The sequence below is a fragment of the Chryseobacterium sp. CP-77 genome, from assembly GCF_036362765.1.
In the GTDB taxonomy this organism is placed as follows: Bacteria; Bacteroidota; Bacteroidia; order Flavobacteriales; family Weeksellaceae; genus Chryseobacterium; species Chryseobacterium cupriresistens.
The window spans coordinates 4,441,029-4,556,371 of sequence record NZ_CP143637.1; the positions used below are offsets into that span (position 1 = coordinate 4,441,029).

A 115,343-nucleotide genomic window follows, 5' to 3' on the forward strand; every position below is an offset into this window, starting at 1 on the left:
ATCAGATTGATTATAAAATAAAGGTAATTCAGATTCCTAAAAGCAGAATTGGAGCCAAGCTGGTGCCTCTTCACATTCAGGACGTCACAGATAAAGAGCAATACGAATTGCTGAAACTTCGTAAAATGTCACAGGACTATTACAGAAACAAAGGAGAGGGAAGACCTACCAAAAAAGACAGAAGAGAAATGGATGAATATGTAGGCAATGATATCGACTCCGATTTTACAGACTGGGATGATTTCTTTGGTGAGACCGGAGGTGAAGGTGAGGATGAAGATTAGTATAAAAATAAAAAAGCTCTAGAGATAGAGCTTTTCTATTATTTCGTTAACGATGTCTTCCGGTTCTCTGGAATCTGTCCCGACAGTGAATTGTGCTTTGCTGTAAAACTGATTTCTTTCAAATAAATGTTTGGCAATAAATTCCGGCAGGTCTTCATCTGATATATTGGCAATCAGCGGCCTTTTTTCTTTCTGTTTTGAAAGTCTTTCCACCAGTGTTCCCACTCCGGTTCTTAAAAAAACGCTCTTGGAGTTGTGATTAATGATCTCCATGTTATTATAATATACCGGGGTTCCTCCGCCCAGACTTAAAACTACATTTTCTTCAGAAGCCAATATCTCTTCAAGTGCCTCCCTTTCCAGTTTTCTAAAGTAAATCTCTCCCTTTTTCTCGAAAATTTCAGGGATGGTTAATTTATTTCTTCTGGAAATCTCTTTATCGAGGTCAATTAATTTAAAATCGATTTTTTCGCTTAATATTTTGGAAATGTGCGATTTGCCACTTCCCATGTATCCGATCAATGAAATTACCATGAATTTTTTTTAAACAAATTTGCGAAAAAGTTTTGAGATAAAGAAAAAAGTCATATCTTTGCACCACTTAAAACAAGGGACATTACTTAAATGAAAACTTGTTGCACAAGTGGCCGACTCGGTAGCTCAGCTGGTAGAGCAATACACTTTTAATGTATGGGTCCTGGGTTCGAATCCCAGCCGGGTCACTAGCAATAATAATTACTTAATTTGTGATTTTATTGCCTGCGTGGTGGAATTGGTAGACACGCCATCTTGAGGGGGTGGTTTCCTAAGGATGTGCTGGTTCGAGTCCAGTCGCAGGCACTGCAAAGAAAATTTTATAATTAATATTGAAATTTATTTCATTTTAATTGTGGCCGACTCGGTAGCTCAGCTGGTAGAGCAATACACTTTTAATGTATGGGTCCTGGGTTCGAATCCCAGCCGGGTCACAAGTTTACTGAAAAGTAAATTTTTTTCATATTAATATTTTGTGATTTGGTGTTTCAAAGGCTTCCTTCAGGAGGCCTTTGATTTTTGTATGAATCAAGGTTGTGAATGGTGTTAGCCTTACTTTATTCAATAAAAAAATCCCCAACTAAGTCAGGGATCTGATATTTAAATCCGGAAAGATTAATCCAGATGCATATTGTCAATTAATCTTACACCATCTACTACCACTACAATAAATGCTCTGAAGCTTCTGTCTTTATAGAAAAAATCAGTCTCCTGTAATGTTTTTTCATCAGCAATCAGGAAATATTCCAGTTTCATTCCCTGCTGGTCATCAAAAATATCAGCTACTCTTTCCTTGATTTCCGGAATCGTAACAGTTCTGAACCAGTCGTTTACTTTTTTTAAAGTCTCATAAATTACTTTAGAAGCTTCTCTCCGGTCTTCATGAAGCCTTTGATTTCTTGAGCTTAGCGCCAGTCCGTTTTCTGCCCTGTAAATAGGAACTCCGGTTATTTTAACTGGAAGATGCTTTTTCTCTACCATTTTTTTAATAATAGCAAGCTGCTGGAAATCTTTTTCACCAAAATAAGCATTATCAGGCTTTACCTGTCTGAAAAGTTCTTCTACAACAGTTCCTACACCATCAAAATGGCCCGGTCTTGATTTTCCTTCCATCTCATTTTCCAGTCCGTCAAAATCATATCGCTGGCTTTCTGCTTTCTCAGGGTAAATATCTGCTACCTCCGGAATATACACTGCATCTACAAGACCAGAATTCTGAAGAATAAGTATATCTCTGTTGACGTCTCTTGGATATTTTTCAAGATCTTCAGGATTGTTAAATTGAGTTGGATTTACAAAAATCGAAGAAATAACAAGATCATTTTCCTTTCTTGCCTCTTCATACAGAGAAAGATGGCCTTTGTGCAGGGCACCCATGGTAGGGGCAAAGCCAATTCTTTTTCCCATTTCTTTCTGTCTTTCAATGAAATCCTGAAGGACTTTTCTGTTTTTTAGAACTTCCATAGTTTATTTTAATACTATTTCAAAAATACTAAAAATATCGCATAATAATATGTGGTTTTAATAATTTGAAAAGGGAATTTTCGTAAAAAAATGTTAATTAAAATAATGTTGGATGTTTTTTTGTAATTTTGCACATTAAAGCATTTTTACAAAAATTAGATAGAAAGTTTATGCCGAATCAAAAAATACTGTACATTACTACAGAGATGTATCCATATCAGGAAGATACAAATATGGCTGCAGTGGTAAACAAAATGGCACTTAAGATGCACCAAGAAGGCAATGATGTAAGAGTTTTTATGCCAAGATTTGGACAAATAAGTGAGAGAAAATTCCAGCTTCATGAAGTAATCCGTCTTTCAGGGATGAATATTATTATCAATGATCTGGACCAGCCTCTGATCATTAAAGTAGCGTCTCTTCCGGGGGAAAGACTTCAGGTTTACTTTATTGACAATGAAGAATACTTCAAAAGAAAACAATATTATTTCGACGATGAAGGAAACCCTTTTGAAGACAATGACGAAAGAGCTATTTTCTTTGCAAGAGGAGTTATTGAAACCATTAAGAAACTAAACTGGGTGCCGGATGTTATCCATTTAAATGGATGGATGTCTTCTTTTGTTCCAATTTATCTTAAAACGTACTACGAATCAGATACGTATTTCAAAGACGCGAAAATCATACTTTCTCTTTACAACGAGAAAGATGCCGACCTGGATAAAAAGATTGACGAAAAACTGCAGTTTGATAATATTTCAGGATTAAAAGCGTTAGATAACCCAACGATTAAAAGTTTTGTTATCGAAAGTATGAACTATGTAGATGCCGTTGTGAAAGGTGACGAGTTTCTGGATGAAGACCTGGATAAGGCTTTCAATGAAACTGCTACCCAAAAATCAGAGTATCTGGACATAGATTCAATAAATCAACTTTATTAAAAAACACATTTTTAATGACTCATAATCTTAAAAGGACCTTCGCCATACTTTTGATGGCGTTTTTCGGAAGTACATTCCTTCATAACTGTGAACCGGACCCGGATTCTCTTGGCGAGCAGTTGTTTAATGATGATGCAGCACAAGGTAATGAAATTGCATATCCCGTTATCGCATACAATTATAGTAACAACGATTCAATCAGAAGTGATGCTGCCAGATTGATCAGTGCGGTAAGCGAATCTGGTGCGGCTTCCTATGTAGGTGTTCTTGGAGCATTTACTGAAAGCCAGTTTGGAATGCAGAAAGCTTCTTATGTTACTCAGCTGAGAATGCCGGTGGATAATTATGACTTTAACGGAGCCAATCCAAAAGTAGATTCTGTAGTTCTTGTAGTGAGACCACCTGCTAATACTGCTGCGAATACCTACTTCTTTGAAGGCGATTCATTAAAAACAAAAACACTTGAGAAAACTGATTTCCCGGTAGATGGAGTTGCTACAGCAGTTTCCATTGAAAAGAAAACGTATCCTGTTCGTAAATACGGTAAAACAACAGGTTCAAAATCGATGAAAATCAATGTACATGAAGTAACCACGTTCATCGATGCAAATGATGACAGTTTCAAACGTTCCAATAAAACAATAAGTACTGGTGAACTGTTAGGATCAGGAGTATTTGACGGTACTATAAGTTCTACATCTATCACTAAAAAATCTGACAACTCAGTTGTATTTACCGGAAACTTAGGATTCAGAATGAAGCTGAGTAATACGGATTTTTTCCAGACTCATATTCTTGATAAAAAAGGTAAGCCTGAACTTCAGGATGCTTCCAACTTCATCAGATATTTTAAAGGAATAAAAATTTCTGTGGATGAAACGGATAAATATCTTTACCAGTTCTCTCCTAATGATTTGCAGCTTATCATGTATTATAAATATGATAAAACAGAGAACGGAACAACAACAAGGCCACAGACAACCCTTAATTTCAACTTAGGAGGTTCTAATGCTCACCTCGGTCTGTATGAATATAGCAGATCCGGATCATCTTTTGCGGCTGCATTAGCTGCAAGTAACCCTGCTGAAGGAGATGAAAGACTTTTTGTTCAGGGAATGGGAGGACCTTCTGTGGTAGTTAAGATTAAAGATGAGACGATTGCAAAGCTTAAGGATATTTTTGTTAAAGATAAAGCAGGTATTGTAAGTGCTAAAATCAGAATCTATCTTGATGCTGCAACGTGGAAAAATACAGGTTCTACTGAAGACCGCAGATTTTCACTTTTAACCAATACATTAGATGCTGGTGGTAAAATTGATTACAAAAAACTGGCGTTTACTTCAGATCTTACCAACGGGCTTGGATTATATTATTTTAAAGATAAACCTGAGCCAGGTTATTATGATTTTGTTGTAACAAAAACAGTTAAGGATCTTGTAGAAGGTAAGAAAGAAACAGTAGATGGAACTGAACAGCTGGTTGTTAATAAACCTTTAATAATCAGTGCAGGAACATTTGCTGCCAATGCTACAGGAACCCTTTTAGGAGTTCGTAATACAACAAGAGCATTTGATATGAACAGAATTATTCTTACAGGAGTAGATAAAACCAATACGAATCCGAAGAGAATCCAGTTATTGGTGACTTACGGAACGAAAAAATAGAACAACAAACAACACTATACAAAATAAAATATGTGCGGAATAGTAGGATATACAGGATTTCAAGACGCTTATGAAATTGTAATTAATGGTCTTAGAAGATTGGAATATAGAGGGTATGACAGTGCCGGAATTGTTTTAGAAGGTTCAGATAACAAGCTGGAAGTAGAAAAAACAAAAGGCAAAGTGGAGGATTTGGTGAATATTTCCAAAGAGCTAAAAGGAAAGTCTAAAATTGGAATGGGACACACCCGTTGGGCAACCCATGGAGTTCCAAGTGACAGAAACTCCCATCCGCACTTGTCAAACAACGGGAAAATCGCAATTGTACACAATGGTATTATTGAAAACTATGATACCATTAAAACAATGCTTACTGAAAAAGGATTCACTTTCAAATCAGAGACAGATACTGAAGTATTGGTAAACCTTATCCAGTATTTTATGGATCTTAATCCTGAAATTGATTTCCCTACAGCAGTGAGATATGCATTGAATGAAGTATATGGAGCATATGCAATTACTGTACTTCATGAAGATTATCCAGGGGTATTGGTCGTAGGAAGATTAGGTTCTCCTCTTGCAATCGGAATCGGTGATAAAGAATATTTTATCGCTTCTGATGCTTCTCCATTCGTAGAATTTACAAAAGAAGCTATTTATCTTGAAGAAGGACATATGGCAACGATCTCTCTTGAAAACGGAGTAGATATCAGAACCATCAATGAAAACTCTAAAATTGAGCCTGAAATTCAGGAGCTTAAATTAAGCCTTGAACAGATTGAAAAAGGAGGATACGAGCATTTCATGCTTAAAGAAATTTTTGAGCAGCCTAAATCTGTACACGATACAATGAGAGGTAGACTTCTTGTAGATGAAGGAGTTATTAAAATGGCAGGAATCTGGGATCATGTTGAGAAATTCAAAAATGCCAACAGGATTATTATCATTGCCTGTGGTACTTCATGGCATGCAGGTCTTATCGGAGAATATCTGATTGAAGAATATGCAAGAATCCCTGTTGAAGTAGAATACGCATCAGAGTTCAGATACAGAAACCCGATCATTACAGATAAAGATGTGGTAATTGCTATTTCTCAGTCCGGAGAAACTGCTGATACAATGGCTGCTTTAAAATTAGCAAAAGAAAAAGGTGCATTTATATATGGTATATGTAATGTTGTAGATTCTTCAATTGCAAGAATTACAGATGCTGGTTCTTATACCCATGCTGGTCCGGAAATCGGGGTTGCTTCTACCAAAGCATTTACAGCACAGCTTACCATTCTTACTTTAATTGCCTTTAAATTAGGAAAACACAACGGAAACCTGGGAAATGCAGAATTTATGAGCTTAATTGCTGAGCTTGATGCTATTCCTAAGAAAATTGAAGATGTGTTAAATACCACTCATGAGCTTACGCAGAATATTGCAAAAGATTTTGTGAAAGCTACCAATTTCCTTTATCTGGGAAGAGGATACAATTATCCTGCAGCCCTGGAAGGAGCATTAAAATTAAAAGAAATTTCTTATATCCATGCAGAAGGATACCCGGCTGCAGAAATGAAGCACGGTCCGATTGCCCTGATCGACGAAAACATGCCGATTGTAATTATAGCGCCTAGAAAAGGTCACTATGATAAAATTGTGAGTAACGTTCAGGAAATTAAAGCGAGAAAAGGTAAAATTATCGCTGTAGTAAATAAAGGAGACCGTCAGGTGAGCGAAATGGCAGATTATGTTATCGAAATCCCTGAAACTTCAGAATGTTTCTCTCCAATCGTTGCTTCCGTACCTCTTCAACTGCTTGCTTATTATATTGCAGTATATAGAGGAGCCAACGTAGATCAACCGAGAAACCTTGCAAAATCTGTTACCGTGGAATAAAAAGTTGTTGTAAATAAAATAAATTTAGATTTCTTCCGTTATTTCAAAAAAAATCTTAAAAGTTTCTTAAAAAAATTATATATTTACGGCTTAATTATAAAAATTAACATGAAAAGGATATTTCTTTTATTATTGTCTGCGTCGGTAGCATCGGTATCTTGTTCAGGTGGTGGCAGCTCTTCTGTAGGGAAGCCAGGAACAAAAGGAGAATTGATACCAAGAGAAAAAACTAAATCATTTGTTGCGGAAAGACCATACGGAATGGTCGCAATTCCTGCAGGTTCGTTTGTTGCTGGTTTAGCAGACCAGGATCCGACAAATACGCCTGAAAAAGCATCATTGAAGACAGTTACTGTTTCTTCTTTCTTCATGGATGAAGCAGAAACTACCAATGCGGAGTACAGAGTATTTATCAATTATGTAAGAGACTCTATCGCAAGAACTTTACTAGCTGAAGCTGCCGGAGAAGGTGGTGATGAAGGCGGACGTAAAGGAGCAAGCATAGGAGATTACGCATACCTTGCTAAAAAAGAAGAAAATTTAACACCTTATCAAGAATATATGGAAGGCCAGGGAGGCCGTGAAGATGGAAGTTATGATGCCAGCAAAAGATTAGATTGGAAAATCCCTTTACACTGGAGCACATCAAAATATCCGGATGTAGAATACGCAGAAGTTTTAGAATCTATGTATCTGCCTTCTTCTTCAAGAATTGGAAACGAAAGAATTTTAGATGTTAGTAAGCTGAAATATACTTACCGTTGGGGAGATATGGACGCAGCTGTTGCAGATAACGAAAGAGGAGCTAACTACCTGAAAAGTGAAAGTATCGCAATCTATCCTGATACTACAGTTTGGGTAAAAGATTTCCACTTTGCTTACAATGAGCCATTGTTTGAACAGTATTTCTGGCATAAGGCTTATAAAGACTATCCTGTTGTCGGGGTTACCTGGGATCAGGCAAGGGCTTATTGTAACTTCAGATCTAAATTGAAATCAGATTACAACGAAAGTTTAAAAAGAAAAAAACAAAAACCATTAGTTTTCCGTCTTCCAACAGAAACTGAATGGGAATATGCTGCCAGAGGTGGTATGCAAAATGCTACTTACCCTTGGGGTGGTCCATATTTAATGGATGACAGAGGTTGCTACCTTGCCAACTTCAAGCCTAAGAGAGGTAACTACATGGAAGACGAGAAAAAAGGTACTTATACATATACAGCTCCAGTTAAGAAATTTAAGAAAAATGGGTTTGGGTTATTTGATATGGCTGGAAACGTTTCTGAATGGACATTATCTTCTTTTAACAACTCTTCAGCTGGATTCACTTCTACATTAAATCCTTCTACTAAGGATAAAAAGGATACGAAGAAATCCGTAAGAGGTGGATCTTGGAAAGATATAGGATATGCACTGATGACAGGTGCTAGAGATTGGGAAAGAAAAGATTCCGCAAGAAGCTATATCGGATTCAGAACTGTACAGGATATTCCTGAAGCAGCCGTTAAGCCAAGAAGAGTTAACAGATAACGAATCAGACAATTATTTTTCAATAACAATTTTATTTAACATTAAAAAAACTAACTCAATATGTTTAAGACTAAAGATGCTTGGATGAATTTCTTTTATTCATTCGGTGCTGCAATTGTAATTCTTGGAGCTTGGCTTAAAATTACTCACATTACCTTAGGACCTATTAACGGTAACATGGCTCTTACTGTAGGACTTATTACTGAGGCTATTATCTTTATCATCTTTGCATTTGACCCTCCGAAAACTGAAGAGTCTTATGCCTGGGAAAATGTTTATCCTGAGTTATTAGATAAACATGCGAATCCAAATCCTTTACATTCTAATGTAACAACTAAAAATACAAGCGCTCAATTTGCTGAATTGGAAAACTCTCTTTCCAGCAAATTGGATAAAATGCTTGAAGATGCCAGATTAGACGTTCAATTATTTGAAAGATTAAGAACAGGAATTGATAAATTCTCAAACTCTGTTGATCAGATCAATCAGACTGTTGACGTATCTGCTTCTACTCATAAATATAACGACCAGTTGAATAAAGCAGCTCAGCATATGGAAAGTATGAATGCACTGTATGCAATGCAGCTTGAAAGCGGTAAGAGACAATCTGAATTTGCTAACAAGTATGTTACTGATATGCAGAAATCTGCAGAGCAATCTGAAAAATTCAACCAAGAGCTACAAGGTTTAACATCTAATCTTAATAACTTAAATAGAGTTTATGGTGGTATGCTAACTGCTATGAAGTCTTAATTCCTAACCATTTCTAAATTAACTACTTAATCAAAAAAACAAAGAAAAGAGAATGGCACAAGGAAAACAGACCCCTCGTCAGAAGATGATCAACCTGATGTATTTGGTGTTCATCGCGATGATGGCCCTAAATATTGATGCAGAAATCATCAGATCATACTATGACTCTACCAGAGCATTGAATGAAACCAGAACTTTAACAGAAAGAAAGAACGAGAAGATCTTTGAAAGAACGTTGGAAGCTAAAGCTCAGCAAGTTCCTGATACCTACGCACAGCCTTGGGCTCAGTACAAAGTACTGAAAACCAAAATTGATGCATTGGTGAAATCTGCTCAGGATGTTAAAGATTTGTTGAAAAAACAATCTGAGTTTCACGACAAAGATCCTCAAACAGGAAAAGATATTGATGTAAGTGAAAACTTTGCTGCACTTAACAATAATGAAGCAACTACTGAATATTTCTTTAAGGAAGGAGATGAAAATACTCCATCAAAGAATGCACTGGATCTGAAAGCTAAAATTGATGATGTAAGAAACTACATCAACGCTACTTTCGGAAGCAATGCCCAGTTACAGGATTTAGTAGCAAGAGCCAATAAGTCTCTTATTGCGGAGTATCCTAAAGGAACATCTCCCAATGAAAAGACCTGGTTCCAGAATAAATTTTACCATCAGCCGCTAATCGCTGCAATATCTAATTTGGAAATTATCCAAAATGATGCCAGAAATGTTCAGTCTGATGCATTGGCACTATTACTTCAGGAAAAAGTAGATGCGAATATCAAATTCTCAAGCTATGAGCCTATTGTTTCAGGTCCGGTAGATATCCAGGCAGGAAAACAGGCTGAAGTAAAAGTAATGTTGGGAACTTATTCTAACAGTAACAAGATCAGCATCTCTGGAGTAAGCAGAGTAGAAAACGGTAAAGGTGTTATGCAAATTTCAGGTTCTGGAATTGGTGAACATAAATTAGGAGGTACGATTACATTAACAGATGCTTCAGGGAAACCTCAGTCTTTCCCTTGGACACATACTTATAATGTAATTGCAGGACCAAGAGAAGTAAAACTTGAAAAAGGATTATTACTTTCTGCCGATAAGATGAATGTAATGTATAGAGGACTTGAGAACCCTGTTTCAGGATCAATCTTAGGTGCTGACAATTCTAAACTTTCATTATCTGCAGCAGGAGCTACTGTGAAGAGTACAGGTCAGGGTAAATGGAATGTTACTCCTACAACAGGAAATGTAGTGAAGTTAACATTATCAGGAACAGATCCATATGGTAAAACAGTTTCTCAGGTATTTGAATATAGAATTAAGAATATCCCTAGACCACAAGGTCAGATCAGAGGTAAAGCTGTAAACTTTATGCCGGTAGGTTCTATTCCTAACCAGATTGTTTCTGCTACTTTACCAGACTTTGACTTCCCTGTTTCATTCACGGTTAATAGCTTTATTATTAAGCTTCCAGGAAAAGCAGGTACTCTGATTCAAGGTAGCTCACTATCAGGAGCAGAAGGTATGCTTAGAAACCTTAGACCTGGTGATGTAGTTCAGATTTATGATATTCAGGCTACGGCTACAGGATTGGGTAACCAGAGACTTAAGGAAATTTCACCTGTAATTATTAATGTTCAATAAGGTTAATTTGTAAAATCATATTATGAAAAAATATATTAGCACCCTTTTAGTTTTAGTTTCGGGATTCGCTTTTTCCCAGACTATTCTGAATGCTGCTTCTCCTGAGGAATTCAGACAAATGAGAGCTGAATCAATGAGAAAAGCAGGGGATACTGTTATCAGCAATAAAGTAAAGCCTCTTGAATATGGTTTCGTTGATGACAAGGATATTTACAAAAGTATGTTTGTTTGGGAAATCATTGATATGAATGATAAGATCAACCAGCCGTTTTATTATGACAATCCGGATGGTCTTCTTTCTAGCTCTACAAGATCATTATATCAATTATTACTTGATGGAGCCCTTAAAGGTGACATCAAAGAAGTTTATGATGACGAAAACTTCGTTACCAGACTTTCACCGGAAGCCATTCAGAAAAGATTGGAAAGTGTAAGACTTGACGAAGAAGCTATCGATATCCTTAACTCTGGAAGAACACTTACAGAAGACGAGAAGAAAAGATTAACAGATATTATCAGAACAACTACTGATAAAGTAAAAGTTCTTAAAGTGATGGGTATGTGGTTTATCGATAAAAGAGATGGTCAGATGAAATACAGACCGCTTGGTATCGCAGCTATGGGTCCGGATCCGACATCTGTTGGAAGAATTGGTCCTGATGGTCAGCCCTTAGCTGGTGCTGATGAACTGATCGATTTGTTCTGGATTTACTATCCAAGTGCTCGTGATATTTTAGCAAACAACTATGTTTTCAACAGAAAAAATTCTTCTGCTGACTTATCTTTCGATGATGTTATCAATGCAAGAAGATTCTCTTCTATTATCTACAAATCTTCAAGCGGTTTAGGAGATGGTACTATCAAAGACTATATTCCTAGAAACGCTGAGGAGCAGCTGGAAGAAAGCGACAGAATCAAAGCACAGATTCTTGACATGGAAAATGATATGTGGAATTACTAAATTTCACTTGATATTTATAGAAAACCTGAGTATTTTTACTCAGGTTTTTTTATGATGAAATCGCCCTTTTTTATTACCGATCAATAATCAGTGGCATAGGCGATTACATATGACCTTTAAACAAATGAAATTTCTCATATGAAAAATGTAGATTATATTATTGTAGGAGACGGATATGCAGGACTTTTTCTGGCTCACCAGTTAATTAAAAATAATAAATCCTTTGTCATCTTTACGGAAGGAAGAAAAAGTGCTTCCCAGGTTTCAGCAGGTATTATCAATCCTGTGGTCCTGAAGAAGTTTACCACATTCTGGAAAGCACAGGAACAAATAGATTTTCTAAAAGACAGTCTTAAAGAAATAGAATCATATACCGGGGAAAATTATCTGATCAATGCTCCTATTCACAGAATTTTTCATGATGAGAATGAACAGAACTTATGGTTAAAAAAATCAGCAAATGAAGAATTGTCGAATTTTCTTGATCAGAATTTTGATCGTTTAGAGGTGGTAAAAAACGACTTTCTTACCGGAAAGGTGAATCAATCCGCAAGATTAAATGTTAATGGATTTTTTAGTGGTTTATTCAATTATTTTGAAAAAAATGATCAATTGATAAAGGAAAAATTCGATTATTCAAAATTAAATCCATCAGAATCCACTTATAAAGATTATACCTTCAAAAATATTATTTTCTGTGAAGGAATGGGTGTGAAAGATAATCCCTATTTTTCAGAGATCACTGTGAATCCCAACAAAGGCCACCACATCAGGGTGAAACTTTCCCAGCCAATTCCTGAAAACATAACCATTAAGAAGAAACATTTCTTATTTCCAACCGGAAACGGACTGTATTTTTATGGTGGAACCTATGACAGAGAGCAGCTTCATCATCACATTGATGAATCAGCAGTTGATCAATTGATGAAGGGACTTTCAGAATTTTATCCTTATGATTTTGAAGTGGAAGAAGTACATTTTGGATTCCGCCCCACAGTAAAAGATAGAAGACCCATCATTGGAAGACATGAAACATTCGGTAATCTGTACGTTTTTAATGGGCTAGGTGCCCGTGGTATCCTTAACGGTTGCTATTTTGCAAGAGATTTATTCCATTTTATTGAACAGGATATTCCATTACATGAAGAAGTTTCATTGAAAAGATTTCAATAGTGTATCTTAGTATCAATTTCCAAACTGAAGATCTATGGATGAAAATATATTAGGTATCGTTGCCGGAGTTCTCACTTCCATTTCAATGATTCCACAGCTTGTCAAAGTAATCAGAGAAAAAAATGTGGAAGATATTTCCTTACTCATGCTGCTGGTTCTTATTTCAGGGCTTTCTTTGTGGGTATGGTATGGCTTTGCAAAAGATGAACTTCCCATAATTTTGTCAAACGCATTTGCTGTTCTGGTCAATGTCAGCCTTCTGGTATGCTATATCATCTACAATAAAAGAAAATAAAAAAAATACGCCTCATCATAATGAAGCGTATTTTTTTTATGTAAGTGAAATTTAATTATTGAAGAACAAATTTAGCTAAAGGAGCCATTCTTGCTTTGTTTAAAGTAAGGGTATTTCCGTTTACAGAGTAATTATCTGCTGCCAGGATTGCTTTCGTAAATTGATTTTCAATATCAAGATCTTCACAAGCCATCATGGTAGACATTCCCTGATTGAACTTAATTCTCATTACTTCAGGTTTGATCTCAAATGTTCCTCCCAAGCCATTACATCCGGCATGCCCCTGATATCTCATTCCATCCATTTCAAGTTTGAAATAAGGATTGTTTTTAGGATTCTTCAGTTCAATCGGTTTCCCGTTAAGCTCTGTCAGTTTCCACGTTTTTCCTGTAATATCAGTCGTCGCTTTTTGAGCATTTTGTGTTTTACACGAAACAACTAAAAATGTTGCGATAATAAGTGCCGAAAAATAATAATATAAACTTTTCATAATGTTTATTTTTTTAATTAGAATTGCTAATCCCTATGCTAATACGATGCCATTTTTGCAGGACCAGACTCTTTTTTTGCCTGTTTAAGATGAAACAGAACCATATCTACATTCTTTTTCAGGAAAGTGATATTGCCTTTAATATCAGAATATTGATACTCTTCATTAGAGGCTGTATATTCAGGTAAAGCATCACTTTTTTTAAGGTCAAAAGTTTTACCGTTTAAATGTATTGTTGCTGTATTTTTGGTATTGTTGATGGTCACTTCTATTTTTTCTCCATAACTGTCAACATACACATTTTTTGAAATGTCATCTGTATTTTCTGGGGCAGCAGCGGTAATGGTTTCAGCTTCTTTTCCGGGATGCTTACACGCTGTTAGGGAAATAAGGGTCAATCCGAAAAGGATTGGTACTAATAAATTTTTCATAGTGATAAGTGATTTTAAAGTGTTTCATGAATTATGATATTAATGCTATATAAATTTACAAATATTTTTAATAAATATGTGTTAATTTTTCATAAACTAACAGAAAATTAAAATATTAGCTCATTTAACTCACAGTTTTTTGAAACAGAATTCACGAAACAGAAGGTAATAATTATTGTGGAAAATTTAGGATAAACCTTGTTAATTCAGGATTTTTAAAAGAAATTGTTTCGAGGTGGATAGTGTAGTTTTTCTTCATTTTTCATTTGTTGTGTTAATTTTTGGCAAAAATAATTCAAAAAGAAGAGAAGAACAATAAGTTAATGTTAATAATCTGAAATTATGACAAAGTTTAGGTTGGAAAAGAGATGTGCTATAATAGAATACGGGGATACCCGAAAATGTTCAAAAAAGCAACAGCATTAAAATTAAAATTTCCTTAAATCATAAAAAGTGGCTTAATATTTGAAATTTTAAATGAGCACAGATGAAAGATTAGAATTGCTTGAATTATGCTTAAATAAAGGAAATGTTAAATACTTTTCAGTGTTTTATTTTCAGGTATTTTAAAGGAGAGTTAAATTTTGTTAATCTGCTATGATAGTATCATAATCTGGGTGTACATTTGCAACTTCAAAATGAGAAACTTTATAGTATACTTTTTAACCGGTCTTTTTCTGCTCTTTGTAGTGGAAAGCAGACTCAACGTTAAAACGCTTCGAAATGACTATTCCGGTCATGTTTCTCATCATATGCCAAAAAGAGCCAACCGCCTGAATCAGACTTTTGAAAAACTCTCTATTCAGCAAATGGCAGATAATGTAGACAATTCCACTTTAGAACTTACCGAAAATGATTTCCAGCTGTCCGATGTATGGCAGGCTATTGTCGTTTTTGCCGGAGTTTTCAGTCTTGTTTATATTTTTGGATTAAAAAGTTGTAAGCGGTCAAAACCGGATATTCATGGTTTTGTTCTTGGCTTATCCACCAAAAGATTCATTCTTATCCGTTCCATTAGAATTTAAGAATTTCCCGTTTTATTGATTTTCTGCCTGATTCCGGGTAGAAATACTTTGCGCTGTGTATGCCGGTAATCATCACACCGTACCCTTTTATTACCGTTTTTATTTCTATCAAAACATTAACGATTTATATAAACTCTAGAATTATGATAAAGAGAGTTGTTTCGGGAATTGCGCTGAGTGTCCTTCTGCTGGCAGTTGGCTGCAATAAGAAAAAAGAAGAAAAAGAAGAAGTTACCGTATATCCGGTGACATCCCCTGTGGTAATGGATACCGTAATCAATAAAGAATACGTAGCCCAGATTCAATCTGTAAAAAACATTGAAGTGAGAGCTCAGGAAAAAGGTTTCCTGGAAAAAATCTTTGTAGATGAAGGACAGTACGTACAGGCCGGACAAACATTGTTCCGGATCATGCCTAAATTGTATCAGGCAGAATTATTAAAAGCAAAAGCAGAAGTGGAGCAGGCTTCCATTGAGCTGAAAAATGCAAGTACACTTGCAGGAAACAACATCGTTTCTAAAAATGAAAGAGCAATGGCAAAAGCCAAGCTGGATGCTGCCAACGCAGAAATGAAACTGGCTCAGATCCATCTTTCCTTTACTGACATCAAAGCACCGTTTTCCGGTATTATCAACAGAATTCCTCTGAAGTTGGGAAGTCTTGTAGATGAAGGCGATCTGTTGACTTCGTTGTCAGACAATACAAGTATCTACACCTATTTCAATGTCTCCGAACCTGAATATCTGAGCTATCAGACTCATGCTGCAGACCGTGGCAGCAATCAGGTTTCTCTGATTACGGCAAACGGAGAAATGTATACACAAAAAGGAGAAATTCAGACCATTGAAGGAGAATTTGATAATGAAACAGGAAATATTGCTTTCCGTGCCAAATTCCCTAATCCTGATAAACTTCTGAGAAACGGAGAAACCGGAAAAGTACAGATGTCAATGCCGGTTCATAATGCATTGATCATTCCACAGAAAGCAACCTATGAAATTCAGGATCAGAAATATGTATTTGTGATTGATAAAAATGGAGTAGCTAAATCCAGAAATATCAAAGTAGCCTATGAACTTCCGGATTTGTATGTGGTAGGCTCAGGAATTTCAAAAGGCGATCAGATTCTTCTGGAAGGCGTTCAGAAAGTAAAGGATGATCAGAAAGTGAAAACAAAATTCCAGGATCCTAAGAAAGTTCTTCAATCATTGAAACTAAAAGCAGAGTAGTGGTCTCTAAAACGAAACAGTATGTTTAAGAAATTCATTCGCAGACCAGTTCTGTCCATAGTAATCTCATTGATTATTGTATTTATGGGAATATTGTCATTGGTAAAACTTCCGGTGACACAGTTTCCATCCATCTCTCCGCCTAAAGTAAATATCACCGCAGAATATCCGGGAGCTAACAACGAATTGTTGATTAAATCCGTAGTAATCCCCTTAGAAAGAGGATTAAATGGAGTTCCCGGTATGAAATATATGACCTCAGATGCCGGAAATGACGGGGAAGCTTCTATTCAGATTGTATTTGATCTGGGTACGGATCCCAATGTAGCTGCAGTAAACGTTCAGAACCGTGTATCTTCAGTGGTCAATAAACTTCCGCCTCTGGTAGTACGTGAAGGAGTAAAGATCACGCGTGAAGAACCCAACATGTTGATGTATATTAACCTGTACAGTGATGATCCTAAAGCTGACCAGAAATTCCTTTTCAACTATGCAGATATCAATGTAATGTCCGAATTGAGAAGGGTAAGCGGTGTAGGTTTTGCCGATATCCTGGGAACCCGTGAATATGCCATGCGTATCTGGCTTAAACCGGATAGATTAACAGCTTATAATATTTCGGCAGATGAAGTAATGGAATCTCTGAATGAGCAGAGTTTGGAAGCTTCTCCCGGAAAAACAGGGGAAAGCTCCGGAAAACGTTCACAGTCTTTCGAATATGTATTAAAATATCCCGGACGTTTTAATAACGAAAAAGATTATGGAAACATTATTTTAAAAGCCAAACCGAACGGAGAATCTGTAAGGCTGAAAGATGTTGCCGATATTGAGTTTGGAAGTTCCATGTATGATATTTATTCTACACTGAACGGAAAACCTTCCGCAGCGATCACCGTAAAACAATCCTACGGATCCAATGCAAGTGACGTTATCAAAAATGTAAAAGCACTGATGAAGGATCTTGAAAAAAATAACTTCCCTAAGGGAATGCATTACGATATCAGTTATGACGTTTCAAGATTCCTGGATGCATCCATGGAAAAAGTTATTCATACTTTATTTGAGGCTTTCGTTTTGGTTGCCATCGTGGTATTCTTATTCCTTGGAGACTGGCGATCAACATTGATTCCGGCATTAGCTGTTCCGGTTTCATTGGTGGGAACATTTGCTGTCATGTCTGCTTTCGGAATTACCCTGAACATGATTTCCCTCTTTGCCCTGGTAATGGCCATCGGGGTTGTGGTAGATGACGCGATTGTAGTTATTGAAGCTGTTCACGCCAAGATGGAAGAAAAACATCTTTCCCCATTGAAGGCTACCGAAGAAGCAATGCATGAGATCAGTGGAGCAATTATCGCAATTACACTTGTAATGGCATCGGTATTCATTCCGATTGCATTTATGTCCGGACCGGTTGGGGTATTTTACCGCCAGTTCTCCATTACAATGGCTTCATCCATTATTTTATCAGGGGTAGTGGCACTTACTTTGACACCGGCTTTATGTGCTTTGATTTTAAGAAATAATCATGGAAAAGCGAAGAAGAAAACTCCGGTTACTATTTTCCTTGATAAATTCAATAACCTGTTTACAAAAGGAGCCGGAAGATATGAGAAGCTACTGAATAAAACAGTGACAAAAAAGACAATAACCTTACCATTGTTATTGGCATTTTGTGCCTGCACATTCTTCCTGAGCAATTCTTTACCTTCAGGATTTATTCCGGCCGAGGATCAGGGGATGATCTATGCTATTATTCAGACGCCTCCGGGTTCTACATTGGAAAGAACCAATCAGATTGCCAGAGAGCTTTTGAGGGAATCTGAAGATATTGATGGAGTACAATCCGTTTCTTCTCTTGCAGGATATGAGATTTTGACTGAAGGTACCGGATCCAATTCAGGAACCTGTCTGATCAACCTTAAAAGCTGGGAAGAACGTAAAGAATCAGCTGCAGAAATTATTGAAAAGCTTGAGGAAAAAGCCAAGAATATTCCGGGAGCCAATATAGAATTCTTCCAGCCGCCTTCCGTTCCGGGATATGGAGCTGCAGGAGGTTTCGAGCTTCGTCTGCTGGATAAAGCAGGAAGTGGAGATTATCATAAAATGGAGCAGGTAAGTAATGACTTTGTGAAGGAGCTTAAAAAGCGTCCGGAGCTTGGTTCGGCATTTACATTCTATTCTGCGAGTTTCCCGCAATATATGCTTAGGATAGATAATGATCTTGCGGAGCAAAAAGGAGTAACCATTGAAAAAGCAATGGATAACCTGTCTACATTGATCGGTTCCAACTATGAAACGAGTTTCATCCGCTTTGACAGGCCGTATAAGGTCATTGTTCAGGCTGGCCCTCAATATCGTGCACTTCCAACCGACCTGTTGAAGCTGTATGTTAAAAATGATAAAGACCAGATGGTTCCTTACTCAGATTTTATGAGGCTTGAAAAAGTATACGGACTATCGGAGATTACAAGACACAATATGTACAACTCTGCAGAAGTAAGCGGAACGCCTGCTCCCGGATACAGTAGTGGCCAGGCGATCAAAGCGATTCAGGAAGTTGCAGATAAAACACTTCCAAGAGGTTTTGGTATCGACTGGGCGGGGATCTCTAAAGACGAAGTAAGCCGTGGTAATGAAGCCATATTTATCTTCCTGGTTTGTTTAGGATTTGTCTACCTGATTCTTTCCGCACAGTATGAAAGTTTCATCCTTCCGCTTCCTGTTATTTTATCTCTGCCTACAGGTATTTTTGGAGCCTTTTTATGCTTAAAGCTTTTAGGACTTGAGAATAACATTTATGCACAGGTGGCAATGGTCATGCTGATCGGACTTTTGGGTAAAAATGCAGTGTTGATCGTTGAATTTGCCGTACAGAAGAAAGCCGAAGAAGGAATCCCTGTGGCAAAAGCAGCTATTGAAGGAGCTGCCATCCGTTTCCGTCCGATTTTGATGACCTCATTTGCTTTCATTGCCGGTTTAATTCCATTGGTGATTGCAACGGGGCCGGGAGCAATTGGTAACAGAACCATTGGTACAGCGGCAGCAGGAGGAATGCTAATCGGAACTATTTTCGGATTGATGATTATCCCCGGATTGTATTATATCTTCGGAACCATTGCTGATAAGTCACGATTGGCGAGATATGAAGAAGAAAATCCTTTAACAGAACAAACTGAACCTTATGAACATGATGGAAAATTCGAAGACTAAAAATATAATCACAGCCATTGCCTTATCGCTTGTACTCGTAAGCTGTAAGGCGCCGATGGCGACTGTCATAAAAGACGAGGTAAAAGAAAATATTCCTCAGAACTTTAATCAGGAAGAGCAGCAGGATGCTAACAATAATAGCGGAACAACACCGTGGAGACAGTTTTTTACGGATCCAAACCTGGTAACCCTTATTGAAACTGCTTTAAAAAATAATCAGGAGCTGTTGATCACTCTTCAGGAGATTGAGATTGCTAAAAGTGGTGTTTTAGCTAAAAAAGGAAGATTGAGTCCAACTGTTTCTGCAGGAGTAGGAGCCGGTCTGAAAAAATCCGGTCGCTATACCAGCGAAGGAGCCGGAGATGCTACCACAGAAATAGAGCCGGGTAAGGAAATGCCGGATCCGCTTGGAAATTTTGAAGCGGGCTTAAATGCGAGCTGGGAGATTGACATCTGGAAAAAGCTCAGAACGGAAAAAGAATCTGCCGTAGCCCATTATCTTTCTACAGTAGAAGGGAAAAACTTTGTTTTATCTAATCTTATTGAAGAAGTTGCAGATAATTATTATGAATTGCTGGCACTTGATAACCAGTTGGATATTATACAACAGTATATCAAGCTTCAGCAAAGAGCATTGGAAATTTCCAAAATCCAGAAAGAAGCCGCTGCTGCAACGGAACTGGCTGTGAAAAAATTTGAAGCAGAACTGGCGAAATCCAAAGCTGCAGAATATACCATCCGCCAGCAGATTACTGAAAAAGAAAATGAAATCAATGCTTTGCTGGGAAGATATCCACAACCAATTGTTAGAACGAAGGAAAACTTTATGTCTACCATTCCTCCGACAGTCTATACCGGAATTCCATCTCAGTTATTAGCCAACCGTCCTGATATCAAACAGGCCGAGCTGGAATTGAAAGCTTCAAAACTGGATGTAGAAGCAGCAAGAAAAGAATTTTATCCTTCTCTGGAAATTTCGGCAACATTAGGCCTGGAGGCTTTCAAACCTTCGTACCTTGTTAAAATGCCGGAATCAATAGCTTACAATCTTGTAGGTGAACTGGCAGGGCCATTAATTAACAAAAGTGCGATAAAGGCTAATTTTCAGACAGCAGATGCCAAACAGGTTCAGGCGTTGTACGAATACGATAAAACTATTCTGAATGCCTATCTGGATGTTGCCAATCTGATGTCAAAGGTTAAAAATATAGATCAGTATTATCAACTGAAATCTCAGGAAACGAAAGCCCTGGATCAGTCTATAGATATTGCCAATCAGCTATTTCGTAATTCCAGAGCAGATTATCTTGAAGTTCTTTTAAACCAAAGAGATGCTTTGGATGCTAAAATGGAACTTATTGAGGCAAAACAGAAACAGCTCAGCACAGTAGTTGACATCTATAAAAGTTTAGGTGGAGGCTGGAAATAAAACATCATAATTCTATCAATAAACAGTTAATGTTTTTTGGAAGGGTCAATTCTTTTGAGTTGGCCCTTTTTTATTTTTATGCGACATGCTTTGAAGTTGTGGCCGCGCCAGTTGGAGGATCATGTTAAATGAAACAGGTCATCTCAGAATATTTTAATTTCCTAACTTTGTAATATTCAATAAAAATCAAAACAAAACGATGTCAATCACCAACGAAGATCAGATGCTTGGAATGCAAAAAGTAAGTGAAGCTGTTGCCTATACGCTGAAGAAGATGATGGATTACGCCGAACCCGGTATGACTACCAAAGATCTGGACGAATATGGAGCCAAAATACTGGAGGGTTTCGGGGCAAAATCAGCACCTTATCTGACGTATGGATTTCCAGGCTGGACATGTATCAGTGTGGACAATGAATTCTGCCATGGGATTCCAACAGATCAAAGGATTTTGAAAGAAGGCGATCTGATCAATATTGATGTTTCTGCAGAATTAGATGGATATTGGGCAGACAACGGTGGTTCCTTCGTGATTGGAGAAGATATTCACGGACATCAGAAACTGGTGGAGGCCTCCAAAGATATTTTAAGAAAAGCTATCGACAATATCAAAGGTGGTGTGAAAATAGCAGATATAGGGCATTTAATGGAAACAGAGGCGAAGAAAAGAGATTTTAAAGTTATTAAAAATCTTGCAGGCCATGGAGTAGGGAGAAGCTTACACGAACAGCCTGACGAATTGCTGAACTACAAAAACCGCTATGATTCCAGACGTTTTAAGAAAAACTCTGTCGTGGCGATTGAAACATTCATCTCCACCGATTCCAATATTGCTGTAGAATTAAAAGACGGATGGACTATGGTAGGCAATAAAGGCGGTTACATGGCCCAGCACGAGCATACCATCATAATCACTGATGGAAAACCTATCATTTTAACCAAAATGAACGAAATCCTGAATTAAAAGAAACCGCAACGGTGTGAAAAACGATTGCCTTAAAATATATCAGTAATAAAAAACTTTGCGCCCTTGCGTTAAAGAAAAATACAAAGTACTAGAAAGCCTCAAAGCTTCATCAATCAACTTGCTGATTGCAGCTTTGCTTATATTCAGTTTTAGGAATAGAAAACTTTGCGTTTTTACTATAAAGCACTCCGTTATCTATACTTCGAAGAATCTGCTGTAAATATTCCATTGATGAAAAAGCCAGGCTTTAAATTGTTGGGCATAAAATACTTTGTTATATTTATAGAATAAAATCACCTCACAAACTATTCACTATGAAAAAATTTCTTTTAATCCTTTTGGGAATCATAGTCATTCTGGCTGCTGTAGTATTAATTAAAACCTATACTTATCCGTTTAAGAAAAATAATATCGGAGCAGGTGAAGGCTGGAAACCGGTAAAAAATGATTCTGCAGTCATGAGACTTTCAGGAGGAATAAAAGTGGCTACTGTTTCTACAGGGAGTTTGGGTGAATTCGACTATGCACCGTTTGAACAGTTCAAAACCTATTTAAAAACCTCTTATCCTTTGGTCTATCAGAACACAGAAAATGTTGAGGTCAACCAGTATGGACTGGTGTTCAGGCTTAAAGGAAGCAATCCTGCTCTGGAACCCATTTTATTCCTTTCCCATATGGATGTTGTTCCGCCGGGAGATGCCGATGTTAAAAATAACGAAGAAAACATATTCCGTCCGGATGATAAACCATTAGAGCCTGTTTCAAAAGTTGCCGAAGACTGGGATTTTGCTCCTTTTTCAGGAGCGGTAGCCAATGGAAGAATCTACGGAAGAGGAGCGATAGATATGAAAGGAATGCTTTTCTCGTTGATGGAATCCATGAATTCTATGATTAAAAACAAACAGATTCCACAGCGTGATATTTATCTGGCTTTCGGTTTTGATGAAGAAGTGGGCGGGCAAAAAGGAGCGATTCAGATTGCCGGTTATTTTAAGAAAAGAGGATTAAAATTCGATGCTGTTTATGACGAAGGAGGTTTGATTATGCGAAAAGGAAATGTAGCAGGAATTGATACAGATGTTGCCGTGGTAGGATGTGCAGAAAAAGGTTTTCTTTCTGCAAAGATAAAAGTTAAAGGACTGGGCGGGCATTCCTCAATGCCACCAATGGAAAGTGCTATCGGGAAAGCAGCTGTTATCATGCAGCGTCTGGAAGATGATCAGATGAAGCCTGTTATTACCCCTTTAATCAAAGAATTTTTTAATAATATTGGAGGTGAAATGCCTTTTGCCACAAGAATGGCACTGGCGAATCAATGGCTTTTAAAACCGGTACTGATTTCCCAGCTTACCAAAAACAATACAACCAATGCTTTGGTGAGAACCACAACAGCTTTAACGATGATGAAAGGAAGTGATGGTACCAATGTACTTTCTCCCGAAGTGGAATTTGTTGTTAATTTCAGATTACTTCCCGGAAACTCGGTGAAAGATGTAAAAGATCATATTGCTAAAGCGACTGAAGGCTTTGATGTAGAAGTAGAAGAAATTGACAATACAAGAGAAGCTTCTGCTATTTCTCCAACCAATACAAGAGCTTTTAAAATGATAGAAGCCGGAGTGAAAGAAATTCATCCCGGAGCCATTGTTACGCCTTATCTTACTATGGCTGGAACCGATGCCGGTAAATATGAAATTGTAAGCAAAAATGTCTACAGGTTCATGCCGATCAAGATCAACAGTGCCGAGCAGCAGAGTATTCACAGCACCAATGAATACCTTAGCATTGAAAACTATCTGAAAATGATTCACTACTTTGAGTACATCATGAAGAATTACGACAGGTAATGTCAATAGTGAATGGTCAATTCGCTGCACTTGTGAATTTTAATATAAGTTCGCCTATTATTAAACGCGGCGTTCGCAAAGCTTCTGTGAGGTTTAATTTTTTTTCGATCGCAGAGGCGTTTCACTCAGCAATGTTAAGGCGTATATCCTGGCTGAACGAAGTGCCTTTGTGAGCCAGTAAAATCTGCATATTGATAAACCTTGCGAACCTTAGCGTTAATAATGATTGACGATTGACTTTGCGAAGCAAAAATTGACCATTGACAAAAATTTTTTTACAAAAAAATATATTGCGTCAAGTTTTGTCGCATTACACATATAGCTTTGTCATATCAAAATTACAGAGCTATGGAATTGCCATTTTACTTAAACTTTAACGACTTTGAAAGTAATTATTACGATAACCTTGAGAAATGGTTTGAAGAATATCATAATACCAGCGAAACAGATTATCTGGAAGCGCTTGCTGAGCTTTACAGGCCCTATGTGTATTATAACTTTGCAGATGATATGCTAAAGCCGGATGCTTCCATTGAAGTGAAAGACTGCTTTTTTCCTTATCATGAAAAAATAGGAATCTCTTTCTGTATTGATTGTGAAAATGAAACTTCTCCATCCAATGGAATGAACCAGGTATTTGAATTTAAAAATATTTCCATGATGGAGTATGCCCAGCATATTCTGGATAAGATCAATAAATTTTGTTCAAAAAATGCTCATGCTCTGGATGGCAGTAAAAATATTCAGGATTATATTAATAACTATACTATTGTTACCTCCATGGAGGGAGTAGGGTATTGTATCAGCTACAACCGTCATCAGAAAGCCATTCCTTTTTTAAAGGCATACCTTCCATACTATGGTCAGACGGTAAACATGGCGCTATACAGAGATTTCCTTTGTTCTGTTGTTCAGATTGCAGAATTTATAGATCAGAAATTAAAAACAGTACACGCTTTTAAACAGACTATCTATGCACGCTCAAGAGCGGAAGCTAAATTCAATGTGCAGCTGAGCCGTCAGTTTCTGACTTTGTGCAACTAAAATTTTACACCAAACATTCATACTTAATTATATTGCGGAAAACTTATGTTTTTCAACCAAAAATCCCGGTCAGTAATGATCGGGATTTTGTATTAATAGCTTATTTAGTATTATCTGTTTTTATTATACGGAATATTCCATACCAGATCGGCCGCCAGATAATGGACACCTCCATGATGAATACTTCTGCTGCCTCTGATCAGATCATCCATATATCCTATATCTACGGTAAAAGGGGAATTGGGAATCGTAAATATATAATAAGCTGCAATACGCATTTCACGATATCCAAACGAACTCCATTCAGAATCCGGCTCATTGAGATGGCTTATAGAAAACAGGGCTTCTGCGCTCAAGGCCAGTTTCTGATTATTTTTGGGAGATATATTATAGGTGAGCTGACTCTTGATCCGTGTTCTCAACTGAAAATCCTCTTCGACTTGATGAAAGTCTGCATCGAAAAACTTCCTGAATTCCTGACGGACGGTACTTTTAAGTTTCCATTTCCTGCCGAAATCAAAAGTATAGGCATATCTTCCGTAAATTCTGAATTCCTGTTCTGTATTTTCCTTAGCATAAGGAGCCGTGTTTTCATATTGTGGCTGACGTCTGTAACTTAATGCATAACTATACTGCTGGTGTGGAGCAAAAGAATGATAAACTTCATGATTTAAAACAATGATCGCTTGCTTCGAAAATAAGTTATGATTTTCCGGACTGCTTTTTCTTCCGATGGCGACATAGCTCAAAGCCTGCTTTTTTCCCAGGGAATCAAGTTGCCGCTTCACCCCGAAGGCTCCCCAGAACGCATTGTTGGCATCTCCTAATCCAGGTGGACTGATCTGCGCTTTGATCGATGTTCCTATACATCCCACTAAAAATAATGCTGCAAAAAATTTCTTCATGCTCAATAATTTGGATACCTGTTTTAGGGGTAATTTTAAATAACTGCGAAACCATATGACTGATGAGAATACTGTTGATACGCAGAGAGAATCTTTCGTGATAGCAAAATTAGAGGCTTTGTTCATAGAGTGTTTATTCAAAATCTTGTAATACTGTTTAAAAACAAGACAAAGTAAAGACCTGATTTAGGATAGAATTAGGAATAAGACTTCTAATGGAAAAACTGGATGTTTCAATAATATTTTAATTGTGGATAAAATGTGAGTAACTTGTTAGTAGTTTGTGGGAAAGTACTGTGGTATTTATTGGTTTACTATATAATTGTTTGATTTTGTATGGTATATAAAGTAAATTGCCACAATATAAATACTGTGGCAAATTGGTTTATGGACTGGTTTATTTACTGTTAATTCTGTCTTACTCCGCACATAGCATCCCATGTTGTCCAGAAATGGGCATTAATAGCTCCGATAGGCGGATTGGTACTGTCTGCAACAATTCCTACCATAGAAGCACAGTTGGAATTACAGCCTATTTCATTATGACTTCCAGCCTGAGGAGGAATCTGGCGCCATGTACCTGTTGAACCGCTTAATAATTCTACTCTGATTTCAAAGATCCCGGAAAGATTGGGAGTCTGAATCTGTTTGGTAGGATTTTCACTTGAGATGAAGTCGCTCCAGTCTCCCTGTGAAAAAGTTACACGCCATGTAGAAATCATTTTAGAGGTATCGTTTTGTGGGGAAAGATACACCCAGAATTGAGCTCCGTTTCCAAGTACTAACTGACCTGAAGAATTTGCATTTACACTTGTTGATGTCATTTTGGTTTGGTTTTTAGTTTGTTAGATTGTATTTCAAAGTAACGAAGAACAAGGCACTTGCAGTAGCGTATAAATGACCAATTATTAAACTGAGTATAAATACTTATAGGAATGCATGTAAAATAATCCGGAAATCTTGATCATAAAAAAAGCCTGTGCTATTCTTAGCACAGGCTTTGGTTTCTTGCAGAAAGGAAGGGATTCGAACCCTCGATACAGTTACCCGTATACTACCTTTCCAGGGTAGCTCCTTCAACCACTCGGACACCTTTCTTTTTGAGATTGCAAAAATAGTGTATTTTCTGGAATATCCAAATTATTCTTACAAATTAATCTGTAATTTCTCCACAAAGGCTTCTGGTGAAATTATCAGCAAAGCTTCCGGAGTAGTTAGGGTTATCTATTAAGTGCATGGCTTTGGTAATCGCTGTTTCCGCTGTCATGTCTCTTCCGCTGATCGCTCCGATTCTGGAGAAAATATTACTGTTTTCATACTTTCCGAATGAGATGCCTCCTGAAATACACTGACTTACCACTACGATTTCAGTTCCGTTATCCCGGATTTCCTGAAGCGTTTCCTGCGTTTTTGCACTGCTGAAAATGGTTCCCGAACCAAAAACCTGAAGAATAAGAACCTTCATTTTAGGAATTTCCCTGAAGTGACTCAGATGCATTCCCGGAAAAATTCTCCAGAATAAAATATCTTCGGAAATATGTTCATCCACATGAAATTCTACGGTCGGATCACAACGGAACAGATTATCTTTAATAATATTCAAATGAACTCCGGACTGCCCGAGAATAGGATAATTCGGGCTTGCGTAAGCATCAAAATATTCTGCGGAATATTTCAGCGTTCTGTTTCCTCTTAATAATTTGTATTCAAAATAAATAGCAACCTCCTGAATGACTGCTTCGTCATTTTCATAAAGGCTGGCATAATAAAGGCTGGTCAGAAGGTTTTCCTTGGCGTCTGTTCTCAGGTCTCCAATCGGAAGCTGGGAGCCGGTCATGATGACAGGCTTTCTTAATCCTTTCAACATGAAACTAAGCGCAGATGCCGTATAGGACATGGTATCCGTTCCGTGAAGAATCAGGAAACCATCGTAGTCGTTATAATTTTTTTGAATATAATTGGCGATCACTCTCCATTCCTCAGGTCCCATATCTGAAGAGTCCAGCGGTTTGGCAAAAGGATGAACAAAGACTTCGCATTCCATAAGCCTCATTTCAGGCATCTTTTCGAATATATTTCCAAAATCAAAGGCGCGGAGACTTCCGGTTTCATAATCTTTTTCCATTCCGATGGTTCCACCGGTATAGATGAGCAGGACTTTTCGCTTCATGTACTAATTTTATTAAGAATTGGAGCCCGATTAGGGTTCATAGGTCAAAATTACGTTAATTTGCAAAGATTTGAAAATGAATGAAACGTTTATCATGAAATTTTATAAAAATAGGATGAGAAATGAAAAGGTTTCATAGGGGCTATTGAAAAAAATAACGAAATGCAGATGAGTGATTTATCGCAAACTTTTGAATATTTAAAACAGTTTTTAACGGAAGAAAGACTGACGAAAATTGAACATTTCTCGCAGGAAAGTTCAGACTTTGTACTTCCGGTTGTAGAAGATGTCTACCAGTTCAGAAATGCAGCTGCAATTGTACGCTCTGTGGAGGCCTGCGGTTTCCATAAAGTAGTGGCATTGCAGGAAGAATACAGCTTCGAACCCAATCTTCGCGTAACAAAAGGGGCGGATACGTGGGTTGAAGTAGAAAAGCTTCCCAGAAATATGGAATCTTTTCAGAATATTAAAGACAGAGGATATAAAATAGTGGCTGTTTCATTGGAAAAAAATGCTAAAATGCTGCCTGAATATGAAGTGACGGAACCTATTGCTTTGGTTTTCGGAACTGAAATGGAAGGGGTTTCCCAGGAGATTTTAGATTTTGCCGACGAGACACTGGCTATTCCAATGTATGGATTTACGAGAAGTTTTAACGTTTCTGTCGCAGCTTCAATCTGTATGTATGAGTTAAAGCAAAAATTGATAAAGTCTGATATTGATTATAAATTAAATGAGGAAAAGCTTCTGAGAATGAAAATCCTTTGGGCTGTCAATTCAATCAGAAGCGGACAGCAGATTTTTGAAAAATATCTGAGAGAAAATAATATTGACTGGAAATAGTAATCTGAAATAAAAATGAGAAGGTTTTGTGCCTTCTCGTTTTGTATTTATATCATATTGTAATAATTCCATGCGGCCACAAAAACTCCCGCCGTTTCCGTTCTCAGTCTTTGATTTCCTAGAGAAACTGCTCTTACTTTGTTTTCTGCCAGAAATGCAATCTCCTTTTCAGAAAAATCACCTTCAGGGCCTATTAAAAAAGTAAGATGCTTCAGCTGAGGAATATTTTTAAGATCAATTCTTTCCAGATTTTGATGACAGTGCGCTACAAAGGTATGTTCCGGATCAATATTTTTCAGAAAATCCGTCAGTTTTACAGCATCATTGATAACCGGAAAATGAAATCTCAGGCTCTGCTTGGATGCTGCAACAGCCTGTTTCCTGATTTTATCGATGTTAATGTTTTTACGCTCCGTTTTTTCAGTGATAATAATGCTTATTTCTGAAATCCCCATTTCCACCGCTTTTTCCACAAAAAATTCAATTCTGTCAATATTCTTGGTGGGTGCAATCGCAATATGAAGTTGAGGATTGAATTCCGGCAGATTTTCTTTGATCTCAGAAACTTCAATCCCCGCTTTCTTGCCTTCTATAATCAGTTTTCCGGAAGACAGGTTTCCTTTTCCGTCTGTCACGTGAATCGTTTCACCATCTCTCATGCGAAGAACTTTTACAATATGCTGCTGTTCTTCGTCGTTGATTATAACTTTATTTCTGTTGATGTCTCCGTAGAATAGTTTCATATATCCTGGTTTATAAATGCTACTCCTGTTTTGATGGTTGTATATATATCTGTATCACATTCCCGGTAAGAACACATGTATATTTCTTCTATCCATACATTATTAATGAAAATCAGATTTAAATATTCCTGTTTTCTCAAATTATTTTTGATGGATAAATAATCTCCTTCTTTTGGAGTATAGGGAAAACTAAAAAGATGTTCAGAATTAATTAATTGTAAAACTTCTTCTTTGATATCCTGAATATATCCTGTCTCAGAACTTTCTCCGTTAAACTCTGAAAAAGTTTCTGAGCCCTCATGTCTTCCTGTGATAGTTTCTAATACCCAGTAATATTTTGAGTTCTTTTTAGAATGTGTTCCCAGTACTTTTTCTTCTAAGAGTATTTTCATAAATCGTATTTTGCCGTTGCGGAAGTTCTCAGATCGGTAAATTCTCCACGTTCAAACTTCAGTTTTGCTACCATGGCAATCATGGCTGCATTATCTGTAGTATATTCGAATTTGGGAATATAAATACTCCATCCCAGTCTTTCTTTGTTGTCTTCCATTGCTTTTCTAAGTGCGGAATTGGCAGATACACCTCCTGCAATAGCGACCTGATTTACATTGAGATCTTTGGCTGCTTTTTCAAGCTTATTCATCAGAATTTCAATAATTGATTTTTGTACGGAAGCACAAAGGTCATTAAGATTTTCCTTAATGAAATCCGGGTTTTTTCTGACTTCTTTCTGAACGAAATACAACACAGAAGTTTTAATACCGCTGAAAGAATAATCGTAGTTTTCAAGCTTCGGTTTGTTGAATGTAAAAGCATCAGGATTCCCTTCCTTGGCCAGTCTGTCGATGATAGGGCCTGCGGGGTAATCGAGGTCAAAAATCTTTCCGATTTTGTCAAAAGCTTCTCCTGCTGCATCATCAATAGTTTTGCCGATGATTTCCATATCAAAATAGTCTTTTACCAATACAATCATGGTATGTCCGCCACTTACAGTAAGGCATAAAAAAGGAAAGGTAGGCGGCACAGGATTTGCATCTTCGATGAAATGGGCCAGAATGTGGGCTTGAAGGTGATTTACTTCAATCAAAGGTACATTCAGGCTCATCGCCAAAGACTTAGCAAATGATGTTCCTACAAGAAGAGATCCTAAAAGTCCCGGTCCGCGAGTAAATCCTATAGCAGAGATAGCATTTTGTTGTATATTTGCTTTAGAAAAAGATTTTTCAACAACGGGGATAATATTTTGCTGATGGGCTCGTGAAGCCAATTCAGGGACAACGCCGCCATATTCTTTGTGGATGGCCTGGTTCGCGGCAATGTTTGAAAGAATAGAATTTCCCTTGATGATAGCTGCTGAGGTGTCGTCACAGGACGATTCAATACCTAAAATTATAGAGTCGCTCATAATAATGGCAAAGTTAGAGAATAATAACGAGAATGAGAATAAAAAATCAGTAGCTGAAAACCTAGGGGATCAGGTACAGAAAACTGTTGAAAATGTAGAGGGAAAAGTACGGGAAACAGTGAAAGAAGCATCTGAGCTTGCTTCGGATGCGATACATCATCCTGTAGAAACAGCTGAAGAGTTTGGGAAACAGGCTGTAAAGGATGTTACCAGCTATACCTGGTGGGCAAAGCTTCTCTTGATTCTCTTTTGGCTGGGAATTTTCCTTGTAGGTGGAGTTCTTATTGCCATCAACCTTCCGGTTACGAAAAGATGGGCCGCTGATCAGGCGCTGAAGCTTGTTAATAATGATTTTAAATCTGATTTTTCTACAGAAAGTGTAGATGTCAATTACTTCGGTGATGTAACCATTAAAGGTTTAAAAGTAAAAGATTATAAAGGTTTTGATTTTATTACAGCCCGTGAATTTCGTGCAGACTCAGACTGGATGTCTCTGGCAGTAAATGCCATCTCAGGAAACAGCAATTCTTTGAGTTTTAACTCTCTGGCTCTTGTGAATGCCGATGTAAAAGTAATTACTTATAAAGGAGACAGTATATCCAATTTTGTAAGGTTTGTAGAACTCTTTGACAACGGTAAGAAAAGAGATCCCAAGAAACCTCCTTTTCAGCTGAATTCCAGAATTCAGATCATTGATTCTAAGGTTTCCATCGTTAATGAAAATTCTCCCGGAGATCAGGGGAAATGGCTGACAGCCACAAAGTTCAATTTAAAAGCACCCAATGTAAAAGTCAACGGACCGAATGTTTCGGCGTTGATTAATAATATGTCATTTGTAACTTCAAGGTGGGGGAAATCTCACTTTGTGGATACCTTTTCAACAGAACTGTCTCTAACGAAGCAGTTTTTGTCGTTAAAAGACCTTACCCTGAATACAGATCATACCTTACTTCAGGGAGATATCAAATTTAATCTTCACGACGGATCCTGGGCAGATTTTGCAGACAAAGTACGCTGGGACATGAATATTAAACAAGGAAGCCAGCTAAGCGGATATGATATCAGCTATTTTGTAACCAACTGGGATAATATTAAACCTTTTAATCTTTCAGGGGTAATGACTGGGCCATTGAATAAATTCCACCTGGAAAACTTTCTGATCAGAAATCCTGACGTCAATATTGCTACCAAAACGATGAAGGTTGACAATCTGCTGAAAGGAAATTTTGCTATTGAAACAAAAGATCTTTCCACAGATTTTACCTACAAGGATTTAAAAGCTATGATGCCTTCATTCATCTCCAAAAAGATGAAGAACTTTGCAGATGATTTCGGAAAACTGAAATATAACGGAACTGCAAAAGTGAATCCGGATCAGATTTATGTGGATAATGGTAACTTAATGACAGGAATCGGGCAGGCGAAAATTTCCAAACTTACCTTGACTGGCTACAGTACTGCTATGCCGAAATATTCCGGTTATCTTGATGTAAAAGATCTGAATACCTCAGTCATCACAAAGAATAAAGCAGTAGGTTTAATTTCCGGTAAATTTGATCTTAACGGACAAAGTTTTGATGTCAATACCATGCGTCTGACAACGAAATCTCAGATTGCCAGTATTGAAATTATGGATAAAACGATCAATAATCTGTATCTGGATGGTTTATTGGATCATAAAAAATATAACGGACTCATCACTGTTAATGATGAGCAGGCTAAAGCTACGGTCAAAGGATTGATCGATTTCAGTACTTCAAGGATTGCTATGGACGTTAATGCAGACGTTACTTACCTGAACATGAATTACTTTACCAACAAGCCCGGCACTCAGGTGGTAAGTGGTCAGGTTGAAGGGAAAATGGCCATGTCTTCTATCAACGATCTTACTTTAGATGTAAATGCCAATAACCTTCACTTTGCTTCAGCTACTCAAAAATATAATATTCCGAATGCCAGGTTAAAAACGTTTGTTGAAGCAGGAGGTCGTGTCATTGATGTAGATGCTACGGGAGCAGCGACAGGTAAAATTTCAGGAAAATATAACCTTGCAGATCTTGCAGGAATGGTAGAAAATGGAGTAGGGAAAATATTAGTGGGACCGCCGCCAAGAAAATTATACCGTGGACAGAATTTTGCGTTGAAGTTTGATGTCCAGCAGGGCCTTGTTAATTATTTCTTACCCGAATTGAGATTACCACAGGGAGCTCTTGTAGAAGGGGAATATGATGGGAATTCCAACAACCTGATCCTGAATCTTGATGCGGCATCTTTAAAATATATAATGACCAAGGAAGAGGAGATTACAGATGCTGACCAGGCGCTGGCATCTTCAAATCCTGATTATAAAATTAATGACCGAAAAAATCTCAGCAGAGACAGTGCAATGGTGGATAGTGTTAAAGTGAGAATTAACACAGGTGACCTGAACCAGCAATTGTATGCTAAGATCAACAGAGTCATTTATAATAAAAATGTAATTAAAGATTTTGAGCTTAAAGGGAATAATGAAAATGGAAATACACTTCATTTAGCAACCGTGTTCAAGCATGGAAGTCCTGATGATGAGCTTAACGAAAAGCTTAAGGAATACGCCATCAACGTAGATCAGTCTACTGATGCAGCAGGTGATTATGTATTCAGGTTTGAACCTACCGAGGTAAAATTCAATGAAGTTACCTGGGCTATAGATACAAGTCCTGAGCTGAATCACTCTATTACCTACAGAAAGAAAACCGGAGATTTTGATATCAGGAATCTGAGGGTATATTCCGATAAAAGTGCTTTGTTTATTAAAGAAGCCCAGTTTAAGTCTGCGAAAGACTTTTATGTAGATGCAGATATCAACGATTTTGCGGTAGAAAAGCTGCTGGAAATGCAGTCCGGAGGAAACACCATGGACATTAAAGGTCTCGCCAATGGAAGTGTTAAGATCAAAATGGATAAAAGTACCCTTCAGCCACTGGTAGATCTTAATATTGATGATATCAAGATGAATGGCAATGATATGGGAGATATCTCTATTTCTGCCACCAATGGATTCTCACTGAATGTATATGATATTGATGTGAAAGTTCACTCTGCCGGCGTACTTGGAAACAACAGCCTTAATCTGACAGGAACAGTTAATAATAATACTTCTTCCCCGATTATTGATCTTACTGCAGAAATGCGTGATTTTGACCTCGCGTTTACCCAGCAGTTTGTGCAGACGGTTTTCGGAAATCTTCGAGGAAAAGCTACAGGAGATCTTAAAATCAATGGAAAGCTTAACAATCTTGATTATAGCGGAGATATTGCATTAAAAGATTTTGGATTAAAACTATTGTTTACCGGGGTAGATTATTCATTTGATGATACTGTGATTCAGCTTTCCAGAGGACTTGCTATCCTCAACAATATTGAAGTACACGACGGAAGAACCAATTCCAAAGGGAATATCTCCGGAGCGATTCAGTTTGAAACCCTTTCTTCCATGGGGGTATCTCTCGTAATGAGAGCAGACAACCTGTTGATGCTGAATACCACGCAAAAAGATTTTGACCTGTTCTGGGGAAGAGTGTACGGACAGGGAGATCTGTACGTGGACGGACCTGTTTCAGGATTAAGTATAACCACTCCTAATATGAAGGCGCTTAACGGAAGTACCTTTACCTTTAATTCCAGCTCAACGTCCAATGTAGAAGAATTTAAAATGCTGAGGTTCCTGAAAGAAGGAAAAGATGGTCTGATTACGCTTGAAGAAAAGAAGAAAACAGGAGCCAATATGAATATTGACTTCAATCTCGCGGTAGATAAAGGAACCACCGTAAATGTACTGGTAGGAGACGATGTGGGAAATATTACGGTAAAAGGATCAGCCGATCCGTTGAGATTCCATATGAACAGACAGGGGAATATTGCGATGAGCGGTACCTATAAAGTAGATAACGGAACATTTGTCTCTAAGGCCATTCTTAATAAAACATTCCAGATCGAAAGAAACAGCAGTATAAGGTGGGATGGTGATGCGATGAAACCTATGCTGGATATTAATGCCAATTACATCAGAATGGTTTCCAATGCGGGAGAATATCTTAGTATGGGGAAACTGCAGCCTATCAGTATTCTGCTGCAGGCCCATATCACCCAGTCGTTGGTAGACCCTCAGATTGATCTTAATGTGACTGCAATGGATGTGTCCAGTCAGGTAAGAGAAACACTAGCTGCGAAAATGAGCCAGGAAGGAGAGAAGGTTCTCCAGTTCGGATCTGTATTGCTATTGAGTACCTTTAACGTATCCAATACAGGTGGATTCGATGTAAATGTAGGAAATGTAGCGGAATCCTCAGGATATAATATACTTCTGAAGCAGTTGGGATCTGTTCTTAATACGATGAGTAACGAATTTCAGATTGACCTTAATTATGTGAAAGGAGATCAGAACTCGAACTATGGAGACAGGGCTAATGCGGGAGTAAGTGTAGCCCTTTCCCCGAGAGTTAATATCAAGACTGGTTTGGGTATTCCGTTATCAAAAACGGATGGTGCACAAAACAATTATCTGTCCACGGAAGGATCTGTAGAATATGATCTGTCTAAAAAGAATGATGGCTCATTGGTGATACGTGCGTATTCCAAGCCTACAAACATCGGAATGGTGAGTACAAACGGTTCTGCTAATCAAGCTTATGGAGGAGGGGTAGTGTGGAGTAAAAGCTTCAATTCTTTGTTTAAAAAGAAGAAAAAAGACAAAAAAACTTCAGACGCAAAAGGTGAAATAAAAACAGATTCTATAAAATCGAATGGTAAATAATTAGAATATTTTAATGATTTTTATCATCTGTGTTAATTATTGTTAATATTTGATATATATTTTTTAGTTAAATTATTTTTCGTAAATTTGCAAAAAATACATAGATTTTTTAAAGAAATTGTAATTTAACTAATATGAACTATCAACTGGACGAAATAGACAAGAAGATTCTTGATTTCTTAGTAGAAAACACAAGAATGCCTTTTACTGAAATTGCAAAGCAGATGGATGTTTCTGCTGGAACAATTCACGTAAGAGTGAAAAAGATGGAAGATGCAGGTATTATTTTGGGATCATCTCTTAACATCGATTATGGTAAGCTGGATTATCACTTTACAGCTTTCATAGGTATCCTTTTGACAAAATCAAACCGTACTCAGGAAGTATTGAAAGAATTGTCAACTATTCCTAACGTAATCGAGGCTAGCGTTATTTCAGGAAAATATAATATTTTCTGTAAAGTAAGAGCTAAGAATACTGATGATGCCAAAAGAATTATTTACCAGATCGACGACATTCAGGATGTAATGAGAACTGAAAGTATGATCTCTATGGAGGAATTCTTAAGTGACAAAAACAGACTGATCAACGCAATCTCTGTGTAAGTCAAATTTTAAACGAATAATTATAAAAGAACTTATGAAATCTCTCATAAGTTCTTTATTTTTGTAGATATGGAAGAATACAGCTATTTTGACGAAGACCCAAAGAAAGGATGGGGATTTATTTTGGCGTTTGCAGCCTTGATGTTGTTTACTATTATGGGACTTGGTATCGATGTGGATGAATATCTGCAGCATGAATACCTTCAGATTCCGAGGTGGTACTTCTATGTGATTTTTTCTATTGACATACTGATGATGATAGGGCTGGTGCTGATGTTCTTCTACAAAAAGGCAGGAATCTTTATGTTTCCGGCTTTACTGGTGCTGCATTTCTTTATGCACAATTACTATCTGTCTACATTTTTGTATACGGACGTCACCAATCTTTTTCTGTTTACAGGATTCGGAATGCTTGCCATTATCCCGAAATGGAAGTTTTTTAAATAAAATTTAATCAATACGATAAAATAACAAACCGCTTTTAAATTAGATTTAAAAGCGGTTTTCAATTAACAAGGATTATGAAAAAAATTATCTGAGTACCAGGGAATTAAAAATTTCTTGTTTTAAAGGATTTTTTGACCAGTCATCCCAAGCGCCCGTATAAGGATTATAGCTACATTTCAGAGGTTTTGATATATTCAGGCCTTCTTTGTTTTTTAATGTGTTTTCAGTATATGCCCTGCAGTCTGTACAGACATAACGGAATTCACAGTCTTTGCATATTTCAATTTGATCTTTGGTGAGGTTCCAGTATTTTGTGAATTCAGGTTGATTGATAGCTTCTTCAAGAATCTTGTTATCAACGTTCCCAAAACTTTCATTCATCAGTGGACAATTTTTGATGTCACCTTTTCTATCGATACCTACCTTTTTATACAGGCAGGAATTGTGGTTCACTGCTTCTATAACTTTAGTGATATTGGTATTGAAGTATTTCAGTTCCACTTTTCCACAGGCAGATATTTTCAGATCATCTTTCAGAAAATTCAGTGAGAATCTATATTCATCTTTAACTTTGAAAGGAGCTTCCAGACAATTGTAAAAAATGAGACTGTATATTCTGACCGTATTTTTTTGAAGAGCCTTTATAAACGAGAGGTTGACTTCCTGGTGAAACGGTGAGAAAATTTCTATTCCTGATAACACTGAGGTTTTAAAAATTTCATCAATTTCTATACAATCTTTTAAGGGTAAAGGTTTTAAGCTGTAAATAACCAAATGCTTAATCCCAAGATTTTCTATTGACGGAAATATCTTCTTTATGATCCCGATATCTTCTATTTCGATAAAGAGATTGGTGATAGCGCTGGGCTCATGATGTTCAAAAGAAAGAGGAGGAAAATTTCTGTCCCAATCACTCTTTGTAATAAATCCATATTCTTTTTCCAATAGAAGATTGATGTATTGCTGAATAATTACTTTGGATTCCTGATCATAATCTTTCAGCAGGTCTTCAACAGAACTGTTTTTCAGCCCTTCTATAATTTCATACAACTCCAGCGGATACAGTTCCGATACATTTCTCTGTAGATCTGAAATGAGAATTCTGGTGGCTCCTTTGGTGATGAGGATGTTTGAGAATAAATTGAAGTATTTCATAGTAGCCGGTTCAATGATTTGATAGGTCTTTCTCTTATATAATAATTCGTCTGATATTTTTTGCACTCTAAAACATAGACGACATCATTAGGCTTTTTAAGTTTCTGATCATTGAATGGCTCTATATGTTTGAAGGTAAGTGGAAGCTTATTTTTTTCTTTAACTTTAATTTTCATAAGTAATCTGCTATTTCTTTGTCCAACGAATAGTTACAGGTATGAGACAATCCCAGAAACTGCCCAATAGTATTGACTTCTAAAAAATAAAATTTACCATCTTTTCCTTTGATAAAATCTAATGATCCGCAATTAAGATCTAATGCATGCATCAGAAGGTGTATTTTTTCTTCAATGTCAAATGTTAATTTGTAAGGAATAGTTCTATTGGGTTTTTCTAAATTATATTTTCTGAAATCTGTTTGGGTCTGTTTATCATTTTGAGAAAAAATAGCCATTGAATAGCATTTTCCATTGAGATAAAATGTTCTGATTTCAAATTCTTTATCAATCTTATCCTGAAAGAATGTAATGAAAAACTTTGCTTTCTCTCTTTTGTGTACCGTTGAGGTATACATGATACCATTTAAATCTTTATCAATGTCATCCAAAATAGGATTTCCACCAATGGTTTTTATAATAGTTTTATTCAGGGAAACCTGATCCGTATTATCTGCCAGGTAATATTCAGGAATTTCTAACCCTTTTTTTTTAGCTTCTTCCAATACCAGGAGTTTATTAATATCACTATTGCTTTCTTTGTTGATATGTTTTTTGGACTCCAGTACCGCTCTTACATAATCTTCCAGCCAATGCTGTACTTCATTCATGTGAGCATTTACAGAAGGGTTTTCATACCTTAAGCGTTTGATTTTTAATCTGCCTCTCCTGTACCACACACTTGCGATCTCATCCAGAAAAAAAGAACTTCTGCTACTCCTTAACAGTATTTTTTTGTTCTCCACTGCAATTTCAAAAATTTCATCTTCATGGATACGGATGAATTGCTTTTTCATTTCAAGAAGCCATTTTATAATTTTATTAGTGGTTCTTTCATTGTTGTTGGAAATAATAAGAATCATTTTTTGAAGTAATCTTTGGTGATTTTAGAAGAATGTTTAATACTGGGTATACCTATTTTTTTTCTTTCCTGATTGGCTTTTATTGTATCCACAATAGCATCATAACTTAGGTAAATACCATATAGGGTTCCTTCCTTGCTGATTTGCAGATTGTGGCGGTCGACCATATTAGCATAGTCTTTTGGGATGCAGTCTCCTGATTTTATATATTCCAGCATTTTTGCTTTTAAATAAGGATATTCTTTTTCATCTACCATATGACTGAACAAGGGATGCATGGGCATAAATATACCGTCATTTCCGATAAGTCCGATTTTTTGTACTGAAGGATAACCATAGTTTTCAAAGGTCCATTTCAAGAGTTGTGCATTTATTCTGTCATTTTTTTCCATGAGCTGAAAGTTTTCCCTATTTTCAGCCTGATCACGGACAAATGCCACGCTGAAAGAATCTACGAGCCGTCTATTTAAACCTTTTTTCCAGTTTGCAATTCTTTTTCTCACCTCAGTACTATCGATACCGTATTTTTGAAACAGACCGAAATAGCTTTTTTCCGAACCTTCATAGGGAGCTATTAGAGGGATAAGCTTATATAGACTTTTCTTTCCACCGAAATTCTTTTGATGTTGATCAGCCAGCTTAATATATGTCTCATATTCTTTAATACGTTCCTGATTTTTAGGGCTGTATTTTTTGAATAATTTCTTATACTGTTTTATTGCTTCTTCGGGTTGGTTAGCTATCCGGTAAAGACTGTCAATTTCATTTACTTTGTTATAATAAATGATATAATCCTTGCTTTTGCAGGAAAGAATAATGAAAAGAGTAATGAGGAGGAATATTAAAATTGAATTTCGTTTCATTAGGTGATCAGTATTTATTGTATTAACGATACTCTTATTGGTAAAAAGGGAGGAATTATTTTCCTCCCCAGACAATATATTAACACTCTTATTGATCTTAGCAGACATATAAAGTTGAATCAAGTTTATGATCAATCCATGTTTCTTTATCATAACAGTCTCCGCTATTTGTAGCAACATAATTGACAGCCGAGGATTCCATTAAACCTCCTTTGATCACCTTTAAATCATTTAACTTTTTGTTTTCCAAAGAAGAGAAGCCACTCTTCATTCCATTTAATTTTTTCATGTGTGTAATTTTTAATTGTTTTTATATAAATCATTTGTGTCAAATTAACCCTTGACTTTGGGTGAATAATTCTTCCTATTTATTATACACTGTACACTTGTATTGTCAATCTGAAGAATACATTTTGTCAACGTTGATGGGATAAAACTATAAATATTTAGATCACTTTATAGGGATAAAATGTGTAAATGATTTGTATTTTGCTTTGTGTACAAATGCAAATTTTACTCTGAATAGGAGCTGGGCTTTGGTGAAATATTTGAAATTCGAAAAAGTATAAATTACATAACGGCTATAAAAAGAAAGCTACTGACTTTAACAATAGTTTGTACGGTAATATTTTCTATTGTACAATACCGGAAAATAAGTGATGTAAGCCTGGAAATAAGATGTTGAATAACTTGTTTTTGGGTACTATTTGTATGCTTCTTGTGATTTGTTTTATATAAAATCAACTTTTTTAGCACCAAAAACCATGTAAGTATCCCCTCAGTTTTTATAGAAAACCTCTGATTTTAAAACTTTGGATATTAACAAATGAATTTTAAGTATAAAAAAGCTTTTCAATCTCAGGATGAAAAGCTTTCAGTTTAGTATAAAGTAAAATATATATTGTTACTCAGAAAACACCCCCTGGAAAAAAGATTCTAAAGCGGTATCATGATCCAGACCGAACTTCTTTTTCAGACGGTATTTGGTCATTCTTACACTTTTGGGTTCTACATTGAGGAGGTTGCCAATTTGTTTGGTGTCCATTCCCAGATAGAGGTAAGCACAGTATTTCAAATCCAGTGCTGTAAGTTTTTGTTTAGCTTTTTCATTGATATTTTTGAAGAAATCAGGATGCAGTTCCTGAATGGTGAATCTGATTTTTTCAAAATCATTGTCAACCCGATTTTCTCCTTTTACCACCTGATGAATATTAATATCCGTATCGGAAAGCTGGGTCTGAAGCTGCTGCAGAACCTCATTCTTATGCTGAATATGAAGCTGGCTCGCCAGTACCTCACTTTGAAGTTTTTGCTGCTGAAGGGTAAGTAGTTCCTGTTCTGCCCTTAATCTGGCCTGCTCTTCCTCCTGAAGTTTGACCTGCATTTCTGCTTCATGCTTTTCTGTATCAAGCTTATTTTCCCTTTCTATAGAATACCGCAGTTTAAAATGATAAGAACGGAACATAAAGAAGGCTCCAATCAATCCTATGATTCCCAGTATAATATAAAGAAGTTTTTCCTTTTTCAGACTGGCCGTTTTTTCGGTGAGAGATCTGAGTTCAGATTCTTTTTTCTGCGATTGATACTGAGCTTCCAATCTTTTTGCAGTTTCAGCCTGGCCTTCATCAAAGAGAAGATTGCTGTATTCTGTTACTTTTGTCTCATACTCATAAGCTTTCCGGTAATTTTTCTGTTTTGCATAAAGCTCTGCAAGATTTTTTACCACATTGATCATCACGTGATAATAAACCGGTTGCTGGGTAAGCAGAATCTGTTCAGCTTTCAAAAGGTATTGCTCTGATAAAGCATCATTCTGATCCCGTGAAGCAAGATTGCTTAAAATACCAAGCGCACCTGCCTGCATACTCTGATTAAGAGTGGTGTGCTGGGTAAGGGTCAGGATTTCGTGGGCATTATTCTGAATTTCCTCACGGATTTCGGGAGTCATAACCGGATAGCTCAGATAATAGTTGGTAAGATTCAGCAGTGCCATTGCATGCACATGGGATGAGACATGACCGGGAAATTGATGGTACAGGCCAACAGCTTTCTTACACATCTCTATGACGGGTTTAAGATCTTTTAAGTTTCCGCTTTTCTCATATTGAAAGGAGTAGCAGACAGCCAGCGCTGAATAGGTAGAGCTGAGTAAATTTTTGTTTCCCGCCTTTTCAGCAAGCTCTATGGATTTTTTGGCATATCTGGTGGCATTGTCAGCATCGTTCCATTCCGTATAAATTCCATACAGGAGATAATTGAGCTTTGCATTTAATAAGATTTCAGAAGGTTGTTTTTCAACGGTGGGAAGAACTTTCTGAACAAGCTTGATGGTACTTTCAAGTTCGCCAAGTGCATTTCTATAATAGATATTCAGATAGTTGGCATATAATTCAGCCGTTTTGTTATGACTCTTTTGAACAATTGCATTCGCAGCATCCAGAATAGGTGGAATCTTATCATATTCAGACTGATTAAGTTTGATGATTCCCTTTTGAGTAAGCGCTTTTACTTCTTCAGCATAATCATTTTCTTTTTTAGCAAGATCAATTTGCTGCTGAACATATTTCTCAGCTGTAGCATATTGATCGCTGACTCTGTAATATTCGGTGAGCTCATTGTAAATTCTGAATCTTTCTGCAGTAGAAATATGACCTTCATTCAACTGGGTCTTAAGACCATCAATAAATGTATTCTGTGCGGGATATAAAGTGCAGATAAAAAGTATACAGTATAAAAGTAAGTACTTTAATTTCATAAGGTGAAAGTACAAAAATTGTAGACACCTGTCAATTTCCTGTCTGAAAAAGTAGAACTATGTTTTGTTTTTAATTTATTGATTATTAGTTGTTTAATTGTTTTTGTAGACATTTTGTAGTCATCTGTAATCAGCATTGAAGATGTTTTGTAGTTGCTGAAAAGAAGTCTGAGATCTTTTTCTTCTGCAATTTTGGGCCAGAAAAAATCAAAGAATATTAATTAAAAATTTTACAGCTATGGACAACAAAACCTTATCAATTGTTTCTTACATTACGCTTTTCGGATGGCTGATATCCTTCTTTATCGGAAAAGAAAAGTCGAACAGCCTTTTAAAATACCATCTGAAACAATCATTGGGATTAATTCTTTTTTCTATTTTTTTATCTATCATTCTCAATATTGTATTGATGGTTACTAAAATCGGAATTCTGGGAATATTAGGTTTGATTCCTTTGGTGTTAATGATTATCGGGATTATTAATGCAGCCAACGATGTTGAAAAACCTTTACCCTTGATCGGAAAAATGTTTGAAGATAAGTTTTCTTTCATTAGATAATATCTGATGATTAACAGGGTACAAAAGACCATTTTGAAAATAATAAAATCAGACAGCCAAAAAATGGTAAAAATAGGATAGCTATAATCATGAAACTGGCTGGTCTTATAACGAATATAATGTGCTGATTTGACAGGATAAAGGTAATTTTAACGCCCATTTTAAAAAAGAAAAGAAGTATGGATTTTGAAATTTTGAAACAGCAAATTGAAGACGCTGCAAGGAAAGCTTTTTTAGAAGTGTATGAAAAGCATGGAGCAGAAGGTATTTACAGTTTTGCTTTGTACAGTGATGAGGGAGCAATGACGGTTTGCCCTGCTGCCAATACATTGAAATCTATGGAGAATACGGATGACGAAGATGCTCTTTATTATAAATATGAACCGGCAGAATGGACCTATGAAATGGAAGGGGCTAATGAAGAATTTGATGAGATCTGTACCCAATTGAGGGCAGAGCTTACTAAACATGATGACGATGGTCATTGGTTTGAAGGTTTTCAGATGCAGTTGTACTCTACCTGTATTGAAGTGCTGGAAAAACTTAAAAAAGAGAACTTTTTCACAAAGATCACGGGCAAAGAGATTTTCCTGATTTTCACGGTCTCAGACTATGAGTTTGAGAAGGAAAAGCTAAAAGATCTTATCGTCAGACTTAACGATAATGAATACAAAATTGAATATCTGAACTGGATGGCTGCCTGGGGCAATTAAAAATATGATGCATAAAAAAACACTTTAAATATATACATATGAAGCCCGATAAAAATAATTGTCTCAGAAGCCCTCTTATACAGTAATAATAACAGAAAAATCTCATCCAAAATATAAAGAACAATTACATTACTTATGAACAACTACCAATTTTATAAACAGGAAGGAAACCAATATATTTTTAAAAACCAGCCGGTATTTGTATCCGTGCTCTGTATTATTTTCCTGATTGTAGCAGCATTACTCTTTAATAGCGTAAGAACTTTCAGTTATGTTATTATTGCTGTAGTAGTGCTTATTATGATCAATTTCTTTACCAAGAAATTAGTTATTGATATGGACCGGAAAACGATTACCGGAAAACACTCCATTTTCGTTCCGGTAAAAACCTATCCCATAGAGAATTTCAGAAATTTTCATGTGGTGGCCACAAAATATATGGGTTTTATCACCACAAATGTAATGCTGTCTATGTACTTTGAAGTAGATGGAAAAGAAAAGCAGCTTACCATAGGCCAGGCACTTACTCAGAAAGGAATTCAGAAAATGGTCAATGAGACCGAAGATATAATGAACCTTAATAATCCTGAGAATGGATATCAGAGATCGCTATAGATTTGAAGAAAACGGAAGTGAAATAAGCTTTATGCCGAATTACAGTTTCCTGCGCACTCTGGTATGGTGGCTGGGACTGGGAGTGATTGCACTTCCTGTTATTGTGTATTATTTTAGGGATAAGATGTCTGGCGACCAGTTTAAAATAGCAATGGGCTTATGGAGTATTTATATTATTTATTTCCTGTTTGAACTTCTTTTCAGAATTCCTGTGAAATATATTTTTGATAAATCAGAAAAGTGTATTTACAGAAAACTGTTACTTTCCAAAAAGTTGATGAACTTTGATGAAATGACCTATTTTATTAACGATGAAAGAGGTGGATATTATTATTCCATCGGGAAGAAAAGAAATCAGTTTGTGAAAAACTACAGAATCAGCAATTACTTTTCCGGATCTAAAGCTTCTGACAGAAGAGAAGATGAATACATCAAAGAAATTTTATGTCCCGTTCTCGTGGCTGTTGGAATTCCTTTGAATCAACCGGAACAATAATAATCAGGGTAAAAACTAATACAATGAAGAATGGTGTATAACCATTCCCTTCCTCCGGAGGGTGGCAAAAATTCAAAGAATTTTTGATGGGGTGGTTGATGCATCACAAAAAACAGATTTTCACAAATCAAATCTGCCAACAAAAAACTCCGGCGGTTTCGAAGAAACCGCCGGAGTTTGCCTATATAATATCTTATTTTAAGCTAAAATTCTCTTTACAGCTTCTTTTACTGCAGCCGCATCAATTTGATACTTTTTCATCAATTCTGCTGGTGTTGCAGACTCTCCGAAAGTATCATTTACCGCTACAAATTCCTGTTTTGTAGGTCTTCTTCTTGCAAGCATACCTGCAACAGATTCTCCTAAACCTCCAAGATAGTTGTGCTCTTCAGCCGTTACAATTTTACCTGTTTTTTCTACAGATTTTAAAATGATCTCTTCATCAAGAGGCTTGATCGTGTGAATATTGATCACCTCACAGGAAATACCTTCTTTCTCAAGTTCATCAGCCGCTACAAGAGATTCCCATACAAGGTGTCCTGTTGCAACAATCGTTACATCAGTACCTTCCTGAAGCATGATTCCTTTTCCGATTTCGAAAGGCATATCTTCAGGGATGAATACAGGAACCACAGGTCTTCCGAATCTTAAATATACAGGACCTTCAAAATCTGCAATCGCCAGGGTAGCAGCTTTAGTCTGGTTGTAATCACAAGTGTTGATCACGGTCATTCCGGGAAGCATTTTCATCATACCGATATCTTCAAGAACCTGGTGAGTAGCTCCGTCTTCTCCTAAAGTAAGACCTGCGTGAGATGCACAGATTTTTACATTTTTATCAGAATAAGCAATAGACTGACGGATCTGATCATATACTCTTGAAGTAGAGAAGTTGGCGAAAGTTCCTGTAAAAGGAATTTTTCCTGTAATACTAAGACCTGCAGCAATTCCCATCATGTTCGCTTCTGCAATACCAATCTGAAAGAATCTTTCAGGAGCCTTTTCAATGAATTTCTCCATCTTCAGAGAACCGATAAGGTCTGCACAAAGTGCTACTACATTAGGATTTTTGTCCGCTAATTCTGCTAATCCTGCTCCGAATCCTGAACGAGTGTCCTTTTTTTCTGTATATGTATATTTCATTTTTTACTAAAGTTTTTGATCATTGATAAATGATGAGTGATTAATCATATTATAAAGTTCCAGAAGCATCATTTATCAATAATAATTTATCATTTATAATTAATAATCAGCCGGAGCTTCCAGGTACAATTGCTTGAATGCCGTGTCTAACTGCTCATCATTAGGAGCTTTACCATGCCACGCATGAGATCCCATCATATAATCAACTCCGTATCCCATTTCTGTATGAAGAAGGATGGCTACAGGTTTTCCTTTTCCGGTTTCTGTTTTTGCTTTCTCAAGAATTGCAATGACCGCTTCAAGATCATTACCGTTCTTTTCTTCCAAAACAGTCCATCCGAATGCTTCCAGTTTTGCATGAAGATTTCCTAAGCTTAATACATCATCGGTATCTCCGTCAATCTGGCGCCCGTTGTAATCAATAGTAGAAATGATGTTATCTACTTTTTTAGCAGAAGCATACATCAATGCCTCCCAGATCTGACCTTCCTGAAGCTCACCATCCCCGTGAAGAGAGTAAACAAGAGACTGATCACCATCTAATTTTTTACCCTGAGCTACTCCAAGTGCTACAGAAAGCCCCTGTCCAAGAGAACCCGAAGCGATTCTGATTCCCGGAAGACCTTCGTGAGTTGTTGGGTGTCCCTGTAATCTTGAATCTAATTTTCTGAAAGTGCTCAGTTCTTCAACAGGGAAGAAACCAAATCTTGCTAAAGTAGAATAGAATACCGGAGAAATATGTCCGTTTGATAGATAAAAATGATCTTCATTTTTGCCTTCCATTGTGAAAGGAAGTTTATAGTTCATCACTTTACCATAAAGGGCTGTAAAGAATTCTGTACAACCTAAGCTTCCACCCGGGTGTCCTGAATTAACAGCGTGAACCATTCTTAAAATGTCTCTTCTGATCTGCGTAGTAAGAGTCTTTAACTCCTCAATACTTTTACTCATTATATCTGATTTATTTGTATGCGAATTTACAATTTTTTACCGGCTTACGGAAATGCAAAAGCCCGGAGATAAAACCCCGATCGTTGTATGATTTTAATATTTTTCCGCTTTTAACAGCCTTCATTAAGGTAAACGGAGATTTCGGTCACTATATTATTAACAAATTTAAAGCTTAACAGCGTTCCTGCCTGGCTGTCTTCAAGATTAAAATAACCGGTGTCTTTAATCGGTTTGCCATTAGAGTCCCAATCCGGGCGTACACTAAAGTTGGGGTAATTTCTGTAGGCATTGATCAGGTCGTCGCGGGTGCTTCCAACTCCGATTCCGCTTTTGGTTTTGAACTTTTTACTAGTTGTTGTCATATAGGTAATCGAAGGAACACTTGGATTGGCCTCATTAATGTAATTATCAAAAAGATCAATCTGTATGGTTTCTCCATTATACTTTACCATGTTTTTTTTCTCTCCACCCGCGTTAACCAGCTTTGTTCCTGCAATTTTTTCAGCCTCAGCTTTCGGCATAAAGACTTTAAACGGCCCGATTCTTAATGTTGATAGTTCAAAATTGTCCTGAGCGCTCATAAAGCTGAATGTTAATAGGAAAGCGAAAAATGAGATAATTTTTTTCATGGTTTTTAGGGTTGTATTTTTTTATTTTGATTAATTTTTAATTCTGTTTATTTTATACATTTCAAAGATATTAAAATAGTAAAAGTAACTGTGTAAATAAAAGAAAAATTATAATTAATTTATTTTAGCTTAATGCCTTTATACAGGCGGATTTTTACATTTTCTATAGGTTTGTGTTTGATTTTTTATTTTTTGTATGTAATAATCTGATTAATTTAATTAATTTTATAATTCCAGATTATTTGAATTATTATTCCTTGGTTAATTATCTTTTAGCTTTGGCCTTATCATTTGAATGAATAAAAATTACAAACCATTATATATGAAAATTAAACAATTATTTTATCTGGGGATATTTATAATATCCGTTTCCTCCGGGAAAGCACAGGATTTTTTTACAGTAATAAGTGAAAGATCCATTAAAGCAGACCCTAAAAACAGAACAGTGCAGCCGGAAAAGGCACTGACGTACACACTGGATGTAGCCGGAATGAAAAGTTATTTTAATTCCGTTCCGGAGTTAAAAGACAGCGATCGTAAAGACAATGCTCCTATTATTGTTCTGCCAATGCCTGACGGCACCAAAGCAAAATTCAGAATCTGGAAATCTTCAGTGATGGCTCCCGGGTTAGCCAGCCAGTTTCCTCAGATTGTTACTTTTACAGGACAGGGAATTGATGACAAGTACGCCACCATAAAACTGGATTTTACAGAACTGGGATTTCATGCACAGATAAAATCTATAGTAGCCGGAGATTCTTATATTGATCCCTATGCAAAACAGGATATCAGCAATTATATCATTTATAAAAAAAGTGATTTGATTGATAAAAATCCAAGGTCTTGTGGAGTAAAGGATGAGGACGAGTCTCCCCTGGGAAAAAAAAACGCTCAAAAGACCGTAGCACCAAGCGTAGGAAATCAAATTAGAGTTTTCAGGCTTGCGGTGGCTTGTACGGGAGAATATGCTGTAGCAGCAACGGGTACCGCCACACCTACTGTAGCACAGACACTTTCAGCTATAGTAACCTCCGTAAACAGGGTGAATGGAGTTTACGAACAGGAAGTTGCTTCAAGATTGGTGCTGGTGGATAATGAAGCCAATGTGGTCTTTACAAATGCCGCTACAGATCCGTTTAACGGAAATAACAATGCCAGTACGTTAATTAATGAGAGCCAGACCCAGATTGATTTATTGATAGGAAATGCAAATTATGATATCGGACACACCTTCAGTACAGGTGGCGGAGGATTAGCCGGATTGGGAGTAATCTGTAATGCAACCAATAAAGGTAGAGGGATCACCGGTTCACCTAATCCTGTTGGAGATCCTTATGATATTGATTATGTAGCCCATGAAGTAGGGCATCAGTTTGGCGGGCCGCATACATTTAATGCCATTACAGGGAGTTGTAATGGTAACCGTAGTGCATCTAATGCCGTAGAACCTGGAAGCGGAATTACCATAATGGCTTACGCCGGAATTTGTGGAAGTACCAATAACCTGGCTCCTAACAGTATTCCGACTTTCCATACCAAATCATATCAGTCTATCACAACAAAAGTTCAGTCAACAACATGTCAGGTTACGCTTCCTGTTAATAATTTTGCTCCAACAGTAAACGCCGGAGGCGATTATACCATCCCGAAGAGTACACCATTCAGATTGGAAGGTTCTGCGACAGATATCGATAATAATCCGCTTACGTACAGCTGGGAGCAGAATGATGTAGGCCCGGCAGGCGACTGGAATGCTCCTACCGGAAATGCACCTCTGTTCAGATCATATGTACCTGTAACCGTTCCTTACCGATATTTCCCAAAACTTACAGATGTAATCAATGGTACGGTTTCCAAAGGAGAAGTTAGACCATCTTATGCAAGAACGATGGAGTTCAGACTTACCGTAAGAGATAATAATGCGGGTTGTGCAGGGGTAGCCAATGATGATGCTGTTATTACCGTTGATGGAAATTCCGGACCTTTCAATGTAACTGCACCTGCTACAGCGGTAAGCTGGGCTGGTAATTCCACTCAGACGGTAACATGGGATGTCGCCAATACAACGGCATTTCCTGTGAATGCTGCTACTGTGAATATTTATCTTTCAACAGACGGCGGTCTTACCTATCCTACACTGATCCTGGCTTCTACTCCGAATGATGGTTCTGAAGCTGTTACTATTCCTAACGTAAATACAACACAGGCAAGAATTATGGTGGCTGCAGAAACGAACGTATTCTACAACATTAACCCTGTCAACTTCACCATTACCCAGACATTAGGTGTGAATGAAACCGCTGCCAATAAAGATGTATTTGTCGTATATCCTAATCCAAGTAAAGGATTACTGAATGTGAAATTTACCAATTCAAATGAAGTATATGATATTACAGTATATGATGTAAGCGGAAAATTAGTGTTCACTCAGGCAAATAACAAACTGAATCATGATAAAACAGGTACTTTTGACTTGTCTCACCTTGTCCAGGGAGACTATCTGATCAAGGTTAAATCTAAGAACTTAGAGAAAACAATCAAGTGGATTAAAGAATAATCTATTTCATTGATTCCAATAAAAAGAAAAAGGCTGTCTTCATTGAAAACAGCCTTTTTCTTTTTATAAGTGTTAAACGACTTTTAAGTGCTGCTTGTTTTTTACCAGCCACAGACCAATGAAGGTTAGTAATCCGTTTAAAACAATGAGTTCGACTCCAATTTTGTAATCGGTATAAGTTGTAACAGCCAGATTGATTAAATAAGTTAATACAGGTGCCAAGAGGGTAACCGTAAGGATGGAATATTTTCTTGAAATCTGGAACCTGGTGAAAATTCCAAAGGCGAAAAGTCCTAAAAGCGGTCCATACGTATATCCTGCAATTTCCATGATCAGGTACACAATGGATTTATCATTTAATGCCTTGAAAACCATGATCAGAATAAAGAAAACGACAGTGAAAGTTAAATGCACTTTCATACGAAGACGTTTCTTCTCTTTTTCAGTTTTGGTTTTATCCTCATTAAGGTTTAATAAATCTACACAATATGAGCTTGTTACAGCTGTTAAAGCACCGTCTGCAGAAGGGAATAAGGCTGAAATTAATCCGATGATGAAAATAACAGAAATAGCCATAGGAAAATATCCCTGAAGCGATAAAGCCGGGAAAAGATCGTCTCCCATTACGTTTTTAATGTTTCCTGAAGGGTCTTTAAATCCGAAAATATTCGTTACCGTTTCACCGTTTATAGTTCCATATTCCGCTCCATGCTGCAGCGCAAAAAGGTATAGCAACCCTCCCAGGAATAAGAATGCAAGGTTCACGATAAGAAGCGTTCCGGCGAAGGTCAGCATGTTTTTCTTTGAATTCTTAAGGTTATCTACAGAAATATTCTTCTGCATCATTTCCTGATCCAGCCCTGTCATGGCAATGGTAATGAAAATTCCACCCAGAATGGTTTTCAGGAAAAAGGTTTTGGAATTAGGATCAAAATTGATGAAATGAGTATAGTTTTTCTGTTCCAGAATCGTATAAGCTTCACCGAATGATAAATTCAGGTTGGATAAAATATAAACAATACAAGCTACAAGGCTGATGATCATAAATGAAGTCTGCAGGGTATCTGTAATAACAATCGTTTTTACACCGCCTTCAAAAGTGTACAGAAGTACCATCAGCAGAAGTACAAGGGAAGTTACCCAAAACGGAACTCCCAACCCTTCAAGTAAAAATATCTGTAAAACATTTACTACCAGGTATAATCTTGCGGTAGCTCCAATTGCTCTTGAAATAATAAAAAAGATAGATCCTATTTTATGCGCCTCCACATTGAATCTTTTTCCCAGATACGTGTAAATAGAAGTCAGATTCATCTTGTAGTAGAGTGGTAGTAATATCGCTGCCACAATGAAATATCCGATGAAGAACCCGATTACCATCATGTAGTACTCAAAACCTCCATAGATGTATTCTGAACCGGTCATTTTTCCGACGGTTCCCGGAACGGAAATAAAAGTAACCCCACTTAAACTGGTTCCTATCATCCCGAATGCTACGAGCCACCATTTACTCTTTTTGTTACCGATAAAAAAAGACTGGTTATCAGAATTCCGGCTGGTGAAATAAGAAATCACCAAAAGACCGATAAAATAGACGAAAACAAATAACAAAAGGATAGTTCCTGGATTCATTCTTGATTTTTAAATTTTAGCAAATATATAAAAAAGATCAGTCGTGAATCATGAATTTAGTTCAGACACAATTTTTATATAATTACTTTTTTGAAAGTGATCCAGGCTTGGGATAAAACCAGTATTTTCAGAAAGGTCTGAAGCCTGGAGCTGGAAGTTATAAAGCTCATAAAAGAAATGATCCTCTATATTTTCATCTTTTTATAGTGACATCGGTAAAAAGTAACTTTACTTTTTCTGTCTTAAAGCCGGATACTGTTTTCTGAGTTAATAGAAACAGTTTACTTCATCAAACCAATTAAAAATTGATTCACTCTTTGCCTGCTTAAAATTTAATATAATTCAAAATAAACTTTGCGTTAACAGAGATCTGGTATTGAGAATAAAATAACTGCATAAAAAAACCTTTCAGAGCGATCTCTGAAAGGTTTGTATGGTAAGGGTGTAATACAGTGACTAATTCACTAAAACATCCTGAAGTTCCTCACTTTTCTGGAAACTTGCCTTAGCGAAAGGGCAGAGGGGAATAATCTTCTTGTCATTTTTTCTGGCAAAATCTACGGCTGCCAGAAGCATTTCCTTGCCTACGCCTTTTCCGTTGTAAGCTTCTTCCACCTCGGTGTGGTCTATAATAAATCTTTCTTCTCCTGCCCAGGTATACGTCATCATTCCTGCGCGTCTTCCATCTATGAAAGCTTCAAAACTTCCGTGTTTTTCGTCGTTGTTTTGTTTTACTTCGATCATATTACGAGAATTTAGTTAGTATTTCTATGTCGTTGGTTAATATTTTGTGAACAGGGCATGCGTCTGCAATAGTGTGCAGCCTTTTACGCTGCTCATCATCCAGAATACCTTCAAAGCTGATCTCTCTTTTGAAAACTGCTCTTTTTGTTAATGGAAAGTTTTCAAGCTCTACTTCTACATTGATGTTTTCTATATCCCATTCCTTTCTTTCAATATACATTCTCAAGGTTGCTGCTGTACAGCTTGCCAATGACGTAGCCAGAATTTCCAGCGGATTGAAACCCTTGTTCTGTCCGCCTTTATCAATCGGTTCATCCGTAATGATTGTGTTTTCGCCGGCTGTTACTTCTGTATAATATTTTGTTTTTCCTAAACTTGCTTTTACCGTTACCGCCATTATTTTTCTGTATTGAATTTATAACTTAATGCACCTGAAGGACATAAGTCTATTTGATTTTTAAGTTCTTCAGGACTTGCGTTTTCTGCTTTTATCCAGGGTCTTTCTTTAGGATTATAGACTTTTGGAAGTGTTTTTACACATATGGCAGAGTGAATACATTTCTTAGGCTGCCAGATGACAGTAATGTTTCCATTAGGATATTCGTGTGTTTCCATATCAATTTTCTTTTAATGTTTTTTCGATTCTTCTGTCCGGAATCAGCCATATAAGAGCCACGATATAATAAAAACCTATGGCAATATAAGGATAAAAAAATGAAGTAGCGATTCCCAGGACATAAAATACAATTGAGATATACTCTTTATATTTCGAATGGATGGCTGCTTTCAGTTTTGAATCTTCCCCTTCACAACGGATAATAACATGTTCCAGAATAGTATAGGCAATAGCCGACATAATGAGCCCGATACCATAGACTGCAACGGGATTTTTTGCAAAATTTGTTGTTCCGATCCATTCCGTGGCAATTGGCATCAGAGAAAGCCAGAACAGAAGATGAAGGTTGGCCCAAAGAATGCTGCCATTTACTTTCTTTACTGTCTGGAACAAATGATGATGATTGTTCCAGTAGATTCCTACATATATAAAACTGAAAATATAAGCCAGAAACTTAGGAAGAAGAGGTTTGACACTGGCCCAGCTATTTCCTTCAGGTACTTTCAGTTCAAGTACCATAATGGTGATAATAATAGCAAGGACACCATCACTGAACGCCTCCAGTCTTCCTTTGTTCATTTACTTTATCTGATTTTTAAAGTTTTGTATTTTACCTTTCAGATCATTCAGCATATCAGGATTGATGACCCCGCTTTCCAGATCAAAATTTTCATAGAATTTTGGCAATGAAAAAGTATCCTTAATGTCTGCCGCAAACTGTGGGAAAAATGTTTTTGCCGTATTCATCACATTTCCGCCGCCATAGCCTCCTGGAGAAGTGCTCATCAGAAGCATAGGTTTATTCTGAAATACTTTTACGTTAATTCTTGAAGCCCAGTCAAAAACATTTTTAAAAGCTGCACTGTAAGAACGGTTGTGCTCAGCAAGAGAGCAGATAATCACATCACATTCCTCAATCGCTTTTAAAAACTGATGCGCTTCATCCGGAAAACCTTTCTTTTCAAGATCTACAGAGAATACGGGCATTGTAAAATCGTTAAGGTCAATCAGATTGATTTCCTCATCCTGAAAATCTTTCAGAACAAACTTTACCAGTTCCCTGTTGATAGACGTGGAAGATGTACTTCCGGCAAATGCTAATATTTTCATAGTTAATAATCTGAACTGAAATTATTTTCGGTTTAAAATAGCCTTAGGAAGGGGCACGTATTCATTTTCGTCACCTGGAACCAGAGGAAATGCTTCGTGATTCTGATCATTCCAGTTTACTTTTGCCTGTTCAATTAATTCTTTATCAGAGTTAACAAAATTCCAGAATATAAAACGTTCTTCATCGAATGGCTCACCACCGAAAAGATAAACCGTTCCGTTTTCGCTCATTTCAAATTCGCAAAGTTTGGTATCTTTAGCAATCATCAGCTGTTTGGAACCATAAGAATTTCCATCGGTAGTTACTGTTCCATCCAGAACATACATGGCCGCTTCTCCATAAAGATCTTTTCCTATGCTGATCTTTCTGGCTTCTTTTGTTTTAATTTCAAGGAAAAATAATTTGCTGTGTACCGGAACTGCAGATGTTCTTCCGAATGCTTCACCGGCAATTAATTTATACTGAATACCATCTTCTTCCCAAACCGGAATTTCATCTGCCTCAATATGATGAAAAGTAGGCTCAGACTGCTCAAGATGCTTTGGAAGACCTACCCAGATCTGAAATCCGTGAAGTCTTTTATCACTGTGTCTTAAATATTCAGGCGTTCTTTCCGAATGTACCACTCCTTTTCCGGCAGTCATCCAGTTAACGGCACCCGGTTTTATTTCTATAGCACTTCCAATGCTGTCTCTGTGAAAGATAGACCCTTCCAACAGGTAAGTTAAGGTAGATAATCCGATATGCGGATGTGGCGGAACATCAAGATTCTGATAATCTTTTAATTCTGAAGGCCCCATGTGGTCGATAAAAACAAAAGGTCCAACGGCTCTCTTCTCACGGAAAGGAAGAAGTCTTCCTACCAGGAAATTTCCGATATCTGCTGCTTTTTCTTCAATGATAAGTCCAATATTTGACATAATGATGTGATACTTTTTAAAATGTTATTTAAATAAATTGATGAATTCTGATGAAGGTTTACAGTTTGTCATAGCCTTCAAATCTCTCATCCACGATACGTTTCCATTCAGGGTGTTTCTTAATAAAGGCGAAAACATAAGGACAGAAGGGAAGAAGTTTTTTTCCGCTTTCCTCAATAAAATTCAAAGTTTTTTCTACTACCGCAGCTGCTGCGCCGGTTCCTGCCAGTTCCGGTTCTGCCTCTGTATGTATCAAAGAAATCTGGTGCATGGTTTCACGGTAATCGATGAATGCAAAATGTCCGTTGAACTCTATTTCAAATCTTTTTTCAGCTTTTACAAGAGGTATATTTTCAAATTCTGGTTTCATAATATTTGTACTAAGGGTGCCGCATTTCCTATAAATGCAGGAAATTGCGTGTTAAGACAATTAAACCTTATAGGTTTTAAAACCTATAAGGTTTGCCATTATATAAAGTTAATAAAAAAAGGAATAATCAAAGATTAAGATAAATTTAATTCTTTTAATCTTCCAGGTATCCGAATTTTCCGGTATTAAAATCCTCGAAGGCCTGCATAATCTCTTCTCTGGAATTCATCACAAAAGGACCATGAGGGTAAATAGGTTCATTGATAGGCTCACCGCTGATGATTAAAACAACAGCATCTTCCTTTGCTTCCAGGGTAAATGTTTCGCCTTCATTTTTAAACAATACAAAATGATCGGATTTAACGTTCTCTTCTCCATTAATAATAATACTTCCTTCAATCACCAAAGCCGCAGTGTTGAAATGAGAAGGGAAATTAAATTCCGCTTTTCCTCCTGATTTAAGCTTTGCGTTCATCATATGGACCGGAGTGAAAGTGCTTGCAGGTCCTTTATGACCGTCATAGTCTCCGGCAATCACTTCTATAAAACCATTATCCCCGAGATCAACTCTTTCCATTGTAGAGTTTTCAATAGCCTGGTATTTTGGGCAGCTCATTTTATCTTTTGCAGGGAGATTCACCCAAAGCTGAACCATCTGGAAAATTCCTCCTTCTTTTGCCCACTCCGTTTCATGATATTCTTTGTGAAGAACTCCTTTGGCAGCAGTCATCCACTGAACATCACCTTCTCCGATAACACCGCCGCCGCCGGCACTGTCATGGTGTTCTACTTTTCCGCTATATGCTATGGTTACGGTTTCAAAACCCCTGTGCGGATGCACCCCGACACCTCTCGGTCTGTCTGATCCGTTGAAATGAAATTTTGAATTATAATCCAGCATAATGAACGGATCCATTCTTTTCATATCCAATCCAGGAACTCCCGGAATGAAATTGTGAACCCTGAATCCATCCCCTACAAAGTGCGCAGGTTTTGGAGATACTACGATTTCTATTTTTTTAGTTGCCATCACATTGTTGATTTATGTAAACAAAATTACCATACATATATGCGAAAAGCATTGATCTGTGTTAAGTTCGTAGAAGGGTAGAATACAGAATACAAATTGGCGGAACCGCGTAGTAATCCGCCATAGATGCATTATTTTTATAATTTTACTTTTTTCCTGATTATTCCTCCTTAGACTGCATGTTCTTCCCATCCGAAATATGGAGTCTTCTGAATACCAATCCGGATAGAATTGTTAATATTCCTACTGTGAGAAAGGTTAACCGGAAAGCATTGTGGATTTCTCCTTTGATCAGATCTGTATTTTCGAACAGCTTTAAAACAATCAGTCCGAAAGCAATTCCGAAACCGATGGCTAACTGTTGATTGACAGAGAGTAATGAGTTTCCGCTGCTGGTCTGGAAATTTCGGAGATCGGCAATGGAAATAGTGTTCATGGAAGTGAACTGTATAGAGTTGAAAAAGCCCAGTACCGCAATGATGGGAACAAACCAATATAGAGAAGTGTGAATGTCAGGAATAGCAAGCAGGCAGATCAGCGTTCCGATAATAAAGGTATTCACCATTAAGGTCTGACGATAGCCATATTTATCTAAAATCTTTATAACAGAGGATTTTCCGAATATAGCTGTTAAAGCCATAGGAGCAATGATCCAGCCGGAAGTTACCGCAGATTGTTTATAGGCAATCTGAATCATTAGCGGAAGTAATAACGGAACGGAGCTGATTCCCAATCTGGTCGCCAGATTGCCCACAATACCCACACGGAAAGTTCTTACCTGAAACAGATTTAATGGGAAAATAGGATTTCCGCCTCTTTTTGCATGTTTATAATAATAGTACAGGAACAAAAATCCCATGATAAATACCAATAAGACAGGTGTGATATTCTGAATGTCTCCGAAAAGTTCCAGTGAAACAGAAAGCAGGAGAGAGGCTGCGGCAAAAATCAGGAACCCTTTTAAATCAAAATCTACATCATCAGATTTATAATTGGGCATGAATTTTAATCCTAAAAGAATTCCCAGCACCCCAATCGGAATATTGATCAGGAATATCCAGTGCCATGAAAGATAGTCTACCATATAACCTCCCACTAAAGGCCCGAGTACAGGTCCGATAAGTGCTGGAATAATAGCAAAGTTCATGGCTTTGAGCAGTTCGTTTTTGTCAAATGTTTTGATGAGTGCCAGTTTTCCGACAGGAGTCATCAGGCTTCCTCCAACTCCCTGAACAACCCTAGAAATAACAAGATGGGTGAGGTTTTGAGACAAAGAACAAAATAACGAGCCCAGACTGAACAATACCAGAGAAAATATAAATACTTTTTTGGTCCCGAACCGGTCTGCAAGAAATCCGCTGGCAGGCATAAAAACAGCAAGGGTTAGAACATAACTGATAATAGCATTCTGCATATTGAGCGGAGATTCATTCAGATCTTTTGCAATAGCAGGCAGGGAAGTATTCAGGATTGTGGAATCCAGCATTTGCATGAAAATTGCAGTGGCCAGAATTAAGGGAAGTATTTTTTTTACGGAGGTCTGTTGTGTATTTGCTTCTGTCATTTTGTACCGGCTGGGTTATAAAAAGATCCCCAGACTTATTTTATTTGAAGAACCGCTTACTCTAAGCGTTTTGATTCTTAGATAAAGAAATCCATATAAAATTAAAAAAGTCCTGTGAAATTTCACAGGACTTTTTGATTTATTTTCTAGGTTTTTCTACTCCTTTCCATTCATCACCGGCTTTTCTGTACTGGCTTAAAGTGAAAGTTTTGAAGTCCTTGGTTTTGTATTCGATGTTATCAGTATTCTGTTCAAAAGGCATGATATAATAATATTCGATATCCGTTTTGTCAGACTTGTTCCCTTTTTTTACAGTAGGAACATATTTTGAGAATTTATAGCTTGGAAGATATTGTCTTAATCTGGTATAAAAAGCTTTGTCTTCTTTTTCGCTAGGAATGATATCTACAATATTAAGATCATCTTTTTTCTTGTCGATCCAGAGATAATAGGTTTTTTCTTCTCCTATATTTCTGTTGAATGAGTTGAAAGCAAATAATTCTTTTGGTACAAGCTCTTTGATTTTTTCCGGATCAACCTTAGTATAATATTGCCCTTTTGACGGATCTACATACGTTTCAAGGTTATACATTAAAACAGAATTGTTTTCAAATTTTTTATTTTTAAAATATTGATTTAATGATAATTCTGCAGTTGCTCTCAGTTCTTTGCCTCTTGCATCCAGTTTTTTGGTCGGATTCTGAGGGTTTACATATTTTACAAATTCATATAAAACGACAGGTTTTATATCTTTAAGGTGAGGATAAGTTTTCAGTTGCTCTGCTTTTACCAGCCAGTAGAATTGTTGATAGTAGTCGTCCTTATCCTGGTCTTTCACACTCTTGTAAGCCAAAGCAAGCTTCTTTGAATTCAGATATTTGCCATATTTCCCTTGTCCAAAAGCAAAACTAATCGCTAATAAGGCAAATAAAACAGTAAGGTTTCTTCTCATTTTTTTATAATTGATATTTTCGTTTTCCAAATATAATTATTTATTAGATATTATTTTGGATTGTGAGTTAAATTATGCCATATTGTTATTGTTAATTCAAGAAAAAATCCTGTATTGCTACAGGATTGATAAATTATAACAGAGAGAGTTATATGTTTGAATAAAAAAAATATATATTTTAATTAGTAAATTAATATTATTGGCAAGGTTAAATAAACGCTATGGTCGCAAGGTTTAAATTTTAATCCCATATATTTCGTTCGCAAGCGCACTTCGTTCAGCGAGGATATCAGTTTGTCTGTTGCTAAGTGAAACGCCTTTGCGATCGTTCTTAAACACTAATGGAAATATCTTAGCGTACTCTGCGTTAAAATATCCCGAAACCCGAATCCCGAAACCCGAATCCCGCAACAAATTCACAAGCGCAGCGGATTGACCATTGACGATTCATCAATCGATTTTCTAATATGACGTTTCATGCACTTTCACTGCTCTTCCGCTTGGATCATTCATTTTTTTGAACGCTTCATCCCATTCCAAAGCAATAGGAGTAGAGCAAGCTACGGATGGAACCGATGGAACAGTAGCTGCAGCGGTTTCACTTGGGAAATGTTCTTCAAAAATCGTTCTGTATCGGTATTCTTCTTTGTTCTGAGGGGTGTTTAGCGGGAATCTGAATCTTGCATTCGCCATCATTTCATCCGTTACTTCTTTTTCAGCTACTTCTTTTAATGTGTCGATCCATGAATAGCCTACACCATCCGAGAACTGTTCTTTTTGTCTCCATGCAATAGAATCAGGAAGCAGATCCTCGAAAGCTTTTCTCAATACCCATTTTTCAATTTTTCCTTCAGCAGTATTGATCATTTTATCTTTAGGGTTAAGCGTCATCGCAATATCCATAAATTCTTTATCAAGGAAAGGTACTCTTCCTTCAATTCCCCAGCTCATCAACGCTTTGTTGGCTCTTAAACAATCATAAAGGTGAAGTTTGCCCAGTTTTCTCACCGTTTCATCGTGGAATTCTTTTGCATCAGGAGCTTTGTGGAAGTACAAATAACCTCCGAACAATTCATCTGAACCTTCTCCTGAGAGAACCATTTTAATCCCCATAGATTTGATCACTCTTGCTAAAAGGTACATTGGGGTGGATGCCCTGATGGTGGTTACATCATAGGTTTCAAGGTGGTAAATAACGTCACGTACAGCGTCCAGTCCTTCCTGTACGGTAAAGTTAACCTCATGGTGTACAGATCCGATGTGTTCTGCAGCTTTCTGAGCTGCTGCCAGATCGGGAGAACCAACCAATCCTACGGCGAAACTGTGAAGTCTCGGATACCACGCTTCCTGTGTATCGCCGCTTTCAATTCTCTGGCGGGCAAATTTTGCAGTAATTGCGGAAATAACAGATGAATCTAAACCTCCTGATAGAAGTACTCCATAAGGAACATCACTCATCAGTTGTCTGTGAACGGCATCTTCTAGACCTTTTCTCAGTTTTGAAATATCCGTTTCATTGTCTTTTACATGATCAAAGCTGTCCCAGTCTCTTGTGTACCATTGCTGAAGCTCAGCACCATCTTTGCTGTAAACGAAATGACCGGGCAGGAATGTTTCTATTTTTTTACATACCCCTTCAAGAGCTTTTAATTCTGAAGCGACATAATAGTTTCCGTTTTTGTCCCAACCCTGATAAAGCGGGCAGATTCCCATATGATCGCGGGCAATAAGATAAACATCATTTTCAGTATCATATAAAGCGAAGGCAAAAATTCCGTTGAGTTTCTCTACGAAATCTTTTCCGTATTTTCTGTACAGTGCAAGGATCACCTCACAGTCCGACTGAGTCTGAAATTCATAATCAGGAAATTCTTCTTTTAATTCTCTATGGTTGTAGATTTCACCGTTTACGGCTAATACTACTTTTCCGTCTTTCGTAAATAAAGGTTGTTTTCCGGAAGTTGGATCTACAATGGCAAGTCTTTCATGAGAAAAAATTACTTTCTCATCCTGGAAAACTCCACTCCAATCCGGTCCTCTGTGACGGATTTTTTTTGACATTTCCAATACCTGAGGTCTTAATACTTCGGTTTTTTGCTTGGCGTCAAATAAACATACAATTCCACACATAATTTTTTATTATTTATGGAACAAAAGTAAAAGTGATGTTTATAAATAACAATTAAAAATGTTTAAATGAGAAAATTTTTAATCAATTAATATTTTTAAGTTAAAAATTTTAACTATTTATTGGAATTAAGATGTTTTTGATTAATTTTTTTCGTTGGGACTAAAATTGCCAAATCTCTATACGAAATAAAAATGACATATTTATTAATCTATGGTAAGTAATTATATAAATTTTACCCCTTACTTTGTGGCTCGAAATAATTTTTTTTCATCATTTGTGTTTTTACCTTCTTGCAATTCTCATGCAAGAAGGTTTTGTTTTTATTGAACCCCCAGTAATACGCCGGAAACATTCCATGAACTGAAGCTTGTTCCTTCCGTAGGACCTTGTGGAATTTTTACCTGAATCGTATGTTTTCCTGCTTTCAAATCTCCAAGAGGAATGAATTCAGGATTGGTAACCGTTCCCGGACACCAGTTTGATCTGCTGAGGTCTGATGACGAAAGACCATCCTGGAAATTTCCGGAGGCCGGATTGTATAAACGGTATGAACCACAGTCTGTTCTCCACGGTACAAATGAAAAAACGGGTTTTCCATCCACAAATATAGAATTGGCTTTTGGAACAAATTCATCACCATTTTCCCAACCGCCATGTCCTGTTGAGGTATATCTTAGCTGAGCATTTTTCAGATCTTTATCCAAAGTGAAATCAACAAGTAGACCTTTGTCCTGACTGAACATGGTAGAATAGTCCTGTCCTGCCATTTCCATAATGTTTAAAGTGTTGAATAACGGGATGGCTACATTATTTTTATTAACGTTTTGATCGCTTTTATGAATCGTAATATCAAGACTTACTTTGTGTCCTCCTTTATCATAATTTCCAATAAAAGTGCCTATCCAAAGCTCTTTTCCGGATAAAGCAGGCTTTAATTCTGTAATATCCTGCCGGTAAGGGCTGATGGTCTGCCACTCTTTTCCCTTAAGCTGAATATGATTAAACTTCTGAATGCCAAAAGCGGTAAAAAACCGCATCATTTCCATAGCAGGGCTGTAGCTGCCGGTAGCCGTTACCCCGTAATATTGTTTTCCGTTTCCATTGTCATAGACAGGAAGGGTTTTTGCTCCGTTTTCCAAGCCGTCAAAAAACGACTTTTCTTTATCCTGCGGAATAAAAAATACAGTTCCGGTTCTGTCATACGCATCTCCGTTCGACTGCTGTTTTAGTTCTGCAAAAATAGTCTCTCCCTCTGTAATAGCAGGAAATTTTACTTTTTTAAGGATAATAGTTCCCTTGGCGTATCTTTTTATCTGGCCGTCAGATTTTGAGGCATCAGAGAAGTTGATGATTTCGTTTTCAAAAACATTCAGCGTGGTAAATCTGCTTTTCCATAGAAGGTCTTTATATCCCAACTGATCAGTTGTCTGTATTTCTCCTTTTATGATACTTTCAATTCCGGCATTCTTTATTTTTTTGATTGAAGCGGCAGTCGTTAAAGAGTTTTTATTTCTTTCCACCTCCAGGACCAATCCTAAATTCTGCCCCAATACAGATGGGCCGCCTTTCAGCTTCAGGTCATTCGTATACCAGACTTCAATGGTATTTGAATTGACTTTCGTAACCGCTTTTTTACAGTTGTACCCTAAGATCTTTTTCGTTTCATTGGTCAGTTCAAAATCCTGTTTTCCTACAGATTCAGCATCTGAGGTTGAGATGATTGAGCCGGGTTTTAAAAAGGCATAAGAAACTATAGTATTGGATGGCTTTTCCACCTTAGTGATTTCATAAGGATAGCTGCTTTTTTGTTCTTTGATCGTGCTGTTAAGAATGAAATTTTCTTTTTCATTGACCCAGATAATTGTAGAAGGCTGATCAGTTAATGCTTTTCCGTTATAAGAACTGGAGTACTGAATTTCATAGGTCTGTGCAGAAAACAGACAGTATAAAAAAACAGCCAGAAAATTGAAAACAATTCTTGTATGCATAAATAAATGAGTTTGCTGCAAAGTTACTGTTAACTTCTCACAGCGTCAAACCGGTTTAATCTATACAGTTAGTAGAAAACGTACTGTAAATGTTACAAAAAATGTTACATTTTTTTAAATTAACAGAATATTGAGTTTGAAATAAATTGATCTATATTGCGTTCAATCAAAAAAACAATACCATTGAATAAGTTAATTCTTTTTTTTATATTTCTTGTGTCATTAAACTTTATAGAAGCACATAAACCGAAAGTTAGGATAGAAAACTTCGGAAATATAAAAACGTATTTTGTTTCAGGGTTTAATTTTGACCAAAAAACAATTGAATCAGAGGAGTTAAAGATGCAGGTTGTTGGAAGATTATCTAAACTTATTGCTGAAAAATTAGGCTGTTCTGATACGATTATGATTGAAAGAAAGACATACTATTCTCATGATCCTAAGCAAGAGTTTTTTATTTTAGAAAATAATAACTCTCAATATAAATTAGCAGTTCTTGATGAAGGTATTTTATTGAAAAGTAATAATAAAGGTTTATCTGTGAGGATTTTAAGTGGAAATATAAATGTGGTTGATGTTTTGAAACTTGTTGAATATTCCATTCTGAATCGGAAAAAACTTAATCGGAAACATATTGTTACCGCTTATTATTATGGAGAAGAAAAGTTGAAAATATTAGTTAATTCTGAGAATTTTATTAGAAAAATCTGCAAAATCCAATCCAAATTAGTTTCTGAAGTTATCAATAATAATATTGAATTATTGAACAATGGATTTTTAAGAACTAAAATTTCATGGAAAAGTGGAAAATTTATTTTTGGAATTGATCATAAACCTCCGGCAGGTGGTAATTATCTGGAGCCTTTAACGAATGATTTTAAGATTGAAGATTTCAGATATTATTTAGATTCTAATCATTCAAACTTCTTTCTGATTTTTCATAATTCAAACGAGTTTACATACTTCGATGGTAAAAATGAAAATACATCGGCTAAAATAGAAGTAAAAAATAGTTCGTGGTATCCGTTTCAGCTTTCAAAAGATAGATTCAGAGATAAAATAGTTTTATTTGATAATTATAGCTATTTCTATGTCTATAATTTCAAAAAAAAACTACTCCAAAAAATAGAGTAGTTTAAATATCGTTTAGAGGATTTGGATTAAGAAACTCTCTCAATCAAAGCCATGTAGAACCCGTCATATCCTTCGCTAGGCATTACTTTTTCATCTTTAATCATCTTGAATCCAGGATTGTTTTTGATAAATTCTTCTACCTGAAGATTGTTTTCAGACGGAAGGATAGAACAGGTAGCATATACCATTTTTCCTCCTTTTTTAAGCATTTTAGAATAGTCCTGAAGGATTTGTTGCTGCTCCTTTTTAATTCTGTCAATAAAGTCCTGGTCAATTTTCCACTTACTGTCCGGGTTTCTTTTCAAAACACCAAGACCTGAACAAGGTGCATCAATCAGAAGTCTGTCAGCCTTTTCATGAAGACGTTTGATCACCTTGTTATCAGAAATCATACGGGTTTCAATGTTGTGGGCTCCGGCTCTTTTGGCACGACGCTTCAGTTCTGCAAGCTTCCATTCAAAGATGTCTAATGCTACGATCTGACCTTTGTTTTTCATTAATGCAGCTAAGTGCAATGTTTTTCCTCCCGCACCTGCACAGGCATCTACCACTCTTTGTCCTTCTTTTACATCAAGGAAATACCCGATTTTCTGAGAAGAAGCATCCTGAACTTCAAATAATCCTTCTTTGAAAGCTGTGGTAAGGAAAACATTTTTCTTTTCTTCCAGCTGAACAGCGTCAGGATAACCTTTAACAGGATAAGAAACAACACCCTCATCTGAAAGATCAGAGATAAGCTCTTTGGTGGTTGTTCTTAAAGAATTGGCTCTTAAAACCGTAGGAGCCTGCTCGTTCAAAGCAATCATTTCTCTTTCCCAGCTGGCACCCAGTTCTTTTTCAAGAGTTTCAGCAAGCCATTCAGGAATAGAGTGTTCTATCGCTTTTGTAGGAACAGTGTTCTTTTTAAGTTTGGTAAGAATATCGGCGATTTTAATTCCGTCAAATTCTTCAAATTTTTTATAATTGGTTTTACTCCAAAGTAAGTACGCAATAATCAGTTTGTAGATATTGTTGGGTTTTACACCTTCACCCATATAGTATTCAAGGCGTTTCTTCCAACGGATAATATTGTAAAAAATTTCAGAAACAACGGCTCTGTCCTGGCTTCCCCATTTTCTGTTGGCTTTCAAAAGTCTTTCAATAACTTTATCGGCATATTTGTTTTTCTCAAAAAATGTCTCCTGTAGGGCATCGTGAATTCCGATTGCCAAGTTTCTGTGAATAAGTTCCATAAATTTGCTTCGCTGTTTGAATCTGCAAAAATACGACTTTTAATTGAGAGTTTGGAATTTGGGTGGGGAGATTGAGAATAGGAGAGGTAAAGGGGATCGTTGATGGTGAATGGTGAATCCGCTTCGCTTGTGAATTTTCGTGTTTCCTGTTGAGAGGTTATGAGTAATTATATTAATATTGTACAGATCAGTTTTCTAATGAAAGGTTGCGCATTCACGATTCAATTTGCAAAGTAAAAATTGACTACTGACAATCTGAGATTCAGTAGTGAATGGCCTGTGTGTTTATTAATTTTTTGCATAGTAGAAATAAATTTTAATGCTGAATTTGTAAAGATTTTCCGATTATTTGTATTTTTTATTTGTCGAAGATAGCCTTTTACTATAAGACGAATAAACCTGTGTTTTTGCTTAATGAAAAATATTTGTTAACAAAATATACACTGTTCATTACTATACTTTATTTTCTTTGCAGCAAGTTTATTTAATTTGTATTAATTCACCTGTCTGTGTAAAATTAACAGGCGCTTATGATCTACTATACTGAGCTTTATCTATTGACTTCAACCTCTAAAAAGTTCTACCTTTGCAAAAAATAAAAATATGAGTGACACAGTAATTTGTCCAAAATGCAGCTCTGAGTTTACCTACCCGAGCGATAATATGATGGTATGTTCCCAGTGTTTCTACGAGTGGGATCCGGCAGAAGCCGCTGCCGAAGCCGCAAATGAAGGAAAAATCCTGGATTCCAATGGAAATGAACTTCAGGATGGAGATTCTGTAGTGGTAATAAAAGATCTACCTGTAAAGGGAGCACCAAAACCGGTAAAAGCCGGAACTAAAGTGAAAAATATCCGTCTGAGACCGGGAAGTGATCACAATATTGACTGTAAAATTGATGGTTTCGGAGCAATGGCTCTTAAGTCAGAATTTGTTAAGAAAGCATAAGAAAACTTTGTTTTTCTATGCCCTGAAAATAAAGAAAAGGAAAAAATTGGACAGTGTAATCTTTCAACAGACTTAATTGCAAGATTGCTAATGTCCGTCTGGAAGGCAGAAAGAGAATTAACCAAAAATTTCCTTATACTTTAGAAGTACAAATGTAAGAAAAAGTTTTAAAACAGCTTCTTACGTCTGTGCTTTTTTTATTGATAAGTATAAGTGAATGTATAAGTTATGTGCAATTTGGTTTTTCGCTTACATAAACGAAATACAGATCGTTCCTGATATTTTCTCATCCGTATACACAACAAGCTCCTTTTCTTTTGCTCTTAATTTATTCCAGTAATAATTTCCTGCAAATCTGCTTTCAAGAACTTCGGCTTCAAGACCGGTTTCTGTGATTTTGATTTCTTTGGGATAATAAGAGAATTTGGTAAGCTGGAAATTTTCAGCTTCTGCTTCACTGAAAATATTCACTTCCCCGAATAGCTTAGCAACATAAGAATTGTAAGGATGTCTGTAGGTTTCCTCCGGACTGTCATTCTGAATCAGTCTTCCGTCCTGCAGAATGACAATCTGGTCCAGCCATGGCATAATATCCTGAAGTTCATGCGTGGAAATAATCAGAGAAACTTCATGCTGTTTTACATATCTGAAAAGTCTTTCCCTCAGTTCAATTTTTCTAGGAAAATCCAGATTACTGAAGGGTTCATCTAAAATAAGAAGTTTTGGAAGTACAGATAATGCTCTTGCAATAGCCACTCTCTGCTGTTGTCCGCCACTTAAGAATTTAGGAAGTACGTTGGCAAATTCCTGAAGTCCCACTACCTCAAGAAGTTCCGTTACGGTTTCTTTTTTCTGTTTTAAATTGATATTAGAAATAAATTTTCCTACGTTTTCAGCCACCGTAGCGTAAGGCATAAGATCAAAATTCTGGGCTACGAATTTCATTTCTGGTTCTCCGGGAACAAGATTTCCTTTCGGTCCCAAAAGCTTTGCTCCGTTAAAAATGATCTCTCCTTTTTCCCAATCCAAAAGACCATAGATAAGGTTAAGAAGAGTAGATTTTCCACATCCGCTTTCACCGGCCAGCGCTATAATCCTGTTTTCTTCAAACCTTAGATTAAGGTTCTGAAACAGGGGATTTTCTTTGTTATGAGAGAAAAATAAATTGTTTATTTCTAATAGCATATTACAAATGTAAGGTTTTTATGAAAACATAATTTTTTTTATTATATTAGCGGAACTAATAAAAATAAATCAAAAATGAGAAAAAAACTGTTTTCGTTAGCTATTCCTGCATTATTTATTGCTGCTGTAATGGTTTCTTGTAAAAAAGACAAACCACTTACGAGTGAAAGTAATGAGGTGACAACTACCAAAGAAGGTAGCCAGTTCACTTTGGATACGCTAAACAGTAAGGTTGAATGGAAGGGATATAAAGTATTTAAATCTGAGAATACAAGCCATTTTGGAACCATCAGGTTTGAAAGCGGAGATGTGACGGTGAAAGACGGAAAACTGGAAAGCGGAAAATTCGTTGCTGATATGAACTCTTTAACTTCTGTGGACTTGAAAGACAGCCCGGAAGATTTAGGGAAATTAAATGGCCACCTGAAAAGCGGAGATTTCTTTGAAGTTGAAAAATTCCCGACAGCTTCTTATGAGATTACAAAGGTTACTCCGGCTACAGAAGGGGATTATAATACTCTTTTAGATGGTAATTTAACGATTAAAGGAATTACAAAGCCTGTTCAGTTTAAAGCTAATGTTTCTGTGAAAGATGGAGAAGTAAGTGTAGCTACTGAGCCGAAAGATATCAAGAGGGAAGAGTTTGGAGTAAAGTTCCAGGCTCCTGCTGAAAACGGTGTAATCAAAGACGAGGTAACTCTTCAGATCAGCGTTAAAGCTTTAGAAAAGAAATAATTTTTTTATTTAAGTGAAATAAGTGATTGAAGTCTGCCTCCCGAAAAAGAGGCAGATTTTTTTTTGACGGACTTATTATTCAACTTAAAATCGTATTTTTGCAAAACATTTTGAAAGGGTAAAATAATGATAGAAAAGATAGAAGAACTACTGGTCGAAGTAAACGGCTTCAATGCTACCTCTAAGGAAGAGATCGAAAACTTCCGAATCAAGTACAACGGTAAAAAAGGGGTTCTGAATGATTTTTTTGAAAAATTTAAAGAAGTTCCTAACGACCAAAAGAAAGAATTCGGACAGAAAATCAATACTTTGAAGCAGGCAGTGGCTGTAAAACTGGAGGATTTGAAAAATGCTTCCGCATCGTCTGTTGTGATTGAAAAGGAAGATCTTACAAGACCTGCTTTTCCATTGGAATTAGGTTCAAGACATCCGATCAATCTGGTAAAAAACAGAATTATTGAAATCTTCAAATCTATCGGTTTTGCAGTAGCAGACGGACCAGAGATTGAAGATGACTGGCATAACTTTACAGCGCTTAACCTTCCGGAATATCACCCGGCAAGAGATATGCAGGATACATTCTTCATTGAGCAGAATCCGGATATTCTTTTGAGAACGCATACTTCTTCTGTACAAACGCGTTATATGGAAGAAAACCAGCCGCCTATCAGAATTTTATCTCCGGGAAGAGTGTTCAGAAACGAAGCAATCTCTTCACGTTCTCACTGTATTTTCCATCAGATTGAAGGATTATATATTGACGAAAATGTAAGCTTTGCAGACCTGAAGCAAACAATCCAGTTCTTTACGACTGAGCTTTTCGGAAAATCTAAAATCAGAATGAGACCTTCTTTCTTCCCTTTCACAGAGCCAAGTGCTGAAATTGATGTGTATTGGGGATTAAACTCAGAAACAGATTACAGGATCACAAAAGGTACAGGATGGCTGGAAATTATGGGATGCGGAATGGTAGACCCTGCCGTATTGAAAAATGTGAATATCGATGCTGAGAAATATTCAGGATATGCATTCGGAATGGGTATTGAAAGAATCACGATGCTTCTTTACCAGATGAGTGACATCAGAATGTTCTTCGAAAATGATATCAGAACACTTGAACAATTCAAAACGCTATAAAAAATCAAACCTCCGGAGCTCCGGAGGTTTTTTGTTTTTAATTACTGACCTAAGAAACAAAACGTAATTAAAAACTGATCTTATTGAAAAATTTACACGTGTCTGTTTCTTATGCCCATACTTCGGTTCGGAACCGCCAGGTACCTCAAATGAAGTATTGACATGCTGCAGCTCTTTGTCTGCCTCTATTATAAAGACAATCAATATTAATATTCTATTACATTGAACATACAAAAGCCTGTCTCAAAAGTGTCATTCTGAACGAAATGAAAGGGAATGAAGAATCTCAGGTTATTAATTATCGATGAGATTCTTCCTTCGTCAGAATGACAAAAATCAAATTATTTGACTTTTGAGACAGGTTTTATCTTTAAAACTGATGATTGTTATTTAGTGAACTTTAAAGGGTACTTCACATTTTTATAATCATCAATACTCGCTTTCAGTGATCCTACTGCAAGTTCAGCTTTCAACAGCATAGGAATGTGGTTGGAATCATTGGAAACCCACATGGTTACACCTTCTTTTTCCTTAAACACTCTTCCGCTTTTTACAGAAGGAATAATTTTTAAACAGTTAATAGTTCCAAATTTGGTTTTTAAATTTTCTGTTCCTGTTACTTTCAGCTGGAAAGGAAACATTTCATCATCAATCCACACATTCATATTGATAACTGTTCCTACTTTCAATTCATCGGGACTTTTACTTCTTAAATAATAAAAGCATGAAAGCATATCCTGAACACCTTTTACTGATTTCAGAACTTTAGAACCATTAGCTGGTGTCTTTTTATCTGTTAAAATTAAAGTGCTGTTATCGTGATTAAAAACGGTTTCAAAATGCTGGCGGTAACTTCCTTCACGTACATTTCTAACATAAAAGCTTGGTAATCCCGTTTGTGTATTGATGAAACTTTCGTATAAATCTTCTACTTTGAAGAATGCTTTTACGGCACCTGTAGTCTGTCCTGTCCCTTTTACATAAAGATGAGGAACTCCTTTGTAGGTAGTTTGTTTGGTCGTAAGATTGGCAGTTCCTGCATTAAGGAAACCATAGTGGATTCTAAGAGTAATAGATTCGCCATCTGCAATATTATCAATCTGGGCAGAGCCTAAAAAGAATATAAATACAGCAAAAAGGTTCAAAAGTTTATTCATAACAAGACATTTACAAAAATATTGCCAAATTTAAAATCTTAAAAGATAGATATTTGACAAATCTCAGGTTTTTATTTAGAATCAATTAAATATGCTTCGCATTAAAATTAGTAAATTTGCAGTTACATGTATAATTAAATTATCTTAAAGATTATGATAACCACTGATATATTGATCATAGGTGCGGGACCTACAGGACTTTTTGCAGTTTTTGAAGCTGGTTTATTAAAAATGAAGTGTCATATTATTGATGCACTTCCACAGCCGGGAGGGCAATTGGCTGAACTTTATCCTAAAAAACCTATTTTCGATATCCCTGGTTATCCTTCTGTGAATGCCGGAGAATTGGTGGATAATCTGATGGAGCAGATCAAGCAGTTCCAGCCTGGATTTACCTTAGGGGAAACCGCTGTTTCTTATACAAAAATAGATGATGAATGGTTTGAGGTGATTACCAACAAAGGAACCGTTCACAGATGCAAAGCGATTGCCATCGCAGGAGGTTTAGGGACTTTTGAGCCAAGAAAACCTACTTTTGAAAATATCGCTGACTATGAAGAAAAAGGTCTTGAATATTTCGTTAAAGAACCTGAACACTTCAGAAATAAAAAAGTGGTGATTGCTGGTGGAGGAGACTCTGCATTAGACTGGAGTATTTTCCTTTCTAACGTTGCAAGTGAAGTAACTTTGATTCACAGAAGAAATGAATTCAGAGGAGCTTTGGATTCTGTAGAGAAAGTTCAGGATCTGAAAAATCAGGGGAAAATTAAATTAATTACACCTGCCGAAGTTACCGGTATTAAAGGTGACGGAAAAGTAGAAGCAATCACTGTAGAAGTAGAAGGACAGGAAGCTTACGATATTGAAACAGATTATTTCATTCCTTTATTCGGATTGACACCAAAATTGGGTGAGATTGGAAACTGGGGACTGAATATCGAGAAAAATGCAATCGTTGTAAACAATGCTCTTGATTATCAAACTAATATTGATGGTATCTACGCTATCGGAGATATCAATACATACCCTGGAAAACTGAAGTTGATCCTTTGTGGTTTCCACGAAGCTACTTTAATGTGCCAGAGTGTATACAACAGACTAAATCCTGGTAAAAAATTCGTATTAAAATATACAACGGTAAGTGGTGTAGACGGATTTGACGGAAGCCGTAAAGAAGCAGAGAAGGCAGTTGTGAAAAAAATTGACTAATTTTGCAGAATTATGTCAGACGTTAATATTAAAATCACCGACAGAGAAGGGGTAACCCACGATGTCGTAGCTCCTACGGATATGTCCATGAACTTAATGGAAATTATCCGTTCCTATGAATTGGCAGAAGAAGGTACTATTGGGGTATGCGGAGGAATGGCGATGTGTGCTTCATGCCAGGTATATGTAATCAATGATCCGGGTCTGGAACCGATGGGAGATGAAGAGGACGCCATGCTGGCTGAGGCTTTCCATGTGAAAGACAACAGCAGATTGGGATGCCAGTTGCATATTGCCGATGCCATGGAAGGGCTCGAAGTGGAAATTGCTCCTTATCCTTAGAAAATATTTTTTAATCTTAATAAGAAACCCGTCCGGATTTTCCGGACGGGTTTTGTTTTCATATTTATTTCTGAGAACATATATACTCGTGTCTGATTAGCGTGTCTTCTTTAATGATTTCTAAATAACTTTCACCTTCATTCTTTATAAAGTAATCTCCCGGTTCTATTTCATCTTTATAGGAAATCCACCATTGGCCGTTGTCATAACATTCACAAGGTTGAATGCTTTCAGGAATAGTTCCCTTTAATTTAATAGATTTTATACCTTCAATGCTTTCGACTCTAATTTTACATTTTTGCTTCTTAACTCTTTCCATAGAAGTCTTGCAATCTTCCATAAAATAAGAAGAAAGAGCAGGAACAATAACGAATATAGTTACAAATACTGTGGCAACTCCGAGCATTTCTTTATTAACGTTGTAGCTATTCATGTGAAAGACTATAAAACTTAAATTTCCTCCTTAGAAATCCATTTCCCAACTGTAGGCGCCTGATAATTTCTCATCTTTTTCAGCAGATCATCAATGGTACTGCAGATCAGCATCATATCTCTGTTGATTTGCTTTAAAAATCCTTTGTCCACCATGGTTTGAACCAGATTGATCAGATCATCATAAAATCCGTCAATATTCAGAATTCCGATCGGTTTTTTGTGAAGCCCGAGCTGTGCCCAGGTGATCATCTCGAAAAACTCTTCCAGCGTTCCATAACCGCCGGGTAGAACGATAACGCCGTCACAAAGTTCATTCATTTTGGTTTTTCTTTCGTGCATGGTTTCCACGATGATAAGTTCTGTCAAGTTCTTGTGAGCAATTTCTTTGGATTGCAGAAAGTGGGGAAGGACTCCAATAACCTTGCCTCCTTCGGCTAATGCTCCGTCTGCTATCGTTCCCATCAAACCCACATCAGCACCGCCATAAATAAGCTGTATACCTTGTTGAGCTAGAGTTTGTCCCAATAAAAATGCCTGTTCTTTGTAAATGTCATGCGAGCCAAAACTTGAGCCGCAGAATACGGTGATACTTTTCATTGTATTAGATTTGTTTTTTATGCTATTGTTGAGATGCTTCGACAAGCTCAGCATGACATCTCTAATACTAACTGCTTTTTTAGAGATAAATTTTTAGCAGCGTCATGCTGAGCCTGTCGAAGCACTTTTTATTTTCAATTAAATAAATATATTCAGATTAAAACTAAAAATATCCAAAATCATAAGACTTTGGATATTAATATCGTTATTTTAATGTTCTATTTCTGAGGAATATTGGCTAAAATATCTTTCAGGAAGCTCCAGAATTTCTGAGTTGAAGGAATATTCGCTCTTTCATCAGGAGAGTGCGCTCCTCTGATCGTTGGTCCAAAGCTTACCATTTCCATTTCAGGATAGTTGGCTCCGATGATTCCACACTCAAGACCAGCGTGGCAAGCTACTACATGAGGTTTTTCGCTGAACTTTTCAGTATAAAGCTTCTCCATCAATTGTACAATTTCTGAACCTGGTTTTGGCTTCCATCCCGGATATGATCCGCTGAACTCAACATTCATTCCAGCCAGTTCCGCAACCGATTTCAATTGTTCTGCCACTGAATATTTAGAAGAATCTACAGAAGATCTTGTAAGATTTAAAATCTTAAGTTCTCCACCTTTCAGTTCTACTCTTGCCACGTTGTTGGAAGCTTCTACAAGATCAGCCACATCAGGGCTCATTCTGTATACTCCGTTGTGAAGCGCTTTTAAAGTAAGGATCACTTTTTTAGAATCTGCTTCTGAAATAGCTTTATCGGAAGACGTAGAGTTTTCAATATTGATCTGAAGTCCCGGTTCTACAGTGGCAAATTCTTCTAAGATCTCTTTTTTAAGAACCGTTACATTTTCAATAAATTCCTGGGCATTTCTCACTGAAATTACAGCAACTCCTTCTCTTGGGATAGCATTTCTCAACCCTCCGCTGTCGATAGAGATCAATTCAATATTCTGGCTTTCCAGTCCGGTGTAAAGAAGTCTTCCCAAAATGATATTGGCATTTCCGAAACCTTTATGGATATCCATTCCGGAGTGACCTCCCTGAAGACCTTTTACTTCAAGTCTTACAATTTGTCCTTTTGAAGCTTCTGCAGCATAGGTTTGGGTGATTGTCACATCTACACCTCCTGCACAGCCGATATCAATTTCATCGTCTTCTTCAGTATCAAGGTTCAATAGAATTTGTCCTGTCAATTGCCCTGGTTTTAATCCTAAAGCACCTGTCATTCCAGTCTCTTCATCAATCGTGAAAAGAGCTTCCAATGCAGGGTGTGGAATATCTGAACTCTCAAGGATAGACATGATGGTAGCTACTCCTAAACCATTATCAGCGCCCAAAGTAGTTCCTTTTGCTTTTACCCAGTCACCGTCAATTTCCATTTTGATTCCTTCGGTTTCAAAATCGAAATTCACATCATTGTTTTTTTGGCAAACCATATCAAGGTGCGATTGAAGCACAATAGATTTACGGTTTTCCATTCCTGCCGTGGCTGGCTTTTTAATAATAACGTTTCCTACTTCATCTACCGTAGTTTCCAGTCCTAAATCTTCACCAAATCCTTTGATAAAAGCTATTACTTTTTCCTCTTTTTTTGAAGGTCTTGGAACAGCATTTAATCTGGAGAAATTTTTCCATATAATCTGCGGTTCTATATTAGATAATTCCATTGAAATTTATTTTTCTCAAATTTACGAAATAAAAAATGCTTCCGTGAGATACAGAAGCATTTTTGTAGGATTTCGCTTTATTAACATCCGCATTCTCCATAGATCGGAGTGGTAAATGTAGTTCCGTCCGGTTTCTCTATAGTCAGAGTTCCTTCAAACAGTAAAGCCTCTTCGCCCTTTATTTTTTTACCTTTTACAGAAATTTTGTAATCATCATTTTCTATTTCCTTGGTAAGCAATTCATCTACTTCCATGTCACTTGATGAAATGAGATTCATCGCCAGTCTTTTACCGTCAAGCATCATGTATGCTGTTTTTCCGGCATCATCCGCGTAGATATATCTTTCATTTTCAAAATCAGATTTGCTGGCTGCAAAATAGCAGGAACATTCTTTGATTTCTTTTGGAAACGGAATGGTTCCCACCAGAATATTCCCTGAAGAAGGTCTTATAGAAGCAGTATCTTTAGTGATATGTAAAGAATCAGCAGGAGCAGAACCCGACACAGTTTCTTTTTCCTTTTTACAGGCTACCAATAGAAATGCGGAAAATACAATGATTACATATTTCATGTCTTTGTGGTTTTATTATTTGTTTATCCTCTTGCTCTTTCAAGAAGTGTCATCATCAATAAAGAAAGGATTACCAGGCTTTCTTCCTCATCATCAATATCGATCAGTCTGTCCAGCTGGAATCTTCTTCCGAAGAATGAAGGCATTTTTTTCAGTTTAAAATAAGCCTTTCCGTCAATACCCGTTACGGTGTAAGATGGATTAAGGAAATACCCTGTAAACATCCCGATGATAGGAAGTTCTCCTACAAAGCTGTCCCAGAATCTTACCCATGCACTGTCTTCCTGAATTTTAAACTTAGGCTGATCGTGTGCATCCAGAATATCATAACTTGCTTTCCAGATAGAACGCATTCCTTTTCTCGCCAGTCTGCCAAAATTTTTGTTGTCGATAAGATCATTCAAAGAATACGAAGCATTGAAATCAATCCATTGATTTGCCCTGATTCTGAAAAGTTCCTTAGACTTGCTTTCATCATTAAAAACAATAACATCTTCTTTTAACTTGAACATTTTCTGACGAACATATGCCACATAATTTCCATTTTTGTCAGTAATGTTGAAGTCACTTGCTAAAGTAGTGATTTTGAATTTGAAATCCAGTGGATAATTAAGATTGTTAAGTACCATGTCAGTTTATTTTTTTCATATTTAATTTAAGCCGCAAATATAAAGGTTTTTTAGTGTTCTCAGAAACACGGGAAATATAAAATATCATAATGGGACATTAATCTCATGGTCAATAGTCAATTTTTGCTGCGCAAAGTCAATAGTCAATAATTACTTTATACAAATTCACTAACGAAGTGAATTGACCATTAACGATTCACTATCAATTATCAACTTTAATCCTTATTTTTGTACCTATGGATTACCCTAGTAAAGTATTGGCAAAAGCAGTAGATGAGATTTCGGGATTGCCTGGGATTGGAAGAAAAACGGCTTTGAGGTTAGCACTCCATTTGTTGAAGCAGCCCAATTCAAGAGCTGTAAACCTTGGCAACTCCCTGATTAACCTTGTCAATGAAATAAAGTATTGTAAAGAATGTCATAATTTTTCAGATTTTGACATTTGTGAAATATGCAGCAATGAAAAGAGAAACGGTGAACTGATCTGTATTGTAGAAGATGTAAGAGATGTGATTGCGATTGAAAATACAGGAAAGTATACAGGAAAATATCTGATTCTCGGTGGGAAAATTTCTCCCATGGAAGGAGTAGGGCCAGGCCAGCTGAATATTCCAAGCATAGAAAAGAAACTGAATGACGGACAGGTAAAGGAATTTATTTTCGCACTGAGTGCTACGATGGAAGGAGATACAACGGCTTATTATATTTACAAGAAATTTAAAAGTTTCAATGTGAATTTTTCCAGCATTGCAAGAGGAATTTCTGTAGGGGATGAACTGGAATATGCAGATGAAATTTCTTTGGGGAGATCTATTATCAATAGATTGCCTTACAACGAAAAGGATTAATATGAAGTTGTCCGTTATTATTGTTAATTATAATGTTACCCAATTGCTTAGAAGCTGCCTCCTGTCGCTCCGGAAGTATGTACAGGATATAGATTATGAGGTGATTGTCATTGATAATGCTTCTGCAGATAGCTCATGGCGAGATCTTATTTCTGAATTTCCCAACGTACATTTTATATCATCTTCAACAAATGGTGGTTTTGCAAAAGCAAATAACCAGGCTGTCCGGAAGGCAAAAGGAGAATATATTTTGCTTTTGAATCCCGATACGGAATTTGAAGGGTTTTATATGAAAGAACTGCTGGATTTTGCAGATGCACAGCCTTCATTCGGATGTCTGGGGGTAAGAATGCATGATGCCGGAGGAAATTTTCTTCCTGAAAGCAAGCGATCGGTTCCGGATATGTTCAATTCATTTGAAAAGCTGTTTACCAATTTTAAAAAGAACAACTCGAAATCCTATTACAGAAACGATATAGAAGAAAATGCTATTGCTGAAGTGGAAGTAATCACCGGAGCATTTTTATTGGCTAAAAAAGAGGTCTATGAAAAAATAGGAGGATTGGATGAAGCTTATTTTATGTATGGAGAAGATATTGATCTCTGTTATACTTTTTTAAGAAACGGATATCAAAACTTCTATTATGGGAAAGTTTCAATTCTTCATCACAAAGGGGAAAGTACCATTAAAGATGAAGTATACCTCAACAGATTCTACGGAGCCATGCAAATCTTTATTGATAAATATTATAAAGAATCAAAACCTGTACAGTATTCATTTTTAAAGGCAGGATTAAAGCTTCGGCATCAGATTGAAAAGATCAGGTTAAAATAAAAAAGCAACTCAATTTGAGTTGCTTTTGTTGTATGTAAGATGATATTCTTCTTATTTTGCCGGTGCAGGAGTCTGTGCCGGAGTGGTTGTAGAAGAAGCAGGAGCTGACTGTTTTGCCGGAGCTTCTTTCTTAGCAGGCTGTTGTGCAGGAAGTGCCTGAGAAGGCTTACCTGTAATAACAACGCTTAAAAGGATAAGAACGATGATAGTTCCGCCCAGAGTCCATGTTGCTTTTTCCATGAAATCATTGGTTCTCTGTACCCCGAACTGTGCAGATGATGCACCTCCGAATGTACTGGAAAGGCCTCCTCCTTTTGGATTTTGTGCCATAACAATAATTACCAATAAGACACTGGCAATCATAATAAGAACCATCAATAGTGTAAATATAGTATCCATTAATTCTGATATCTTTTTGAATGGGCAAATTTAATCTTTTTTTACTGAATTACAAAAAAAGATATCGCCAAATGTTGATAAAAATAAAAACGGCAACATTTGTTGCCGTTTTTTCTATAAAAATAGGATGTTATTATTTAAAATCAGCATCTGTAGCCTTATTGATCTCATAAGACTTTACATTCATGGTCATATCCATTCCCATCTGGCTTACAGAGATCGTGAAAGGCATTTTTACGCCTTCTACATCTTTGTAATTAGAGTAGGTTGTCGGAATGGTCATTTCCTGACCTTTAGCTTTTATTTTTTTAGTCTCTCCGGTTTTTAATCCCGTTGCCACACTGTAGTAATAGGTTGTATTTCCACCTTTAATAGCATAAGAGTCTTCCCCGCCAATTTTCTCAATTCCTCCTAATTTATAGTCGGGAGATTTTGCAAATCCCAATTCTTCGAAAATCTCAGGATTTTTTTGTTTTTCGGCAATTTCCTCCGGTGTGATGTCAACCTTTTGTCCCATTTGCATAGAATAGCCGGTTTTCCCGTCGAATACCTGCTTCTGAACAACCTGTCCCATTGCCGTTACCGTGGTAAGCTCTTTTCCGCCTTGTGCTTTAACGATTTTAAAATCGATGTTTTGTCCTTGCATAGACATTGAGGCGTTGGTTGTATAAGATGTGATTTTCGCCAGATTAGCTTTTCCTCCGATAGCATTGATGTATTTGTCAACAACAGATGCAACGGTTACATTGGCATCCACTTTTTGTACAGTTGGTTTTGCAACGGGGTTGGCTTCTTTATCGAAATATTTTACAGGATAACCCAGTTTTTCCAATCCTTCAGAAATATCAGATGCCTTACCAGCGATGAAAATTCTGCTCTGGTTGGGCAAAATTGTAGCTTTTACAGCATTGGAAACATCTGCTGCAGTTACCTTATCAATAGATTTTAAGTAATTGGTATAAAAATCAGCAGGTAAATCCTGAACCTTCAGGTTTAAAGCAAATCTTGCGATATTGGCAGGTTGTTCCAGGGCAAGAATGAAAGCTCCTTTTAATTTAGCTTTAGCGTTCGCTAATTCTTCTGGTTTTATGGTAGAGATCGCATTAAGTTCATTCATGAATTCCTTAACAGCTTTGTCTGTAACCTCATTTCTTACACTTGCACTCGCAGAGAATTGTGGAGAATACTTGCTGGCCACCATTTCTGAGTAAGCCCCATAGGTAAATCCGTTTTTCTCACGAAGGTTCATGAAAAGTCTGGCTTCACCGCCACCACCAAGGATGTAATTGGCGATTGTAGCAGGGAAGTAGTTGGCATCTTTCATTTTCAGGGTGTTCAGGTTGTTTAAAGAAACAACAGACTGTACTGCAGAAGGAACATCTACTACGTTGATCTCTGTTTTAGCAACATTAGAAGCAGGTTCCAATGGTGTAATAGGAGTGTTTGCTTTTTTCCAGCCACTGAAAGCTTTTTCGATCAAAGGTTTTACCTGGTCAAACTTTACGTCTCCTACAATTACTAAATAAGCATTATCCGGAGCGTAGTATTTTTTATAAACATTTTGTACGTCAGCAAGCTGGATTTTGTTGATAGATTCAACCGTTTCAAACTCACCTCTTGACGTATTCTTCCCATACATCAAAGCGTTGGATACTCTTTCAGCAATAGAAGAAGCATTTTTTTCATCAGCTTTTAATCCTTCAATCGTTCTCTCCTTAGAGTTTTGAATTTCTTCAGCAGAAAATTTAGGATTAATAATGGCATCAGCCATTAAACCTAAAACTTCAGGGAAATATTTTGAAAGTGAATTGGCAGAAGCACCCCCCGAAGAGAAATTAAGGTTTGCTCCAAGATAATCTACTTTTTTGTTGAAGTCGTCTTTGCTGATATTGGTAGTTCCGTTTTCGAACTGCTCAGCCATAATTCCGCTTACTCCGGTTACTGCTCCTTCGTTGTATGGAGGTCTGTCCATAGAAAGGCTGGCACTTACTCTTGGTAATTTGTTGTTCTCAACCACCATTACCGTAAGGCCGTTGCTTAGCTGGAAAGTTTTTGGCTTCGCAATGTTAATCGCAGGAGTAGGTCCCGGTTTCGGCATTGCATTAAGATCTATTTTTTGTGCTGAAACCATTCCTGTAAAGAAAAATGCTGCAGCTATATATGTTAATTGCTTTTTCATTTGTAAAAATTTAATTTTTAATAATCATATTATCTCCTAAGAAGCTGAATAATTACTTTTTCTCAGGAACGTAATTGATGATTATTCTTTGGTTGGAATTAAGATACTTTTTAGCAGCATTTTGAAGATCCTGTCTTGTGATAGATCTGTAAATGTCGATTTCTTTGTTGATCAGATTCGTATCACCCATCAATACATGGTTGGTTGCCAGTGAAGCGGCAATTCCCTGAATGCTTGAATTGGCATTTACAAACTGGTTTTCATACTGGTTTTGAAGTTTTTGATAATCTTCTTCAGAAATTAAAGTAGTCTGAAGCTTTTTGATTTCAGCATCAATGTCAGTCTGTAAAGCCTGTTTTGTAGTTTGTCCCATTGGAATCGCGAAGAATGCGAAAATACTGTAATCTTCAAGTCCCTGGTTGAAAGCAGCCACCTGAAGTGCCTTTTTGTCCTGGTCTACTAATTTTTTATATAAAACCGAAGATTTACCGCTGCTTAAATAAGAAGAAAGCATATCTAAAACATAAGCATCTTTCTCTTTGTTAGCCGGAGTTCTGTATGCGAACACATAAGCCGGAAGCTGGATGTTGGGATCTGTAGCAGTTACTTCTTTTTCCTGAGTGATAGGCATTTCTTTCGGGAAATCTTTGGGATAAAGTGTACCTTTTGGAATTCCTCCGTAATATGTTTCAATCCATTTCTTGGTTTGCTCAGGTTTGATATCTCCGGCAACTACTAAGGTAGCATTATTCGGAACGTAATATTTTTTATAAAATGCCTGGAATTCCTCTAGCTTAGCAGAGTTCAGATCTTCCATAGAACCAATTGTCGGCCAGTTGTATGGATGGTTTGTGAATAAATTTTTCTGAATAGTCGTGAAAAGATTCCCATAAGGCTGGTTATCCATTCTTAATCTTTTCTCTTCTTTTACAACCTCTCTCTGGGTATCTACACCAATCTGGTTGATAACAGCGTGACGCATTCTTTCTGCCTCCATCCAAAGACCAAGCTGTTCGTTGTTGGAAGGGAATGTTTCATAGTAATACGTTCTGTCATTGGTCGTGTTGGCGTTGTTCTGCCCTCCGTTTGAAGAAACGATTTTAAACCAGTCTCCTCTCTTGATGTTAGGAGTTCCTTCGAATAAAAGGTGTTCAAAGAAGTGAGCAAAACCTGTTCTGCCTTTTACTTCATCTTTTGCACCTACATGATACATTACACCTGTTGTTACCACCGGTGCCGAGTTATCCTGATGAAGAATTACATGCAGACCATTGGGAAGGTCATACTCTTCGAATTTGATTTGCTGTGCATTCAGCATGAGCCCGAAGAAAGCTACGGCAGCAGCAGAAAGAAGTCGCTTTTTCATAAAATTTAGAAATTGTTTACCAATTAGTATGAAAAGTGAATTAAATGTTACAGAATGTGTATAAATATAAAGGTGACGGTGAATAGTGAATGATGAATTCGCTTCGCTTGTCAATTGGTTACGTGATTCGGGTTGCGGGATTTGAGACCAAGAATAATCATTCACAATTCACTTGCGAAGCAAAATTGACCATTGACAAATACTATCTGAGTACTTCGAATTCCTAACTTCTCTATGAAAGTTTGAATTCTCCTCCGAATACCTTAATTTTGTGTTCCCAAAATTTTTTGCTGTATGGACTATTTGAAAGGACTCAACGAATCACAATATGAAGCCGTTACCTCTTTACAGGGACCTCTGATGGTGCTTGCCGGAGCTGGTTCAGGTAAAACGCGTGTACTGACCATGCGTATTGCCCATTTGATACACAACGGAATAGACCCTTTCAATATTCTGGCTCTTACCTTTACCAATAAAGCAGCACGTGAGATGAAAGAACGTATTGCAAAAGTAGTAGGGGACAGCAATGCAAGAAGCCTTTGGATGGGAACCTTTCACTCGGTTTTTGCAAGAATTTTAAGAATTGAAGCCCATTATCTCGGGTATCCTTCCAATTTTACCATTTATGATCAGCAGGATGCCCTGAACGTGATTAAAAAGGTGCTGAAGGATATGAATATTGATGCTGATCTTTATAAACCTAAAAAAGTTCAGGCAAGAATTTCAACCTATAAAAATAACCTGATTACGGTAAAAGCTTATTTCAACAATCCGGAACTGATGGAAGCGGATGAAAAAGCGAATATGAAATTCATCGGGCAGATTTATCAGAAATACGTAGATCAGTGTTTCAGAAACGGATCTATGGATTTTGATGATCTTTTATTGAAAACCAATGAACTATTGACCCGTTTCCCGGAAGTACTGGCAAAATACCAGGACAGATTCAGATACATCATGGTAGATGAGTATCAGGATACCAACCACTCGCAGTATCTTATCGTAAAAGCTCTGGCTTCGAAATTTGAAAATATCTGTGTGGTAGGAGATGATGCACAGTCTATTTACTCTTTCCGTGGAGCGAATATCTACAATATCTTAAACTTTAAAAAAGATTATCCGGATGCTATAACGGTATCTCTGGAGCAGAATTACCGCTCTACACAGAATATTGTAAACGCTGCTAATGTGGTCATCGCTAAAAACCTGCAGCAGTTTAAGAAAAATGTCTTCAGTGATAATGAAGAGGGAGATAAGATCAAAATATACCGATCTCTTTCCGATGCTGATGAAGCCAATTTCGTGGCAGGAAATATCTGGGAACTTCGTAACCGTGACCAGAGAAAATACAGCGATTTTGCTATTTTATACAGAACCAACTCTCAGACGCGTGCTTTTGAAGATGCCCTGAGACGTAAAAATATTCCGTACAAAGTATATGGAGGACTTTCTTTCTACCAAAGAAAAGAAGTAAAAGACCTTATTGGATACCTTCGTCTGCTGATCAATGAAAATGATTCTGAAGCATTGATGAGGATTATTAATTATCCTGCAAGAGGAATCGGAGAAACGACCCAGAATAAACTGATTGTTTTTGCTGATGCCCACAATATTGCTGTTTCAAAAGTATTGGAGAATCTTCCGATGTATGCACCGCAATTAGGTTTGAACAATGGAGTTTTAAACAAACTGAATGACTTCTGGTCCATGATCAAAGCTTTTCAGGTATTGCTGAAAACAGAAACAGCGTATAGTGTTGCTATGGAAGTGGCAAAGCGAAGCGGTTTAATCAAGTTTTTAAAAGATGATCAGACTCCTGAAGGAATTTCCAGAGTAGAAAACGTACAGGAATTGATGAACTCTATGCAGGGGTTCATTGAAGAACAGATGCAGCTTGAAGATGGAGATCCGAGTCTTTCCAATTTCCTTGAAAATATTGCCCTTTCTGCAGATACTCAGGATAAAGAACTGGAAGATGATATGGTTTCTCTGATGACGATTCACCTTTCAAAAGGACTGGAATTCCCGGTGGTTCACTTAGTGGGACTTGAAGAAAACCTTTTCCCTAGCTTTATGAGCTCTGCAACCAGAGAAGACCTGGAAGAGGAGAGAAGATTATTCTATGTGGCATTGACAAGAGCAGAAAAACAAGCCTTCTTCTCCTATGCTGTTTCCCGTTTTCAATGGGGGAAAATTACGGATGCTGAGCCTTCAAGATTCTTAAGTGAAATTGATGATGAATATATTGAATTCCTTAATCCTGCCCTGGAAAAAAGGTTTATCAATAATTCAGGCGTGAAATCCAATATCTTTGATGAGCATCCATCTGAAATGAGATCTTTCAAAAAGGTTGAGAAAAAGACCATCGACAGGGGAGATACTTCCAAACCTGCTCCTGAAGTCAGAAAGCTGAAACCGGTAAGCACGGCTAAAATTATCAATCCAAGCGGAGCTTCTTCTCAGGATATTGAAGTAGGAGATAAAGTGAGACACGACCGTTTCGGAATTGGGGAAGTGACTTTCCTGGACGGAACAGATCCTCAGAATATCAAAGCAAAAGTAGTTTTCATGCATGAAGGAGAGAAAAATCTGATCCTGAAATATGCTAAACTGACTAAGATTTAATTTCAAAATAAAATAAAGGAAACGGATTCAATTTTTGGATCCGTTTTTATTTTTAAACACAAAGTTCGCAATGTGATTATTGGATCTGCTATTTTTTGTTCGCAAAGGCGTTTCACTTAGCTAAGACAAGCCCTCTGCTGAACGAAGTGCCGTTGCGACCGAAAGAATAATCAATAAGCAATTTGTCTCTTTGCGTGTTTAGCGTTTTTTTCAAAATTTATTTTACTGTTAACTTTCTATAAAACAATGTTTTTTTACGAATGTTTCCTTAATTTATCATAACTTTAAATGAGGGATAGAAAGAAACGATAATAGTTTTTAACAAAAACAAAGTCTATCTGTTTTGTAGACTAATAAATAAATTTTACATTTGCACCTTGTAAAAACATAAATGTTAATCAAATTCTAAACTATGAATAATAAGAAAACTATTCTTTCGGCCTCTGTTTTATTTTTCCTCGGCGTATTTACTTATGGACAGGAAAAAGACAGTATAAAAACAAATAAAGACAGCATAAAAACCAATACTGTAGAAGAAGTAGTTGTACTGGGTTCAAGAGCCGGTGCCAGATCTAAAGTAGACAGTCCGGTTCCTGTAGATGTATTCAATGTAAAAGAATCTTCTATTATCCTTCCACAAACCAATATCGGACAAATTCTGAATGCGGTTGCCCCTTCATTTACTTCCACGATTCAGACCAATTCAGATGGAACAGATCACCTGGATCCAGCTCAGCTGAGAGGCTTGGGACCTGATCAGGTGTTGGTTCTGGTGAATGGAAAAAGAAGACATACTTCAGCATTGGTGAACGTCAACGGAACACCCGGAAGAGGAACTGTTGGTACAGATTTGAATGCCATTCCTTCTTTTGCTTTAAACAGAATTGAAGTACTAAGAGACGGAGCGGCCGCACAATACGGATCTGATGCCATTGCCGGTGTTATTAACCTGGACCTTAAAAGAGATACAGGAAAACTGGCAGGTCAGATCAGTTATGGAGGAAACCTTACGCCAACGGCTAATGATCATACCGGAGATTTTGACGGACAGAATATCCAGCTGGATTTGAACTATGGAAATAAAATCGGAACCAAAGGAGGTTTCTTTAATATTACCTGGTCTTCACAATTCAGAAATCCAACGTATAGAGCAGGAACAGAAAGTGGTCCTATTTACAACGCTTACAATGCCATTGAACAGCGTGCATTGAATGACGGAGTGAACCTTTCTTCTCTTTTTACCAATATTAATAATACACCCAATTCACAGCAGCTTGTGAATTACATTCATCAATATGCACAGAATGTAAGCTATTTCTCTCAGGATCTGCAAAATTCAATCCAGGGAGCGAATACCATTTCTGCGCTACAGAATGTTTTGAAATCTGCCAATTTTACCAGAGATCAGCTTAATTATATTACAGATCAGGAACTGGCTTACAGAGGTCAGACAAGAAAGGACTTTAATATGCAGGTAGGACAATCGAAGCTTAACAATCACCAGCTTTTTGTGAATGCAGAAATCCCTGTAAGTGACAACTGGAAAGTATATACTTTTGGTGGCTATAGCATAAGACACGGAACTTCCGGAGGTTTTTACAGAAGACCAAGTGAAAGCAGAACGTTTACAGGATTATATCCTAATGGTTATCTTCCACAGATCGGAACAGATATTCAGGATATCTCATTGGCAGCTGGAATTAAAGGAAAATGGGAAGGATGGAATATTGATTTCAGTAATACATACGGACAGAATTCATTTACCTATAACATCCAGAATACAGGAAATACCTCTTTGCGTTTTGCTTCACCAAGAGAGTTTAATGCGGGTGGATTAAGATTTTCTCAAAATACCATCAATTTAGATTTCTCTAAAAAATATGATGTATGGGAAGGAATCAACGTAGCGTTTGGAGGTGAACATCGTTATGAGAATTTTAAAATTACTCAGGGAGAAGAAGCCTCTTATGCAACCTATGATGTTTCTGGAAATGTTTGGAACGGAAACTCTGTAAGACCTACAGATTTTTTCGGAGCATCGCTTCCGGGAGGTTCTCAGGTATTCAACGGTTTTAAGCCTGGAAATGCAGTGGATAAAAACAGACAGTCGGTAGCAGCGTATGCAGATGTTGAATTCAACTTTACCAACTGGTTGTTAGTGGATGCAGCAGCCAGATATGAAAACTATTCGGATTTCGGGTCTACATTCAATTATAAACTGGCTTCAAGAATCAAAGTAGCGCCTGATTTCAATGTGAGATTTGCGGGATCTACAGGATTCAGAGCGCCATCAATCCACCAGATCTATTATAATGTAACTTCTACGTTATTTACGAATAATCAGCTTTTGGAAGTGGGAACTTTCAGTAATGATTCTCAGCTGGCAGGGCTTTTGGATATGCCAAAACTGAAGCAGGAAACATCCAAATCGGCAAGTGTAGGATTTACCTACAGAATTCCTTCGGCTAGTCTTACCTTTACTGCAGACGGATATTTCACGAGAATTGATAACCGTATTATTCTTACAGACCAGTTCTTAAAAGCAAGCGTTCCTCAGAAAGCACAGGAGGCATATGATCAGTTAGGAATTAATGCTGCGCAATTCTTTACGAATGCCATTGATACGGAAACAAAAGGAGTGGACGTTGTAATTTCCCATAATGTGAGATTTTCAGGAATAAAACTGGATAATAATTTTGCTATTAATCTTAATAAAACGAAACAAGTTGGTGATATCCATTCTGCAGGACTTCTGCAGTCGCCACAATTGGAGAAGGTATATTTCTCTGAAAAATCAAGAGTATATCTGGAAGAAGCCGTACCGAGAGTGAAAGCCAGTCTTTCTCATACGCTTTCATGGAAGAATGCGAGTCTTTATCTGAGAAATACCTATTTCGGAAAAGTAACAGGTGCTGATATTATTGATGTGAACGGAGACGGAATCATTGATTTTAATGAACACCAGCAGATCGGAGATAAGATCATTACGGATTTATCTGCTGCTTATCAGTTTACTAAAAATGTAGGATTGACTTTAGGAGTAAACAATTTGTTTGATATCTATCCAACGAAAAACCTTACTGCTTCTACCAATAATGACCAATTCATCTATTCAAGATCTACTTCACAGTTTGGGCAGAATGGAAGGTATATTTTTGCAAGATTGAATTTCAATTTTTAAATAAAAACAAAAGATAATGCTTAAAAAAACAGTTCAGAAATCCTGAACTGTTTTTTCTGTATAAAATTTGAATTTTATCTTTCTACCAGTTCTTTCACTGGTTCACCATAATGGTCGATTTCAGTTGTTTTGATTTGAAGCAGCTGGTACCACTTTCTGAAAGCTCCTGCAAATACAATAAGCATCAGAACCATGGCTGTTACTGCTAAAGTTGCCAGTAAATACTGTCCTTTAGGAATGTAAATGGCGGTCACCTGAATATAACCCGCCCAGAAGGTAATTCCAGCCATGAATACACCCGGAATAGCCGAGCATAAAGCATATTTTCCCCTGTTCATTCTGATCAGCATCGTTGTACAGACGATAAGCCCACAGGCTGCCAGCAATTGGTTACTGATTCCGAATAACGGCCAGATACTGTTTACATTTCCGGTATACACCAGATATCCCCAGGCAAAAGTGAAAAGAAGACTGCTGATAATGATTCCCGGAATCCAGTTTTTATCATTGAATTTTGGTACAACAGATCCCAGCATTTCCTGTAAAAAGAAGCGTCCGACTCTTGTTCCTGCATCAATGGCAGTAAGAATAAATACTGCTTCAAACATAATGGCAAAATTATACCAATAAGCCGTCAACTGATCCATATACGGGATTTTATTAAAGATATGGGCCATTCCCACGGCCAGAGATACTGCACCTCCGGTTCTGCCATACAGATCAATACCTATTTTCTGGGAGTAATAATCAATATCTACCCCGTGCAGGGAAGGATGCGCTGCCAGAAATGAATCATAGGCTTCTTTGGGCGTGTTGATCGCAAAATAATCACCCGGCATCAGCGTACAGGCTGCGATAAGTGCCATTAATGCGACAAAACCTTCTACAAGCATGGCTCCGTAACCAACAAAAAGAATTTCTCTTTCTTTATTCAGCATTTTTGGAGTGGTTCCCGTAGCAATCACCGCATGAAATCCGGAAATCGCTCCGCAGGCAATTACAATGAAGATAAAAGGAAGCACCGGACCGCCAATAATAGGGCCACCGCCATTAACAAATGCTGTGATAGCCGGCATCTGTATCGTTGGATGGATAACGATTACCCCTATAGCCAGCATGATAATCGTTCCGATCTTTAAATAAGTCGATAGATAATCCCTGGGAACCAAAAGAAGCCATACGGGTAATACCGAAGCAATAAATCCATACAAAGGAATGGCAATAGAAATGGTTTTAATATCCCAGGAAAACAGACCATTCATTGTAGGATTCTGCATTAGGGTGTGTCCTCCGATAATTCCTGCGACCAAAAGAATACCTCCCAAAATACTTGCAAACAGGACACTATTCTTTTTATAACGCATAATCAGACCCATAATAATGGCAATGGGCATGGTAATGAGAACGGTGAAGAGAGACCACGAAGCCTCATGCATGGCATTGATACAGGCCAGTGATAAACCCGCTAGGGTAAGAATCAATATGAAAAGGATTGCAAAACCAGCTACCGTACCCGTTGCCTTTCCAATTTCTTTGGAAGCAATCGTGGCTAGACTTTGCCCTTTATGTCTCACTGAAGCAAAAAGAACAATCATATCATGAACCCCACCTCCCAGTACACATCCTATCAATATCCATAAAGCTCCCGGAAGATATCCGAACTGTGCAGCAAGAACAGGTCCTACCAAAGGCCCGGCAGCAGCAATAGCCGCAAAATGATGCCCGAAAAGTACATTTTTATTGGTAGCCACATAATCTTTACCATCTGCAAATTCTACAGCAGGTGTTGTATTCCCGTCATTAAGCCGGAGAACTTTATTGGCAATGAAAATACCGTAAAAACGGTAAGCTATCGCAAAAAGAAGAACAGATACAAAGATGAGCGTAAGTGCATTGATATTGTTTAAAGATTCCATATTGCTTATTTTTGTTGATAAAAAATTAAGTTATTGGTGTTTTTATTGTTAATAATTTAAACAATAGCCAAGGTAATTAATTCTCAATGAAAAAGTATCAATATGTATATCAATCTAGCAAATTTGTACTCGTCTTTTATTTTATTGATTTGATTTGTCGTATTTTGTGTTGTGTTCTGATGGGTAAATGTATATCTTATTTCTTTTGTGAAAGAACAAACTCTACCATCTTATCTGTAAGCTGATCCAGATAAGCTTTATCAGTAGTGCCAAAGCCATGCACTCCGCCGTCAACGACGATCAGGGAGTTCTGTATTTTGGCTCTGTTTAATTTTCTGTGGAGCTTTTTAGACTGACTTAAAGGAACAATTTTATCATTATTCCCCTGGACAATTAAAGTTGGAACTCCTCCGGAAACAAAATAGACAGGGGAAATCGTTTTAAGATAATCAATAGCGCTGTCCTGATCTTTTCTGATATTATATCCGGAAATTCCTTTGACAAGATTTTCCTGTAAACCGACAATTTTTTTAGACATTAATCCGATCATTCCCACCGGAATTGTTCCTAATCTTGTATGGAAAAGTTTGTTGAGGTCTGCAGGGCCATAATGATCAATCACATAATTCACTTTAGCCGAATAAGAGGAAAGTTCAGGATTACCCAGATAAGTATTGTCTGGTGTATAGGCTGCCATCAGAGAAAGATGGGCTCCGGCTGAAGCCCCGAAAAGTCCGATATTGTTGGTGTCAAGGTTATATTTTTCAGCATTCTTTCTTACCCATCTTATGGCATCTTTGGTATCTTCCAAAGGCAGAGGAAAATGAATGCTGTCACTTAAAAGCGTATAATTGATACTGATCACCGCATACTGTTTGTCTATCAGTTTTTTTACAGTTGTTTCAAGATAATTATCTGAATTTACCACTTTGTCACCTTCTACCCATCCGCCTCCATGAACGTAGATCAATACCGGAAGTTTTTCAGTGGTGGCATTCTTGGGAGTATAGAGATCAAGAGCGAGAGGTTTGCCCTTTCTGTTTGTTTTGTATACGATATCTTCGGAAACTGTTGCAATTTCAGGGAGTAATGTACTTTTTACAGCAGCAGCTTTGTTTGGTCTTAATGGTAAGTCTTGTGAAAAAAATAAATTTGTAAAGCTCAAAAATAAAATAAAAAACAGGTTTGTGAAAAACCTGTATGTTGATATGTTGTTGATGTGTAATTTCATAATAAATTTTTAAGGAGTGTTATTTTACTAACTCCTCAAAAAGCTTACCAAAAGTGGCATTCAGGTCCTTTGATTTTCCCGGATGAGGTCTTGAGGTCTGTACGACAGAACTTCTTACCGCTGTTAGCCATCGGAAACGTTCCGGAATATCAAGAAAAGCAATAGGACCGCCATCTTTCTCACCGTTAGCAATTTTTTGAAAACTTTCCAGATTGTGGATGATATCATCGTAATCCAGTTTGCTGTGCATCAGTTTGAATTTGTCCGGACACAAATAGAATTCCACTCTAATGAATTTTTCCTTCTTGGAAAACATCACCAGTCCGATATTGAAAAATTCTTCTCTTTCAACTTTAGGTACTAGGCGTATTACCGCATATTCATATATTTTATCCTCTTGCATTTTTCGCTTCGTTTACAAAGATTTGAGAATTTTCTAATCTGGTTTTCATAAATTGAAAATAGATTTCACGAATTTCTTCTGGCGTTTCGTCAGCATCATTCCAGTGCAACCAGTCTTCAGGAATCATGTTGACAATGTCTCTGAAAAGAGTATCATTCAAAACTTCATGGGCAAATTTATCCGCTTCGTCAAGCATTTTGGCCTTAGGAAGAAGCACATGATCTTTCACATATTTGAAAGGCGTTTTGGCTGCTGCATCAAAATTCTGCCATGAGTGGTGGAAGTAGAACGAAGCACCATTGTCAATGATCCAAAGTTCTTTATGCCACATCAGCATATTCGTATTTTTAAAAGTACGGTCGATGTTGGTAATGAATGCATCCAGCCATACTATTTTTGAGGCCAGAAGCGGATCCACACTTACTCCCGGGTCATACGTAATAGAACCGGAAAGATAATGTAAACCGAGATTCAGCCCTTCAGAAAACTTCAGAAGATCCTGAATTTCCTCATCGGCTTCCGTTCTTCCGAAATCGGCGTCAAGATTAACGAAAACAAGTTCAGGAATTTTAAGTCCCAAAGCTTCGGTAATTTTCCCGCCCAAAAGTTCGGAGATCAGCATTTTTACCCCATGGCCTGCACCACGGAATTTTAATACATATTTGAAATCATCATCAGCTTCTGCCAGAGCCGGAAGAGATCCTCCTTCTCTCAGGGGCAGAATGTAACGCATCACGGTTACAGTTCTTAAATTCTGCATGCAGCAAAAATAAGCTTATTTTTTAATAATTTTTTTAGTGAATTCCTTTTCTCCTGTTTTATATTGCAGGAAATAAACTCCGCTGGTCAGATGCTGAAGTGAAATACTGCAGCCGGTGTCTGTTTTATTCAAATGATAAGGAATGATTTTTCCTGAGGCTTCTGTAAGGGAAATTACTTCAAATTTCTTTTTAGAAACAATGTTAATAAGGTTTTGAGAAGGATTTGGATAGATTTGAATTCCATTTTCTATAGTTGTTTCTGCTGTTTGTAATGTACTTACAACAACCAGTTTTGTTTTCGTTGTAGTTGCTCCGCAAGCATCTGTTGTAAGTTTTACATGATAACTTCCTCCCACAGTATAGTTGTGCGTCGGATTTTCCAGCGTAGAAGTCGTACCATCACCAAAATCCCATGAATAATTGGCTGCATTCTGGGTTGCATTCGTAAACTGAACGGTGCCTGCTCCGGTAAGCTGATAAGTAAATCTGCTGTGAACATCATTGTTGGTTACATACCATTGACCAGGCTGATTGTACACTTCTGTTTTCACAATTTCTTTGATCAGCTGGGCCTGTGCCGGAGTAAGATTTCCATTAAAAGGAATCTGCGTAGGATCTTTCTTGAATATAATAGTATAAAATGTATACGCAGCCGCCATAGAACCAATGTAGCTCGGGTGCGATTCATCCTGATCATACAATTCAATGGCCGGGTTTTGCTCTCTGATTGTTCTCCAGACTTTACCTACAGGAGAGACAATGCCTTCATTGTTCATTGCCATTTCCATATAACGGTTATAAATTTGAGTGTCCATTCCCTGATAGGTGCAGACTGTGGGAAGTCCCGGGCAATTGGCTGCATCACCATTTTTACGGCCCCAGGTCATATAGAAAATAACATTACCACAAGGATTTGATGCTTTAATTAAATTAGAAAGCTGAAGCGCATAAGGATACACCTGGTTTTGTACCTGGGAATCAGGAAACGAAGGAAGCTGGCTCTGTTCCTGCAATACCACGTAATCCCAGTTTCCCTGATTAATGTCTGTAGTGACATTCGGGTTATTGGCATGATCCTGCAGGGTAGCACCTCCCGGAGTCTGGCTGTGATGCTCGAATACATCACCATTAGATGCAGCAATGCTTTGAATAAGGCCAGGTAAATTGTTAACATAAGTATAACTGTTTCCAATAAAAAAGACCCTTTTGGTCGTCTGGCTCAGGATTAAAGAAAATGTAATTAAAGATAAAAGAAGTAGAGTTTTTTTCATAAATTTCAGTTTGAATTCATCCCATAAATATAAATAATATTAAATAAAACCCGTTTATTTTATGAATTTGATTATCGAAAAGAATATATATTTAGAAAATAAAGAAACAAAAGGCTTTCTTGCTGATATTTTTTATCCGGCTACTGAAAAAAAACTTCCCCTGATTATATTTGTTCATGGTTATAAAGGGTATAAAGATTGGGGCGCCTGGAACCTGATGGCCGAAAAGTTTGCGGAAGCAGGCTTTTTCTTTGTCAAGTTTAATTTTTCACATAACGGAACAACAACAGAAGATCCGTTTAATTTTGGAGACCTCGAAGCCTTTGGAAATAATAATTATTCTAAAGAACTTTCCGATCTTGGAGTAGTAATTGATCATTTCAGTAAAGATCCTCATGTGGATGATGAAAAGATTGTACTGATCGGACACAGCAGGGGAGGGGGAATATCCATTATCAAAACTGTTGAAGATGAAAGAATCAACGGTTTGATTACATTGGCCAGTGTTGACACATTAGATCGTTTTCCAAAAGGAGAAGCCTTTGAGAACTGGAAGAATAATGGAGTATATTATGCGCTGAACGGCCGTACAAAACAGGAAATGCCTCATTATTACCAGTTTTATGAAGATTTTGAAAAAGATATTCACCGTTTTGATGTAGAACGAGCTACAGAAATGGCTAAGGCTCATATGCTGATTATTCATGGAACAGAAGATGAAGCGGTAGAGGTGAAGCAGGCAGAACATCTTCATATTCTTCACCCCAATTCTGAATTGTTTCTGATTGAAAATGCCAACCATACTTTCGGGGCAAAAGAACCATGGGAAGGAAATGATTTACCAAAAGATCTCCATACTGTAACTGAAAAATGCATTGATTTTATCAAAGAAAAATTGAAATAAAACGTTTAAAACTACGTTATTATATAGTAACCACCATACAATATATTTATGAAAAAAATTATTGCAGGCGCACTTGCGCTTTCATTATGTGTTGTTTCATGTAAAAAAGAAACAAAAACAGAATCTTCTGTAAGCAGTGATACTTTGGCAGCCGTTATGCCTAAGGATTCCGTAACAACTCCAAAAACAGATTCAGCAGCAACTGCAGCTCCTTCTGCTCCTGCTCCGGATAATGTTATTACCAAAAACGTTGGAAAATATCCTCATGATATTAAATTCTTTGAAGATAAAGGTATTTCAGAAAGACTTAAAAAACTTACCGGTGCTCAGTATGATGAGATGGTAAAGAATTTCAATGTGGAAAGTCCTGTTGTATCAGAAAATGGAATCTACAAACTGACAGGATGCAAACAGCACGACTGTCCGGGATACGCGACAAGCATTTATTACGATGCTAAAAATGATAATCTGAACGTTTCCATAGATAAAAACGGTAAGGTAACAGAATTTGCTGAAAAAGGGAAAATTACGGTCTCAGAATCGCTGAAAGCAAAATAAGAAAGTAAGTGAGAAGCTGGAAGATAATAGTATTCGGTATCTATTGAAATCAAAATGGAACTATTTTCCAAAGGGTATTAATTGGGACAAAAATCTATTCATAAGACTTTATATACTTCCAGCTTCTTACTTCCAGCATAAAAAAATAAGCCTGAAATTTCAGGCTTATTTTTTTATTTAATAGTGAGTAAAACCCACGCTTCTTCTACTTTGCTTTCCAGAAGTAACTTCTGTGCGTCGAGATGAATGTTTTCATCAGCATGAAAGTCACCTTCAGGCAACACTTCCGTATTGGCAAGCATTCCAAGGTCATTTCCTGTAAAGACTTTGCTGTATTTAATAGAATCTGGTAACAGATCGAAACCAATTCCTTTTGTTACCAAAGGCTTTGGTACTTCAAAAAGACTGTTTTCATTGCTTCTGGAATACCAGTTGCTGCCTAAACGGGCTACCATATCCAGTTTTTTCTGATCCAGATTTCCGGCTTCATTCAGATATTCTTCTCTGATATGAATTTTCTGAACTTCACAGATTACCAGATTTCCTGCACCGCCCTGATCACCCAATGATTTTACCTCTAAAACCTTACATTCAAAATTAACCGGGCATTCTTCAATAAGTTTAGGCTGTACAAGATCTGCTTCTTTCATGGTAAGACCGGATTTGATAAACTCATTCACTCCGGTTTCGTATTCTGTAGACGCTAAAGAGATCTGTTGTACAATCGGAAAATTGACTGTTCCGATGACCACTTCCGGTACTTCAAGAACATTTTCCAGCGTATGTTTTGTAGTATTGTCACGAACCCTTCTCGATGGTGAAAAAATCAAAATCGGAGGAACCGTACTGAACATATTAAAAAAACTGAACGGAGATAAGTTATTATTACCGTTTTTATCCACTGTAGAAGCCAATGCAATGGGACGTGGTGAAACGGCGGTTTGCATGATGGTCTGTAGTTGTACGGAGGTTATCTCGGAGGGGATTACTGTTTTCATGTTTTTCTTTTTAACACTTAATTCAACTTAAGTATTCAAATGATATTAAAAGATGCTTCGACTCAGCTCAGCATGACACTCCTAATACTATCTGTTTAGCAGTATATTTCTAGCGATGTCATCCACCAAACCTTATAGGTTTTCAAAACCTATAAGGTTTAATAGTGGTATTGTGCAGAGTTAAAATTTAGATAAAAATTAAAGTGCTGGAATGATTTTACCTGAAACTTCACCGAAACCTACTCTCACACCGTCTTTTTCAGCCCAAGCCTTCATGGTAACCGTATCATTGTCTTCAATGAATTTTCTTTCTTCTCCGTTGCTTAATGATAAAGGATTTTGTCCTCTCCATGTCAGTTCAAGCATAGAACCGAAAGATTTCGGATCACTTCCTGAGATGGTACCGCTGGCATATAGGTCACCTACTTCCACATTACATCCGTTTACCGTGTGATGTGCCAGTTGCTGGGTCATATTCCAGTACATGTGTTTGTAGTTGCTTTCGCAGATCAGGTTTTGATCTCCGTTTTCAGGCTGGATATATACTTCAAGGTTGATATCGTAATTTTTATCGCCTTCAAATTTTAAATAGTCTAAAACCTCAGGATCCTGCACCGGGGAAGCGGTTCTGAACGGCTCCAGAGCTTCAAGGGTAACTACCCATGGAGAAATGGATGAACCGAAGTTTTTTGCAAGGAAAGGCCCTAGCGGAACGTATTCCCAGGATTGGATATCTCTTGCAGACCAATCGTTGAAAACGACCATTCCGAAGATGGCATCTTCAGCGTCTTTAGTAGAAATACTTTCTCCCATCTCTGTATTTTTATTGATGATGAAAGCCATTTCCAGTTCAAAATCCAGTTGTTTAGATGGTCCGAAAACCGGTTTATCTGCATCTGCAGGCTTTGTCTGACCTTTCGGACGATTGATCTCCGTTCCGGAAACTACGATAGAGGATGCTCTTCCGTGGTAACCTACCGGTAGATGTTTCCAGTTGGGTAATAAAGCGTTTGCCGGGTCACGGAACATTTTTCCTACGTTGGTAGCATGTTCGATGCTGCTGTAGAAATCGGTGTAATTCGGGATGTGAACAGGCATCATCATTTTTACTTTATCCAGGTCATAGAAAGCCTCTTCAATAGTTTTCTGATCTTTTGATAAAGTGGATCCTTCCTGCAATAAGGTTTGGATTTTAGTACGAACAGCATTGGTAACAGGCTTACCCAGCTCGATAAATTCGTTGATGGTATACGCTTCAAAAACATTGTCGTCTAATCCTTCAATATCTTCAAAATATCCAAGATCGTACAAGGTAGCAAGATCAATGACCTGATCTCCGATTCTTGTACAGCATCCGATATATTCTTTGTTAAAAACTGCGACTCCGAAAGGAATATTGTGTATAGAAAAATCCGAATTTGAGGAATAGTCTACAAATGATTTCATAAGTTTAGATTTTAGTTAGATTCAATATCATCCGGAGAATTCCCCGGAACATTTATTTGGTCTTTTTTGAGTAAGAGGCTTCATCAATCCATCTGTCTCTGGTATTGACATCGATAAGGTACAAAATATTGTCCTGTTGTGTCAGCAATAAAGTTTTCGTGACAGGCATTGGGATTTTTTTGTTTTCAAGCATGTCTGCCCGTAAAGAAATAATATTTTTTTTCCTGATGATATCACCGGTAAAAACATTGGAACTGCTTTCTCCAGTTGCTTTATCATCGAAAACTTCTACATACGTGGCATTATTTCCTTTGATGATAATAAAGTCCCGTTCCGTATGATCGGCTTCATCTTTGATGAAAACAAACTTTTTGTTATCAATATTCACATTTGCAAGATGCTGATTGATGCCTTTTCTTTGTTCAAGTCGGTTAAGGATTTCATTCAAAGTTCCATATTGTGCTTTAAGCCCTAAGGTTCCCAGAAGAAAAATCCCGATAAAAAGTTTTCTCATATACTGTGTTTTATAAAAAAGTTTTGCCAGAATACAGTATTCTGACAAAACTTATATTTTATTGTAAAATTTAAAGATTACCTCTTCTTTCCTGTTCTCTTTCTAATGCTTCGAATAACGCCTTGAAATTTCCGGCACCAAAACTTTGCGCACCGTGTCTTTCAATAATTTCGAAGAATAGAGTAGGGCGGTCTTCTACAGGCTTCGTAAAGATCTGTAATAAATACCCTTCTTCATCATGATCAATAAGTATACCTAACTCCTGAAGTTTTTTAAGATCTTCATCAATATGACCTACTCTTTCAGGAACCATGTCGTAATAAGCTTCCGGTGGAGCAGAAAGGAATTCAACACCACGTTTCTTCAATTCAGTTACGGTGTGGATGATATCTTTCGTTGCTACAGCAATGTGCTGTACCCCTTCACCTTCATAGAAATCAAGATATTCTTCTACCTGAGATTTCTTTTTACCTTCTGCAGGTTCGTTGATCGGGAATTTTGCATATCCGTTTCCGTTTGACATTACTTTAGACATCAATGCAGAATATTCTGTATTGATCTGCTTATCATCAAAAGAAAGGATGTTTACAAATCCCATTACTTTTTCATACCATTCTACGGTTGGGATCATTCTGTTCCAGTCAACATTTCCTACACAGTGGTCTACATATAGTAACCCTGCTTCTTCAGGCTTATAATCACTGTCCCACTTTTCATAACCAGGCATGAAAGCTCCGTTATAATTTTTTCTTTCCACAAACATGTGAACGGTTTCTCCATAGGTGTAGATACCAGACATTCTTACCTCACCCTGCTCATCAGTTAACGTTACAGGCTCTAAATAAGGTTTTCCTCCTCTTTTAGTTGTTTCTTCGAAAGCTGCATAAGCGTCATCTACCCAAAGTGCCAAAATTTTTACTCCGTCACCATGTTTTTTTACATGCTCACTGATAGGAGAGTCAGATTTAAGTCCCGTTGTTAATACCAATCTGATTTTTCCCTGTTGAAGCACATAAGATGCACGGTCTCTTACTCCTGTTTCAGGACCCGCATAAGCTACAGACTGAAAACCGAAAGCGGTTTTGTAATAATGGGCAGCCTGTTTTGCATTTCCTACATAAAACTCAATATAATCTGTACCATTAATTGGTAAGAAATTTTCTGCTTGAGCTATTTTCTCGGCAAATGTAAGTGTTGACATATTTTCTCTTTTACTTTTATTTTATTGGTATGCAAATTACAAAATTCTTAGACATTGCGAAAATATTCCCCTGGATTCGTTGAATATATTTAACATAACGTTAAAGAAGAGTTTACTTAAGTATATTTAAGTTTCATAAGTCTAAAATCATCTGCCTACATTTGTTATACAAAAGACAAGTGAAAAAAAATATTTCGAAACATGAAAGCCGTAGATTTCTCTGCGGCTTCTTATTTTAGATTGTTTCAATTTTTCGGTTGAGCATTCCTGCGTCGGGATTATAATTATCCCATATCTTCCAGGAATCATTTATTTTTCGGATAAAATAGATCTGGGTACTGAGTTGATTTACGAAATGTTCTTCGCCGGTTTCTCCAACTTTAAACAGAAGATTCCAGAACTCCTGAGACTCCAGGATTTTTTTGTCCGGTTCGTCTGTGACAACGTGAATATCAAATACTTCGTAATTGGATCTGTTGTTTTTTGTAATCAGGTGAAAATCTTTATCGCACAACTCTTTACTAAACTGTGAAGCTCTTTCCAGAAAAGGAGAATCGTCAAATACCAGACCTTTTAAAAGTTCGGTATTGTGAGTCGGAAACTGCTTATAAAATTCAAAAACGGCAGCACAGTAATCATATACCATCTGTGTAAGATAGGATTGGTCATCGGCTTGCTCATCATGCTCTTTTCTGTATCTTATCGTAAGAATATAATCATTAAGGTCTTTATATCCCAGGAAGATGCAAATCTTATCCAGTGTTTTTAAAAACCTGAGATCACTATGGGTTTTATCCTGATAATCGTTTTCAAAAAAGCGTTGAAGGGTAACATGGGAAATGGTATTTCCGATTTCAAATTTTTTTCCTCCCTTCAGTTCTTCAGCCTCAGAGAGTTCATCTTTGATAATTTCGGAAAGAATAATATAATGGCTTCTCTTCCATTCATTCACATTCCCCAAAACAGAATTCCTTACCTTGGAATGTTTTACAATTTCGTCTCGTATCGAATTATATATAGTTTTCAATTTCCTTGTTTTTGAATGAATTTTATCAAATATACTGCCAAAAAATTAATATTTTCATATGATTCTATGATGTTAAATTCAAAATTTGTTTTAATTTTTATAGCAAAATAGTTTTGAAAACTTTATAGTTTGATTATCAATGTTTAAATCTTTCAAAAGCAGCTCTTTCCAGCATTTCTCTGTCATCCGGATGGGCAATGCTGATAAGTTCCTGCGCTCTCTGGCGAAGATTTTTTCCGTACAGATAAGCTGTCCCGTATTCAGTTACTACATAATGAATATGTCCTCTTGTAGTAACTACACCAGCGCCTTGCTTAAGAAAGGGAACGATTCTGGAAATTCCTTTTTTGGTTCTTGCGGTAATGGCTATGATAGGTTTTCCGTCATCACTTAAAGCAGCACCGCGCATAAAATCCATTTGTCCTCCGATTCCACTATACTGGAGCGTTCCGATAGAGTCGGCACATACCTGTCCTGTAAGGTCTATTTCAATAGCAGAATTGATGGCAACCATCTTTTTGTTTCTCATGATATTGATTGGAAAATTAACCTCGCTTACGTCTCTGAAGGCAAACACGGTATTGTCATCCACATAGTCATAAAGTTTCCGGGTTCCGAAACAGAAACTTGTAATGGTTTTATTATCGTTGTAGCCTTTGTATTTGTTGTTGATCACATCATCCTGAATAAGGTCAATAACACCGTCGCTCAGCATTTCTGTGTGAATTCCCAGATCTTTGTGATTGGTAAGGCATTTCAGAACCGCATCAGGAATGGTTCCGATCCCCATCTGAAGGGTAGATCGGTCTTCAATAAGCTCCGCAACATTTTTTCCTACCAGCATTTCTTCAGGACCTACTTTGGAACCATAATCTACTGTTGGGAGTTCTTCTTCATGCCATACCAGTTTATGAATCCTGCTGATGTGGATCATCCCGTCTCCATGGGTTCTCGGCATTCTTGGATTAACGATGGCTACAATGATTTTTGCCGTATCTACAGCAGCTCTCGCAATATCGACTGAAGTTCCCAACGTACAAAAACCATGTTGATCTGGTGGAGAAACGGTGACGATCGCCACATCCAATGGCAGTATATTTTTTCTGAATAAAATAGGAATTTCACTTAAGAAAACGGGAACAAAGTCTCCGCGGTCAGAATTCACAGCATCACGCACAGGTGTGGAAACAAATAAAGAATTGATGAAAAAGCTGTCTTTGTATTGTGGTTTTGCAATTTCCACATTTCCCTGCTGGGTAATGGAAACCATTTCCACATTTTGCAACCGGCCGGACTGTCTCGCCAGCTCATCAATCAAATAATTCGGTGTACAGGCACTGCCGTGAAAAAACACACGGTTTCCGCTTTTTATCGTATATATTGCTTCTTCTGCGCTGATGTAATTATTCATATTTTGTTTTTTTTAAAATGTGTTCAACATATTTTAAATCTCATAAAAATACCGCTCTCCTTTCAAAGATAATCTTTATAATTTTATATTCATATAAATATTTTAAGGATATCGAACAGATTTTTGTCATATGAATAAACCTATTTTGATTTAAAATAAGAAGGACCAAATGCATTGGCATTCAGTCCTTTCGTTTTATCTTTTGTTTTGATGTAAATCTTAATTAGCGGCTTCTACAGCTGTTTTCTGTTTCATGCTTCCGGTTTCAGCAAATCGTAGATGCCAGCTGAAGGCTTCCTGTAATAAATGAGGAGTATGACCTCCTTTTTCGCAGGCTCTGTCGAAATAAGATTGCAATTCTTCTTTATAATCCGGGTGAACACAGTTGTCAATGATTTTCTGGGCTCTTTCTCTTGGCGCAAGCCCTCTTAAGTCAGCTAATCCAACATCTGTTACCAGAATATCAACATCATGTTCCGTATGATCGGTATGAGAAACCATTGGAAGCACGTGAGAAATATTGTTGCCTTTTGAAGCAGCCTGAGTTACGAAAATACTTAAATAAGCATTTCTTGCGAAGTCTCCGGAACCTCCGATTCCGTTCATGATTTTGGTTCCTCCGATATGAGTGGAGTTTACATTTCCATAAATATCGAATTCAATGGCGGTATTGATGGCGATCACTCCCAGTCTTCGGATCAGTCCCGGAGTATTGGAAATATTCTGAGGTCTTAAAACAAACTTGTCTTTATATTTTGAAAGGTTTCCTAAAACCCTTTCATAGCATTCCTGAGAAACGGTAATGGAAGATGCTGAGGCAAAGCTTAGCTTACCTGAGTCGATCAGATCGAAAGTACTGTCCTGAAGCACTTCAGAAAACATCGTCAGGTCATAAAAATTACTGTCTTTGAATCCTGTCAGAACAGCGTTGGCCACTTTACCGATACCTGCCTGAAGAGGAAGTAGTCTGTCGGTAAGCCGTCCTAAAAGAACTTCATTTTCAAAGAAAGCAAGAAGATGTTTGGCGATTGCTGTTGTTTTTTCGTCAGGTTCTGCAATATCTGCCGGACTGTCTTTACGGTTGGTAAATACAATAGCTTCAATCTTTTCAGGATTTACAGGAATGCTTTTTCTCCCGATTTTATTCCATGGTGCTACGATTGGAATAACATTTCTGTAAGGATAATCTTCAGCCTGGTAAATATCGTGGATTCCGTAAACTTCTTCTGGAACTTCGGTATTGATTTCAATGATCACTTTTTTAGCCAAAGCAGCAAATGTCACTGAATTTCCTACAGAAGTGGTAGGAACAATACTTCCGTCTCTTTCAATATAGGCCGCCTCAATAATAGCTACGTCAATACTCTGAAGATTTTTGGTGTGAAGAAGCTCTGCACTTTCACTTAAATGCTGGTCGATAAAGAGAATTTCGCCATTGTTGATTTTATTTCTTAAGACAGGATCTACCTGGAAAGGCATCCTTTTCTTCAGTACATTGGCTTCAGCCAGCTTTCCATCGGTACCGTGGCCTAGTGAAGCTCCCGTCATTAAAGTGACTTTAAGGTCTTCGGTTTTTCCTCTTTCTGCCAGTGCCGGTAAAATGGCTTTGCTGTCACCTGCTTTCGTAAAGCCGCTGGACCCGATGGTCATACCGTCTTTAATGATTTTTACTGCGTTTTCCGCGGTAGTTACTTTCTCGCGTAGACTTTCTAATCTGATTCTTTCTAACATGTAATATTGATTTTGTTTTAAACCACCATTACTTAGGATGCGTCATGAAAAATAATGATGGCCAATATGGTAACCATACCTCACAAATTTACGAAAAAAGACACTTTAAATAAAGGATTTAAAGCGTCTTTTGTATGTATTCAGTAATACTTTTTAATATGAACTTAATAGACTTTTTTAATATTAAATAAATCTATTTGAATTTTCAACCACAAAAGTCACAAAGCTTGGTTAAATACTCTTGTTTAATGAAAAAGCCAATATTAATACTGCATAAAGTTCACATTAGAGGAAAATCTTCGATTTTCAAAACTTTGTGTTCTTTATAATTAATAAAGATTCACCTATAAACCTTTAGTGTTTATATCTTTTGTGACTTTTGTGGTTGATAGTAAAGTTTAAAACTGTTTTAAATCTTTGTAGACTATTCCAGCCATGAAGTTTTATAAGATGGATCTTCCACTTTTAAAGCTTCTTCAGTAATTTTCAAAGGGCGGAAAGGGTCTACCATTACGGCATATTCTTCTGTGAATTTTTTGCCGATACTTCTTTCCATAGCACCTGGATGCGGACCGTGTACAATTCCTCCCGGGTGAAGGGTGAAGTCCATCAGGTCAATATGATTACGGCTCATAAAATCACCTTCGGTGTAGAACAGTACCTCATCAGAGTCAATATTGGAGTGGTTGTAAGGTGCAGGAATCGCCTGTGGGTGATAATCATACATTCTTGCACAGAATGAGCAGACTACGAAATTGTGTCCCTCAAAATTCTGGTGAACCGGTGGTGGTTGGTGAATTCTTCCTGTAATCGGTTCGAAGTTTTTAATATTGAATTTATAAGGATAAAAATATCCGTCCCAGCCTACTACATCAAACGGGTGAGTAGCGTAGATGAAGTCGGTAATCTGGTTTTCTTTTTTTACTTTAATTAAGAACTCTCCTTTTTCATCGATGGGTTCTCTGTAGGCAGGAGCTATTATATCTCTTTCGCAGAATGGAGAATGTTCCAAAAGCTGTCCGAATTCATTTCTGTATCTTTTCGGAGTGTAAATCGGAGAGTGGCTTTCCAATACGAAAAATACCGTATCATCAGACTTCAGTTCCACCTGATAAATTGTTCCCCTTGGAATAATAAGATAATCTCCGGTAACGAATTCAAGATCTCCTACAAATGTTTTTAAAATTCCCGTTCCGTTATGAACATATAAAAGCTCATCACATTCTGCATTTTTGTAGAAGTAATCCATCGATTTCCTTGGCTTGGCCAATCCCATTTTCAGGTCGTTGTTCATCAAAAGGATCTTTCGGCTGTCCATAAAGTCATCTTCAGGAGTTACGTTCATTCCTTTAAACATTCTTGGAGCAACATTCTTTTCCACAGCAATTTTGGGAGTAACATCTTTCGGCTCACCGATAGATTTGATCTGTGTAGGGCGGTGGATATGATATAACAGAGAAGAAATACCATGGAAGCCTTCTGTCCCGAAAAGCTGCTCATAGTAAAATTTATCTTCAGGAGACTTAAAGATCGTGTGTCTTTTTGGTGGGATATTTCCCGATTGATGATATCTCATTTTACTTTCATATGTAGTTTCTCAAATTTAATCATTTTTCATGAATTCAATCCATCTATATTTTTTTGAAGAAGTTTTGTATTTAAAAAATAATTGTTAGATTTGTCTAACAATTTTAATTTCATGAAGCGAATATTATTTTCTATTACTTTTTTATCTAGCTATTGCTTTGCGCAGGAGACGGACAGTTTGAGTTTACAGCAGTCTAAAAGTCAGGATTCTGCAAAAGTTATGAAGAGGGAAATCAAGACCAGTAACATTGAAGATGTAGTGGTTACCGGAACCATAAAACCGATGAGCAGGTCGAAAAGTCCTGTCGCTGTAGAGATTTATAGTCAGAAATTTTTCCAGAAAAATCCTACTCCCAGTATTTTTGAGGCCATTGCCATGGTGAATGGAGTAAAACCTCAGCTGAACTGTTCTGTGTGCAATACGGGAGATATCCATATTAATGGATTGGAAGGGCCATATACCATGATTCTGATTGACGGAATGCCGATTGTAAGTTCACTTTCCACCGTATATGGATTAAGCGGAATCCCCAATAGTCTGGTAGACAGAATTGAAGTTGTAAAAGGTCCTGCATCTTCTATCTATGGTTCTGAAGCCATGGGAGGGGTCATTAATATTATTACCAAAAATGCACTGACTGCTCCTAAATTAAGTGTTGACCTGATGACTTCAAGCTGGTTTGAAAATAATCTGGATCTTTCCACCAAATTCAACGTAGGAAAGAAAGCTGCTTCTTTATTAAGTTTAAATTATTTCAGTTTTCAGGAAAGAATAGATCAGAATAAAGATAATTTCACCGATGCTACTTTACAAAGCAGAATTTCGGTTTTCAATAAGTGGAATTTTAAAAGAAAGGAAAACAGACAGGCAAGTTTTGCCATGAGATATCTGTATGAAGACCGCTTTGGCGGAGAAATGCAATGGAATAAATCTTTCCGTGGCAGTGATGAGGTGTACGGAGAAAGTATTTATACGAACAGGGCAGAGATTTTCGGATTGTACGAATGGCCGATGAAAGAACATATTGTGACTCAGTTTTCTTATAATTACCATGACCAGAATTCATTTTATGGATCCAACCCATTCAATGCGACACAGAAAGTAGCTTTCATACAGACGTATTGGGACAGAAGTTTCGGGAAACATGACATCACTGCAGGACTTACTTTCAAAAGAACTTTTTACGATGATAATACTCCGGGAACATTAGCTGCGGATGGTATCACTAATGCGCCGATGAAATCGCCGATCTGGGGAGCATTTATCCAGGATCAGTGGGAAATCAATGATAAAAATACCTTACTGCTTGGATACAGATATGATTATGATAAAGTACATCATTCTGTACATTCACCTAGGTTGGCATGGAAATTTAATCCTAATCCATACCATACCTTGCGTTTCAACTTTGGAACAGGCTTCCGGGTGGTGAATTTGTTTACGGAAGATCACGCAGCATTGACAGGTTCAAGGGAAGTGGTGGTGAAATCTGACCTGAAGCCGGAAAGATCCATCAACGGAAACCTGAATTATATCTGGAAAATTCCTGTAGGCAGTCGAATGGTGAATCTTGATGCTTCTGCATTTTATACGTATTTCAGTAATAAAATTGTAGGTGATTTTGATTCCGATCCTAATAAAATTATTTATGACAATCTTCACGGGTACGGAATTTCAAGAGGAGCTTCCCTGAATGTGGATTTTAACTTTCAATTTCCTCTGAGTGTCAATCTTGGTGTTACTTATCTGGATGTCTATCAGAAATTTGATAATGAAAATCAAAAAACACAGCAATTGCATGCTCCGAAATGGAGTGGTACTTATAATCTGACTTATAAGTTTGCGAATAACCTGACCATCGATTTTACAGGACAGTTCTACGGACCCATGAGGCTTCCTGTTCTTGTGAACGATTTCCGCCCTGAATATTCGCCCTTTTATTCTCTGGCCAATATTCAGGTGTCCAAGAGTTTCAAATCCGGATTTGAAGTGTATTGCGGGATGAAAAACCTATTCAATTTCAGACCTAAAGATCCTTTGATGAGACCCTTTGACCCGTTTGATAAATATGTTGATGATCCTGTCAACAATCCTAATCATTATACTTTTGATACGGCGTACGGTTACGCCCCAATGCAGGGAATAAGAGGCTTTCTGGGTGTAAAATATACTTTGAAATGAAAAAAATAGCTTTATTTTTAATGTTAGTGCCCTGTTTTTATCTGTCTCAGATGAAGACAGGCACTTTTTCTGATCTTGAAGTTCAGCAGAAAGAAAACCCTAAACCGGTTGTGATCCATCTATATACAGATTGGTGCTCGGTCTGTAAGATTGAGTCTTTCCGTATGAATAAAGATCAGGAGCTGGTGAATATGGTCAATGATCACTTTTATTTTATCAACTTTGAGGCAGAGAAAACGAAGGAGAAAATTCATTTCCAGAATCAGGATTTTGAATATCTGCAGAATGGAAATTCGGGAATTCATGAGCTGGCGCTGGCATTGTCAAAAAATAAAAATCAGCCTGTTTATCCTTTGTGGATATTCCTGGATAAGCATCAGAATCTGGTGTATTATCAGGAAGGGCAGATGACGACTGAAAAAATGAAGCAGAAACTGCTGGAGATTTCTGCTTTGTAATTGAATGTTGTTTATATATCATTTCTCACAGATTACACGAATTACGCAGATGCTTGCGGAAAATATGAGTGCGTTTTTTTTTATGTTTCTGAGTTTTTGTTGGAAAAACGCAAAGGCGCAATTTTTTTTCTTTCTTCTGTTTTAAGTCGCAAGGATTTTTTATCCGTTTTTAAGACGCGAGGATTTTATCTTCGATAAAATTATATATTTCTAATACTTTATAAATAATTCTTTGCTGAAAATCTTTGATTTTCTTGCGCCTTAAAAACAATACATTAATTATTTTTCCTTGCGTCTTTGCGTTTTTCCAACAAATTAAATTTCTGCATCAATCAAAACCGCCAGCTGAATGCAAGGCTCGTCAGAACGGTTGCTCCAAGCATGATTCGTTCCTCTTTGAATGACAATGTCACCTGGTTTCAGAAGCGTTTCACCTTCTTCCATGATCAGATACAGCTCACCGGAAAGAATGATAATATAATCCAGTGTTGGCGTTTGATGCATCATTGGATGAGGTTTGTTCTTTTTCCATTCTACACCTAAATTTTTATCCGGAGGAACAACTACATACCGGAAATAAGTACCATTTTCAGGTGTTTGCGGAAATCCGATATTCGGAATTCTTGTTTCAAAGTCTAAACTTACAGGCATTGTTTTCGTATTCCATACATCTGAAATGATAAGTCCCGGAAAATGTTCTACAGCGTTTTCTACCTGCTGGTCTTCTATAATAACGGATTTTCCATCTTTAATTCCTGTTACGATTCGTCGTGGTATTTTATTCATCATTTCTCATGATAAGTTTATGACCCTGAGTCTGATTATTTTTTAATAGAGAATGCGCCTTCAGAACAGTTTCTAAAGAAAGGTTTCCTATGATTTTATGTTGAGAAGGAAGGATCGTTTCGTTTTCAATGAGTCTTTTTATTTCTAATAAACTGTTTTTATAATACTCATATTTTTTAATCATTCCGTAAGTGTAATTGGAAATATTCATAATCAGAGTTCCTTTGTTGAACAGTATTTCATGAGCTTCTTTTGTTACCAAAGCCGTGACATCCACATAGGTTCCGTTGATTTTCAAAACTTCTGCAGTCACTTCCGACATGTAGTTTCCCACCAGATCAATTCCAGATTCGAAAGGCTTATCGTTATTGGCTTTTAGAATATTACTGATAAGATTTTCTTCTTTATAATTGATGATCTGATGTTCTTTTAAACCCAGCTTAAGAAGGGTCTGTCTGTTTTCTTCACTGCCCACTGTGGCTGTGATCTGCCGGATATTATGTGCTAATAAAAGTTTGATCAGAAATGAACCGACTCCTCCGGTTGCTCCTGTTACCAAAACTGTATTTTCGGGGTTTAATTTCAAACGGTTAAAGATCTGTAAAGAAGTAAGCCCTGCTGAAGGAATGGCAGCCGCCTGTTCAAAAGAAATATTTTTTGGTTTAAAGGAAACAATGGCTTCAGGAACAGCAATATATTCAGCGTAAGTGCCGTTGCTTCCCATGGAACCGCTGCCACAATAGACTTCATCGCCAATATTGAATTCTGTAACTCCTGAACCTTTGTCCACTACAATTCCGGATAGTTCTCTTCCTAATATCGGGGAACTGATCAGTTTCCGTTCCAATTCATTTTCCAGCATCTGATAATCGATGGGATTGAAACCGCTTGCTTTAATATGGATTAAAACTTCATTGCTTTTGGGTTTTGGCTGTTCTGCAAATCCGTCTTCCAGCTTTCCGTTTTTATTTAAAATAACTGCTTTCATACTTTAAAATTTGATACACAAATGTAAAACGGGAATAGTTTATATTTGCTACTAGTTAACCAATGGTAACTAGTTACCTTCATGAAACTATTATGGCAAAAATCATTGAAAACGGCATTGAAAGAGAAGCCAGCTGCACAGAGGAATTGTTCGCGATGCGGGACAGTCTGGACGTTTTAGGAGGAAAATGGAAACTGATGATTTTACGATATCTGACGAACAGACCGGATCAGAAGATTCATTTTAAGAAGCTGGAGCGAAGTATTGAAGGAATCTCCGCCAAAATGCTGAGCAAAGAATTAAAAGAACTGGAAACCAATCTTCTGATCACCAGAACCATTCAGGATACAAAGCCGATTACGGTAACGTATGCAGTGACTGAGTACGGGAAATCTGTATTTCCGGTGACAGAAACATTGGTGAATTGGGGGATCATTCATCGGGAAAAGATCAAAGAATCAATGGGATAATTATGAGATATTGGAAAACGCAAAGACGCAAGAATTTTCCTTTAAATATGCCTTAAGTCGCAAGGATTTTATCTATGATAAAATTTAATTCTGTTGAATTTTAACTGAAACAAACTTGCTGAAAATCTTTGATTTTCTTGCGCCTTTAAGCCTTTGCGATTACTAATCAATATTATTTCATAAAGAAAAGATCAAATAATCTATATTGATGAAAAAAATCCTCAGACCCGTTTAGAGTTGAGGATTTTAAATACTACCAAATTGTTTATTAATTTTTATCTAACCAAGACTGTATCAGTTCAGCGTGATCTTCCACCCATTCTTTGGCCGTAGCTTCTTTGTTTTTACTCTGTTCCATTTTCATTAAAAGATCAGACATGTTTTCATCATCAAAATGAAGTTTTGAAAAGAATCTGGCCAGCTCAGGATGATCTTTTGCAAAGCTTTTTCTGGAGTAAGTTTTAATCTGTTCTGCTTCACCATATATCTTTTGAGGATCATCAAGAAACTTAAGTTTCATTTTACCAAACATCCAGTGGGGCTGCCATCCGGTTACTACAATCCATTCTTTACGTTGGATAGCATTCTGTAATTCGGTGATCATGGCAATCGTAGAGGAATTGATCTGTTGGTAATCCAGTTTATAATCAACAATAGCTTTATCCGTTCCGGTGGTTAATCCGGCTCCTTTTTCAATTCCAATGATTCTTTGATTGAACTGATTTTTATGCTGATTGAGCTCTTCGATGGAGTTAACAGGTACGTAATCAGGAACAACCAATCCTATACGGCCGTTGTTGTAATTGGTTCCAAGATGAACTAATTCCGGAAATTTAGCCAGCTTTTTAGCATGAGTGTAAGGAAGCCAGACTCCCATGAAAAGGTCTGTATCTTCATTATTCATCGAAGCCAGAATCATATCCGTAGAAGCTTTTTGAATAATCACATGATAACCTTCTTTATCCAGAATGGCTTTAGCAACGTGCGTCATTGCAACATCTTCCGCCCAGCCATCTACCATTCCTATGGTAATGTATTTTGAGTTTTTTATGTTTTCACACGAACTTAATGCTGTAAATAGTAACATTAAAATGGGTAAAAACAGATATTTTAGTTGTTTCATCTTATTGCTTTTTCTTTACAAATCCCTGGGTAATACGGTCGAGGATAATGGCTAAAATCACAACGGATAAACCACTTTCAAATCCTAATCCGATATCCAGATTATTAATTCCTTCCAGTACTTTCTCTCCTAAACCGCCTGCAGCAATCATTCCTGCAATAACGACCATGGATAAGGATAACAATATGGTTTGATTGATTCCTGTTAAAATCGTTTTCATCGCTAAAGGGAGCTCTACTTTGAACAAAATCTGACGGTTGGTGGCTCCAAAAGCTCTGGCAGCTTCCACAATATCTTTCGGAACAGCTTCAATTCCCAATGTTGTTAATCGTACAGCGGGCGGCATGGCAAAAATAATCGTTGCAAAAGCACCCGGTACTTTACCGATACTGAAAAACAGTACGGCTGGGATCAGGTAGACAAAAGCGGGCATGGTCTGCATCAGATCCAGTAAAGGACGAATAATTTTGTCGGCTATTTTGCTTTTAGCGGCCAGAATTCCCAATGGGATAGAAAGTATAAGGGCTGTAAGCGTAGAAACAAAAATAAGTGCCAGCGTTTCCATGGTTTCTTTCCATAGTCCCATTAAAAATATTAAACTTAATCCGGCAGCCGTTACTACAGCAATACCTTTTCCGGCCTTCCATAGCGCCAGCAGGGTAAAAAAGAGAATGATTACATAAAAAGGGGTGTTTGTTAAAACCCATTCAATCCCCATGATAGAGGCATTTCCTAAGTGTTTTATAACATCGAATACAGGTTTTCCGTTTTCTGTGAGCCAATTGATTGCAGTTTCTACATATTGACCTATATCTATAGTTTTATTCATCTTATTGGTTGTTTGCGATTTCTTTTAATTCAATAATCTCTTCTTCGTTAAACTTGGTCGCTTCTATGACCAGCGATAACTGGGTGACAAGACCTAAAAATTTATTGTCTTCATCAATAACAGCAATGGACGATTTATTTTCTGAGATCAACGGAAGCATTTCCTCTACAGTTACTTCAGGATACACCGAAGGAACATTACTGTTGATAATGGATTCTACCGTAGGTTCTTTCTTTCTGGCGATGCGGACAACATCGTTAAGCGTTACAAAACCAAGGAATTTGTTTTGAAAATCCACTACAGGTAAGTTTTCCAGACCCGTGGCTCTCATTTTTCTTAAAGCGCCTTCCGGCCCATCTTTTCTGAAGCGGACCACTGTCGCTTTATCAAACATTAAAGATCTGGCAGTAATAATCGTTTTACGGTCTACTTTCTCTACGAACGCTTTTACATAATCGCTTGCCGGATTGGTCAGAATATCTTCAGCAGTTCCTATCTGTTCTATGACACCATCTTTCATGATGACGATACGGTCTCCGATTTTAATGGCTTCATCCAGATCGTGGGTAATAAAGACTATGGTTTTTTGCAATGTATTCTGCAGTTCAAGCATCTGATCCTGCATTTCAGATTTTATCAGCGGATCCAATGCAGAGAATGCTTCATCCATAAGCAAAACTTCAGGATCATTAGCCAACGCTCTTGCTAATCCTACTCTCTGCTGCATTCCTCCGGAAAGTTGGGAAGGATATTGGTTTTCAAAACCGGTTAATCCAACGATATCCAGCGCTTTCTGTGCTTTTTTATCACGAGAAACTTTGTCTTCTCCTCTGATTTCTAATCCGAAACCTGCATTATCTAAAATGGTATGATGGGGAAGTAATCCAAATTTCTGGAAAACCATACTCATTTCCGTTCTCCTTACTTCCAGCAGTTCTTTGTTGTTTTTCCCGGTAATATCATCGTCATTGATGAATACTTTTCCTGAAGTGGGTTCATTCAATCTGTTCAAACAACGCAGTAAAGTTGATTTTCCACTTCCCGAAAGTCCCATGATCACAAAGAATTCTCCTTCATAGATTTCAAAACTGGCTTTGTTGATTCCTATGGTACAGCCTGTTTTTTCAAGAATTTCCTTTTTGGAAAAACCTTTGTCCAGAAGTTCCTGTGCCTTTTCTTTGTTTTTACCAAAGATGATCGTCAGGTCTTCCACTTTAAGTTTTACTTTTCGAGTGTTTTCATTTTTTTCCATATTCAGAATTTTTCAATTAATAATTTGATATAAAAAATTGTACACCAATTCATTATATACATTTAGCTTTCGTTGTTCTGATGTTGATGATAGGATAAAATAATTTGCCAAGCCTTTAGTGATAAAAGCTTTAAACAAAAAATAATAGCATAAAGACCTGCTGGCCTTATGTTTATTTTAAATATTTCAATAGATTATACTCTAGAAAAAGAGTGTATTATGTAAAAAGAAACTGATCTTTTACATAGATTCTACAATTAAATTACTGATGAGGTAATTACAGATATGTATACTGAACAACTTGAATGGCTACATTTCATCAAAATGCTTGCCAGCATCAAAAAACTGTATATCAATTTTTTATGACGGTGCAAATTTACGAATTTTATATTAAATGGATTTTTACTTATGTAAATTGTTGATTTTCAATATGGTTTTAAAGAGGTGATTTCATGGCGAATTTTTCTCTTATCATTAAAGGTAAGAGAGATGGGTATGGTAATTATTTTAAAAGATAACCCGTAAGGTTATTTCAATAAAACGGCAATAATAGCAAGAATGGCAGGTAGTGCCTGAACGAAAAATATTTTTTTAGTGGCAGAAATGGCTCCATAGATTCCGGCCACAGCTACACATCCTAAAAAGAATAATGCCACATTGGTCTGCCATTGCGGATCTTTAATCAGGAATGACCAGATCAGTCCGGCAGCCAGGAAACCATTGTAAAGTCCCTGGTTGGCAGCAAGTCCTTTCGTTGGTTTAAACATTTCTGCAGGCAGAGCTGCTTTAAAAACTTCTTTTCCTTTGGTTTCCCATGCGAACATTTCCATCCAAAGAATATAAAGGTGTTCCAGTGCAACGACAGCGATCAGAATTTTAGCAACGATTTCCATGATTCAATATTTTTCTCATTGTAAAACTAAAAAAATAAAGTTAAGTTTGAGTATTAATTCTTACCATGGACTTATTCAAATCACATTTAAACAAATTTATTACGGTAACTGACGAGGAATATACTTCTATTGTATCATTTTTCAAGGTAATGGATGTAAAAAAGAAGCAAAATCTGGTGCTGGAAGGTGAAGTCTGCCGGACCATGTATTTTGTAGTGAAAGGATGTCTGAGAAAGTTCTTTATCAATGAAAAAGGGGTAGAGCAGACAACGGAATTTGCCATTGAAAACTGGTGGATTACAGATACATTCGCTTACGAAAGGCAGATACAAACTAACTTTTCCATACAGGCGGTGGAACATTCTTCTGTTTTGATGATTGATCTGGACCGTCAGGAAGAATTATTACAAAAGCATCCTGTTATGGAAAGGTATTTCCGCATGATCTACCAGCGGGCATATGCTGCTGCGGAACGCAGGATCCGTTATTTGTATGAAATGTCCAGAGAAGAGCTTTATATGCATTTCAGTACATTGTATCCGTGGTTTATTCAAAGGATTCCTCAATATCTTATAGCTTCTTTTTTGAATCTTACTCCGGAATATCTGAGTGAAATCAGAGCAAAATTACGATCTTAAACCAGTTTAAGTTTTTTACGGATCAGAAGCCGGAAATTTGTCATGTGATTAAAAGCTAATGCAATGACAGATCAAAAAAATCAATTTCCTCAACTTTTTTTAAGACTGGCTCTCGCCGTTACAATGCTTTCTGCGGTGGCAGACCGGTTCGGATGGTGGAGTAAAGAAAACTCATCATGGGGAAACATGGAGCGTTTTAAAGAATACACAAGACAGCTTACCTTTTTTCTTCCGGAAGCTTTAAGTACGGTTTCAGCGTATACCGCAACCTTTTTAGAAATTCTTTTTCCTTTGATGCTCATTTTTGGATTTAAAACAAAATTTGCAGCCTATGGAAGCAGTGCTCTGCTGTTAATTTTTGCCATCTCTATGACCATTGCATCAGGTCCGAAAGCCCCACTAAACTATTCTGTATGGGTGGGAAGTGCAGCTGCGCTTTTACTGGCGGTACAGCAGCATTATTCTTTAAGTATAGATCAATTAACCAAAAAATAATACATATTATGAGCGCAAGATTAAATATTGCAACAGTAGATTCAGCAGCTTACAAAGCAATGATGGGATTAGAAGCATACTTACAGACCACTTCTTTAACCCATATTCAGAAGGAATTAATTAAAATCAGGGCCTCACAGATCAATAAATGTGCGTTCTGCCTTGATATGCACACCAAAGATGCCATCAAATACGGTGAAAATCCTCAAAGAATCTTTATTCTGAACGGATGGATAGAAGCAAAAGAATTTTTCACTGAAGAAGAGCAGGTACTTTTGGCAATGACAGAGGAAATTACACTGATCAGTCAAAACGGATTAACAGAAGAAACTTTCCAGAAGGCTAAAAAATTCTTTGATGATCACCAGATCGCTCAGATTATTATGGCGATTATTACCATCAATGCCTGGAACAGAATTGCAGTGAGCACGCATATTCCGATTGCAAAATAACGGAGTCAGGAAGTTGGGTGATGGAAGAAAGATGGAAGTTGATGAAGACTGCGTAATTACGGATGTTTACTTTTTATAAAAACGGCCTTTCAAAAACTGAAAGGCCGTTTTAATGTAAAATTCA

105 protein-coding genes and 4 tRNA genes (1 of these 109 only partly in view) are annotated in these 115,343 nt (G+C 37.1%); 47 read left to right on the forward strand and 62 right to left on the reverse strand.

The window, feature by feature from the left end:
- Positions 1-284: the 3' portion of an RNA-binding S4 domain-containing protein gene (locus V0410_RS19945; RefSeq protein WP_202843448.1), read on the forward strand. It extends 154 nt beyond the left edge of the window; the window shows 284 of its 438 coding nt (coding positions 155-438); its start codon lies beyond the left edge, outside the window; it ends in the stop codon at positions 282-284.
- Positions 285-302: 18 nt separating this feature from the next.
- On the opposite strand, the gene V0410_RS19950 is transcribed toward V0410_RS19945, so the two are convergent.
- Positions 303-818, reverse strand: coding sequence for a shikimate kinase (locus V0410_RS19950; RefSeq protein ID WP_047428102.1), 516 nt, complete (start codon positions 816-818; stop codon positions 303-305).
- A gap of 115 nt (positions 819-933) precedes the next feature.
- Here V0410_RS19950 and V0410_RS19955 point away from each other — a divergent pair.
- The 3 genes from V0410_RS19955 to V0410_RS19965 all read left to right on the forward strand — a co-directional run bounded on the left by V0410_RS19955 (position 934) and on the right by V0410_RS19965 (position 1,252).
- Positions 934-1,006 (forward strand) — tRNA-Lys (locus V0410_RS19955).
- Between the two features lie 35 nt (positions 1,007-1,041).
- Positions 1,042-1,124, forward strand: a tRNA-Leu gene (locus tag V0410_RS19960).
- Between the two features lie 55 nt (positions 1,125-1,179).
- Positions 1,180-1,252 (forward strand) — tRNA-Lys (locus V0410_RS19965).
- A gap of 181 nt (positions 1,253-1,433) precedes the next feature.
- On the opposite strand, the gene panC is transcribed toward V0410_RS19965, so the two are convergent.
- Entirely contained in the window at positions 1,434-2,282 is an 849-nt protein-coding gene (panC, locus tag V0410_RS19970) for a pantoate--beta-alanine ligase (RefSeq protein ID WP_330745365.1), read from the reverse strand.
- A 170-nt stretch (positions 2,283-2,452) separates the two neighbouring features.
- Between panC and V0410_RS19975 the strand changes: the two genes are divergently transcribed.
- The 9 genes from V0410_RS19975 to V0410_RS20015 all read left to right on the forward strand — a co-directional run bounded on the left by V0410_RS19975 (position 2,453) and on the right by V0410_RS20015 (position 13,128).
- Complete coding sequence (locus tag V0410_RS19975; protein ID WP_110009514.1) at positions 2,453-3,223, forward strand: glycogen/starch synthase; 771 nt, start codon at positions 2,453-2,455, stop codon at positions 3,221-3,223.
- Between the two features lie 14 nt (positions 3,224-3,237).
- Positions 3,238-4,887: a DUF4270 family protein gene (locus V0410_RS19980; RefSeq protein WP_330745366.1), complete on the forward strand. Its 1,650-nt coding sequence runs from the start codon at positions 3,238-3,240 to the stop codon at positions 4,885-4,887.
- A 30-nt stretch (positions 4,888-4,917) separates the two neighbouring features.
- Positions 4,918-6,771, forward strand: coding sequence for a glutamine--fructose-6-phosphate transaminase (isomerizing) (glmS, locus tag V0410_RS19985; RefSeq protein WP_110009512.1), 1,854 nt, complete (start codon positions 4,918-4,920; stop codon positions 6,769-6,771).
- 108 nt (positions 6,772-6,879) lie between these two features.
- Positions 6,880-8,301 carry a type IX secretion system lipoprotein PorK/GldK gene (gene porK, locus V0410_RS19990; RefSeq protein ID WP_110009511.1) on the forward strand — a complete coding sequence of 474 codons (1,422 nt, stop codon included), beginning with the start codon at positions 6,880-6,882 and terminating at the stop codon, positions 8,299-8,301.
- 60 nt (positions 8,302-8,361) lie between these two features.
- Positions 8,362-9,054 (forward strand): type IX secretion system motor protein PorL/GldL, encoded by a 693-nt coding sequence (gene porL, locus V0410_RS19995; protein ID WP_330745367.1) that lies wholly within the window; start codon positions 8,362-8,364, stop codon positions 9,052-9,054.
- Positions 9,055-9,106: 52 nt separating this feature from the next.
- A complete protein-coding gene (gene porM, locus V0410_RS20000) occupies positions 9,107-10,699 on the forward strand; it encodes a type IX secretion system motor protein PorM/GldM (RefSeq protein ID WP_110009509.1) in 1,593 nt (530 codons plus the stop codon).
- Between the two features lie 22 nt (positions 10,700-10,721).
- A complete protein-coding gene (gene porN, locus V0410_RS20005; protein ID WP_110009508.1) occupies positions 10,722-11,660 on the forward strand; it encodes a type IX secretion system ring protein PorN/GldN in 939 nt (312 codons plus the stop codon).
- Between the two features lie 138 nt (positions 11,661-11,798).
- Positions 11,799-12,833, forward strand: coding sequence for an NAD(P)/FAD-dependent oxidoreductase (locus V0410_RS20010; protein ID WP_330745368.1), 1,035 nt, complete (start codon positions 11,799-11,801; stop codon positions 12,831-12,833).
- Positions 12,834-12,867: 34 nt separating this feature from the next.
- A complete protein-coding gene (locus tag V0410_RS20015; RefSeq protein ID WP_330745369.1) occupies positions 12,868-13,128 on the forward strand; it encodes a SemiSWEET transporter in 261 nt (86 codons plus the stop codon).
- A 55-nt stretch (positions 13,129-13,183) separates the two neighbouring features.
- On the opposite strand, the gene V0410_RS20020 is transcribed toward V0410_RS20015, so the two are convergent.
- Together V0410_RS20020 and V0410_RS20025 are read right to left on the reverse strand one after the other, a co-directional pair.
- Positions 13,184-13,618 carry an META domain-containing protein gene (locus V0410_RS20020; RefSeq protein ID WP_330745370.1) on the reverse strand — a complete coding sequence of 145 codons (435 nt, stop codon included), beginning with the start codon at positions 13,616-13,618 and terminating at the stop codon, positions 13,184-13,186.
- Positions 13,619-13,656: 38 nt separating this feature from the next.
- Positions 13,657-14,049, reverse strand: a complete 393-nt coding sequence (locus V0410_RS20025) for a multicopper oxidase domain-containing protein (RefSeq protein WP_120233455.1) — start codon at positions 14,047-14,049, stop codon at positions 13,657-13,659.
- Between the two features lie 638 nt (positions 14,050-14,687).
- Here V0410_RS20025 and V0410_RS20030 point away from each other — a divergent pair.
- From V0410_RS20030 to V0410_RS20060, 7 genes are all read left to right on the forward strand, one after another.
- The gene (locus tag V0410_RS20030) at positions 14,688-15,074 is read left to right on the forward strand and encodes a hypothetical protein (RefSeq protein ID WP_110009503.1); all 387 of its coding nucleotides are present in this window, start codon (positions 14,688-14,690) and stop codon (positions 15,072-15,074) included.
- A 146-nt stretch (positions 15,075-15,220) separates the two neighbouring features.
- Entirely contained in the window at positions 15,221-16,303 is a 1,083-nt protein-coding gene (locus V0410_RS20035) for an efflux RND transporter periplasmic adaptor subunit (RefSeq protein WP_395974907.1), read from the forward strand.
- A 21-nt stretch (positions 16,304-16,324) separates the two neighbouring features.
- Positions 16,325-19,516 carry an efflux RND transporter permease subunit gene (locus tag V0410_RS20040; protein ID WP_330745372.1) on the forward strand — a complete coding sequence of 1,064 codons (3,192 nt, stop codon included), beginning with the start codon at positions 16,325-16,327 and terminating at the stop codon, positions 19,514-19,516.
- Positions 19,488-20,945, forward strand: a complete 1,458-nt coding sequence (locus tag V0410_RS20045; RefSeq protein ID WP_330745373.1) for a TolC family protein — start codon at positions 19,488-19,490, stop codon at positions 20,943-20,945. Before V0410_RS20040 ends, V0410_RS20045 begins: the two co-directional genes overlap by 29 nt.
- Before the next feature lie 199 nt (positions 20,946-21,144).
- Positions 21,145-21,909 (forward strand): type I methionyl aminopeptidase, encoded by a 765-nt coding sequence (gene map, locus V0410_RS20050; RefSeq protein WP_330745374.1) that lies wholly within the window; start codon positions 21,145-21,147, stop codon positions 21,907-21,909.
- Positions 21,910-22,226: 317 nt separating this feature from the next.
- The gene (locus V0410_RS20055; protein ID WP_330745375.1) at positions 22,227-23,759 is read left to right on the forward strand and encodes a M20/M25/M40 family metallo-hydrolase; all 1,533 of its coding nucleotides are present in this window, start codon (positions 22,227-22,229) and stop codon (positions 23,757-23,759) included.
- A gap of 348 nt (positions 23,760-24,107) precedes the next feature.
- Positions 24,108-24,803, forward strand: coding sequence for a hypothetical protein (locus V0410_RS20060; protein WP_330745376.1), 696 nt, complete (start codon positions 24,108-24,110; stop codon positions 24,801-24,803).
- A 110-nt stretch (positions 24,804-24,913) separates the two neighbouring features.
- Here the strand turns inward: V0410_RS20060 and V0410_RS20065 are convergent, their stop codons facing one another.
- The 4 genes from V0410_RS20065 to V0410_RS20080 form a co-directional block, all read right to left on the reverse strand.
- A complete protein-coding gene (locus tag V0410_RS20065) occupies positions 24,914-25,708 on the reverse strand; it encodes a DUF2490 domain-containing protein (RefSeq protein WP_330745377.1) in 795 nt (264 codons plus the stop codon).
- Positions 25,709-26,115: 407 nt separating this feature from the next.
- The gene (locus V0410_RS20070) at positions 26,116-26,532 is read right to left on the reverse strand and encodes a hypothetical protein (protein WP_047428034.1); all 417 of its coding nucleotides are present in this window, start codon (positions 26,530-26,532) and stop codon (positions 26,116-26,118) included.
- A 187-nt stretch (positions 26,533-26,719) separates the two neighbouring features.
- Positions 26,720-26,806 (reverse strand) — tRNA-Ser (locus tag V0410_RS20075).
- 55 nt (positions 26,807-26,861) lie between these two features.
- Positions 26,862-27,878 carry an asparaginase gene (locus tag V0410_RS20080; protein WP_110010834.1) on the reverse strand — a complete coding sequence of 339 codons (1,017 nt, stop codon included), beginning with the start codon at positions 27,876-27,878 and terminating at the stop codon, positions 26,862-26,864.
- 162 nt (positions 27,879-28,040) lie between these two features.
- On the opposite strand from V0410_RS20080, the gene V0410_RS20085 reads away from it, so the two are divergent.
- Positions 28,041-28,721 (forward strand): TrmH family RNA methyltransferase, encoded by a 681-nt coding sequence (locus tag V0410_RS20085; protein ID WP_110010835.1) that lies wholly within the window; start codon positions 28,041-28,043, stop codon positions 28,719-28,721.
- A gap of 47 nt (positions 28,722-28,768) precedes the next feature.
- Here V0410_RS20085 and V0410_RS20090 read toward each other — a convergent pair whose 3' ends face one another.
- The 3 genes from V0410_RS20090 to tsaD are packed head-to-tail and all read right to left on the reverse strand — an operon-like array spanning position 28,769 to position 30,869.
- The gene (locus V0410_RS20090; RefSeq protein ID WP_330745378.1) at positions 28,769-29,464 is read right to left on the reverse strand and encodes an RsmE family RNA methyltransferase; all 696 of its coding nucleotides are present in this window, start codon (positions 29,462-29,464) and stop codon (positions 28,769-28,771) included.
- Positions 29,461-29,856, reverse strand: a complete 396-nt coding sequence (locus V0410_RS20095) for a hypothetical protein (RefSeq protein WP_137905125.1) — start codon at positions 29,854-29,856, stop codon at positions 29,461-29,463. The genes V0410_RS20090 and V0410_RS20095 overlap by 4 nt, the downstream gene beginning before the upstream one ends.
- Complete coding sequence (tsaD, locus tag V0410_RS20100; protein WP_330745379.1) at positions 29,853-30,869, reverse strand: tRNA (adenosine(37)-N6)-threonylcarbamoyltransferase complex transferase subunit TsaD; 1,017 nt, start codon at positions 30,867-30,869, stop codon at positions 29,853-29,855. The genes V0410_RS20095 and tsaD overlap by 4 nt, the downstream gene beginning before the upstream one ends.
- A 4-nt stretch (positions 30,870-30,873) precedes the next feature.
- Between tsaD and V0410_RS20105 the strand changes: the two genes are divergently transcribed.
- The 3 genes from V0410_RS20105 to V0410_RS20115 all read left to right on the forward strand — a co-directional run bounded on the left by V0410_RS20105 (position 30,874) and on the right by V0410_RS20115 (position 36,716).
- Positions 30,874-35,664 (forward strand): translocation/assembly module TamB domain-containing protein, encoded by a 4,791-nt coding sequence (locus tag V0410_RS20105; RefSeq protein WP_330745380.1) that lies wholly within the window; start codon positions 30,874-30,876, stop codon positions 35,662-35,664.
- A 134-nt stretch (positions 35,665-35,798) separates the two neighbouring features.
- Positions 35,799-36,269 (forward strand): Lrp/AsnC family transcriptional regulator, encoded by a 471-nt coding sequence (locus tag V0410_RS20110; protein ID WP_002984446.1) that lies wholly within the window; start codon positions 35,799-35,801, stop codon positions 36,267-36,269.
- 69 nt (positions 36,270-36,338) lie between these two features.
- The gene (locus V0410_RS20115) at positions 36,339-36,716 is read left to right on the forward strand and encodes a hypothetical protein (RefSeq protein WP_202843392.1); all 378 of its coding nucleotides are present in this window, start codon (positions 36,339-36,341) and stop codon (positions 36,714-36,716) included.
- An 84-nt stretch (positions 36,717-36,800) separates the two neighbouring features.
- Here V0410_RS20115 and gwsS read toward each other — a convergent pair whose 3' ends face one another.
- The 5 genes from gwsS to V0410_RS20140 form a co-directional block, all read right to left on the reverse strand.
- A complete protein-coding gene (gene gwsS / locus V0410_RS20120; protein WP_330745381.1) occupies positions 36,801-37,871 on the reverse strand; it encodes a grasp-with-spasm system SPASM domain peptide maturase in 1,071 nt (356 codons plus the stop codon).
- A 172-nt stretch (positions 37,872-38,043) separates the two neighbouring features.
- Positions 38,044-38,949 carry a grasp-with-spasm system ATP-grasp peptide maturase gene (gene gwsG / locus V0410_RS20125; protein WP_330745382.1) on the reverse strand — a complete coding sequence of 302 codons (906 nt, stop codon included), beginning with the start codon at positions 38,947-38,949 and terminating at the stop codon, positions 38,044-38,046.
- Entirely contained in the window at positions 38,946-39,812 is an 867-nt protein-coding gene (locus V0410_RS20130) for a hypothetical protein (RefSeq protein ID WP_330745383.1), read from the reverse strand. Before V0410_RS20130 ends, gwsG begins: the two co-directional genes overlap by 4 nt.
- A gap of 97 nt (positions 39,813-39,909) precedes the next feature.
- Positions 39,910-40,101 carry a TIGR04139 family peptide modification target gene (locus V0410_RS20135; RefSeq protein ID WP_330745384.1) on the reverse strand — a complete coding sequence of 64 codons (192 nt, stop codon included), beginning with the start codon at positions 40,099-40,101 and terminating at the stop codon, positions 39,910-39,912.
- 615 nt (positions 40,102-40,716) lie between these two features.
- Positions 40,717-42,567, reverse strand: a complete 1,851-nt coding sequence (locus V0410_RS20140; RefSeq protein ID WP_330745385.1) for a helix-turn-helix transcriptional regulator — start codon at positions 42,565-42,567, stop codon at positions 40,717-40,719.
- Positions 42,568-42,805: 238 nt separating this feature from the next.
- On the opposite strand from V0410_RS20140, the gene V0410_RS20145 reads away from it, so the two are divergent.
- From V0410_RS20145 to V0410_RS20160, 4 genes are all read left to right on the forward strand, one after another.
- Positions 42,806-43,126: a DUF4870 domain-containing protein gene (locus V0410_RS20145; RefSeq protein ID WP_227944253.1), complete on the forward strand. Its 321-nt coding sequence runs from the start codon at positions 42,806-42,808 to the stop codon at positions 43,124-43,126.
- A gap of 179 nt (positions 43,127-43,305) precedes the next feature.
- On the forward strand, positions 43,306-43,839 hold the full coding sequence (locus V0410_RS20150; RefSeq protein WP_330745386.1) for a DUF4303 domain-containing protein: 534 nt from the start codon (positions 43,306-43,308) through the stop codon (positions 43,837-43,839).
- A gap of 135 nt (positions 43,840-43,974) precedes the next feature.
- Positions 43,975-44,454 (forward strand): hypothetical protein, encoded by a 480-nt coding sequence (locus V0410_RS20155; RefSeq protein WP_330745387.1) that lies wholly within the window; start codon positions 43,975-43,977, stop codon positions 44,452-44,454.
- The gene (locus V0410_RS20160) at positions 44,432-44,950 is read left to right on the forward strand and encodes a hypothetical protein (RefSeq protein ID WP_330745388.1); all 519 of its coding nucleotides are present in this window, start codon (positions 44,432-44,434) and stop codon (positions 44,948-44,950) included. Before V0410_RS20155 ends, V0410_RS20160 begins: the two co-directional genes overlap by 23 nt.
- Before the next feature lie 198 nt (positions 44,951-45,148).
- On the opposite strand, the gene V0410_RS20165 is transcribed toward V0410_RS20160, so the two are convergent.
- The 3 genes from V0410_RS20165 to V0410_RS20175 form a co-directional block, all read right to left on the reverse strand.
- A complete protein-coding gene (locus V0410_RS20165; protein ID WP_110010857.1) occupies positions 45,149-46,093 on the reverse strand; it encodes a transketolase family protein in 945 nt (314 codons plus the stop codon).
- Positions 46,094-46,192: 99 nt separating this feature from the next.
- A complete protein-coding gene (locus tag V0410_RS20170; RefSeq protein ID WP_110010858.1) occupies positions 46,193-47,044 on the reverse strand; it encodes a transketolase in 852 nt (283 codons plus the stop codon).
- A 110-nt stretch (positions 47,045-47,154) separates the two neighbouring features.
- Positions 47,155-47,673, reverse strand: coding sequence for a hypothetical protein (locus V0410_RS20175; protein WP_330745389.1), 519 nt, complete (start codon positions 47,671-47,673; stop codon positions 47,155-47,157).
- Between the two features lie 322 nt (positions 47,674-47,995).
- On the opposite strand from V0410_RS20175, the gene V0410_RS20180 reads away from it, so the two are divergent.
- Positions 47,996-50,230, forward strand: coding sequence for a reprolysin-like metallopeptidase (locus V0410_RS20180; RefSeq protein WP_330745390.1), 2,235 nt, complete (start codon positions 47,996-47,998; stop codon positions 50,228-50,230).
- 72 nt (positions 50,231-50,302) lie between these two features.
- Here V0410_RS20180 and V0410_RS20185 read toward each other — a convergent pair whose 3' ends face one another.
- The 13 genes from V0410_RS20185 to V0410_RS20245 all read right to left on the reverse strand — a co-directional run bounded on the left by V0410_RS20185 (position 50,303) and on the right by V0410_RS20245 (position 63,288).
- Entirely contained in the window at positions 50,303-51,862 is a 1,560-nt protein-coding gene (locus V0410_RS20185; RefSeq protein ID WP_330745391.1) for a sodium:solute symporter, read from the reverse strand.
- A gap of 456 nt (positions 51,863-52,318) precedes the next feature.
- Positions 52,319-52,606: a GNAT family N-acetyltransferase gene (locus V0410_RS20190; RefSeq protein WP_171006298.1), complete on the reverse strand. Its 288-nt coding sequence runs from the start codon at positions 52,604-52,606 to the stop codon at positions 52,319-52,321.
- 1 nt (position 52,607) lies between these two features.
- Positions 52,608-53,003 carry an OsmC family protein gene (locus V0410_RS20195; RefSeq protein ID WP_330745392.1) on the reverse strand — a complete coding sequence of 132 codons (396 nt, stop codon included), beginning with the start codon at positions 53,001-53,003 and terminating at the stop codon, positions 52,608-52,610.
- Positions 53,003-53,221, reverse strand: coding sequence for a (4Fe-4S)-binding protein (locus V0410_RS20200; protein ID WP_110010863.1), 219 nt, complete (start codon positions 53,219-53,221; stop codon positions 53,003-53,005). The genes V0410_RS20195 and V0410_RS20200 overlap by 1 nt, the downstream gene beginning before the upstream one ends.
- Position 53,222: 1 nt before the next feature.
- Complete coding sequence (locus V0410_RS20205; RefSeq protein ID WP_330745393.1) at positions 53,223-53,801, reverse strand: TMEM175 family protein; 579 nt, start codon at positions 53,799-53,801, stop codon at positions 53,223-53,225.
- Positions 53,802-54,332, reverse strand: coding sequence for an NADPH-dependent FMN reductase (locus tag V0410_RS20210; protein WP_202843361.1), 531 nt, complete (start codon positions 54,330-54,332; stop codon positions 53,802-53,804).
- Between the two features lie 21 nt (positions 54,333-54,353).
- On the reverse strand, positions 54,354-55,253 hold the full coding sequence (locus tag V0410_RS20215) for a pirin family protein (RefSeq protein WP_202843359.1): 900 nt from the start codon (positions 55,251-55,253) through the stop codon (positions 54,354-54,356).
- A 58-nt stretch (positions 55,254-55,311) separates the two neighbouring features.
- On the reverse strand, positions 55,312-55,623 hold the full coding sequence (locus tag V0410_RS20220; RefSeq protein WP_330745394.1) for a GNAT family N-acetyltransferase: 312 nt from the start codon (positions 55,621-55,623) through the stop codon (positions 55,312-55,314).
- Between the two features lie 154 nt (positions 55,624-55,777).
- Complete coding sequence (locus tag V0410_RS20225) at positions 55,778-56,653, reverse strand: pirin family protein (RefSeq protein WP_330745395.1); 876 nt, start codon at positions 56,651-56,653, stop codon at positions 55,778-55,780.
- Between the two features lie 160 nt (positions 56,654-56,813).
- Positions 56,814-58,217: an MFS transporter gene (locus V0410_RS20230; protein WP_330745396.1), complete on the reverse strand. Its 1,404-nt coding sequence runs from the start codon at positions 58,215-58,217 to the stop codon at positions 56,814-56,816.
- A gap of 139 nt (positions 58,218-58,356) precedes the next feature.
- Positions 58,357-59,199, reverse strand: coding sequence for a hypothetical protein (locus V0410_RS20235; protein ID WP_227944262.1), 843 nt, complete (start codon positions 59,197-59,199; stop codon positions 58,357-58,359).
- A gap of 432 nt (positions 59,200-59,631) precedes the next feature.
- Complete coding sequence (gene asnB, locus V0410_RS20240) at positions 59,632-61,299, reverse strand: asparagine synthase B (protein WP_110010871.1); 1,668 nt, start codon at positions 61,297-61,299, stop codon at positions 59,632-59,634.
- 321 nt (positions 61,300-61,620) lie between these two features.
- A complete protein-coding gene (locus V0410_RS20245; RefSeq protein WP_330745397.1) occupies positions 61,621-63,288 on the reverse strand; it encodes a GLPGLI family protein in 1,668 nt (555 codons plus the stop codon).
- A 183-nt stretch (positions 63,289-63,471) separates the two neighbouring features.
- Here V0410_RS20245 and V0410_RS20250 point away from each other — a divergent pair, with 183 nt between their 5' ends.
- Positions 63,472-64,422 (forward strand): hypothetical protein, encoded by a 951-nt coding sequence (locus tag V0410_RS20250; protein ID WP_330745398.1) that lies wholly within the window; start codon positions 63,472-63,474, stop codon positions 64,420-64,422.
- A gap of 26 nt (positions 64,423-64,448) precedes the next feature.
- On the opposite strand, the gene V0410_RS20255 is transcribed toward V0410_RS20250, so the two are convergent.
- A complete protein-coding gene (locus V0410_RS20255; protein WP_227943664.1) occupies positions 64,449-65,654 on the reverse strand; it encodes an RsmB/NOP family class I SAM-dependent RNA methyltransferase in 1,206 nt (401 codons plus the stop codon).
- 603 nt (positions 65,655-66,257) lie between these two features.
- Between V0410_RS20255 and V0410_RS20260 the strand changes: the two genes are divergently transcribed.
- Positions 66,258-66,602: a zinc ribbon domain-containing protein YjdM gene (locus V0410_RS20260; RefSeq protein WP_062675403.1), complete on the forward strand. Its 345-nt coding sequence runs from the start codon at positions 66,258-66,260 to the stop codon at positions 66,600-66,602.
- A 249-nt stretch (positions 66,603-66,851) separates the two neighbouring features.
- On the opposite strand, the gene V0410_RS20265 is transcribed toward V0410_RS20260, so the two are convergent.
- Positions 66,852-67,787, reverse strand: coding sequence for a sulfate/molybdate ABC transporter ATP-binding protein (locus tag V0410_RS20265; protein ID WP_330745399.1), 936 nt, complete (start codon positions 67,785-67,787; stop codon positions 66,852-66,854).
- A 75-nt stretch (positions 67,788-67,862) separates the two neighbouring features.
- Between V0410_RS20265 and V0410_RS20270 the strand changes: the two genes are divergently transcribed.
- Complete coding sequence (locus V0410_RS20270) at positions 67,863-68,522, forward strand: YceI family protein (protein ID WP_034697022.1); 660 nt, start codon at positions 67,863-67,865, stop codon at positions 68,520-68,522.
- A gap of 126 nt (positions 68,523-68,648) precedes the next feature.
- Positions 68,649-69,659, forward strand: coding sequence for a phenylalanine--tRNA ligase subunit alpha (pheS, locus tag V0410_RS20275; RefSeq protein WP_110010876.1), 1,011 nt, complete (start codon positions 68,649-68,651; stop codon positions 69,657-69,659).
- Between the two features lie 386 nt (positions 69,660-70,045).
- On the opposite strand, the gene V0410_RS20280 is transcribed toward pheS, so the two are convergent.
- Positions 70,046-70,816 (reverse strand): DUF3108 domain-containing protein, encoded by a 771-nt coding sequence (locus V0410_RS20280; RefSeq protein ID WP_330745400.1) that lies wholly within the window; start codon positions 70,814-70,816, stop codon positions 70,046-70,048.
- Positions 70,817-70,969: 153 nt separating this feature from the next.
- Between V0410_RS20280 and V0410_RS20285 the strand changes: the two genes are divergently transcribed.
- Together V0410_RS20285 and V0410_RS20290 are read left to right on the forward strand one after the other, a co-directional pair.
- Positions 70,970-72,025, forward strand: a complete 1,056-nt coding sequence (locus V0410_RS20285; RefSeq protein ID WP_062675398.1) for an NAD(P)/FAD-dependent oxidoreductase — start codon at positions 70,970-70,972, stop codon at positions 72,023-72,025.
- A 12-nt stretch (positions 72,026-72,037) separates the two neighbouring features.
- Positions 72,038-72,367: a 2Fe-2S iron-sulfur cluster-binding protein gene (locus V0410_RS20290; RefSeq protein ID WP_034697026.1), complete on the forward strand. Its 330-nt coding sequence runs from the start codon at positions 72,038-72,040 to the stop codon at positions 72,365-72,367.
- A 64-nt stretch (positions 72,368-72,431) separates the two neighbouring features.
- Here V0410_RS20290 and V0410_RS20295 read toward each other — a convergent pair whose 3' ends face one another.
- The 5 genes from V0410_RS20295 to V0410_RS20315 form a co-directional block, all read right to left on the reverse strand.
- On the reverse strand, positions 72,432-72,800 hold the full coding sequence (locus tag V0410_RS20295) for a hypothetical protein (RefSeq protein WP_330745401.1): 369 nt from the start codon (positions 72,798-72,800) through the stop codon (positions 72,432-72,434).
- A gap of 17 nt (positions 72,801-72,817) precedes the next feature.
- The gene (locus V0410_RS20300) at positions 72,818-73,399 is read right to left on the reverse strand and encodes a TIGR00730 family Rossman fold protein (protein ID WP_330745402.1); all 582 of its coding nucleotides are present in this window, start codon (positions 73,397-73,399) and stop codon (positions 72,818-72,820) included.
- 218 nt (positions 73,400-73,617) lie between these two features.
- Complete coding sequence (locus V0410_RS20305) at positions 73,618-75,060, reverse strand: aminoacyl-histidine dipeptidase (RefSeq protein WP_330745403.1); 1,443 nt, start codon at positions 75,058-75,060, stop codon at positions 73,618-73,620.
- An 80-nt stretch (positions 75,061-75,140) separates the two neighbouring features.
- On the reverse strand, positions 75,141-75,632 hold the full coding sequence (locus V0410_RS20310) for a hypothetical protein (protein WP_330745404.1): 492 nt from the start codon (positions 75,630-75,632) through the stop codon (positions 75,141-75,143).
- A gap of 23 nt (positions 75,633-75,655) precedes the next feature.
- Complete coding sequence (locus V0410_RS20315; RefSeq protein ID WP_076596213.1) at positions 75,656-76,261, reverse strand: hypothetical protein; 606 nt, start codon at positions 76,259-76,261, stop codon at positions 75,656-75,658.
- Positions 76,262-76,497: 236 nt separating this feature from the next.
- Here V0410_RS20315 and recR point away from each other — a divergent pair, with 236 nt between their 5' ends.
- Entirely contained in the window at positions 76,498-77,109 is a 612-nt protein-coding gene (gene recR / locus V0410_RS20320) for a recombination mediator RecR (RefSeq protein ID WP_330745405.1), read from the forward strand.
- The gene (locus V0410_RS20325) at positions 77,105-77,944 is read left to right on the forward strand and encodes a glycosyltransferase family 2 protein (protein ID WP_330747731.1); all 840 of its coding nucleotides are present in this window, start codon (positions 77,105-77,107) and stop codon (positions 77,942-77,944) included. The genes recR and V0410_RS20325 overlap by 5 nt, the downstream gene beginning before the upstream one ends.
- Before the next feature lie 51 nt (positions 77,945-77,995).
- Here V0410_RS20325 and secG read toward each other — a convergent pair whose 3' ends face one another.
- From secG to V0410_RS20340, 3 genes are all read right to left on the reverse strand, one after another.
- On the reverse strand, positions 77,996-78,343 hold the full coding sequence (secG, locus tag V0410_RS20330; RefSeq protein ID WP_330745406.1) for a preprotein translocase subunit SecG: 348 nt from the start codon (positions 78,341-78,343) through the stop codon (positions 77,996-77,998).
- 133 nt (positions 78,344-78,476) lie between these two features.
- Positions 78,477-80,522 carry a M16 family metallopeptidase gene (locus tag V0410_RS20335; protein ID WP_330745407.1) on the reverse strand — a complete coding sequence of 682 codons (2,046 nt, stop codon included), beginning with the start codon at positions 80,520-80,522 and terminating at the stop codon, positions 78,477-78,479.
- A 52-nt stretch (positions 80,523-80,574) separates the two neighbouring features.
- On the reverse strand, positions 80,575-81,888 hold the full coding sequence (locus tag V0410_RS20340; protein ID WP_330745408.1) for a M16 family metallopeptidase: 1,314 nt from the start codon (positions 81,886-81,888) through the stop codon (positions 80,575-80,577).
- A gap of 294 nt (positions 81,889-82,182) precedes the next feature.
- Between V0410_RS20340 and V0410_RS20345 the strand changes: the two genes are divergently transcribed.
- Together V0410_RS20345 and V0410_RS20350 are read left to right on the forward strand one after the other, a co-directional pair.
- Positions 82,183-84,513, forward strand: coding sequence for an ATP-dependent helicase (locus V0410_RS20345; protein ID WP_110010888.1), 2,331 nt, complete (start codon positions 82,183-82,185; stop codon positions 84,511-84,513).
- Positions 84,514-84,925: 412 nt separating this feature from the next.
- The gene (locus tag V0410_RS20350; RefSeq protein ID WP_330745409.1) at positions 84,926-87,694 is read left to right on the forward strand and encodes a TonB-dependent receptor plug domain-containing protein; all 2,769 of its coding nucleotides are present in this window, start codon (positions 84,926-84,928) and stop codon (positions 87,692-87,694) included.
- A 74-nt stretch (positions 87,695-87,768) separates the two neighbouring features.
- On the opposite strand, the gene V0410_RS20355 is transcribed toward V0410_RS20350, so the two are convergent.
- The 5 genes from V0410_RS20355 to V0410_RS20375 form a co-directional block, all read right to left on the reverse strand.
- On the reverse strand, positions 87,769-89,610 hold the full coding sequence (locus tag V0410_RS20355) for a carbon starvation CstA family protein (protein WP_330745410.1): 1,842 nt from the start codon (positions 89,608-89,610) through the stop codon (positions 87,769-87,771).
- A gap of 196 nt (positions 89,611-89,806) precedes the next feature.
- Positions 89,807-90,841, reverse strand: coding sequence for an alpha/beta hydrolase (locus V0410_RS20360; RefSeq protein WP_330745411.1), 1,035 nt, complete (start codon positions 90,839-90,841; stop codon positions 89,807-89,809).
- A gap of 19 nt (positions 90,842-90,860) precedes the next feature.
- Entirely contained in the window at positions 90,861-91,244 is a 384-nt protein-coding gene (locus V0410_RS20365; protein WP_110010891.1) for a DUF3037 domain-containing protein, read from the reverse strand.
- A complete protein-coding gene (locus V0410_RS20370) occupies positions 91,231-92,004 on the reverse strand; it encodes a HipA family kinase (protein WP_330745412.1) in 774 nt (257 codons plus the stop codon). Before V0410_RS20370 ends, V0410_RS20365 begins: the two co-directional genes overlap by 14 nt.
- Before the next feature lie 15 nt (positions 92,005-92,019).
- Positions 92,020-93,276, reverse strand: a complete 1,257-nt coding sequence (locus tag V0410_RS20375) for a T9SS type A sorting domain-containing protein (RefSeq protein WP_330745413.1) — start codon at positions 93,274-93,276, stop codon at positions 92,020-92,022.
- Positions 93,277-93,337: 61 nt separating this feature from the next.
- Between V0410_RS20375 and V0410_RS20380 the strand changes: the two genes are divergently transcribed.
- Together V0410_RS20380 and V0410_RS20385 are read left to right on the forward strand one after the other, a co-directional pair.
- Positions 93,338-94,180, forward strand: coding sequence for an alpha/beta hydrolase family protein (locus V0410_RS20380; protein WP_330745414.1), 843 nt, complete (start codon positions 93,338-93,340; stop codon positions 94,178-94,180).
- Between the two features lie 48 nt (positions 94,181-94,228).
- Positions 94,229-94,738 (forward strand): hypothetical protein, encoded by a 510-nt coding sequence (locus tag V0410_RS20385; RefSeq protein ID WP_330745415.1) that lies wholly within the window; start codon positions 94,229-94,231, stop codon positions 94,736-94,738.
- Positions 94,739-94,911: 173 nt separating this feature from the next.
- Here the strand turns inward: V0410_RS20385 and V0410_RS20390 are convergent, their stop codons facing one another.
- The 8 genes from V0410_RS20390 to V0410_RS20425 all read right to left on the reverse strand — a co-directional run bounded on the left by V0410_RS20390 (position 94,912) and on the right by V0410_RS20425 (position 104,642).
- Positions 94,912-95,736, reverse strand: coding sequence for a flavin reductase family protein (locus V0410_RS20390; protein ID WP_330745416.1), 825 nt, complete (start codon positions 95,734-95,736; stop codon positions 94,912-94,914).
- 198 nt (positions 95,737-95,934) lie between these two features.
- Positions 95,935-97,182 carry a fumarylacetoacetase gene (gene fahA / locus V0410_RS20395; RefSeq protein ID WP_330745417.1) on the reverse strand — a complete coding sequence of 416 codons (1,248 nt, stop codon included), beginning with the start codon at positions 97,180-97,182 and terminating at the stop codon, positions 95,935-95,937.
- Positions 97,183-97,234: 52 nt separating this feature from the next.
- Complete coding sequence (locus V0410_RS20400) at positions 97,235-97,696, reverse strand: hypothetical protein (RefSeq protein WP_330745418.1); 462 nt, start codon at positions 97,694-97,696, stop codon at positions 97,235-97,237.
- Positions 97,697-97,766: 70 nt separating this feature from the next.
- Positions 97,767-98,897, reverse strand: coding sequence for a 4-hydroxyphenylpyruvate dioxygenase (hppD, locus tag V0410_RS20405; protein WP_330745419.1), 1,131 nt, complete (start codon positions 98,895-98,897; stop codon positions 97,767-97,769).
- A gap of 235 nt (positions 98,898-99,132) precedes the next feature.
- Positions 99,133-99,924 (reverse strand): hypothetical protein, encoded by a 792-nt coding sequence (locus V0410_RS20410; RefSeq protein ID WP_330745420.1) that lies wholly within the window; start codon positions 99,922-99,924, stop codon positions 99,133-99,135.
- A 136-nt stretch (positions 99,925-100,060) separates the two neighbouring features.
- Entirely contained in the window at positions 100,061-101,335 is a 1,275-nt protein-coding gene (locus V0410_RS20415) for an acetyl-CoA hydrolase/transferase family protein (protein WP_110010900.1), read from the reverse strand.
- 219 nt (positions 101,336-101,554) lie between these two features.
- The gene (locus V0410_RS20420; RefSeq protein WP_330745421.1) at positions 101,555-103,066 is read right to left on the reverse strand and encodes a succinate CoA transferase; all 1,512 of its coding nucleotides are present in this window, start codon (positions 103,064-103,066) and stop codon (positions 101,555-101,557) included.
- Between the two features lie 424 nt (positions 103,067-103,490).
- Positions 103,491-104,642 (reverse strand): homogentisate 1,2-dioxygenase, encoded by a 1,152-nt coding sequence (locus tag V0410_RS20425; protein ID WP_330745422.1) that lies wholly within the window; start codon positions 104,640-104,642, stop codon positions 103,491-103,493.
- Between the two features lie 123 nt (positions 104,643-104,765).
- On the opposite strand from V0410_RS20425, the gene V0410_RS20430 reads away from it, so the two are divergent.
- Positions 104,766-106,835, forward strand: a complete 2,070-nt coding sequence (locus V0410_RS20430) for a TonB-dependent receptor plug domain-containing protein (RefSeq protein WP_330745423.1) — start codon at positions 104,766-104,768, stop codon at positions 106,833-106,835.
- Positions 106,832-107,293 carry a thioredoxin fold domain-containing protein gene (locus V0410_RS20435; protein ID WP_330745424.1) on the forward strand — a complete coding sequence of 154 codons (462 nt, stop codon included), beginning with the start codon at positions 106,832-106,834 and terminating at the stop codon, positions 107,291-107,293. The genes V0410_RS20430 and V0410_RS20435 overlap by 4 nt, the downstream gene beginning before the upstream one ends.
- Positions 107,294-107,608: 315 nt before the next feature.
- Here V0410_RS20435 and V0410_RS20440 read toward each other — a convergent pair whose 3' ends face one another.
- Both V0410_RS20440 and V0410_RS20445 read right to left on the reverse strand, forming a co-directional pair.
- The gene (locus tag V0410_RS20440) at positions 107,609-108,082 is read right to left on the reverse strand and encodes a cupin domain-containing protein (protein WP_330745425.1); all 474 of its coding nucleotides are present in this window, start codon (positions 108,080-108,082) and stop codon (positions 107,609-107,611) included.
- Positions 108,072-109,067: an NADP-dependent oxidoreductase gene (locus V0410_RS20445; protein ID WP_330745426.1), complete on the reverse strand. Its 996-nt coding sequence runs from the start codon at positions 109,065-109,067 to the stop codon at positions 108,072-108,074. The genes V0410_RS20440 and V0410_RS20445 overlap by 11 nt, the downstream gene beginning before the upstream one ends.
- A gap of 92 nt (positions 109,068-109,159) precedes the next feature.
- Between V0410_RS20445 and V0410_RS20450 the strand changes: the two genes are divergently transcribed.
- Positions 109,160-109,537: a winged helix-turn-helix transcriptional regulator gene (locus V0410_RS20450; protein ID WP_330745427.1), complete on the forward strand. Its 378-nt coding sequence runs from the start codon at positions 109,160-109,162 to the stop codon at positions 109,535-109,537.
- A 268-nt stretch (positions 109,538-109,805) separates the two neighbouring features.
- Here V0410_RS20450 and V0410_RS20455 read toward each other — a convergent pair whose 3' ends face one another.
- From V0410_RS20455 to V0410_RS20470, 4 genes are all read right to left on the reverse strand, one after another.
- Positions 109,806-110,660 carry a glycine betaine ABC transporter substrate-binding protein gene (locus V0410_RS20455; protein ID WP_330745428.1) on the reverse strand — a complete coding sequence of 285 codons (855 nt, stop codon included), beginning with the start codon at positions 110,658-110,660 and terminating at the stop codon, positions 109,806-109,808.
- Between the two features lies 1 nt (position 110,661).
- Positions 110,662-111,489 carry an ABC transporter permease gene (locus tag V0410_RS20460; protein WP_330745429.1) on the reverse strand — a complete coding sequence of 276 codons (828 nt, stop codon included), beginning with the start codon at positions 111,487-111,489 and terminating at the stop codon, positions 110,662-110,664.
- A gap of 1 nt (position 111,490) precedes the next feature.
- Positions 111,491-112,741: a quaternary amine ABC transporter ATP-binding protein gene (locus tag V0410_RS20465; RefSeq protein WP_330745430.1), complete on the reverse strand. Its 1,251-nt coding sequence runs from the start codon at positions 112,739-112,741 to the stop codon at positions 111,491-111,493.
- A gap of 527 nt (positions 112,742-113,268) precedes the next feature.
- Positions 113,269-113,634 carry a DUF1304 domain-containing protein gene (locus V0410_RS20470; RefSeq protein ID WP_047429381.1) on the reverse strand — a complete coding sequence of 122 codons (366 nt, stop codon included), beginning with the start codon at positions 113,632-113,634 and terminating at the stop codon, positions 113,269-113,271.
- Positions 113,635-113,699: 65 nt separating this feature from the next.
- On the opposite strand from V0410_RS20470, the gene V0410_RS20475 reads away from it, so the two are divergent.
- From V0410_RS20475 to V0410_RS20485, 3 genes are all read left to right on the forward strand, one after another.
- A complete protein-coding gene (locus V0410_RS20475) occupies positions 113,700-114,272 on the forward strand; it encodes a Crp/Fnr family transcriptional regulator (RefSeq protein ID WP_330745431.1) in 573 nt (190 codons plus the stop codon).
- Positions 114,273-114,335: 63 nt separating this feature from the next.
- Positions 114,336-114,767 (forward strand): DoxX family protein, encoded by a 432-nt coding sequence (locus tag V0410_RS20480; protein ID WP_330745432.1) that lies wholly within the window; start codon positions 114,336-114,338, stop codon positions 114,765-114,767.
- An 8-nt stretch (positions 114,768-114,775) separates the two neighbouring features.
- Positions 114,776-115,219, forward strand: a complete 444-nt coding sequence (locus V0410_RS20485; protein WP_330745433.1) for a carboxymuconolactone decarboxylase family protein — start codon at positions 114,776-114,778, stop codon at positions 115,217-115,219.
- The last annotated feature ends 124 nt before the right edge of the window (positions 115,220-115,343 follow it).

Bases quoted from the DNA above. Each gene is read 5' to 3' on its own strand.
- V0410_RS20355 (WP_330745410.1), bottom strand. From the start codon at position 89,610: ATGGAATCTTTAAACAATATCAATGCACTTACGCTCATCTTTGTATCT.
- V0410_RS20210 (WP_202843361.1), bottom strand. From the start codon at position 54,332: ATGAAAATATTAGCATTTGCCGGAAGTACATCTTCCACGTCTATCAAC.
- V0410_RS20070 (WP_047428034.1), bottom strand. From the start codon at position 26,532: ATGACATCAACAAGTGTAAATGCAAATTCTTCAGGTCAGTTAGTACTT.
- V0410_RS20040 (WP_330745372.1), top strand. From the start codon at position 16,325: ATGTTTAAGAAATTCATTCGCAGACCAGTTCTGTCCATAGTAATCTCA.
- porL (WP_330745367.1), top strand. From the start codon at position 8,362: ATGTTTAAGACTAAAGATGCTTGGATGAATTTCTTTTATTCATTCGGT.
- V0410_RS20430 (WP_330745423.1), top strand. From the start codon at position 104,766: ATGAAGCGAATATTATTTTCTATTACTTTTTTATCTAGCTATTGCTTT.
- V0410_RS20020 (WP_330745370.1), bottom strand. From the start codon at position 13,618: ATGAAAAGTTTATATTATTATTTTTCGGCACTTATTATCGCAACATTT.
- V0410_RS20145 (WP_227944253.1), top strand. From the start codon at position 42,806: ATGGACAACAAAACCTTATCAATTGTTTCTTACATTACGCTTTTCGGA.
- V0410_RS20445 (WP_330745426.1), bottom strand. From the start codon at position 109,067: ATGAAAGCAGTTATTTTAAATAAAAACGGAAAGCTGGAAGACGGATTT.
- V0410_RS20470 (WP_047429381.1), bottom strand. From the start codon at position 113,634: ATGGAAATCGTTGCTAAAATTCTGATCGCTGTCGTTGCACTGGAACAC.
- V0410_RS20265 (WP_330745399.1), bottom strand. From the start codon at position 67,787: ATGCTATTAGAAATAAACAATTTATTTTTCTCTCATAACAAAGAAAAT.
- V0410_RS20180 (WP_330745390.1), top strand. From the start codon at position 47,996: ATGAAAATTAAACAATTATTTTATCTGGGGATATTTATAATATCCGTT.
- V0410_RS20340 (WP_330745408.1), bottom strand. From the start codon at position 81,888: ATGAAAAAGCGACTTCTTTCTGCTGCTGCCGTAGCTTTCTTCGGGCTC.
- V0410_RS20025 (WP_120233455.1), bottom strand. From the start codon at position 14,049: ATGAAAAATTTATTAGTACCAATCCTTTTCGGATTGACCCTTATTTCC.
- recR (WP_330745405.1), top strand. From the start codon at position 76,498: ATGGATTACCCTAGTAAAGTATTGGCAAAAGCAGTAGATGAGATTTCG.
- V0410_RS20285 (WP_062675398.1), top strand. From the start codon at position 70,970: ATGATAACCACTGATATATTGATCATAGGTGCGGGACCTACAGGACTT.
- V0410_RS20400 (WP_330745418.1), bottom strand. From the start codon at position 97,696: ATGAGAAAACTTTTTATCGGGATTTTTCTTCTGGGAACCTTAGGGCTT.
- V0410_RS20350 (WP_330745409.1), top strand. From the start codon at position 84,926: ATGAATAATAAGAAAACTATTCTTTCGGCCTCTGTTTTATTTTTCCTC.
- V0410_RS20095 (WP_137905125.1), bottom strand. From the start codon at position 29,856: ATGAAAATACTCTTAGAAGAAAAAGTACTGGGAACACATTCTAAAAAG.
- V0410_RS20415 (WP_110010900.1), bottom strand. From the start codon at position 101,335: ATGAATAATTACATCAGCGCAGAAGAAGCAATATATACGATAAAAAGC.
- porM (WP_110009509.1), top strand. From the start codon at position 9,107: ATGGCACAAGGAAAACAGACCCCTCGTCAGAAGATGATCAACCTGATG.
- V0410_RS20170 (WP_110010858.1), bottom strand. From the start codon at position 47,044: ATGAGTAAAAGTATTGAGGAGTTAAAGACTCTTACTACGCAGATCAGA.
- V0410_RS20455 (WP_330745428.1), bottom strand. From the start codon at position 110,660: ATGAAACAACTAAAATATCTGTTTTTACCCATTTTAATGTTACTATTT.
- V0410_RS20450 (WP_330745427.1), top strand. From the start codon at position 109,160: ATGGCAAAAATCATTGAAAACGGCATTGAAAGAGAAGCCAGCTGCACA.
- panC (WP_330745365.1), bottom strand. From the start codon at position 2,282: ATGGAAGTTCTAAAAAACAGAAAAGTCCTTCAGGATTTCATTGAAAGA.
- V0410_RS20390 (WP_330745416.1), bottom strand. From the start codon at position 95,736: ATGAAAACAGTAATCCCCTCCGAGATAACCTCCGTACAACTACAGACC.
- V0410_RS20165 (WP_110010857.1), bottom strand. From the start codon at position 46,093: ATGAAATATACATATACAGAAAAAAAGGACACTCGTTCAGGATTCGGA.
- V0410_RS20420 (WP_330745421.1), bottom strand. From the start codon at position 103,066: ATGTTAGAAAGAATCAGATTAGAAAGTCTACGCGAGAAAGTAACTACC.
- V0410_RS20130 (WP_330745383.1), bottom strand. From the start codon at position 39,812: ATGAAACGAAATTCAATTTTAATATTCCTCCTCATTACTCTTTTCATT.
- V0410_RS20015 (WP_330745369.1), top strand. From the start codon at position 12,868: ATGGATGAAAATATATTAGGTATCGTTGCCGGAGTTCTCACTTCCATT.
- porK (WP_110009511.1), top strand. From the start codon at position 6,880: ATGAAAAGGATATTTCTTTTATTATTGTCTGCGTCGGTAGCATCGGTA.
- V0410_RS20225 (WP_330745395.1), bottom strand. From the start codon at position 56,653: ATGGCAACTAAAAAAATAGAAATCGTAGTATCTCCAAAACCTGCGCAC.
- V0410_RS20135 (WP_330745384.1), bottom strand. From the start codon at position 40,101: ATGAAAAAATTAAATGGAATGAAGAGTGGCTTCTCTTCTTTGGAAAAC.
- V0410_RS20440 (WP_330745425.1), bottom strand. From the start codon at position 108,082: ATGATGAATAAAATACCACGACGAATCGTAACAGGAATTAAAGATGGA.
- V0410_RS20485 (WP_330745433.1), top strand. From the start codon at position 114,776: ATGAGCGCAAGATTAAATATTGCAACAGTAGATTCAGCAGCTTACAAA.
- pheS (WP_110010876.1), top strand. From the start codon at position 68,649: ATGATAGAAAAGATAGAAGAACTACTGGTCGAAGTAAACGGCTTCAAT.
- V0410_RS20105 (WP_330745380.1), top strand. From the start codon at position 30,874: ATGGCAAAGTTAGAGAATAATAACGAGAATGAGAATAAAAAATCAGTA.
- V0410_RS20085 (WP_110010835.1), top strand. From the start codon at position 28,041: ATGCAGATGAGTGATTTATCGCAAACTTTTGAATATTTAAAACAGTTT.
- V0410_RS20260 (WP_062675403.1), top strand. From the start codon at position 66,258: ATGAGTGACACAGTAATTTGTCCAAAATGCAGCTCTGAGTTTACCTAC.
- V0410_RS20080 (WP_110010834.1), bottom strand. From the start codon at position 27,878: ATGAAGCGAAAAGTCCTGCTCATCTATACCGGTGGAACCATCGGAATG.
- V0410_RS20195 (WP_330745392.1), bottom strand. From the start codon at position 53,003: ATGGCGGTAACGGTAAAAGCAAGTTTAGGAAAAACAAAATATTATACA.
- glmS (WP_110009512.1), top strand. From the start codon at position 4,918: ATGTGCGGAATAGTAGGATATACAGGATTTCAAGACGCTTATGAAATT.
- V0410_RS20150 (WP_330745386.1), top strand. From the start codon at position 43,306: ATGGATTTTGAAATTTTGAAACAGCAAATTGAAGACGCTGCAAGGAAA.
- hppD (WP_330745419.1), bottom strand. From the start codon at position 98,897: ATGTCAACACTTACATTTGCCGAGAAAATAGCTCAAGCAGAAAATTTC.
- V0410_RS20065 (WP_330745377.1), bottom strand. From the start codon at position 25,708: ATGAAGAAATTTTTTGCAGCATTATTTTTAGTGGGATGTATAGGAACA.
- V0410_RS20185 (WP_330745391.1), bottom strand. From the start codon at position 51,862: ATGAATCCAGGAACTATCCTTTTGTTATTTGTTTTCGTCTATTTTATC.
- V0410_RS20295 (WP_330745401.1), bottom strand. From the start codon at position 72,800: ATGAATAGCTACAACGTTAATAAAGAAATGCTCGGAGTTGCCACAGTA.
- V0410_RS20140 (WP_330745385.1), bottom strand. From the start codon at position 42,567: ATGAAATTAAAGTACTTACTTTTATACTGTATACTTTTTATCTGCACT.
- V0410_RS20300 (WP_330745402.1), bottom strand. From the start codon at position 73,399: ATGAAAAGTATCACCGTATTCTGCGGCTCAAGTTTTGGCTCGCATGAC.
- V0410_RS19950 (WP_047428102.1), bottom strand. From the start codon at position 818: ATGGTAATTTCATTGATCGGATACATGGGAAGTGGCAAATCGCACATT.
- V0410_RS20255 (WP_227943664.1), bottom strand. From the start codon at position 65,654: ATGGAACTTATTCACAGAAACTTGGCAATCGGAATTCACGATGCCCTA.
- V0410_RS20425 (WP_330745422.1), bottom strand. From the start codon at position 104,642: ATGAGATATCATCAATCGGGAAATATCCCACCAAAAAGACACACGATC.
- V0410_RS20465 (WP_330745430.1), bottom strand. From the start codon at position 112,741: ATGGAAAAAAATGAAAACACTCGAAAAGTAAAACTTAAAGTGGAAGAC.
- V0410_RS20365 (WP_110010891.1), bottom strand. From the start codon at position 91,244: ATGCAAGAGGATAAAATATATGAATATGCGGTAATACGCCTAGTACCT.
- V0410_RS20385 (WP_330745415.1), top strand. From the start codon at position 94,229: ATGAAAAAAATTATTGCAGGCGCACTTGCGCTTTCATTATGTGTTGTT.
- gwsG (WP_330745382.1), bottom strand. From the start codon at position 38,949: ATGATTCTTATTATTTCCAACAACAATGAAAGAACCACTAATAAAATT.
- V0410_RS19975 (WP_110009514.1), top strand. From the start codon at position 2,453: ATGCCGAATCAAAAAATACTGTACATTACTACAGAGATGTATCCATAT.
- V0410_RS20345 (WP_110010888.1), top strand. From the start codon at position 82,183: ATGGACTATTTGAAAGGACTCAACGAATCACAATATGAAGCCGTTACC.
- V0410_RS20220 (WP_330745394.1), bottom strand. From the start codon at position 55,623: ATGAAACCAGAATTTGAAAATATACCTCTTGTAAAAGCTGAAAAAAGA.
- V0410_RS20055 (WP_330745375.1), top strand. From the start codon at position 22,227: ATGAAAAAATTTCTTTTAATCCTTTTGGGAATCATAGTCATTCTGGCT.
- V0410_RS20030 (WP_110009503.1), top strand. From the start codon at position 14,688: ATGAGAAACTTTATAGTATACTTTTTAACCGGTCTTTTTCTGCTCTTT.
- asnB (WP_110010871.1), bottom strand. From the start codon at position 61,299: ATGTGTGGAATTGTATGTTTATTTGACGCCAAGCAAAAAACCGAAGTA.
- gwsS (WP_330745381.1), bottom strand. From the start codon at position 37,871: ATGAAATACTTCAATTTATTCTCAAACATCCTCATCACCAAAGGAGCC.
- V0410_RS20245 (WP_330745397.1), bottom strand. From the start codon at position 63,288: ATGCATACAAGAATTGTTTTCAATTTTCTGGCTGTTTTTTTATACTGT.
- V0410_RS20370 (WP_330745412.1), bottom strand. From the start codon at position 92,004: ATGCAGAATTTAAGAACTGTAACCGTGATGCGTTACATTCTGCCCCTG.
- V0410_RS20270 (WP_034697022.1), top strand. From the start codon at position 67,863: ATGAGAAAAAAACTGTTTTCGTTAGCTATTCCTGCATTATTTATTGCT.
- V0410_RS20310 (WP_330745404.1), bottom strand. From the start codon at position 75,632: ATGAAATATGTAATCATTGTATTTTCCGCATTTCTATTGGTAGCCTGT.
- secG (WP_330745406.1), bottom strand. From the start codon at position 78,343: ATGGATACTATATTTACACTATTGATGGTTCTTATTATGATTGCCAGT.
- V0410_RS20480 (WP_330745432.1), top strand. From the start codon at position 114,336: ATGACAGATCAAAAAAATCAATTTCCTCAACTTTTTTTAAGACTGGCT.
- V0410_RS20045 (WP_330745373.1), top strand. From the start codon at position 19,488: ATGAACATGATGGAAAATTCGAAGACTAAAAATATAATCACAGCCATT.
- V0410_RS20155 (WP_330745387.1), top strand. From the start codon at position 43,975: ATGAACAACTACCAATTTTATAAACAGGAAGGAAACCAATATATTTTT.
- V0410_RS20205 (WP_330745393.1), bottom strand. From the start codon at position 53,801: ATGAACAAAGGAAGACTGGAGGCGTTCAGTGATGGTGTCCTTGCTATT.
- V0410_RS20435 (WP_330745424.1), top strand. From the start codon at position 106,832: ATGAAAAAAATAGCTTTATTTTTAATGTTAGTGCCCTGTTTTTATCTG.
- V0410_RS20460 (WP_330745429.1), bottom strand. From the start codon at position 111,489: ATGAATAAAACTATAGATATAGGTCAATATGTAGAAACTGCAATCAAT.
- map (WP_330745374.1), top strand. From the start codon at position 21,145: ATGTCAATCACCAACGAAGATCAGATGCTTGGAATGCAAAAAGTAAGT.
- V0410_RS20190 (WP_171006298.1), bottom strand. From the start codon at position 52,606: ATGATCGAAGTAAAACAAAACAACGACGAAAAACACGGAAGTTTTGAA.
- V0410_RS20200 (WP_110010863.1), bottom strand. From the start codon at position 53,221: ATGGAAACACACGAATATCCTAATGGAAACATTACTGTCATCTGGCAG.
- V0410_RS20175 (WP_330745389.1), bottom strand. From the start codon at position 47,673: ATGAAAAAAATTATCTCATTTTTCGCTTTCCTATTAACATTCAGCTTT.
- V0410_RS20090 (WP_330745378.1), bottom strand. From the start codon at position 29,464: ATGAAACTATTCTACGGAGACATCAACAGAAATAAAGTTATAATCAAC.
- V0410_RS20360 (WP_330745411.1), bottom strand. From the start codon at position 90,841: ATGAAATTACACATCAACAACATATCAACATACAGGTTTTTCACAAAC.
- V0410_RS20110 (WP_002984446.1), top strand. From the start codon at position 35,799: ATGAACTATCAACTGGACGAAATAGACAAGAAGATTCTTGATTTCTTA.
- V0410_RS20315 (WP_076596213.1), bottom strand. From the start codon at position 76,261: ATGGTACTTAACAATCTTAATTATCCACTGGATTTCAAATTCAAAATC.
- V0410_RS20060 (WP_330745376.1), top strand. From the start codon at position 24,108: ATGGAATTGCCATTTTACTTAAACTTTAACGACTTTGAAAGTAATTAT.
- porN (WP_110009508.1), top strand. From the start codon at position 10,722: ATGAAAAAATATATTAGCACCCTTTTAGTTTTAGTTTCGGGATTCGCT.
- V0410_RS20335 (WP_330745407.1), bottom strand. From the start codon at position 80,522: ATGAAAAAGCAATTAACATATATAGCTGCAGCATTTTTCTTTACAGGA.
- V0410_RS20010 (WP_330745368.1), top strand. From the start codon at position 11,799: ATGAAAAATGTAGATTATATTATTGTAGGAGACGGATATGCAGGACTT.
- V0410_RS20215 (WP_202843359.1), bottom strand. From the start codon at position 55,253: ATGTCAAATATTGGACTTATCATTGAAGAAAAAGCAGCAGATATCGGA.
- V0410_RS20375 (WP_330745413.1), bottom strand. From the start codon at position 93,276: ATGAAAAAAACTCTACTTCTTTTATCTTTAATTACATTTTCTTTAATC.
- V0410_RS20115 (WP_202843392.1), top strand. From the start codon at position 36,339: ATGGAAGAATACAGCTATTTTGACGAAGACCCAAAGAAAGGATGGGGA.
- V0410_RS20290 (WP_034697026.1), top strand. From the start codon at position 72,038: ATGTCAGACGTTAATATTAAAATCACCGACAGAGAAGGGGTAACCCAC.
- V0410_RS20230 (WP_330745396.1), bottom strand. From the start codon at position 58,217: ATGACAGAAGCAAATACACAACAGACCTCCGTAAAAAAAATACTTCCC.
- tsaD (WP_330745379.1), bottom strand. From the start codon at position 30,869: ATGAGCGACTCTATAATTTTAGGTATTGAATCGTCCTGTGACGACACC.
- V0410_RS20475 (WP_330745431.1), top strand. From the start codon at position 113,700: ATGGACTTATTCAAATCACATTTAAACAAATTTATTACGGTAACTGAC.
- V0410_RS20160 (WP_330745388.1), top strand. From the start codon at position 44,432: ATGGATATCAGAGATCGCTATAGATTTGAAGAAAACGGAAGTGAAATA.
- V0410_RS20380 (WP_330745414.1), top strand. From the start codon at position 93,338: ATGAATTTGATTATCGAAAAGAATATATATTTAGAAAATAAAGAAACA.
- V0410_RS19980 (WP_330745366.1), top strand. From the start codon at position 3,238: ATGACTCATAATCTTAAAAGGACCTTCGCCATACTTTTGATGGCGTTT.
- V0410_RS20280 (WP_330745400.1), bottom strand. From the start codon at position 70,816: ATGAATAAACTTTTGAACCTTTTTGCTGTATTTATATTCTTTTTAGGC.
- V0410_RS20305 (WP_330745403.1), bottom strand. From the start codon at position 75,060: ATGGAATTATCTAATATAGAACCGCAGATTATATGGAAAAATTTCTCC.
- fahA (WP_330745417.1), bottom strand. From the start codon at position 97,182: ATGAAATCATTTGTAGACTATTCCTCAAATTCGGATTTTTCTATACAC.